The organism is Curtobacterium sp. MCBA15_013, from assembly GCF_001865095.1.
GTDB lineage: Bacteria > Actinomycetota > Actinomycetes > Actinomycetales > Microbacteriaceae > Curtobacterium.
In genome coordinates this window covers 141,908-250,201 of the sequence record NZ_MJGQ01000006.1, presented here as the reverse complement: position 1 = coordinate 250,201, position 108,294 = coordinate 141,908, and the positions used below count along the sequence as shown (strand labels likewise).

The window sequence follows — 108,294 nt, the reverse complement described above, 5'->3', positions numbered from 1 at the left end:
CGGAGCGCGGGCTCGGTCGCACCGTCCCGCGCCGTGAACTCGTGGGTCGTCTTGTCCTCGTCACCGAACAGCTGGTGGATCGTGATCCGGTAGGACTCCCCGGGGAGCTTGCGCGTGGTGTGATCGAACGCTCCGTTGGCGTCGGCGCGGACGAACTCCTGGGCCCCGTCGTCCACTCGAACGCTCAACGACGTGTACGGGGACGCCGTGCCGACGAGGCGAGCGCCCTCGCCCTTGAAGAACGTCTTGTCGGAGGTCAGGCGCGTCGGAACGTACTCCACGCCTTCCTGCAGTGATCGGAACTCGTGCACGGTCGCTGCGTCGGCGTCCTGCTGCACGGTCACGGACAGCTTCGGGTCTCCGTCCGACAACGCCACCGATCGCTTCGAGGTGAACGAGAACTGTCCGGTCGGGGACGCGACGACCGCTCCGCCCAGCGGGATGTTGATCACCGCGTCCTGAGCCGAGATCCTCACCGTCGCGCCGGGGCGTGCGGTCCCCTCGACACGGAGCGGTGTGCCGCTCAGGTACTGCTTCGGCGACGTCACGCGCACGTCGGTCTCGGTGGCGTCGGTGAGCGTGCGCTCGACGGTGCGGGCGGTCGACCCGGAACCCGTGTGGACCCGGATCTGGAGCCCACCCGTGACGGTGACGCCCTTCGGGCTGGTGATCCTCCAGTCACCGTCGGCGTCCGCGCGTCCGTCCAAGAAGTTGCGGGGACCGAACTCCACGCCGACGAACGCGTGGGGTTCGGCGGTGCCGGAAACGGTCACAAGGTGACCCGGCGCGTAGTCGGTGGTGTCGACGGTGAGGTGACGTTCACTGGTGTCGACGGTGAGGGCGCGTTCGATGGTGCGTGTGCTGCTGCCGGTGCCGCTGCTGACGGTGAGGGTGATGCCCTCGGTTTCGGTGACGTTCTTCAGGCTCGTGATGCTCCACTTGCCGTCGTCGTCTGCGCGGCCGGTCTCCGAGTTGTTGACGCGTCCGAAGCTGACGGCGATGAACGCGCGCGGTTCGGCGGTGCCGGTGGCGGTGACGAGGTCCCCGACGCGGTACTTCGTGGTGTCGACCGTCAGGTGGCGTTCGCTGGTGTCGACGGTGAGGGCGCGTTCGATGGTGCGTGTGGAGTCGCCGGTACCGGTGCTGACGGTGAGGGTGATGCCGTCGGTCTCGGTGACGGACTTCGGGCTCGTGATGCTCCACTTGCCGTCGTCGTCGGCGCGTGCGGTGTCGGAGTTGTTGACGCGTCCGAAGCTGACGGCGATGAACGCTCGGGGTTCGGCCGTGCCGGTGGCGGTGACGAGGTCCCCGACGCGGTACTTCGTGGTGTCGACCGTGAGCGGCCGTTCGCTGGTGTCTCGGGCGAGGGTGTGCTCGATCGTACGCAGGCTGGCGCCGGCGCCGGTGCTGACCTGGAGGGTGAGCCCGTCGGTCGCCGTGGCCGCGTACATGCTGGTGATGCGCCAGTTGCCGTCGTCGTCGGCGCGGCTGTCGACCGTGTCGTTGGAGCGGAACCGGACGTGGACGAACGCTCCGGGTTCGGCGGTGCCGCTGACGGTGACAAGGTCATCGACGCGGTACTTGTCCGTGTCGACCGTCAGGTGGCGCTCACTGGTGTCGACGGTGAGCGTGCGCTCGATGGTGCGCGCGGTCTCGCCGATACCGGTGCTGACCTCGAGGGAGAGTCCATTGGTGGCGGTGGCCGGCCGCAGACTGGTGATGCTCCAGTTGCCACGGTCGTCGGCACGGCCGGTCTCGGAGTCCTTGCCGCCAAAGACGACCGCGATGAGCGCGCGCGGCGATGCGGTGCCCTTCACGGTGACGAGGTCGCCCACGCGGTACCTGGTGGTGTCGACCGTGAGCGGCCGTTCGCTGGTGTCGTGGGCAAGGGTACGGGTCACGGTCTCGGCGTCGTTCCCGGTCCCGGCGGTCACAGTGATCGAGAGACCGGCCGTGCTCAGCACGGCGCGCTCGCTGGTGATGGTCCAGCGGCCGTCGGCGGCGGCACTCTTCCGGACGAGGTCTCGATCGCCGAACAGGACACCGACGCGCGCACCCGGCGCTGCGGTACCCGTCACGGTGACGGTGTCGCCGGCACGGTAGGTGGTGGTGTCGACGGTGAGTGCGGCGCGGGGCGCATCCGAGACCGCCAGTACGGTGGCGGGTGCGACGGCGACTGCAGGGACCGACAGCGCGAGTGGCGCGAGGAGCGCCAGACCGGACGTGCCGACGACGAGGAGGCACCGGGACATGGGTGAGGGGGAGTGCTTCATGCTGAACCTTTCGGAGCGGACAGCATTCAGGATGTCACATATCGAAAAGTCGCTACTGAGTGCGATGCCTACCCGGCCACGTCTCCCAGCCGCTCGCACAGGATCGCGGCGTGCCGTCCCTCCAGACGGGTGAGCACGAGCGTGACGCGCCCCCGTCCGCGCAACCGCAACCGCTTCCGGAACTGCGCCGGGTCCACGTCGACCCCGCGCTTCTTGATCTCGACGGTCCCGATGTCGTCCGCCGCGAGTCGCGCGGCGAGCTGCTTCACGTCGAGCGGCATCGTGTCGAGCACCCGGAAGCCCTGCGCGAACGGTGTCGTGACGGCCCGGTCCGAGGTGACGTACGCGATGCCGTCGGACAGCATCCGGCCGTCGAACGACCGGGCGAGGTCGCCGATGAGCCGCGCACGGATGACCGCTCCGTCGGGCTCGTACAGGTACGCGCCGAGCGCGCCGACCTCGACGTCCGCGGCGTCGGCGTCGCCCGTGAGCTCGGCGATCCCGTGCGCCCCGATGACGGTCGCGGCACGGCGGACACCGGGACGGGCGAGGGGGCCGAACCAGAGGGCGAGCTCGACGACCTCGCGGTCCACGGAGGTCCACTGCGCCTCGGCGGGGTCCGGGATGAGGTCGCGGTCGACGCCCGGCCCGAGCTTCACACCCGTCGGGGTCGTCGTGGCGGCGGCGAACACGGTGTCGAGCGACGGGGACCAGTCGTCCGGGTCGGCGAGGCGCTTCGTGTTCGCGTGGCCGGAGGTCCGGCGCGCCGGGTCCATCCAGACCCCGTCGACGCGGGACAGGTCGAACGAAGCGGCGTCGCCGAGCTCCACCCGTGCGGAGTCCCAGAGCGACAGGTTGTGCGTCGCGACGGCCGCGGTGGCCTCGTCACGGTCGACGGCGGTGACCTCGAGGTCGAGCGCCGCCATCGCCATCGCGTCCCCGCCGATGCCGCACCCGAGGTCGGCGACCCGGGTGAGCCCAGCGGCGGCGAAGCGTCCGGCGTGCTGGGCGGCGACCTGCAGCCGGGTCGCCTGCTCGAGGCCGGCCTCGGTGAAGAGCATGCGGGAGGCGAAGTCCCCGAACTTCCCACGGGCCTTCTGCCGGAGCCTCGCCTGCGTCAGGACCGCCGCGACGAGGCCCGGATCGTGTCCTTCGGAGCGCAGTCGTGAGACGACCCGGACGATCTCACCACCGTCGGACACGGCCGGGGTACGGTCGAGCAGGGCCATCCCCTCGGGGGTCAGCAACTGGGCGAGATCGGCGGCTTCCACCCGACGATCCTCCCAGGTCGCCGAGAGCCCGGTCGGACGTTGGCACTCGGATTGACCGAGTGCCAACGACGCCCTAGAGTTGGGGCGGTTGGCACTCTCCTGTGCGTAGTGCCAACACGGTTTTCATCTGTACCGAGTCAGTACCGAGAAAGAAGAGGTCACCGTGGCCGTCAGCATCAAGCCGCTCGAGGATCGCATCGTCATCCGCCAGGTCGAGGCGGAGCAGACCACCGCTTCCGGTCTGGTCATCCCGGACACCGCGAAGGAGAAGCCCCAGGAGGGCGAGGTCGTCGCCGTGGGCCCGGGTCGTATCGACGACAACGGCAACCGCGTCCCGCTGGACGTCGCCGTGGGTGACAAGGTCATCTACTCGAAGTACGGCGGCACCGAGGTCAAGTACTCGGGCGAGGACCTCCTCGTCCTCTCGGCGCGCGATGTCCTCGCGGTCATCGTGCACTGAGTCCAGTACACATCGCGAATGCCCCGTTCGGCTCCGGCCGGGCGGGGCGTTCTCGCGTTCCGCGCCGGGTCGGCGGGTCCAGGAGGCGCGGCTCGACCCCGCACCGTCGGTGCCCGTTCCTAGGATGGTTCCGTGAGTGAACCGTCCCCGGCGCGCCCGGCCCGCAGCGAGGCATCCGTCGGCGTCGTGCAGGCGATCATCGCGTACGGGCTGTGGGGACTCATGCCGCTGCTCTTCGCGGCGATGGCCCCCGCCGGCGCGTTCGAGATCGTCGCCTGGCGGATCGTCTTCGGGCTGGTGTTCTGCGCGATCGCGATCGCCGTCACCCGCTCCTGGCTCCGGACCCGCACCCTGATGGCCCAGCGTCGGGTGATGCTCGTGATGGGCCTCGCGGCCGTGCTCATCCTGGTGAACTGGACCGTGTACGTCGCGGCGACGACCACGGGCCACACGGTCGAGGCGGCGCTCGGGTACTTCATCAACCCGCTCGTGACGATCGCGCTCGGTGTCGTGGTGCTCCGCGAACGCCTGCGTCCGCTGCAGTGGACCGCCGTCGGCATCAGCATCGTGGCCGTCGTCGTCATCGCGGTGGGCTACGGACAGATGCCGTGGATCTCCCTCGTGCTGGCGTTCTCGTTCGGCCTGTACGGGCTCGTGAAGAAGCGGGTCGGTGGCACGGTGGACGCCCTGAGCGGCCTGACGATCGAGACCGTGTGGCTGCTGCCGATCGCCGTGGTCGCCCTCGTGGTGCTCGGCGCGACCGGCCTCGGCGGCGGGGTGACGTTCACGAGCGAGGGCTGGGTGCACGTCCTCGTGACGGTGCTGACCGGGCCCGCGACGGCCGTGCCGCTGCTGCTGTTCGCGTCGTCCGCCCGTCGGGTGAGCCTGTCGACGCTCGGGCTGACGCAGTACCTCGCGCCGGTGATGCAGCTGCTCGTCGGGGTGGTCGTGCAGCACGAGCCGATGTCGGGTGCCCGGTGGTTCGGCTTCGGGATCGTCTGGCTCGCCCTGGTCATCCTGACGGCCGACTCGTTCCTGGCCGCTCGGGCATCGCGGCGCCGGGCGGTGGCGCCCACCGCGGCCGAGCCGGTCTGACGGGGCCGAGCCGCGCCTCCAGGGCCCGTGTCCTGTCCGCCTGCCGGCCTGCCTGCCTGCCGGCCCGCCCGCCGGGCCCCGAGTCTCGGCCCGGCGGACAGTTTCGCGCCGTGTCCGCCACGGAACTGTCCGCGCAGCCGAGTCTCGGCCCGCCGCCGGCGCCGCCGCCGCACGCGACAGCGCCCCGCGGCCGGGCCGCGAGGCGCTGTCGATCCGGTGCTGCCGACTACTTCTTGACCGAGCCCTGGATCGCGCTCTGGTAGACGGGCTTGTTGTCGCCGTCGAACTTGTAGATGCCGATGTAGGCGCTCGACGGGTCGTTGTTGTCGTCGAACGGACCGATGCCCGACGGACCCGTGTAGTGGATGTCCTCACCCTTGTCGAGCAGGGCGACGCAGTCCTTGAACGTCGAGCACTCCGTGCCGCCGTCGGCACCGGACACCGCGGCCATGTTGGCCTGGATGGTGCCGGAGTCCGTGCCCTTGCCCTTCACCGCGGCCAGGGCGGCGAGGACGGTGGCGTCGTACGACTCAGCCGCGTACGAGTAGTCGGCGAGGTCCTTGCCCGACGACTTCTTGTAGTAGGCGGAGAGCTGGGCCTTGAACTCGTCCTTCGGCGAGGCACCGGGGATGGTGCCCTGCGCGCCGGTGAGCGTGCCCTTGTCGAAGTCCTTCGAGTAGTCCGCTGTGTTGCCGTCGGACATGTAGATCTTCGACATGTCGGCGTCCTGCGACTTCAGCTCCGGGATGATCGACTTCGTCTCGTCGAAGGCCAGGACGACGATGGCGTCCGGCTTCGTGGCGAGCGCCGCGGTCACCTCGGACGAGAAGGTCGTCTGGCCGGGCGGGAACTCCTGGCCCTTGCCCTTGCCGCCGTAGACGACGGATCCGCCCGAGTCCTCGATCGCCTTCTGCACGGTGTTGCGGAGACCGGTGCCGTAGGTGTCGTTGAAGACGAGGAACGCGACCTTGGCGTTGCCGTCACCCGTGACGAGCTGGCCGAGCGCCGATCCCTGCACTGAGTCCGGCGGAGCGGTCCGGTAGTAGTACGACGAGTAGCCGGACAGGTCCGACGCGGTGTTCGCGGGGGAGATCTCCACGATGCAGTTGCTCGTGAGCTGGTCGATGACGTTGAGCGTGACGCTGGAGGACTCGGCGCCGATCGCGACCGGGACCTTCGCGTTCACGAGCTTCGTCGCCGCGGAGCTCGACACCGTCATGTCGTTGCTGTCACCGGAGTCGGTGGCGGGGTCGATGGTGACGTCCTTGTCGAGCACACCGCCGGCGGCGTTGATGTCCTGCACCGCGAGTCCCACACCGGACTCCGCGGGCGGGTTCAGGTAGGCGAGCGAACCGGTGAGCGGGAGGATCGTGCCGATCTTCAGCGCGTCGGTGCCCGGGGTGTCGGGGGCCTTGCAGCTCGCGGCGGGGTCCTTCTTCGCGCCTCCCGACGCGGAGGAGGACGGTGAGGTGCCGCCGCTGGTGGTGGAACAGGCGGCGAGGAGGAGCGCCGCCGCTCCTGCCACTGCCAGTGCCGTGGTGGCACGGGTGGTTCTGATCATCCGTGGAGCCCTTTCTCTGCGCGGAACCTCAGGTCCCGCTGGGGATGTGAGAGAACGTAGGGTCACGGTGTTTCAGCCGCGTGACGGGGCGGTACGCAAAGTGTTTCGTTACCCAGCCGTGACGCGAGGTCTGCGGAAACCCGCGGGTCTCGAGCCGAGCGCCCGGGCGCGGTCGACCGGACCCGCGCAGTCCGGACAGGGACGCCGGCCGCCCGGGTGGAGGCTGGCCGGGGTCAGGCGTCGAGCTCGGCCTGGGACCGGAGGACGCAGAACTCGTTCCCCTCAGGGTCGGCGAACACCACCCAGCCGCCGCTCGCCGTGCGTCGGTCGGCCAGCTCGAGCGCACCGATGCCCCGCAGCCGCACGACCTCTTCGTCGCGGGTCCGGTCGGTCGGCCGCAGGTCGAAGTGGATGCGGTTCTTCACGGCCTTCGCTTCCGGCACCTCGATGAAGAGCACGTGGTGCGAGCCGTCGGGAGCGACGATCATGCACTCCTCGTGCCCGGGCGCGTTCGGGTCGTCGGCGACGTCGACGTAGCCGAGGACCTGCTTCCACCACTCCGAGAGCGTGTAGGCGTCACGGCAGTCGATCGAGGTGTGGGACACGGCGCTGACCATGCCGCGACCCTACTGCCGACCGACGACGAACGCCCCCGCTCCGTCCGGGAGCAGGGGCGTTCGCGGGTGCGGGTCGGGTCAGCGGCTGTAGTTCGGCGCCTCGACGACCATCTGCACGTCGTGCGGGTGCGACTCCTTGAGCCCGGCCGGGGTGATCCGGACGAACTTGCCGCGGGCCTTGAGCTCCGGGACGGTCCGGCCGCCGACGTAGAACATCGACTGCCGCAGGCCGCCGACGAGCTGGTAGACGACGTTCGCCACCGAGCCGCGGTACGGGACCTGGCCCTCGATGCCCTCCGGCACGAGCTTGTCGTCCGAGGGGACGTCGGCCTGGAAGTAGCGGTCCTTCGAGTACGAGGTCTTCTTGCCGCGGGTCTGCAGGGCGCCGAGGGAGCCCATCCCGCGGTAGGCCTTGAACTGCTTGCCGTTGACGAACACCAGGTCACCGGGCGACTCGTCGGTGCCGGCGAGGAGCGAGCCGAGCATCACGGTGTCGGCACCGGCCACGAGGGCCTTCGCGATGTCGCCCGAGTACTGCAGCCCGCCGTCGGCGATGACCGGCACACCGGCCTCACGCGCGGCGAGGGAGGCCTCGTACACGGCGGTGACCTGCGGGACGCCGACACCAGCGACGACGCGCGTCGTGCAGATCGATCCCGGGCCGACGCCGACCTTGACGGCGTCGACGCCCGCGTCGATGAGCGCCTGGGCGCCCTCGCGCGTGGCGGCCTGCCCGCCGATGACGTCCACCGCGGCGAACGCCGGGTCGGCCTTGAGACGGCGGACCATGTCGAGCACGCCGGCGCTGTGGCCGTTGGCGGTGTCGACGACGAGGACGTCCACGCCGGCCTCGCGCAGCGCGGTCGCGCGCTCCCAGGCGTCGCCGAAGAAGCCGATCGCGGCACCGACCCGCAGGCGTCCGGCGTCGTCCTTCGTGGCGTCCGGGTACTTCTCGCTCTTGTCGAAGTCCTTGACGGTGATGAGACCGCGGAGCTTGCCGTCCTCGTCGACGAGGGGGAGCTTCTCGATCTTGTGCTCGGCGAAGATCGCGACGGCGTCGTCCGGGTCGATGCCGACCGGAGCCGTGATGAGCGGGGCCTTCGTCATGACGTCGCGCACGAGCGTGGTCTGCTGCTCGAACGGCGCCACGAACCGCATGTCGCGGTTGGTGATGATGCCGACGAGGGTGCCGTCACCCTCGACCACCGGCAGGCCGGAGACGCGGAACTGTCCGCAGAGCGCGTCGACCTCGGCCACGGTGGCGTCCGGGCTGGTGGTCACCGGGTTGGTGATCATGCCCGACTCGCTGCGCTTGACCTTGTCGACCGCGGCCGCCTGGTCGGCGATCGACATGTTGCGGTGCAGGATCCCGATGCCGCCCTGTCGGGCCATGGCGATCGCCATGCGGGCCTCGGTCACGGTGTCCATCGCCGCGGAGAGCAGCGGGACGTTGACCGTGATGCGCTTGGTGAGCCGGGACGCGGTCGACGCCTCGCTCGGGATGACGTCGGTGTACCCCGGCAGGAGCATGACGTCGTCGTACGTGAGTCCGATGAATCCGAACGGATCCGGCTGGTCCATGGGTCCCCTTCGTGGGCGAGGTGAAGTGGTCGAGACACCGGGAACGCTGCGGCGGGTTCCGGATAGACCATGGTAACGCGCAGGCGCTCTTCCGCATTCCGCCCCGTGGACACCCGTGAGCAGCCAGGAGGCGCGGTGCGGCCCCGTCCCGGGACCTCCGTCCGGCCTTCCTCCACAACGTCACAGTTGCGGCACGAATCACACAGGGAACGTGATGGAAACACGGGTGTCACACAATCCCCCTAGCGTCCTCGTCATCCGAACGAGAGGCTCTTCCGTGGGATCCATCACTCCGCCGGGACCTGCACTGCTGCGCAGGTTCCGCCTCCGCCCTGGACGAAAGCGACCGGTCATCATGGCCGTCCTCGTGCTCGCGTTCCTGGCGACCTTCCTGATCGACTGGGCGGTGACGCTGCCGGCGATCGGCGCCACCTCGGCCCCGACCGCGAGCGCATCGGCGTCCGCGAGCACCGCACCCGCCAGCACCCAGCCGTGCACGGTCAGCCCGACGAACGGCTGCATCCAGGGCACGATCACCGACTCGGACCGCGAACCGGTCCCGGGCGTCGACGTCGACGTCGCCGGGCCGGGTGGCTTCGCGCAGACCGCGACGACGTCCGACGCCGGGCGCTGGTCGGTGAGCGTGACCGAGGCGGGCAGCTACACCGTGAGCGTCGACCAGGACACGCTGCCCAAGGGCCAGTACCTGACGAACGCGGCGGACGCGAAGCGCACCGTGTCGGCGAGCCTCAACGCGAACGTCGGGCAGATCTTCCAGCTGTCCGACCAGCAGGGCGTCGTCACGAACGACGACGCCACGAGCGTCACGCCCCAGCGCGCCTGGCAGCAGTTCGCGTCCGGCATCCGGCTCGGGCTCCTCATCGCGCTGGCGTCGGTGGGCCTCTCGCTCATCTACGGCACGACCGGCCTGTCGAGCTTCTCGCACGGTGAGCAGGTAACCCTCGGCGGGTTGCTCGCCTACCTCTTCGCGAACCAGCTCGGGTGGAACATCTGGCTGACGGGGGTGGTGGTCACGCTGCTGTGCGCGGCGACCGGCTACCTGCAGGACGCCGGCATCTGGCGGCCGTTGCGGCGCAAGCGCATCAGCCTGACGCAGCTCATGATCGTGACGATCGGGTTGTCGATCGCCGCGCAGTACGCGTTCCAGTACTTCTTCGGCGCCTCGACCGTCCGCATCCAGCAGGGCAACCCCGAGACGGTCCGCTTCGCCGGGGTCACGCTCACGGTGCAGTCGTACGTGGCGATGGGCATCGCGCTCGTCGTCCTCGTCGCGACCGGTCTGTTCCTCGCGAAGACGCGCTTCGGCCGTGCGACCCGTGCGGTGTCGGACAACCCGGCACTGGCCAGCGCGTCCGGCATCGACGTCGACCGGGTGATCCGGTTCGTGTGGACGCTCGCCGCCGGCCTCGCGGGACTGTCGGGCGTGATGCTCGGCCTCGTGCTCAACGGCGTGAACTGGCAGACCGGCCTGCAGCTGCTGCTGCTCATGTTCGCCTCGGTCACGCTCGGTGGCCTCGGGACCGCCTACGGCGCACTCGTCGGCTCGATGATCATCGGCGTCGTCGTGGAGCTCACGAACCTCGTGCTGCCCGGTGACTTCAAGTACGCCACCGCCCTCGTGATCCTCATCCTCATCCTGCTGTTCCGGCCGCAGGGCATCTTCGGCCGCGCCGAGCGGATCGGCTAAGGAGCGCCGCCATGGACTACATCCTCAACCTGCTGTCCTCCCTCACGCAGGAAGCACTCGCCCCGACCACGGCGGCGTTCGCGCTCGCCGCGATCGGCCTCAACGTCCACTTCGGACTCACCGGCCTGGTCAACATGGGCCAGGCGGCGTTCCTGCTGCTCGGCGCGTACGGCTTCGCGATCTCCATCACCAACGGGTTGCCGTTCGTGATGGCCGTCCTGGTCGCGTTGCTCGTGTCGATCGTGTTCGCGATCATCCTCGGCATCCCGACCCTGCGGCTGCGCGGCGACTACCTGGCGATCGTGACGATCTCCGGCGCCGAGATCATCCGCATGGTGGGACGGTCGAGCCTGCTCACCACGACGACCGGCGGCTCGAACGGCATCACCGGGTCGAGCTACCGCGACCCGTTCAACGCCCTCAGCCCGCTCCCCGACGGCACCACCACGCTCCTGTGGTTCACGTACTCGAACAACGGCGTCAACGGCTGGTGGATCCGGATCGCGGCGTGGGGGCTCGTCGCCCTGTTCACGCTCGTGCTGTTCCTGCTCATGCGCAGCCCCTGGGGCCGTGTCGTGAAGGCCATCCGCGAGGACGAGGACGCCGTCCGCTCCCTCGGCAAGAACGTCTACTCGTACAAGATGCAGGCGCTCGTGTTCGGCGGTGCGCTCGGGGCCCTGGCCGGGATCATCTACGTCCTGCCGAGTTCGGTGCAACCGGACGCGATGGGCCGCTCGATGACGTTCTTCATCTGGACGGCGCTCATCCTCGGCGGTGCGGCGACGGTGTTCGGACCGGTGCTCGGCGCCGTGCTCTTCTTCGTCGTCCGACTCGCGATCCGCACCCTCGCCGGTGACTTCATCCCGAACTCGATCATGAACGCGCAGCAGGCCGAGCAGTTCTCCTACGTGCTCGTCGGCGTCGCGCTCATGCTCCTCATCGTGTTCCGTCCACAGGGCCTCCTGGGCAACAAGAAGGAGTTGACGTTCAGTGTCTGAGTCGTACGCCCACCCCAAGAACGACCCGATCCTGGTCGTCGACGACGTCACCCGTCGCTTCGGCGGCATGACCGCGGTCGACGTCGACCACCTCGAGGTCCAGCGCGGCTCGATCACCGCCCTCATCGGCCCGAACGGCGCCGGCAAGACGACGTTCTTCAACCTGCTCACCGGGTTCGACAAGCCGAGCCCCGGCGCGACGACCCGGTTCGACGGCAACACCCTGCAGAAGACCAGCGCCACCCACATCGCGAACAAGGGCATGGTCCGCACGTTCCAGCTCACGAAGGCGCTCAGCCGCCTCACCGTGATGCAGAACATGCTCCTCGGCGCCCGCGACCAGCCCGGCGAGAACTTCTTCGTCGGCCTCGTCCCCGCGCTCTGGCGGAAGCGGGAGCGCGAGATCACGGCGAAGGCCGAGGACCTCCTCGCCCGCTTCAAGCTCGACACGAAGGCCGACGACTACGCGGGCTCGCTGTCCGGCGGGCAGCGCAAGCTCCTCGAGATGGCCCGGGCGCTCATGTCCGACCCGACGATGATCATGCTCGACGAGCCGATGGCCGGCGTGAACCCGGCGCTGACCCAGTCGCTGCTCGGGCACATCCAGTCCCTGCGCGACGACGGCATGACCGTGCTCTTCGTCGAGCACGACATGCACATGGTCCGGCACATCTCGGACTGGGTCGTCGTGATGGCCGAGGGCAAGGTCGTCGCCGAGGGGCCGGCCGACACGGTGATGGACGACCGTGCGGTCATCGATGCGTACCTCGGTGCGCACCACGACACCGACCTCGGTGACGACTCGCTCCTCAACGAGGAGACCTACGAGGAACTCGCCGAGGAAGTAGCGGAAGAAGACGAGCAGGAGGCGACCCGATGACCGACGCAAGCGAGCCCACGAACGCGAGCAGCGCCTCCAGTCCGTCGCCGGCGACCGCCGCCCCGGCGGCCACGCTGGAACGCGAGCCCGTGCTCAGCGCGAAGAACCTCGTCGCCGGCTACCTGCCGGGGGTGAACATCCTGAACGGCTGCGACCTCGACTGCTACCCGGGCGAGCTCATCGGCATCATCGGGCCGAACGGCGCCGGCAAGTCGACGCTCCTCAAGGCCCTGTTCGGCCTCGTGTCCATCCGCGAGGGCTCCGTCACCCTGCAGGGCGACGACATCACCAACCTCAAGGCGAACAAGCTCGTGCAGGCCGGTGTGGGCTTCGTCCCGCAGACGAACAACGTCTTCCCCTCGCTCTCGATCGAGGAGAACCTGCAGATGGGCCTGTACCTGCGACCCCGGAAGTTCGCCGAGCGGCTCGAGGTCATCTACGACCTGTTCCCCGTCCTCGGACAGCGGAAGGGCCAGCGTGCCGGATCGCTGTCCGGCGGTGAGCGGCAGTCGGTCGCGATGGCCCGGGCGCTCATGATGGACCCGAAGGTGCTGCTGCTCGACGAACCCTCCGCGGGGCTGTCGCCCGTGCGCCAGGACGAGACGTTCATCCGCACACGCCGGATCAACAAGGCCGGTGTGTCGATCGTCATGGTGGAGCAGAACGCGCGACGCTGTCTGCAGATCTGCGATCGTGGGTACGTGCTCGACCAGGGGAAGAACGCGTACTCGGGCACCGGGAAGGAGCTCGCCGACGACCCGAAGGTCATCGAGCTGTACCTGGGGACGCTCGCCAAGGACGTCGACTCCGCGCGCTGAGCGAGCGGTGTCGACCGTGGGTGCCGCTGTGGGGGCGGTACCCGCACCGAGTGGGGTCGTGCGTGGACGCTCAGCGCCGCACGGCCCCGCTCCTCATGCGGACCGGTGCGCGGCCCACGTCGCGGGGACGGCGCGTCGTCGGGACGGCGCGTCGTCCAGGAGGCGCGACCCGCCCCCGCCGGGTCGCTATCGTCGGTCGCGTGCGGACTCCCGGCCCCCTCGTGCTCGACGCCCTCGTGTGGCTGGTGTTCGCCGTGCTCTTCGTCGGGGCGGCGCTGCTCGTGAAGGTCGCCGCGGCGCTGGTCGGCGTGCTGGTGGTGCTGGCGCTGCTGCTCGGGCTCGTCCTGCGGACGCTCCGCAGGCGCCGCGCACGCCGGACGCGCTGACGTCCGCCGCGCGCCCTGCCCGTCGCGCCCGTGTCACCCGGGGGACACGACCGCTAGGCTTGCCGGGTGAGTGAAGTCGAGATCGGTGCTGGCAAGCGCGGACGTCGGGCGTACGCGTTCGACGACATCGCGGTGGTCCCCTCGCGGCGCACGCGTGACCCGCGTGACGTGAGCGTGCAGTGGTCGATCGACGCGTTCACGTTCGAGTCGCCGATCCTCTCGGCCCCGATGGACTCCGTCGCCTCGCCCGCGACGGTCATCCAGATGGGCCGGCTCGGCATGCTCGGCGTCCTCGACCTCGAAGGCCTCTGGACCCGCTACGAGGACCCGACGCCCTACTTCGACGAGATCAAGGCGCTCACCGACGGCAACGTCACGAAGCGCATGCAGGAGATCTACTCCGAGCCGGTCAAGGCCGAGCTGATCACCGCGCGCCTGGCCGAGATCCGCGCCGCCGGTGTCCCGGTCGCCGGGTCGCTCAGCCCCCAGCGCACGCAGGAGTTCTCGCAGACCGTCGTCGACGCCGGTGTCGACCTGTTCGTCATCCGCGGCACGACGGTCTCGGCCGAGCACGTCTCGCAGAACACCGAGCCGCTCAACCTCAAGAAGTTCATCTACGAGCTCGACGTCCCGGTGATCGTGGGCGGCGCCTCGACCTACACGGCGGCCCTGCACCTCATGCGTACCGGTGCCGCTGGTGTGCTCGTCGGCTTCGGCGGCGGCGCGGCATCGACCACGCGGGCCGCCCTCGGCATCCACGCCCCGATGGCCACGGCCGTCGCGGACATCGCCGGCGCTCGCCGTGACTACATGGACGAGTCCGGCGGCCGCTACGTGCACGTCATCGCCGACGGCGGGCTCGACACCGCCGGCGACGTCGTCAAGGCCATCGCGATGGGCGCCGACGCCGTGATGCTCGGCACCGCACTGGCCCGCGCGACCGAGGCCCCCGGCGGTGGGTTCCACTGGGGTGCCGAGGCGCACCACCCGGAGCTGCCGCGCGGCCGCCGGGTCGAGGTCGGCACGATCGCCCCGCTCGAGAACGTCCTGAACGGCCCCACCCCGACGTGGGACGGCCGCGCGAACATCGTCGGCGCCCTGCGTCGATCGATGGCCACGACCGGATACTCCGACGTCAAGGAGTTCCAGCGAGTAGAAGTGGTCGTGGCGCCGTACCACCGGAACTGACGGTGGCACCCGCACTCCGGCGCGGGTGACGCCCGGCGTCACCGTGACACGGAGGCGACGATGGCGAAGACCAGCACGAGCACGTCCAGCGCGACCCGGCCCGCCCGGCCCGAGACCGCCGCCCCGGGGGTGGGGTTCGACCCGTCGGCGAAGCTCGGTCCCGACGAACGCGCGGCCGCCATCGAGACCCTGAAGACCAAGGAGCTCGACGTCCTGGTGGTCGGCGGTGGCATCGTCGGTGGCGGCAGCGCACTCGACGCCGTCACCCGTGGCCTGAGCGTCGGCATCGTCGAGGCCCGCGACTGGGGCTCGGGGACCTCGAGCCGGTCGTCGAAGCTCGTCCACGGCGGCATCCGCTACCTCGAGCAGCTGAACTTCGCGCTCGTCCGCGAGGCACTGATCGAACGCGGCCTCCTGCTGCAGCGCATCGCCCCGCACCTCGTGAAGCCCGTCCGCTTCCTCTACCCGCTCAACCACCGCGTGTGGGAGCGCTTCTACATCGGCATCGGCATGGCGATGTACGACGTCTTCAGCTGGTCCGGTGGTCGGCCGCCGGGGGTCCCGCACCACCGGCACCTCAGCCGGAGCCAGGTCCTCAAGAACATGCCCGGCCTCAAGAAGGACGCCTTCGTCGGCGGCATGACGTACTACGACGCCCAGGTCGACGACGCCCGGTACGTCGCGTCGCTCGTGCGCACGGCGGCGTCGTACGGCGCCTCCGCCGCGAGCCGCGTCCGCATCGAGGGCTTCATCAAGGTCGGGGAGCGGGTCGTGGGCGCGCACGCGCACGACATCCAGACGGGCGAGAAGTTCGACATCCGCGCGAAGCAGGTCGTCAACGCGACGGGCGTCTGGACGGACGACACCCAGGCGATGGTCGGTACCCGTGGGCAGTTCAAGGTGCGGGCGTCGAAGGGCGTGCACCTGGTCATCCCACGCGACCGCTTCCAGTCGAACACGGGCATGATCCTCCGCACCGAGAAGAGCGTGCTCTTCGTGATCCCGTGGGGCCGGCACTGGCTGGTCGGCACGACGGACACCGACTGGTACCTCGACAAGGCGCACCCGGCGGCGACCGCGGCGGACATCGACTACATCCTCGAGCACGTCAACAAGGTCCTCGCGGTCCCGCTCACGCGTGAGGACGTCGAGGGCGTGTACGCCGGACTCCGGCCGCTGCTCGCGGGGGAGTCCGACCAGACGTCGAAGCTCAGCCGCGAGCACGTCGTCGCGCACACGGTCCCCGGGCTCGTGGTCGTCGCCGGCGGCAAGTGGACCACGTACCGCGTGATGGGCAAGGACGCCATCGACGAGGCCGTCGCGGCGATGGACGGGAAGATCCCGGGCTCGACCACCGAGGACATCCCACTGCTCGGTGCCGAGGGCTACCCCGCCGCCTGGAACCGACGCGGCCGCACCGCGCGGAGCTTCGGCGTGCACAAGGTCCGCATCGAGCACCTGCTGAACCGCTACGGCACGCTCGCGACCGAGGTGCTGCGGCTCGTGAAGCAGGACCCGTCCCTCGCCGAGCCGCTCCCCGGTGCCGACGACTACATCGGCGCCGAGGTCGTCTACGCGGCCTCGCACGAGGGCGCCCTGCACCTCGAGGACGTCCTCGCCCGCCGCACCCGCATCTCGATCGAGGCGTGGGACCGCGGTGAGTCGGCGGCGCCCGTCGCCGCGAAGCTCATGGCGGACGTGCTCGGCTGGGACCAGGAGACCACCGAGAACGAGGTCTCGAACTACCTCAAGCGCGTCGCCGCGGAACGCGAGTCGCAGCTGCAGCCCGACGACGCCTCGGCGGACCGCGTGCGGCTCGAGGCGCCGGACATCGCCTTCGGCTTCGACGAGGACGACGTGGTGGTCGGCGGTGGCCGGTCGAGCGGTGCCGAGGGTGCCAAGGCGTCCGACGAGCAGGTGGTCGGCGAGAAGACGAGCGAGCCCGAGTAGGACGCGCCCCGTGCCTCCTGGCTCTCGACTGCCTGGAGGCGCGGGTCGGCTCCGTCAGGCAGCGCGCGACCGGTGCGTGGTCCGGCGTGCACTGATCGCCTGGCCGATCACGAGGACGAAGGGGACCGCGGCCAGCGCGATCGCGCTGGTGACGAGGAGGACACCGGCCCAGGCGGTGTGCGCTCCACCGCCGACGCCGTACGCGTCGGCGACGTCCATGCCGAGCCAGAAGCCGCTCCACCAGGTCATCGGACCGCCGAGCGCGACCACCCCGAGCAGGACCGCGGCGGTCACGTACGGCCGTGCACGGGTGACGACGAGGGAGCTGCCGAGGCCGATCGCCAGGGCGACGCCGACGACGGCGATCCCGACGACGGCGGCGATGTCGGTGCCGACCGCGAAGCCCTGGCGCTCGAGTTCCGCGTGGACCTCGCCGAGCGAGGCGCCCGGCACCGCGGCGAGCGGATCGAGCACGAGTGCCTGGACGGCGAGCAGTGCGGCGTAGAGTGCCACCACCGCGATCCCGGTGCCGGCCACCAGCCGGTTGGTCCTGTCCTGCTCGTCCACAGCGTTCCCCCTGTCTTCCCCGTCCACCGGACTGTAGCGGAACGGAATGGACGGACCATCGCGGTGGTTATCATCGGGGTACTCGAAAAGGGAGCCATCATGGTCGACGTCCATCGCGTCAAACTCCCCGGAGTCGGCGTGCTGCACAGCTTCTACACCGACGACGGTGGCAAGTGCGGTGTCATCACGCACCGGTCGGGTCACTCCGACCTCATCTCCTTCGCCGACGTCTCGGACGGCGCCGACAAGTCGGAGAAGGTGTCGCTGCGCCTCAGTGAGGACGAGGCGCACACGCTCGCCGAACTCCTCGGCGGCACGCGCATCACCGAGGGTCTCGACAAGCTCGACGAGATCCCGGGCCTCAGCATCGACTGGTTCTCGGTCGACTACGACGACGCCATCGCCGGCAAGCCCCTCGGCGACCTGCACGACTCGGGCTTCATCGGCCTGACCGTCGTGGCGGTCGTCCGTGGTGACAGCGCCAACCCGGCCCCGTCGTCCGACTTCGTCGTGTTCCCGGGCGACACCATCGTCGTCGCCGGTGCACCCGAGAAGGTCGCGAAGGCGTTCTCGTTCTACCGCAGCGGAGAGCTTGCGGCCGCTGCGGCCGAGGCCCCGCCGAGGAGCTAGCCCGTGCACCTGGGTGGTGAGCTCCTCACCATCGGCATCCTCTTCATCATCGCCTACGTCCTCGGACGACTCGGCAAGACGATCGGGCTGCCCGCGATCCCGATCTACATGGTCGTGGGGCTCATCGCGAGTCCCCACACCCCGTGGATCGGGCTGAACGTCGAGTCGCACACGATCGAGCTGATCGCGACGTTCGGGCTCATCCTGCTGCTGTTCAACCTCGGGTTGGAGTTCGACCAGGAAGAGTTCTACGGCAACGCCGGCAAGCTCCTGGTGTCCGGTGGCACGTACGTCGCCATCAACATGGGCGTCGGGTTCGCCTTCGGGTTCTCGCTCGGGTGGGGCACGCGCGAAGCCCTCATCATCGCCGGCATGACGGCGACCTCGTCGAGCGCGATCGTGACGAAGCTCCTCATCGAGCTCCGTCGCCTGGCGAACGACGAGACCCCGATGATCCTCGGCGTCACCGTGATCGAGGACGTCTTCATCGCGATCTACCTCGCGATCGTCTCGGTGGTCCTCTCCGGCGACACGAACGTGTGGGGTGTCGTCGGCAAGCTCGCGCTCGCGTTCGGGTTCCTCATCGTGATGTTCACGCTGGCCCGGTTCGCCGGCAAGTGGGTGTCCCGGATCTTCGCGACCCGTGACGACGAGCTGTTCACCGTGCTGTTCTTCGGCCTCGCGGTCATGTTCGGCGGCATCGGCGACCTGCTCGGTGTCACGGACGCGATCGGGGCGTTCGTGATCGGCCTGCTCTGCGGCGCCACGCGCTACCGCGACCGCATCGAACAGCTCGCCCTGCCGATGCGCGACGTGTTCGCGGCGTTCTTCTTCGTGAACTTCGGGCTCGGGCTCGACCTGTCGACCTTCGGCGAGGTGCTCTGGCCGGTGCTCGGTGCGATCGGCATGACCGTCGCGCTGAACGCCATCGCGGGACAGCTCGTCGCGCGCATGAACGGCTTCAACATCCAGCAGGGGATCAACACCGCCGTCATCCTGGTGAACCGCGGCGAGTTCGCGCTGATCCTCGCGACGCTCTCGGCCGCTGCCGGGCTCGAAGCCCGCATCACCGCTTTCGCGGGCCTGTACGTCCTCGTCATGGCGATCCTCGGGCCGTTGCTCGCGGTCAACTCGGACCGCATCGGTCGCCTCGTGATCCGCCCGGCCCGTCTGGCACGCCTGCGGACGCGTCTCGGCGGCCGTCGAGCGGTCGCAGCGGCTGCCGCGGCCGAGGCGGCAGAGGCCGAGTCGGACGCCGCCGCTGCCGCTCGTCGGGCGGAGCGGGACCGCCAGTTCGCCGAGGAGTTCGCCCTGGTGGAGGCCGCTGGCAGCCAAGAGCGGGAGAATGAGTCTCCGGAGACGGTGTCCGAGCCCCGGACGTCGTCGGTCGAGACCCCCGCCGAGCGCCCCGAGCGCCCGGTCCGCCAGCGCGATCCGGAGTACTGATACAGATGTGGGCCGTAGCCCGACGACCGAGGTGGATCGCGCTGCTGTTGCTGGCGCTCGTGCTCGCGGCGGTGTTCGCCGGGCTGGGCAAGTGGCAGCTCGAGCGGAGCATCGCCAACGGCACCCCCCTCCCCGCGACGACCGAGAACCGGAAGAGCCTCGACGCCGTGACCGGGCCGATGCAGCCCGCGACCGAGAAGATGGCCGGGCAGAAGGTGACGGTCACGGGGACGTTCGTCGCCGGTGACACCACCGTCCTGACCGGCCGGACCGGTGGCGGGACCTACCAGACCGTCGGACACCTGGTGGACGACACGAGCGGCGCGAGCCTCCCGGTGGTGATCGGGTGGTCCGACCAGCGGTCCGCCGCCGTCGCCGGTGGTGATCGTCTGGCGGACGGCACGCGGCTCACGGTCGAGGGGCGCTACTACCCGGCCGAGTCGCCCGACCAGGACACCTACGACAAGGGCGAGTACTCGGCGGTCGCGCCGGCCCGGTTCGTGAACACGTGGAAGGCGTTCGACGACCGGATGTACCTCGGGTACGTCGTCGCCGACGGCACCACGGCGAAGGCGGCCGACCTCGGCACCATCGCCGACCGGGCGCCCTCGCGCGAGGTCCAGTTCGACTGGCTCAACCTGTTCTACGCGATCGAGTGGGTCGTGTTCGCCGGGTTCGCCGTCTTCCTCTGGTACCGGTTCGTGAAGGACGCCTGGGAGCGTGAGGAAGAAGAGCGGCGTGAGGCCGCACTCAGCGTCGACGGTGCCCTCGTCGACCGACGGTAGGATGGCCGATATGGCTCTGACCGTCCGTACCCGCGACATCCCGAAGATCCCGGGCGCGGTGAAGTGGTACCGCGTCTCGGCGTACATCACCGGCGTGCTGCTGCTCGCCCTGGTGGTCGAGATGGTCATCAAGTACACGCCGCTGCACCTCGAGATGCAGCTCGGCGGCGGTGCGTTCTTCGTGCCGGAGGGCACGGCGGGCAAGGAGCCCGGCACCTTCAACCTGTCGATCGGCATCCTCATCGCCCACGGCTGGCTGTACGTGCTCTACCTCTTCACCGACTTCCGTCTGTGGAGCATCATGCGCTGGAAGCCGATCCGCTTCCTGCTCATCGCCCTCGGGGGCATCATCCCGTTCATGTCGTTCGTGGTCGAGCACCGCATGCAGAAGATCGCCATGGACACCTACCACGAGCTGACCGCTGCCCAGCAGCGTGAGAAGGAGGCCGCTCGGTGAGCGAGACCGAACAGCGTCCCGTCCTCGTCGTCGACTTCGGTGCCCAGTACGCGCAGCTCATCGCGCGTCGGGTCCGTGAAGCGAACGTCTACAGCGAGATCGTCCCGCACTCGATCACGGCGGACGAGGTCCGTGCGAAGGACCCCGCGGCCATCGTGCTGTCCGGCGGCCCGTCGTCCGTGTACGAGACCGGTGCGCCCGCGCTCGACGGCGACATCCTCGACCTCGGCGTCCCCGTGCTCGGCATCTGCTACGGCTTCCAGGCCATGGCGACCGCGCTCGGTGGCGAGGTGGCGAACACCGGGCTGCGCGAGTACGGCGCGACCGACGTCACGCTCTCGCCCGGCACGAGCACACTCCTCGGCGACCAGCCGGAGTCGCAGGTGACCTGGATGTCCCACGGCGACTCCGTGGCGAAGGCACCCGAGGGCTTCGAGGTCCTCGCGTCCAGCGCCTCGACCCCCGTCGCCGCGTTCGCCTCCGACGAGCGCAAGCTCTACGGCGTGCAGTGGCACCCCGAGGTCAAGCACTCGGTGTACGGCCAGGCCGTGCTCGAGAACTTCCTGCACCGTGCCGCCGGGCTCCCCGGTGACTGGAACTCCGCGAACGTGATCGAGGAGCAGGTCGAACGCATCCGCGCACAGGTCGGTGCCGCCCGGGTCATCGCCGGACTCTCCGGTGGCGTCGACTCCGCCGTCGCCGCGGCGCTCGTGCACAAGGCCGTCGGCGACCAGCTCACCTGCGTCTTCGTCGACCACGGGCTCCTCCGCGCCGACGAGCGCAAGCAGGTGGAAGAGGACTACGTCGCCTCCACCGGTGTGCGGCTCATCACGATCGACGCCGAGCAGCAGTTCCTCGACGCCCTCGCCGGCGTGAGCGACCCGGAGCAGAAGCGCAAGATCATCGGGCGCGAGTTCATCCGCACGTTCGAGGCCGCGGCCGAGGCGCTGGTGCTCGAGGCCCAGGCTTCCGACTCTGATGCCGAGGTCAAGTTCCTCGTGCAGGGCACGCTCTACCCGGACGTCGTCGAGTCCGGCGGTGGCTCGGGAACGGCGAACATCAAGTCGCACCACAACGTCGGCGGTCTCCCCGACGACATGACGTTCGAGCTCGTCGAGCCGCTCCGCACCCTGTTCAAGGACGAGGTCCGCGCCGTCGGTCGCGAGCTCGGACTGCCCGAGGTCATCGTCGGTCGCCAGCCGTTCCCCGGCCCGGGGCTCGGCATCCGCATCGTCGGCGAGGTCACGAAGGACCGTCTCGAGCTGCTCCGCGCGGCCGACAAGATCGCCCGCGAAGAGCTCACCGCGGCCGGCCTCGACGAGGAGATCTGGCAGTGCCCGGTCGTCCTGCTCGCCGATGTCCGTTCCGTGGGCGTCCAGGGCGACGGTCGCACGTACGGCCACCCCATCGTGCTCCGTCCGGTCTCGTCGGAAGACGCCATGACCGCCGACTGGACGCGCCTGCCGTACGACACCCTCGCGAAGATCTCGAACCGCATCACGAACGAGGTGCCCGACGTGAACCGGGTCGTGCTCGACGTCACGTCGAAGCCGCCGGGGACGATCGAGTGGGAGTAGTCCTCCCGCGCTGACGGCCCGGCACGCGTCCTGCGTGCCGGGCCGTCCCGCGTCCGGAGGCCGGTCGGCGAGGTCGTGCGTGCGGCGAGGTCGTGCGTGCGGCGAAGTCGCACGATCTGCCGCTCGCGGCGAGGTCGTGCGGCACGTTGTGCGACCTCGGCGATGCACGGGCGGCACGTTGTGCGACCTCGGCGATGCACGTGCGGCATGTCATGCGATCTCGGCGTGGGAGGGTCGTCGGCCGCCCCTGACCCGGGAACGACGAAGGGCCCCGGCGTGTTCGCCGGGGCCCTTCGGGTCGTGCCGAGTACTAGTTGCGCTGGCTGCTCGCCACGATGGCGAGGATGCGCAGGATCTCGAGGTACAGCCACACGATCGTGACGATGAGCCCGAACGCCGCCGTCCACGCGTAGATCCGGGGAGCGCCACGACGGACGCCGGTCTGGATCTGGTCGAAGTCGAGGATCAGCGAGTACGCCGCCATGACCACGACGAGGATGCCGATGATCACGCCGAGCGGGATGCCGAAGATCTCGAACCCGAGGGCACCGAACGCGGTCTGCGTCACGCCGGTCCACATGAGGACCAGGTTGATGAGCGAGAACACCAGGTACCCGACCATCGCGACGAGGAAGAAGCGCGTGGCCTTCGGCGTCGCGCGGACCTTGCCGGAGGCGAACAGCGCGAGCGTCACGGCGAAGACACCGAGCGTGCCGAACACGGCCTGCACGACGATGCCGCCGAACGCGTTCTGGTAGTAGTGCGAGATGCCACCGACGAACAGGCCCTGGGCGAAGGAGTACGCCAGGACGAGCCCGGGCGACGGCTTCTTCTTGAACATGTTGACGAGCGCCAGCACGAACCCGGCGACGGCGCCGATGATCCAGACGATCATCGGTGCGTTCCAGCCGGCCACGGCACCCACGACGAGCACGCCGAACGCGAGCAGCGTCTTGACGATGGTGTCCTCGTACGACATGCGGTCCGTGTCGACCGTGCTGGCCGCCGGGCGGTCGTACATGTACTGCAGCTGCTCGGGGGTCATCCCGCCCTGTGCCTGCTGCGGGGTCTGTCCCCAGCCGGCCTGCTGCTGACCAGCGCCGCGCCCACCCCAGGTGTTGGGCCCCTGGTTGTTGAAGGCGGGGGACTGGTCGAAACCGGGCTTGAAGGCCATGGTGTCCTCTTCCTTGGAGATTCGAGTCCTCTCAGCCTAGGTGGGCTCGGTCGCGGAAGGCTGAGGATTCGCGGCGAGCGGAAGCGGCCCCGTGGGGACCCGACGAGCGCAGCCTACGGTCGTGCGCTGCGTGCGCGCCCCGAACCGGCCCGGAGCCCGCCGACCGCTCACGGCGAGGGTCGGAACGGACCGGCACCGCGCCTCCTGGATCAGCAGTGCGCGCGCAGCGCGACCTCGGTACCGGTGGTCTCCGACCACAGCCGCGCGCCCTGCGTGTACGCGACCCGCACCGGACCCACCGAGCCGCCGTCGCGCGCATCGCGGCGGACGTGCACGACGAGGTCGGCGGCATCGCCCGCGGCGACCGACGCGCCGAGCGCCGGTTCCGGCTCGCCCCAGTGTGCGGGGACCGGCCACTCGTCCGTCCCGTACCGGACCGGGTCCGTCGCACCGTGCGGGTACCGGACCACGAACGCGTCGACGATGCGCACGCCGTCCCCCGGTGCGGACACCGCGCTGACGACGATCGGGTCGCCCGTCGGGTGGTCGAGCATCGCGATGCCGACGGTGGCGTCCGTGCGACCCTCCATGCAGACCTCGCCCCCGCCCTCGGCGAGGTGCAGGGGTGCCGATCCGGAGGCCGGCACGACCCACGCCGCGACGCCGACCAGCACCGTCGCCGCGGCGACGCTGCTCCGCTTCCACCCCCGGTCGAGCCCCATGCCGTGAACCTACCGGCCCGGGGACGCCGCGCGCCGGATGTGGCCGTAGTGTCGGGGCCATGACCCTGGTGATCGCCCACCGCGGCGCGTCCGGCTACCGTCCCGAGCACTCGCGGAGCGCGTACGAGCTCGCGATCGAACTCGGTGCCGACGCGATCGAGCCGGACCTCGTGCCCACGAAGGACGGCGTGCTGGTGCTGCGGCACGAGAACGAGGTCTCCGGCACGACCGACGTCGCCGACCACCCCGAGTTCCGGCACCTGCGCACGACGAAGACGGTCGACGGGCAGAAGACGACGGGCTGGTTCACCGAGGACTTCACGTGGGCCGAGCTGCGGACGCTGCGGACCCGCGAGCGCCTCCCCGCCCTGCGACCGGGGTCGGCGGAGCACGACGGCGAGGAGCCGGTCCTCCGCCTCGAGGACCTGCTCGCGATCCTCGACGCGGCTCCCCGGCCGGTCGGACTCGTCGCGGAGATCAAGCACGCCGACTTCTTCGACCGCGCCGGCTTCCCGATGGGGCAGCTCCTCGACGGGGTCCTCGCCGAGACCGGGTGGCGCGGGGACGAGCGCCTCACCGTCGAGAGCTTCGAGAAGGGGGTGCTGCGGGACCTCCGGGAGCGCGGGACCGGCGGGCGGCTCGTCTACCTCCAGGAGGCGCGGGGCAGCGCGGCGGACGAGGTCGCGTCCCACGGGTCGTTGGCTCCCACCTACGCGGCCGAGCGGTCCGACGACGCGCTCACAGCCTTCGCGACGGAGTTCCACGGCATCAGCGTCGACCTGGGGACGCTGATGGCCGGGGTGGACAGCGTCGCGCTCGAGGATCCGGCACCCGTGCGGAGCGTCGTCGTCGACCGCGCGCACGAGGCCGGGCTCGCCGTGTACACGTGGACGCTGCGACCGGAGAACCGCTTCCTGCCGGCGCCGTTGCGTCGTGGCGGCGAGGTCGCGGCGTTCGGCGACTGGGAGCGGTGGTTCACCTCGGTCGTCCGCACCGGCGTCGACGGGGTGTTCGCCGACCACACCGACCTGGCCGTGCTCGCCCGCTCGGCTGTCGGAGGCCCGGCCTAGACTGTCCCGGACATGACGATCGTGCTCGACCCCTTCGACTCGACGCCCGGCCGTGCTGACGGTTCCGGCGCCGGTGACCGCGCCTACGACGACCCCTTCACCGCGGGTCTGAACCCCCAGCAGAAGGAAGCCGTCGAGTACCGCGGCGAGTCCCTGCTCATCGTGGCGGGTGCGGGCTCCGGCAAGACGAGCGTGCTGACCCGCCGCATCGCCCTGCTGCTCGCCAACCGAGAAGCCTGGCCGTCGCAGATCCTGGCGATCACCTTCACGAACAAGGCCGCGGCCGAGATGCGCGAGCGCGTGCGGGCGCTGGTCGGGCAGGCGTCCGAGGGGATGTGGATCTCCACCTTCCACTCGGCGTGCGTGCGGATCCTCCGGCGCGAGGCCGAGCGCTTCGGGTTCGCGCAGTCGTTCACGATCTACGACTCCGCCGACTCGAAGGCCCTGCTCAAGCGGATCATCAAGGAGCTCGAGGCGGACTCGCTCGGGCTGACCGTCGGCGCTGCGGCCTCGAAGATCTCGAAGCTCAAGAACGAGCTGCAGGACATCGACTCCTACGCCCGGAACATCAATGCGAACGACCCGCAAGAAGTCATGTTCACCGAGGTCTTCCGGCGGTACACGAACGAGCTGCGCCGGGCGAACGCGTTCGACTTCGACGACCTCATCGGCCAGACGGTGTTCCTCTTCCGCGCCTTCCCCGAGGTCGCCGCGCTCTACCAGCGCCGGTTCCGGTTCATCCTCGTCGACGAGTACCAGGACACCAACCACGCGCAGTACGCCCTCATCCGCGAGCTCACGCGGCCGGTCCCGGTCGAGCAGGTGGACAAGCTCGAGGACGCCGGGCAGCACGTCGCCCGCATGCGCGAGGCCGACGGGTCGATCGCCCCGGCGTCGCTGACCGTCGTCGGTGACTCCGACCAGTCCATCTACGCCTTCCGCGGGGCGGACATCCGCAACATCGTCGAGTTCGAGCGGGACTTCCCGAACTCGAAGGTCGTCCTGCTCGAGCAGAACTACCGGTCGACGCAGAACATCCTCGACGCCGCGAACGCCGTCATCGCGAACAACTTCGACCGGCAGGCGAAGAACCTCTTCACGGACGTCGGCGCGGGCGACAAGATCGTCGGGTTCACGGGCTACACCGGGCACGACGAGGCCCAGTTCGTCGCCGACGAGATCCAGCGCCTGCACGAGGACGGCATGTCCTACCGCGACATGGCCGTCTTCTACCGGACGAACTCGCAGACCCGTGCGCTGGAGGAGATCTTCATCCGTGCGGCGATCCCGTACCGGGTCCTCGGCGGCACGAAGTTCTACGAGCGCGCCGAGATCAAGGACGCCATGGCGTACCTGATCACCGTCGCCAACCCGGCCGACCCGATGGCACTCCGACGGGTCCTCAACGTACCGAAGCGCGGCATCGGCGCGGTCACCGAGACCACCCTGCAGCGCTACGCCGACGAGCACGAGACGACGATGCGGGACGCCCTCCGGCACGCCGACGAACTCGGATTCGGGCCGAAGGTGCGCAACGCGATCACGGCGTTCGCCGCCCTGCTCGACGACGTCTCGTCCCGCGCCGGTACGCAGCCGGTCGTGGACACCCTCACGCAGCTGCTCGACGGCTCGGGGCTGCTCGAGAACCTCCGGAAGTCGCCCGACGCGCAGGACGCCGCCCGTGCGGACAACATCGACGAGCTCGTCGCGGTGACGCGGGAGTTCCAGAAGAACAACCCCGAGGGCACGCTGTCCGACTTCCTGACCGAGGTCTCCCTCGTCGCCGCGGCGGACGAGCTCGACGACTCGTCGGGAACGGTGTCGCTCATGACCCTGCACACGGCGAAGGGGCTCGAGTACGACGCGGTGTTCCTCACCGGCGTCGAGGAAGACCTGCTGCCGCACCGGATGTCGGCGAACGAGCCGGGTGGCCCGTCCGAGGAACGCCGGCTCTTCTACGTGGGGATCACCCGCGCCAAGAAGTCCCTCTTCCTGTCGCTCGCGATGACCCGCGCGCAGTTCGGTGACGTCAACGTGGCGATGCCGTCCCGCTTCCTGCAGGAGATCCCCGAGGGGCTCATCGAGTGGAAGCAGTCTCCCGGCATGGCGAACAGCCGCGGCGGGACCGAACCCCGGGCCCTCAACGCCCGACGGGGCGGCGGGATCGGCGGCTCGGGCGGCGGCGCCGGCGGCGGGTACCGCGGCGGTGGCGGCTGGGGCGGTGGCTCGTACGACCGGGCGGCCGCAGCGCAGAAGACCCGTCCGAAGACCGAGTGGGCGAACCGCGTGTCCGGGCAGGTCCGCGACAACGGCGACATGGAGCTCGTGGCCGGCGACCGCATCAAGCACGTCGACTTCGGCGAGGGGACGGTCTCGGCCGTGACCGGCATCGGCGCCAAGCGCATCGCCGAGATCGCGTTCGACTCCGCGGGCCGCAAGAAGCTCCTCATCAAGATCGCGCCGATCGAGAAGCTCTGAGGCGCTGAGCCCCTGACGCCGACGCGCCCGGCCATGTCGGGAGCGCGCTGCCGCACGTGACAATCGCGGCGAGGTGAGGTTAGCCTTACCTAACGTGACAGCCCTCATCGAATTGTTGACCTCTGCCAACGCCGAGCGCTACCGGACCACCGTCACCACGACGGTCGACCGGCTCGCGGACCGCATCTCCGACGTCGACCGACCGACGACCGACACCGCCGCGGACGAACTCCGGGCCCGCGTCGCCGCCGTCGACCTCGACGCGGAACCCCTCGGTACGGACCGGGCGCTCGCCGAGCTCGACGACCTGTTCGTCCGCGAGGCCGTCTGGTTCCACGACCCGGCGTACCTCGCCCACCTCAACTGCCCCGTCGCGCTGCCCGCGGTCGCGGCGGAGTCGGTGCTCGCCGCCGTGAACACCTCGGTGGACACCTGGGACCAGTCGCGGATCGGGACCGACATCGAGCGGCACGTGGTGGCGTGGCTCGCCGGGCGCATCGGGTTCGCGAGCGGTGACGGGGTGTTCACCTCGGGCGGGTCCCAGTCGAACCTGCAGGCGCTGCTGCTGGCGCGAGAAGCAGCGACGGCCGCGACAGCCGCGACGGCCCCGATGCTCACCGTCTTCGCCACCGCCGAGTCCCACTTCAGCGTCCGCAAGTCCGCCCGGCTCCTCGGCCTCCCCGACGACGCCGTCGTCGACGTCCCCACCGACCAGGCCGGCCGGATGCGTCCCGCGGCCCTCGCCGAGGCGATCGCGGCCGCCCGCACGGCCGGCCGCACCCCGATGGCCGTCGTCGCCACGGCGGGCACCACCGACCGCGGCGTGATCGACCCGCTCGAGCCGATCGCCGACGTGTGCGACCTCGAGGACGTCTGGCTCCACGTCGACGCCGCGTACGGCTGCGGCCTGCTCGTGTCCCCGACCCGTCGGCACCTGCTCGACGGGATCGAGCGTGCGCGGAGCGTGACCGCCGACCTGCACAAGTCGTTCTTCCAGCCGGTGTCGTCGAGCGCCCTGGTCGTCCGCGACCCCGCCGACCTCCGCCGCACGGCCTGGTACGCGGACTACCTCAACCCCGAGGACGCCGCCGAGCCGAACCAGGTCGACAAGTCCCTGCAGACCACCAGGCGGTTCGACGCGCTGAAGCTCTGGGCGACCCTCCGAGCGTCCGGCGCCGAGGCCGTCGGGCGGGCGTTCGACGCGGTGATCGACCTCGCGACGGAGACGCACGCGATCGTCGACGAGCACCCGGACCTCGTGCTCGTCGCGCCGACGCAGCTCAGCACGGTGCTGTTCCGGTGGCAGCCCGCCGGCGTGACCGATGCGGACGCCGACGCACTGGTGGCTCCGATCCGTGCGGCCCTCCTCGCCGAGGGGCGGGTGCTCATCGCGAAGACCGTGATCGACGGGCGCCCCTGCAACAAGCTGACGCTGCTCAACCCGGAGACGACCCCGGCGCAGATGCGCGCCTCGCTCGACCACGTCGCGGCGACGGCAGCGCGCGTCCGCGCGGCCGCCTCCGCCCCGGAAGGAGCAACGCGATGACCACCGCTGACGACCTCCGGACCGCCGACCAGACCGTCGACCGGCCCGCCGACCGCCCCGTCCACGACCTGATCGGCATCGGCATCGGGCCGTTCAACCTCGGCCTCGCCTGCCTCACCGACCCGCTCGACGACCTCGACGCGGTGTTCCTCGACGCCGCCGACGGCTTCGCCTGGCACCACGGCATGATGCTCGACGACGCCACGATCCAGGTGCCGTTCATGGCGGACCTCGTGACGATGGCGGACCCGACCTCGCCGTTCTCGTTCCTGGCGTGGCTCAAGGAGACCGGTCGGCTCTACCCGTTCTACATCCGCGAGGACTTCCACCCCCTCCGCAGCGAGTACGACGCGTACTGCCGGTGGGCCGCCGACCGGCTCGACACCCTCCGCTGGGGCCGCCGGGTCACGGCCGTCGAGCACGACGTGACGACCGACCTGTTCACGGTGCACGCCGAGACCGATCAGGGCCCCGAGACGTACCGCGCACGCCACGTCGTCGTCGGCATCGGCACGGAGCCGTCCGTCCCCGCACCCCTGCGGGGCATCGACGGGCCGGCGATCCACTCCGCCGAGTTCCTGCCGAACCGTGACGCCCTGCGCCGTGCCGGGTCGATCGCGGTGATCGGCAGCGGCCAGTCCGCCGCCGAGGTCTACCGCGAGCTGCTCGAGGACGTCCGGCGGGACGGCTACCGCCTCGACTGGATCACCCGCTCGCCGCGGTTCTTCCCGATGGAGGACACCAAGCTCACGCTCGAGATGACGAGCCCGGAGTACACGGACCACTTCCACGCCCTGCCCGAGGACGTCCGCGACCACCTCGGTCGCGAGCAGCGCGGGCTGTACAAGGGCATCAGCGCGGACCTCGTCGACGCGCTGTACGACCAGCTGTACCGGCTCAGCGCGCCGGGACCGGTCCCGACGACGCTCCGCACCGAGACCAGCGTGGTCGACGCCGTCTGGCTGGCGGACCGGGGGACGTACCGGCTGACCCTCCGGCACGAGCAGCTCGGCGAGACGTACGAGCACGAGGTCGAGCGGCTGGTCCTGGCGACCGGGTACCGACCGCGGTCCGCGGCGTTCCTCGCACCGGTCGAGCACCTCGTCGCCCGCGACTCCCGGGGGCGCCTGGCGGTCGCACGCGACCACCACGTCGACCGACTCGGCGGCCGCATCTGGGTGCAGAACGCCGAGGAGCACACGCACGGCCTCACCGCACCCGACCTCGGCATGGGGGCGTGGCGGAACGCGTCGATCATCCGGTCCGTCACGGGTCGGCCCGTCTACGGCCTGGAGGCACGGATCGCCTTCCAGGAGTTCGGCCTGCCCGCCTCCGCCCGCTCCACGGCACGTGGCAGCACCGCGGACGGCGCGCCGCCCCGGCACGCGACCGAGCGCGCGGAGGTCTCCGCATGACCGTCGACGCGACCACCCTGCCGGACGTGACCGAGGTCGGCGGGGCCGAGCCGCGCCTCCTGGCCGTCGAACCCGTGGACCCGGATCGTGACGCCGCCCTCGTGCAGTCGTGGCTCGCGCACCCCGCGTCGTCGTGGTGGAGCATGGGGCACCTCGACGTCGACGCGGTGCGGACGTACCTCGCGGACGTGCAGGCGGATCCCGCGCAGGCCGCGTGGCTCGGCCGTCGTGACGGCGTCCCGGTGTTCCTCGCGGAGACGTACGACCCGGCCCGGGTCCTGCTCACCGACGTGTTCGCCGCCGAACCCGGCGACGTCGGCATGCACCTGCTCGTCGCGCCGCCGCCCGCCGACGGACGGGTGCACGGACTGACGAGCGCCGTCATGTGCACCGTCGTCGAGCACTGTCGCGACGTCCTCGGAGCACGCCGCGTCGTCGTCGAGCCCGACGTCCGGAACACCGCCGTGCACGCGAAGAACGCCGAGGTCGGGTTCCGCGTGCTGCGCGAGGTCGACGTCGACGGCAAGCGCGCCCTGTTGTCCGTGCTCGACACCGACCGGATCGGGCTGCCCGAGGGCGACGGGCTCGCGGCGCACCTCCGGCCGGAGCACCTCGAACCGGCCCAGCGGCACCTCGTGGCGAAGGCGATCGCCGAGTTCACGCACGAGCGCCTCGTGGAACCGCAGCCGGACGGCGACGCCTGGCGGCTCGACGCGGGGGAGTCGACCTACCGGTTCCGCGCGCGTCGGCACGTGCTCGAGCACTGGTCGATCGACGAGACGTCGCTGACCCGCACCCGTGCCGGTGCGGCGGCCCCGCTCAGCGCGCAGGACCTCGTCCTCGAGCTGCGCGACGTGCTCGGGGTCCCCGACGCGCTGCTCGGCACGTACCTCGAGGAGATCGCCTCCACCCTCGCGAGCGCCGCCGCGAAGCACCGTCGCGGTGGGCCATCAGCCGCGCAGCTCGCACGGGGGCGCACGGAGGGGACCGACCGCGTCGTCGCATCGTTCCAGGACGTCGAGTCGGCGATGACCGAGGGGCACCCGGCGTTCGTGGCGGCGAACGGGCGGATCGGGTTCGGGCTGGACGAGTACCGCGCCTACGCTCCCGAGGCCGGCGGTCGGTTCCGCTACCGCTGGCTCGCCGCACGCCGGGCCTGCACGCACCTCGCGCTCGCCGCGGACCGCACCGAGCGCGACCACTGGGCGGCCGAGCTCGACCCGGAGACCACCGCCGGGTTCCGGGCCGTTCTGGTGTCCCGGGGACTCGACCCCGACGACTACGTCTGGATCCCCGTGCACCCGTGGCAGTGGCAGCACCGGATCGCCGTGACGTTCGCGCCGGACCTCGGGCGGCAGGACCTGGTCGACCTCGGGGAGGGGCCGGACGAGTACCAGCCGCAGCAGTCGATCCGGACGGCGTTCGACCGCTCCCGCCCGGAGCGCTCCTACGTCAAGACGGCGCTCGCCGTGCAGAACATGGGGTTCCTGCGGGGGATGTCGCCCGCGTACATGCGGAACACCCCGGCGGTGAACGACTGGGTCGCGGCACTCGTGTCCGCGGACGAGACGCTGGCCGGCGCCGGGTTCTCGGTGCTCCGGGAGCACGCGGCCATCGGGTACACCGGGGACGCCTACCACCGGGTCGACGTGTCCTCACCGCAGCGGAAGATGCTCGCGGCGCTGTGGCGGGAGAGCCCGCTGCCGCGGGTGACCGACGGCGAGCGACTGCTGACGATGGCGGCGCTGCTGCACCGGGACGCCTCGGGTGACGCCGTCGTGTCGGCGCTGATCGAGGCATCGGGCCTCCCTGCCGACGAGTGGGTGCGGCGCTGGCTCGACGCGTACCTGCTGCCCGTGGTGCACTGCCTGACCGTGCACGACCTGGTGTTCATGCCGCACGGCGAGAACCTCGTGCTCGTCGTCCGTGACGGGGTCGTGGTGCGCGCGGTGATGAAGGACATCGGCGAAGAGGTCGCGGTACTCGGGCGGCACGCCGACCGCCCGGTGCCCGCCGACATCGAGCGCATCGTGCACCCGGTGGACGACGACGAAGCGGCGCTGGCCGTGTTCACCGACGTGTTCGACGGGGTGCTGCGCTTCGTCGCGGCGATCCTCGACGACGACGGGGTCCTGCCGGAGTCGCGGTTCTGGCAGGTGGTGGGGGAGTGCGTCGACGCGCACGCCGCGGCCCACCCGGGGCGCCGGCGACCGCTGGACCTGCGGGTGCCGGCGTTCGAGCACTCGTGCCTCAACCGGCTGCAGCTGCGGAACACGCTGTCGATGGTGGACCTGGCGGACCAGTCGTCGTCGCTCATCCGGGCGGGGGCGATGCCGAACCCGATCGCGCGGTAGCGCGGGCGCGCGCGGCGCGGCGGCGTGCGGCGCGGCGGCGCGGCCGCGGCGCGTGTGACGAACCAGGAATCCGACATCGAACCAGCGCGCGCGGCTGGTTCGATGTCGGTTCCGTGGTTCGACGCGGGGGCGAGCCCGCGGCGCGCTACGGCTGCAGCCGCGCCGCCGACCACGCGCCGTCGGCGAGCACGTACTGCAACCGCCGGTGCATCCGGTCGCGGCTGCCGTGCCAGAACTCGACGCGGTCCGGCTCGAGTCGCCACGCCACCCAGCCCTCCGGGCGGGGCACGTCGTCCTCGGACTCGTCGAGCAGCGCGTTCGCGTCGTCGATGAGGTCCTGCAACGTCCGGGGCTCGAGCACCGAGGACTGGTCGGCGATCGCGGTGGCGGCGCGGGACTTCGGCGACCGGTCGGCGAACAGCGCGTCGGACTCGGCGTCGGAGAGCTGCACGGCCCGGCCCTCGAACCGCAGCTGCTGCATGGTCTCCCGCCAGTACACCTGGAGCGCGGCGAACGGGTTGTCGTCGAGCTGCCGGCCCGTCGGGCTGAGCGTCGAGGTCCCGAACACGAGCCCGCGGTCGTCGAGCCGCTTCACGTCCACGGTCCGCGCCGAGACCCGGCCGTCGGACCCCGCGGTGGCGAGCGTCATCGACATCGGCTCGGACACGTCGCCGTCCCGTGCCTCGTCGATCCAGGTGCGGGCGACGTCGAACGGTGATGCTGGCGGGTCGGTGTACTCCGGGAACGCGAACGAGGTGTCACCGGACAGCGGGGCGGAGGGCATGCCCCCACCCAACCGCGATCAGCCCGCCCACGTCCAGGTTGCCGGGGGACGGCCGCCACGGACCGCGGCCGTGGCCGACGCGTCGGCCCGGACGAGCGCCGGGTTGGTCCGCAGCGCCCGGTTCGTGTTGCCCGGGTCCGGCGGCACGCCCGTCAGCGCGGTCTGCAGCGCGGAGGCATCGGAGGTGGTGAACACCTCGCCGAGCAACGCGCGCGTGAGCGGCAGGTCGCGCCAGATCCGGGTACGGACGTGGTCGAGGGCGGCTCGGATGATCGCGTCGTGGTCGAACGGGAGGCGCGGGTCGTCTCCCCCGGGCACGCGCCAGACCGCGGGTCCGGCGGCCGAGGGCGGGGCCACCACAGCGGCCGCCGCGGCCGGCGTCGGGGTCGTCACCGCCGGTGCCACGACGGCCAGGAAGGCGACGCTGATCGCGGCGCTCCGCGGGTCGCGGTCGGGTCCGTCGAACGCGCCGACCTGCGCGAGGTGCCGGACCGTCGCCGCGTCGATCCCGGTCTTGGTCCGCAGTGCGCGTCGTGCACCGTCGGCGAGGAGTTCCGCACCCTCCAGGAGCACGCCGGGGAGCGCCTCCTGGCCCGCGTACGGTGCGTACTGCCGACGCGCGGTGGCGACCCGCAACCCGTCGCTCGTCGTGAACGACATCGGGACGACGTCGATCGCGATGAGCGGCTGGTCGCGGGCCGCCGAGGTGGCGTCGGTCACGCCGTCGCCCGACGGGCCGCGCGGTCGGCGCGCTCGGTGCGTTCGCGGCGGAGGGTCTCCCGCACGTCCGCGAACGACTGCAGGACCCGGAACCGGCCGTCCACCCACACGGGCTGGAGCAGGCTCGTCGCCTCGTCCTCTGCGGTGGCCTGGTCGGTCTGGCGGATCTCGCCGGTTTCGTCGCGGTGCAGGGCGATCCGGCCCTTCGCGCTCTTCTTGCCGCTGCCCGTCTTCGGGTCCTTCTGGATGTCGACGGGCTCGCCGTCCACCAGCGCCCAGGTGGCCTTGACCGCGCTGCCGAGGTTGTCGCGGGTCATGTACTGGTACGTGTACGAGCCGATGCCGAGCACGATGTTGTCGCTCGCGTAGCCCTTGGCGGCGAGCCGCTCGTAGATGCGGCGGGCACGGTCGAGGGTGATGCTGTCGCCGTAGATCACGCCGATGTGCTGGTCGAGGACCTTGAAGCCCTGGTCGTTCACGGTGTGCCCGAAGATCTCGTCGAGGAGTTCGACGACGCCCTTCTCCTCGTGGCTGCGACCCGGGTCGGTCAGCGCCGCGGTGTCGACCCCGTGCACGGTGCCGGTGACGATGTCCACCGGGTCGCCCGAGTCCGGGCGGATGACGAGCTTGCCGTCGCGACCCGTGATCCGGTCCTTCAGCTGCGGGAGCGTCTCGGTGATCACCTTGAAGAGGTCGAACCCGTCGCTCACGGCCGACACGATGCCCGTCGGGTACACGTCGAGGATCTGCTCGAAGGTCGCCAGCTCGCCCTCGGCGCCGCGCACGCACATCACGCTGTGCTCGGTGGCCGGGACGCTCGCGGCCACCCAGCCGTTGTCACCCGGGTAGTAGCGGTCGATGAAGTCGAGCGACGGCATCGAGTCGGTGCCGAGGAACGAGAGGAGGTGCCCGGCGCCACCGGCCGCGGCCGACTCGATGCTCGACTGTCCCCGGAAGGAGAAGTCGTGCGCGGCGAAGTCGATGCTGGCCGGGTCGGCGCCGGTGCGGGCGGCCCAGTCCTCCATGAGGTCGCGGTACTCGAGCGCCTTCGTGGCGACGGTCGACGGGTGCCAGATCGACGCTGACAGTGCCGTCTCGATGTAGTTCGGCAGCCAGAAGAACTCGTCGACGGTGTTCTCGACGGTGAGGGTCGCGACGCCGATCGGGGCGAGGGTGCCCTCGGGGAGCGCGCGGATCTCGAGCGGGAGGTACCCGAGGCGGTGGAGTGCCCGGACGTGGTCGGTGCCGATGTGGTTCGGGCCGAAGTACCCCTGCAGTGCCTGCTCGAACAGGCCGGCGACCTCGTCCTCGTCCGCGGCGAAGAACGGCGCCCACGCCTCGACGAGCGAGCGCTGGATGAACGCCTGCAGGCCGAACACCACGGCGTGCGTCGACTCGGGCATGTGCGCGTTCGAACGGTTCGTCCAGTTGATGAGGATCCGGGTGGTGCCGGCCGGGTAGACCTGCCGGTGCGAGTGCTTGTAGCCGTCGACGGCGAGGAGCGGGGCGATCGGGCTCGGGCCGGTGAAGCGGGGCGCGATGCCGGTGGTGCCGTCGGTGCCGGTCGTGGTGGTGTCGGTCTGCGTCATCGGATCTGCTCCGTCAGGTAGGGGGTGAGTTCGATCGTGCGCAGGCCCTCGATGGCGTTCTGCGCGGGGTAGGAGTCCGTCGTGACGATCTCCCCGAAGTGCTCGGCGAGCTGCGGGGCCCGGCCGGAGAAGACGCCGTGCGAGACCCAGAGGCCGAGGCGGTCCTTCGTCAGCCCCGTCGCGGTCGCGAGGCCCATGAACGTGCCGCCGCCGTCGCAGATGTCGTCGACGACGAGCAGGCGACCGGTGTCCGGCAGCGGCTCGCACGTGAAGCCGTCGAGCTTGCCGGTGTCCGGGTTGCGGTGCTTCTCGGCGCGGAACACCGGCCGCCCGCAGGCGTCGGCGACGGCGGAGGCCCGCGCGACCGCGCCCTTGTCGGGGGCGATGATCCCGCTGTAGTCCGAGCCGGCGACGACCTGGTCGCGGACGACGGTCTCGCTCGTGACCACGGTCAGGCGCTCCACCAGGTCGACGATCACCGGCGAGTGCGGGTCGAACGCGATCACCTGGTCGATCCCGAAGCCGTTGATGACGTCCGCGTAGACCTTCGCGCCGAAGGGGAGGCCGCGGTCCTGCCGGGCGCCGGGCAGGTACGGGACGAGGGCGACGGACCGGGATCCGCGCTGCCGGACGGCGTCCGCCCACATGCCGAGCATGAGGAGGTCGTCGCCGTTCGTGCCGCGCAGGGTCGCGATCTCGATGAGGTCCCCCGCGTCGGCGTCGTGTGCGACCTTGACGTGTGCTTCACCGGCGGGGAACCGCATGGTGGAGAACGTCGGTGTCGCCTGGGTGCCCCGGGTGGTCCGGGTGCTGAGTTCGACTGCCATGACCCGACCGTACCACGGTATTTGTCAGTGTGACAAGAACCGGCGTGCGATCAGGGAACCGGAACCTGCACCGACACCAGTTCGCCGTCGCCGAGGTGCACCAGCGCGGAGCCGACCTGCACCCGTTCGACGATGCTGCTGCGCGGCAGGCGCATGCCGAGCAGGTCGCCCTCGGTGATCGCCTGCGGGCTGAGGAGCGCCCCCGACCGACGTCGCTTCATGTCCACCTGCCAGCCCGTGAACCCGACGCCGAACTCGGCCGTCAACCCCGCCGCGACGATGGCCTGCCCGTTGTCCGCCGCGCTCTTCACGAAGCCCTGCAGCCAGCTCTTCGCGGGTGCGTCCTTGACGAGCTCGGCATCGTCGATGACGAGGACCCGGCGGCCGGGCTGCCCGTCGAACAGCGGCGCGAGGTCGGCCTCGGTGACGTCGACGCCCTCGTGTGCGCCGAGGACGCCGGGCTCGGACGCGAGGGCGCGCAGGGGCGACTGCCTCGGGGTGACGAGCACGATCTCGCCCCCCTCGCGCAGCACCGACCGTGCGATCGAAAGCAGGACGGAGCTCCGACCGGACTTCGCCGGACCGCCCACGACGAACGAGCCCGCGGCCGCGAGGTCCGGCCCGATGGCGGTGAGGTCGTCCCCGCCGATGCCGACGAGGCCGAACAGGGCGGCGTCGTCGTCGCGCATCTCCCACGCCCGGTCGAACGGCACCGGCCCGGACAGCTGGTCGACGCGGAACGGCCGACGCGCCCGCTCGACGGAGCGGTCGCGTTCGGTCGCGAAGGTCGCGAGCGCGGTGATCGCCGCGGCCTGCGACTGGCCGGTGCCGGCGGCGGCGAGCAGGGCGATCTGCGTCTCGGTGGCGGACTCCGACGCGAACGCCCGTCCGTCCGGGACCTGCTCGGGCAGCTTGCGGGGGTTGAGCGATGCGAGGCCGTAGTCACCGCGGTCGGAGAGCCGGAGGACGAGCTTGTCCTCGACCAGGGTCGCCATCCGGCTCGACAGGAGCTGACGGTCCCCGGTGACCACCAGGTGGATGCCGACGCTCGCCCCTTCGCGCAGGAGGGTCATCACCTGGTCGGTCGGTGCACCGTGGTCGAGTTCGCCGAGCGAGCCCACGAAGCCCTCCCACCGGTCGAGCATGAACACGATGTGGGGGAGCCGGTCGGCGGGCACGACCGCCGCCGCGCGCTGCTCGACGATGCTCGCGAACCCGCCGTCGGCGAGGACCTGCTGCCGGCGGGCGAGCTCCTGGGTGAGCTTCGTGAGGAGACGCTGCGCGCGTTCGGTCTGCACGCGCTGCACGACGGCGCCGGCGTGCGGGAGGGCCTGGATCGGCAGCAGCGCACCGTTGCCGCAGTCGAGCGCGTACACGTGGACGTCGGCTGCCGAGGTGTTCCGGGCGACCGCGGCGGCGATCGTGCGGAGCACCTGCGACCGACCGCTCCGCGGAGCACCCACCACGTAGAGGTGTCCGTCCGAGTCGAGGTCGAGGCTCCGGACCCGCTGCGCCTGCTCGGCCGGGAAGTCCTGCAGCGCGAAGGGCAGCGGGCCGACCCGGGCATCGGTCGTGCTGCTGTCGTCGAGTTCCCACGCCCGGTCGTTCAGGTCGGTGAAGAGGAGCGTCTCCGGCAGGGCGTCGAGCCACGGACGGTAGGGGGCCGGTCCACCGAGCTCGGTCGCCGCCTCGGCCACCGCACCGACCAGCTCCTGCAGGTCGGTGCGTTCTTCTGCCTGCAGCTCCTTCGACTTCGGTGGTGCCGGTGGCGTGGTGCCGAGCGACGACCACGAGACGGCTCCGGCCCAGACCTGCTTGCGTCCGGTCGACAGCCCCGGACGCCGGCCGCCCACCCGACCGGCCTGGAACGGCAGCAGCGCGCCGGCCCCGAGCCGGATGTACCCGCGGCCGGGCGTGCTCTTCTGGATCTGCGCCGCGTCACCGGCGTCGATGACGTCGGTGCTCTCGCTCGAGTCCGTGACGCGGAGCGCGATCCGGAGGTTCGTGTTGGCGCGGATGTCGTTCGACACCACACCCGTCGGACGCTGCGTGGCGAGGATGAGGTGGATGCCGAGCGACCGTCCCCGCTGTGCGATGTTGACCAGGCCCGTGACGAAGTCCGGGAGCTCGCGCACGAGACTCGCGAACTCGTCGATCACGATGAGCAGGCGCGGCATCGGCGGCAGCGGCTCACCGCGGACGAGGCGGTCGACGTAGTCCTCGATGTCCTTCGCGGCGGCGTCGGCCAGCAGGTGCTCGCGGCGACGGAGCTCGGCGCCGAGCGACTCGAGGGCGCGTTCCACCAGGTGCGTGTCGAGGTCCGTCACCATGCCGACCGTGTGCGGCAGCGGCGCGAAGTCGCGGAACGCCGCGCCGCCCTTGTAGTCGATGAGGACGAAGTTCATGCCCTCCGGGGTGTTCGTCGCCGCCAGGGACGCGACGATCGTCTGCAGGAGTTCGGACTTGCCCGACCCGGTCGTGCCGGCGACCAGGCCGTGCGGGCCGTCCTTGCGGAGGTCGAACGCGAACGGGCCGTCGAGGCTCTCGCCGACGACCACCTCGGTGGTGCGCGCACGCACGTTCCACTTGCCCGTGATCGCCCGCGCCGTCGGCGGTTCCAGCAGCATCACGTCGAGCAGTCGCGACGACGACGGCAGCCCACCGGCATCGCTCTCGTCGTCGGCGTCGACCATCGGCGCCACCGCCCGGGCGACGGTCTCGAACCAGCCGTCCGGGATGCGGTCCGGTCGGACGTCGGTGACCGTCGCCTGACGCTGGGCGGCGACACGGATGCGCTCCGGACCCACCGTGACGACGACCGAGCACTCCTCGGGCAGCAGGCGTGCCTCTTCCTCGATGCAGATCGCCCGGACGCCGACCGCAGGGCCCTCCTTGAGGATGCGGATCAGGCCCGGCAGTGCGCGCAGCCGTCGAGCGCCGTCGAGCACCACGACCACGTCGGGACCGGGGATCCCCCGCACGTTCGACTCGCGCATCGCCCGCTGCCGTGCGTCGATGAGCTGCCCGATCTCGGCGACCCGCGCGCCCAGCGTCTCGGCGTCGTTGCCGATCGCGATGACGGCGTCCTGCCCGAACCCCGGTCGCGCCTGCGGCACCCATCGCAGCCACGCCCACTCGTCGGCGGACTGCGCGTCGGTGAGCACCACGAACTGGGTGTCCCGCGGGCTCTGCAGCACCGCGAGCTGCGCCACGAGCCACGACGTGAGGTGCCTGGTGTGCTCGTCGCGTCCGGCGACACCGACCACGCCGTGCTCGCCGAGGTCGACCACGACCGGCACGTCCTCGGCCAGCTTGTCGACCGCCCGCCGGTGCTCCAGCGCTGCCGGGTCCTCGAGCACGACGCCCGACGGCACGTCCGCCGTGCCGACGCGCAGCGTGAGGTAGTCGGGGTCGGTCCGCCGACGTTCCCACAGCCGGGCGCGACGGCGCAGGGCGATGTCGAGCACCGTCGCCGGATCGGGCGCGCTGGTGCGTGACTCGCGCTGGTACCGGACCACTGCCTCCAGGGCGTCCGCCTCGACCGCCTTCTTCGTCTCCTCGTACTCGGCCACCCGCTGCCGGTGCGTCTTCTTGCCGTTGCGGCGGTCCCACCAGGCGTTGCCGAACATGATGATCGGCGACATGAGGCCGAAGGCCAGGTACGCGACGTTGTGGAAGATCGAGATCATCACGGCCGCCATGCCGAGCGGCGCGAGTGCCGCGATGATCGGGATGGAGCGGCGCGACTGCTGCCCCGGCGCGGCCGGCAGCTTGAAGACCGTCGGGGTCTCCTCCGGCAGCAGGCGCGGCGGCCGGGTGTAGTCGAGCGTCCCGCCACCTGGTGTCAGCGTGATCGCCGCCCGGTCGGCGTCGGGGACCGCGACCGACAGCAGCGTGTCGCCGATCGTGACGACGCTGCCGGGCTCGACGGGCGTCTCCTCGTCGAGCTCCGTGCCGTCGAGGAGGACGCGCGAGCCGCGCGTCGGGATGATCGAGAACCGCCGGTTGAGGTCGAGGCGCAGGATCGCCGCGTACTCCGGGGCGGTGCGGTCCGGCAGGTGCACCGTGGCGTCCGGAGCGGAACCGACGTGTGCGATGCCCGCGTCCAGCACCACGACCGTGCCGGCTCCGGGCCCGCCCACGATGCGGACGCTCGGCAGGTCGGCCGGCAGCGGGAGGACCGGCGCGGGGGCGCCGAAGGTCAGGCGGGACCCCTCGAGCAGGACACCGTCACCGAGCCGGGCGTGCGGGGTCGTCGGGACGGCGTCGACCGCGACCTCGACGATGGACTCGGCGCTCAGGCCGAAGCGACGGGCGACGATCTCGACGACCTCGCCGAGGACGGTGTCCTCGTCGCACTCGACCACGAAGTCCGCCGTGGCGTCGGTCGGCAGGTGGGTCGCGGTGAACGTCAGGCGCACGTGGCACCTGCCACGTCGTGGGTCCTGGTCGTCGCGGAGCACCCGGTCGAGGCCCCCCGCAGCGTCGTGCTGCCGCTCATGCGTCGATTCTCGCAGGTTCCTGCGCCGTGCAGGCCGGGTTGCGTCCGGCTTGTGGATGGGCGGTCGGACTGGAGGCGCGGTGTGGGGTAACGGGTCGGCTCACCTGCGACGCGTCCAGCCCCAGCGCTCACCTCGCGTTGTGGATGCGTCGGACGAACGCCTCCAGGGACGCCTCAGCGGCAGCGAAGGCCGCAGCGTGATCGCCGAGACCGGTGACCGTGATGGTCAGGGTGCCGGATCGGAAACGCCAGCAGCGCGCGACCACGGCTCCCGTCGGATCGACGAACGGCCACGTCTCCCCTGTCTGCTCCCACACCGTCTGGGCGCCGGCGCGGAGGCCCTCGAAGGGTGGGATGCCGGTACCGCCCGGTCTGTCCCCGGTCGCGGTGACGGAGACGGTCGTCGTGTCCGTCGGGGATGTGATTTGCGGGCGGAAGAACGCGAACCGGAGGTCGGGCGCGCTCATCCTGCAGTGCTGCTCGAGCGACCTAGCGGTCAAGATGACCTCCACGGTCTTGAACGGTCGCACGTACCAGGGGAAGAGCCGGTAGGTGGTCGAGTTCGCCCAGCGCTTCGGCTTGCCCCGGACATCCTCCGGCAGCGGGACGACCAACCAGTCCGCGCCAGCGAGGCCCTCGAGGTCGGGGAGGCCGACGGGCGTCGGGTCCGCGGCGCCGCTCATGACGTCTCCCGGAGTTCGAGGCTGAGCGCGAGCCGGTCCACGTGCGGCAGCGCGAGATCGACGTTGCTCTCGTGCGCGATCACCGATGTGAGCACGGCCGTGCGGGAGAGCGATTCGTCGGAGAACGGCTGCACCCATCGGACCGAGGTCTTGACGGATCGTCTCCGGAGGAACCTGCTCGGTTCCGAAGTGTGTCTGAGCAGGATCCGTGTGGCGGTACCCAGCGCGGCGCGTGTCGTCGTGATCTCGGGGTCAGCAGTGAGCGATCCATCGCGGCGCTCCGCCCAGGAGTCGTCGATCACGAAGTCGGCCGCTCCGTCTCCGACGAGGTAGTGCACCGCGGTGTGCGCGATGACGTGCACTGACGGTCTGTTCGTGGTGAGGACGGCGAAGTCCGGCGCCTCGAACGTGTCGCGGTACCGAGCAAGGTCGCTGAACTCGCGCACGAGGCGGGCACGGTCCCTCGACGACACGGCCGTCTCCGCGAAGCTCACCGCGCGAGTGGCAGCGGCCGTCCCGACTTCATCCGGCGCCCCGGGCTCGATGAACGTCCAGGCGTCGATCGGCCGGAAGTGCAGGTTCTTCATGATTTCTCTCCTCGTGATGCGCCGCTGAGCCACCACCGGTGGAGCGCCAGTGGGCCGCTCCCGTTGATCAGTGCTCGACGCCGGTACGCCACCCAAGTGAGACCGGGGAGGGCCATCGCGAGCAAGACGGCTGCGACGACGAGGTCCCAGCGCTGGGCCGGAACGGTCCAGAGCAGGGTCAGCAGCGAAGCCAGCACGACGATCGTCAGCGCTGCGGACCGTCCGCTCATCCGGTTGGGCTTGTCGACCGCGACTCTCGTCGGGTCGCCGACGCGCACAGACGTCTCCGTCCAGCCCAGCCAGCAGGTGAGGCCGACGTTCGTCGCAGCGAGCGCGAGGCACAGTGCACCGGCCCAGGGCAGTCCCGCGGCGAACGACGTCGCAGAACCCAGGACCGGCAACATGGTTGCGACGAGGACCGGCGTCACCCGTGCGACCCCGAGCTCGTTGCAGGACGACAGTGATCCCTTCGCGATGTCCAGGCTGGATCGGGTGTCGAGGCGCTGCGCCGGAGAAGACCGCACGTCCGGTTGATGCGCCGTCAGGATGCCGGATGCGTTGAAGAACGCCGTCAGCTGGTCGGGTCCGTCCGGGTACCAGGTCGCTGCATCCAGTTCTGCGCGAACGGTACCGGAGCCGTCGACCAGCAGAGCAGTGCGACGAGCGTCTTCGGTGAACACCACACGGCTGACCGCCATCGGGGACAGCGTCGAACCGGGAGTCTCCCGACGGCGCCACATGCCCTGGCCGTCCGTGAGCTCCAGCTGCTGACCACCGTTGACCGACAGCGATGCCGTACTCGTGAACCAAGCTGGTCCGTGTGGTCGGACCGCGTCAGTCGGTTCCCTCGTGATCCGTCGCCTGCCGATGATCACCGAGAAGGCAGCGACGACGACAGCGATCGATGCCGCGATCTGTGGGAGGCTCCACAACTCCCAGAGCAGGCGATGCGCCGTCGCTGCCACGACGAGGGCGGAGGCGACGGAGAGCGGGATGAGCGCACCACCCCCGAGGACCGCCACGCGCACGAGGAGCTCGGCACGGGTGAAGAACGCCGGTGGCCGAGGAAGGATGACCGTGGGACGTGGGGTTCCGTTGAGCGTTGCCGATGCTCCGTACCGCTGGATCAGCAACGCGAGACCGCTCGAATCGAGTGCGGTGGACAAGAGCGTCGGGCTCGACGCCATGATCCACCAGTCGTCGATCGGCACGATGAACTCGCGTCCGTGCTCGTCGCGGATCGCGACGGCTCCGTTGCCGGGACTCGCGACGATCGAGCGCGGGACGTCCGACCAGTCGAGGGCCCAAGCGGCCACGATCCGCCCGGTGAGCGCGAGGTGGCCCGTCGACCGCACGCCGTACAAGCGGTCGTCCACGACAGCGAGTGACTCCAGCTGACCCCGCGCGGCGCGTCGGTCGCTCAGCACGGCCGCGTGGGCGACCGTCTCCGCCCCGTCGATGACGCTCACCCCCAGTCGATGCGCAGGTCGCGGAGGAGCTCATCGAGCATGGGCCGAGCGAGGGCGCTGTCGTTCTCGTCCGGGACGAAGAAGGACACGACCACCGTGAGCTCGTTCAGGCCGTCGACGATGGGGATGATCGCACGAACGACCTGCATCACCGGCCGCCCCCGGCCGCCGGTGCTGCGTTCCCGCATCTCCACGAGCGTTGCTCTGCCGAGGGGCAGATCCAGTGTCCCGACACTGGCGTCGCCGATGCCGGACGCCCGCGGTGCACGAGCGTCGTCGATGAAGGTGTCCGCGCGGTCGACACCGGCGACGGTGTGCACGACCGTGTACGCGATCGCTCGGACCGTCGGCGCCGTGGTCGAGAGCACGAAGCAGGTCTCCGCCTTCGCCGCGGTCTGGAAGGCGGCGATGTCGCGCACGACCGTTCGGAGCACCGTGCGTTCTCGACGCTTCGGCCGCTGCTTCGCCTGCGCGAGAGCGTGCTCCACCGCTGCGTCGGTGACGTCGTCGATCTGACCCTCGTCGTCGAGCAGCGTCCACGCGCGGTTGTAGTTCCACAGCAGGCGAGTCATTCGTCTCCTCTCGGGGCTCCGATCACGATCCACCGTCCGAGCCCGACCGGTGCCTTTCCCCGCTCTGCGCGACGGCGACGGAACGTCAGCCACGAGACCAGTGGGACGGCGAGCACCAGGAGCAGGAGGCTGGTCGCAGAGAAGATGTTGCCCTGCTCGAAGTACCAGACGGCGACAGCTGCTCCGATGAACGGGATGCCCACAGCGACGAGGTGGCGTCGGGTGAGCGCTGGCTGGTCCGGACGTCCGTGCTGTTCCGGACGGATGCGAGCGACGGGGAGGCGCGAACTCGATTCGACGACGAAGACCGCGGCGACCGTTGCGACCGCGATGGCGGCGAACAGCGCCGTGACGATCGTCGCGGTGTCCCCGGGGCCCGCCGAACGAGCCCCGGCGAGCACGACCGTCGTGAAGGCCGACGATGCGAGGAACGGGTACGCGGGTACGGCGCCCAGGACGTTCGGCAGCATCAGCGACGACGGGCCGACGCGGCTGCTGCGCATCTCGTCAAGCGCGAGCGCGGGCTGGTTGCGCAGATCGTCGGATGCGACGGTGAGGACACCGAGACGCTGCAGGAACTCTCGGAGGACGAGTGCCTCGTCCGGCGACGGCGCCCACAGACGCAGCGGCAACTGCGCGCGGACGGTGTCCGTTCCGTCGATGAGCAGCACTCGAGGGTCCTCGTCGTGGACGAACGCCGCGCGCACCACGGCATCCGGCCCGAGATGCCGATCCGGTGTTGCCAACCGTTGCGCGATGCCCTGCCCGTCGACGAGGACGAGACCCTGGTCGTCCGCGCTGATCGACGCCGCGTTGCGGAACCAGGAGGGGCCGGCCACGGGCCGGAGTGCCGGCGCGTCGGCGCTCCTGGGCCGACGCCTGCGCCCTGCGGCGACGACCAGCACCACCAATGCGTTGGCGGCGGCTGCACCGGCCGAGATCCATCCGAAGGCCGGGGCGTCGGGGGTGCGGGTCATCGCCAGCACGATCGGGCCGAATGCATCCGTCAGGAATGCGCCGAGTCCGAGCAGGATGACGACGACCAGGATCTTCTGAATCCTGCGGCGTCGCCGCTCATCCGTGGGTGTCAGGACGTGGGCCGAGGCGAAGTGGCCGGGCGGTGGATCATCGGTGCCGAAACGATCGAGCAACGCGGAGAGACCGCTCGAGCGGAGTGCGAGTTCCTTCGGCACGATGGAGACGGGAGCCATCCACCAATCGTCGATCGGAACGAGGTAGAGGCTGCCGCTCACGTCCTCGATCAGCACGGCGCCGTTGCTGGCTGTGGGCGCGAGGTGCCTCGGGAGGACGTCGCCGTTCAGGAACCAGGCGCGGGCGACGGTGTCCGTCGTCGTTCGTTCACCGCCCTGGTCGAGGACGACGAGCCGATCTCGCTCGTCGATGACGAGCCGCATGGCACTGGTCGCAGCGGCCGCCCGGTCGCTCGACGCGGCAGGGCGGGCAAGGGTTTCAAGCATCGATGACGATCTTCGCAGCGAGGGCGTCGATGCGTGCGATCAACAGCTCGGCGAGCGCGGGTTCGGCGCTGCTCGATGAGAGGACGACGAGCTCGTCACCCACGACCCAGGACCACGATGCTTGGACCACGACGAAGGCTGCGCCGTCCGGCCGTTCCAGCGCGAGGCGTTGGACCAGTCGCAGCGCGTCGCCGCTGCTCGTGGGGAGCATCGATTCCTCGATCGACCCGATCGGATCAGGCGCACGGAGGCCAGCCCGGGCGACCCCGGCGGGACGGCCGTCGAGCGGGGCCGTGCGGACGGCGACCCAGCCGACCTCGCGCGAGTCCTCGAGGACCGTCCAGGCTGCTGCTGCATCCGTTTCGTTGAGGAGTCTGATGATCGTCGGCGCACTCGAGGGATCACGACGATGCGCTTCGAGGTCGAGTGGACGGAGCGTGTCGGTCGGTGGCCATGTGAACTTCATCGCCCGCCGTCCCAGGCGAAGCCGGTCATCAGGATGTCGAAGTGTGCAACGCGCTCGTCCACGAACGGATCGCCCGCGCACTGGAACGAGATCAGCGCGAAGGAGCCGTGCTCCTGCGGCACTGGCAGGAGGTAGTCCACGCGAGTCGTCCTCGCTGGCCCGCCTGATCCCGATGCAGCGAGGAACGCCGCGGCGATGTCACCGGGGAGCGACGCCGGCAGCGATCCTCCTCCGTCGATCTCTCCTTCGGACCGCGCCCGGAGTGCTTCCCCCACGGGCAACTCCGTGAGCGTCGTCGATGCACCGAGCACCGGAGCGACCGCAGGGAGTTCGAGATCGGCGATCGTCGGTCCGAGGTAGACCACACCGACCGTGAACAACATGTTCATCGGCACTCCGCCGAACTGGCCGTCGAAGAAGTACAGGTCCGTCGTCCCCGCGTTCGCCATCGTGCCGAAGGCGGAGCGGATGTCGTCGCGCGCGCGGCGCCGTGCCTCCACAGCCGTCGGGTCGTCCCCACCCCGGAGGACCAGGTGACGATCGGCGAACGCTCGCGAAGCGCGCTTCGGATCGCCGTCGACCGGGTACCGGTACCACCCGTCGGGCAAGAGGACTCGGTACTGTGTCACAGGGAACCGACGTGGATCTCGCTCTTCGACTTCCAGTACCCGTTCCAGTCCGTGGCGGCGGAGACGACGTTCACCACGGGTTCCGGCAGATCCGGGAGACCGGGAAGTCCGGAGCCGGCGACGACACCGTTGGCCAGCGCTGCGCGCGTCGCTGCCTCGCGTGCGAGGGCGGAATCCGGCGCGAGCTTGAGGACCTGAGCGGTCTCCATCAGACCGCCGGTCACGTACGTGTCGAGCAACGCCGTGAGGGGCTTCCGTCCGACCGCTTCTGCCTCCCGGATGCCGGCATCGCCACCCCGGAGGAACGCACTCAGCTCGCCGCCCACTCCGGCGTTCGCGTTTCGCGCCGCAGCGGCAGCCGATGCTGCACGTGTCTCTCCCACTGCGCCCCGCAGCAGCCCCATCGCGGAGCCGGCGTACTTGGCGGCACCGAACCCGACCCCGGCCAGTGCGAAGCCGAGGGCGTCCTTGCCGACGTCCCCCGCGCTCGCGTCACCCGCCACCGCCTGCGTTGCCGTGATCAGCAGCTTCGCGCCGGCCACAGCGAGCCCGATGGCGGCGATCACCGGGAGCGCCACGGGGAAGAAGATGGCCGCGACCACGGTGACGACCAGGAGGACGGCGCCGACGGCGTCGAGCGCATCCTTGATGACGTTGAGCACGCCGCGCGCCCCGTGGATGGCCTGCTTCACGTGGTCGAACCAGCCGTCCTTCAGCCCGTCGTCCGCGCCCTGTCGGATGCGATCTGCGACCCGACCGGCCAGCTCCCCGTACTCGCCCTGTTCGCCGAAGGGACCGGCGAGCCGGTGGATGATCGCCTTCGCCGCGTCGATGTCGCCCTGCGCCGCACTCAGTGCCCGGTCCTGCGCGTCGACCTGGTCCTGGTGTTCCGGACTGTCGGCCTCGGCCGTGATGGTCTGGTTCGCCGCAGCGCGGTGCGCGTCTCGCGCATCCTGCGCCTGCAGCAGGGCTGCGTCGGCCTCGCGCTGGAGCCCCTCGAGCCCGTCCGCCCACTGGTCGAGCGCGGCGGCGAGCTCGGTGTAGCGGCCCTTGGCCTTCTCGATGGCGCCGGCGAGGTCTCCGGCGGAGTCGCGGAACTTCGTCCCCGACTCGCTCTCCCAGCCCTCGCCGTCCTTCAGGCTGTTGAGGCGGTTGACCTGCTCGGTGATGGCCTGCTCGATCGAACGGGCACCGGAGGCGGACTGCCGGATCTCGGCCGGGTCGCCGGGCACCGGGTCGAGCTGCATGTCGACGGCGCTCCAGTCGCTGGGCCGTGCCATCAGCTGTCCTTCCCGAGGATCTTGTTCGCGAGCTCGACCTCGGTCTGGGTGAAGCCGTCGTGCGCGCTCTCGGCCATCTCGGCCACGGCCTTGATCGACTCCTGGAGGCGCCCGCGCCGGATGTCCCAGTTGCCGGCGAAGTCGTCGATCGCACTGCCGACCGTCATCGAGCCGATGCCGGTCTTGTAGTCGGATGCGGCAGAGGCGATGTGTTGGAAGTCGCCGTGCAGCCTCGAGAGGTCGGATGCGAGATTCCCGATCAGGTCGAGATCGAGCTTGATGGTGCCGGCCACGGTTCCCCCGGTGGATTCCTACTGTTGCTGGTCGTTCGACGCCGCCCCTGCGGCGAGAGCGGTGGCCGGCACCCCCAGGCGCCGGCCACCGTCGTGCTGGTCCTGACTAGCCGATGCTCGAAGCGAGCTGCTCGTCCGTCGACTCGAGCGTGTTCGCCGCGCTCTCGAGGAACCCGGCCATGCCGTCGATCGCCTGGATCGTCTGCGTCGCGCCGGAGTTGAACTCCGAGTACGTCGCGTCGAACGCCTTGGACGACTTGTCGGTGACGTAGCCCGACGACACGAGGTTGTCGATCTGGCTCTTGAGCTGGCTCAGCTGGTCCTCGATGGACTTCTGGCCGTTGCGCAGCTGCGAAGCCTGGTTGCGGAGATCGTCGTAGGTGACGTTGACGTTTGCCATGTGCATACCCTCCCGATGCGGTATTTGATGTACCGGGAGCCCCCCGGCGGTTCGACGATACTTGATTGCGTTGCATCTCGCACCAGGTGGGGACAAGAACCAGAACGAGGGGTACACCGTGGCACGACGTCGCAAGGACGAGGGGACACCGGAGCGTCCGGTCGTCACCCACGCCGAGGTCGAGCGCGATCGACAGGCCGGTCACCTGTCGCGGGCGTGGGTGCTACCGAGCGCACCGGTGTCCGACCGCGAGCCGGACGCCGTGGTGCACACCGACCAGCCGCTCCCCACGATCGGCGTGGTGCCGCGGCTCGTGCTCGAGGTCGCACCGGGCAACGTGGTGCCGCTCGACCAGCCGGTGGTCCTGGGGCGCAAGGTCCAGACGGCACCGGGACGGCGTGCGGTGCTGCTCGACGACCCGGGTCGTTCGGTGTCGCGCGAGCACGCGGCGATCCGGCCGACGGGCGACGGTGGACTCGTGGTCGAGGACCTCGGCTCCGCGAACGGCACGGTGGTGGTCCGGGCGTCCGGGGCGCAGGAGCCGAGCGTCGGTGGCGCGCAGGTCGTGGCCCGACCCGGTGACGTGGTGATGGTCGGCGACTACGCGGTCCGGGTCCTCGCCGGCTGACCCCCGCCCGCGTACCGCCGCATCGTCCGCAGGAGCAGCGGCCCCGGCAGCCGCAGCAGCCACCCGGGCAGGATCGCCCGTGCGACCCGTACCCGGCGCACGGTCCGCCGGAAGCGCCGCTGTTCGCGCGGCCCCCACGCGAAGCCGTACTGCGACCGGAGGGCGTCCGGGAGCATCCCGACGGTGACGACCCGCACGAGCGGCATCGCGGCCCGCACCCACAGCGGCGCGAACCGGGGGTGCAGCAGGTCGCGCACGACGCCGCGGGCGTCGTCGGTGACGCGGAGCCCGGCGAGCGTGCGGGTCCAGTACTGGTCGAAGTCCGGCACCGTCGCCGGCCACCGGTCCGCGGGCACGCGCAGCGCCGTGCCGATCGGGGCGTAGGCGTCGAGTACGCGTTCGGCCAGCGCGGGTCCCGCGGGCGTACCGAACAGCTCGTGGGCGCGCATCGCGGAGTCGTACAGGGTCGCGGCCACCCAGAGCTGCCGGTCCACGTCGTCGGCTCCGGCGACCGGCCGGTGGGCGCGGTCCACGAAGCCGGCCGCGACGGCAGCGTCGGTGTCGGTGCCGACCACCACCGCGTACACGAACGTGAGGGTGTGGGCGAGCCGTTGCTGCGGCCGTCGAGCGAAGTCCGAGTGCCGCCGGACCCCCGCTGCGACCACGGGGTCGGCGATCTGGAGCAGGATGGCCCGGCCTCCGGCGGCCACGGGCGTGCTGTCGGCGAGGAACCGACGCAGGTCGCGTTCCGGGACCCCGCCCACGGACGGACTGGAGGGACGGTGCGGGCCCGGGCCCGTTCCTCCCGTCCGGCGACCGCTCACGGTCGTGGTCCGCGCCGTCCGGCGCGGAGGCGGGGGAGCACGTCGATCACGATGGCGGCGGCGAGCGCGAGCGTCCCGCCCACCAGGGCGGCGACGAGGAACGCCGCGCTCCCGACCTGCCCCGTGGCGGCGGCGACCAGGACGGCGACCAGCCAGATCGCCGGGAGCGGCCAGAGGTGGCTCGGCGATCCGGCGACCACCGCGAGCAGTACTCCGGCGACGACCAGCGGCACCCAGAGCACGTTCGTGCCGCACGGCGGTCCGTACGTACCCGGACCACAGTCGGTCACACCGGACCGGACACCCGTGTGCGCCGCGGCCGCGACGAGCAGGAGCGATGCGAGGGCCAGCAGCCGAGCCACGGCGGGCAGGCTGCGGACACTGTCCTGGACGCGACGGAGCACGGCCCGATCGTACTGGGCCGTGCTCCGTGGGGGCCGTCGGTCAGAGGGGCTTCGTGCCGAGGTTGTTCCCGAGGTCGGGGCGATCCTCGTCGTCGTCGTGCTCCCACAGGTCGGGGGAACCCTCGCGCGGCGAGCCACCGGTCGGCCCGTCGTCGGTACCGTCACCGGGCTGCGGCTCGACGGTCTCGCCGGCGACGGCGTCGTTCGTGACGGTCTCGAGGGACTCCTCGGACTCGTCCACCTCGTACGGGCCGACGTGCTCGCGGTCGACGTCGTCGTCGCGACGCTGCTGGGCCTCGAAGTCGTCGACGGGGCTGATGCCGGGATCGCTCATGGTGGTTCCTTTCCGTTGCGGGCTTCCTGCCTACCCGTCAGGCCTCGACGGGCGTCCGGTTTCGTGTCGTGTTCACCCGGGGGACACCTGCCGGTCACGCCGCCAGGGCAGCATCGCGGGTGCTCGGGGGAGTGGAGCGCGGTCGCCGACGGGTGGTCGAGCGACCGCGCCTTCCCCGCCCGGGCGATCCCGGCGGGTCAGAGCCGTTCGAGCAGGTCGTGCCGCTCGATGTCGGCCAGCGCGAGCGTGCGGTAGCCGGCGGACTCGAAGAACACCGTGATGCGGTCCTCCTCCGTGCTCATCACGACACCGGTGCCCCACTCGGCGTGCTCGACCCGGGCGTCCGGCGGCCAGGCCGTGTCGTTGGCACCGTCGGCGACGTGTGCGGCGGCCTCGTAGGCCGTCCCCGACGAACAGGTGTCGCAGTTCCCGCACGGTTCCGGCAGCTCGTCCCCGAAGTAGCCGAGCAGGAACTGCCGCCGGCAGCCGGTCGTCTCGGCGAGCTGGCGCATCATCGCGATCCGGGACTCCTCCACCCGCTCCCGCTCGGCGGCGCGGTCCGCGGCGGCACGGGCCGCACGGCCGGCGTCCCGTGGACCGTCCGGCACCCGGGCGATCCCGTCCACGTCCTCGCGCAGGGCCCGGGCGTCGAGCAGGGCGTTGAGCGCGCGACCCGCGGTCCGGCCGGAGAGGCCCGAGGCCTCCTCCACCGCCGAACGGGGCGACGAGCCGGTGGCCGGGACGGCGTCGAACACGGCGCGGACCGAGGCGGGCCGCGGTGCCCCGGACGCGAAGAACGTGCGCAGGCCGAAGTCCTCGGCGCGGTAGTGCAGGGTGGCGCCGGCGGGTTCGGCGTCCCGTCCTGCACGCCCGATCTCCTGGTAGTAGGCGTCGATCGACTCGGGCACGTCGGCGTGCACGACGTACCGGACGTCCGGCTTGTCGATGCCCATGCCGAACGCGCTGGTCGCCACCACGACGTCGACGTCGCCGTCCAGGAACCCGGTGTGCACGGCCTCCCGCTCCCGGATCGGCATGCCGGCGTGGTACGGCCGGGCCCGACGACCCCGGGCGGCGAGCGCGTCCGCGTACTCCGTGGTCGCGGCACGGGTGGCGACGTAGACCACGGTGGCGCCGTCGAGCTCGGCCACCTGCTCGACCACGGCCGCGCGCTTCTCGGCGTCCTCGGCGTGCCGGACGACCTTGAGCCGGATGCCGGGCCGGTCGAATCCCGACGCGAGCACGAACGGGTCGCGCATGCCGAGCCGTTCGACGATGTCGTCCCGCACCGGAGCGGAGCCGGTCGCGGTCAGTGCGAGCACGGGCGGACGGCCGAGACGCTCCGCGACCTCGCCGAGCGCCAGGTAGTCCGGCCGGAAGTCGTGGCCCCAGGACGAGATGCAGTGGGCCTCGTCGACGGCGAGCAGCACGACGCCGGCGTCGCGGAGTCGCTCGAGCACGTCGTCCTTCGCGAGCTGTTCGGGCGCCAGGAACACGTAGCCGACCGCACCGGCGGCGACGGCGTCCCAGGCCTCGGCGACGGCGCGGGCCTTCCTCGTGGCGTTCATCGCGACGGCGCGGGGAGCGCCCTCGTGGTGCTCGAGTCCGACGACCTGGTCCTCCTGCAGCGCGACGAGGGGTGAGACCACGACGACGACGCCGTCCAGCTCGATGCCGGCGACCTGGTAGATCGCGGACTTCCCCGATCCGGTCGGCATCACGGCGAGTGCGTCGCGTCCGTCGAGCACGGCGTCGATGACGGATTCCTGGTCGGGTCGGAGGTGCCAGCCGAACACGTCGGCGGCGCGGGCACGGAGGGCGTCGTTCACCGTTCCACACTGCCGGGCGGACGCTGGGGGACCGTTCGACGGGTGCGCCCAGCGGATCGGGCGGGGCGGAGGTGATCCGCGCCTCCCGACCGACGGGTGCGCGCGCGACGTGACGGGCGCGCACCGCGCGTCCACCTGCCGGCGCTAGGCTGGCTGCCGGCCGTTGTCTCGACATCGAGCGACCCTCGATGGTGAGTGTGGCGACCGGGTAACCGATGCCGATCGCACGGAACGTGCGGGAAGAAGAACAGCGTGGATCTTTTCGAGTACCAGGCCAGGGACCTCTTCGAGTCCTACGGCGTCCCCGTGTTGCAGGGGATCATCGCCGACACCCCGGACGAGGCGAGGGCGGCGGCCGAGAAGATCGGCGGAGTCGTCGTCGTCAAGGCGCAGGTGAAGGTCGGCGGTCGCGGCAAGGCCGGCGGCGTCAAGGTCGCCAAGACCCCGGACGAGGCCTACGAGCACGCCCAGGCGATCCTCGGCCTCGACATCAAGGGCCACACGGTCAAGCGGGTCATGATCGCCCAGGGCGCGGACATCGCCGAGGAGTTCTACTTCTCGGTGCTGCTCGACCGGGCGAACCGCTCGTACCTCTCGCTCACGAGCGTCGAGGGCGGCATGGAGATCGAGCAGCTCGCCGTCGAGAAGCCCGAGGCCCTCGCCCGCGTCGAGGTGGACCCCCTGACGGGCATCGACGCCGCAGCCGGTCGTGCGATCGCCGAGCAGGCCGGGTTCCCGGCGGAGCTCGTGGACCAGGTCGCCGACGTCTTCGTCAAGCTCTACGACGTCTACAAGGGTGAGGACGCGACCCTCGTCGAGGTGAACCCGCTCGTCCGCACGGGCGACGGCCAGATCCTCGCGCTCGACGGCAAGGTCTCGCTCGACGAGAACGCCGACTTCCGGCACGAGGGCCACAAGGCGCTCGAGGACACCGCGAGCGAGGACCCGCTCGAGGCCAAGGCGAAGGCGCACGGTCTCAACTACGTCAAGCTCGACGGCCAGGTCGGCGTGATCGGCAACGGTGCGGGGCTCGTCATGTCGACGCTCGACGTCGTCGCCTACGCCGGTGAGCGCCACGGCGGCGTGAAGCCCGCCAACTTCCTCGACATCGGCGGCGGCGCCTCGGCCGAGGTCATGGCCAACGGCCTCGACGTCATCCTCGGCGACCCCCAGGTGAAGAGCGTCTTCGTGAACGTCTTCGGCGGCATCACCGCCTGCGACGCCGTCGCGAACGGCATCGTCGCCGCGCTGGGCATCCTCGGCGACGCGGCCACCAAGCCGCTCGTCGTGCGCCTCGACGGCAACAACGTGGAAGAGGGTCGTCGGATCCTGGCGGAGGCAGCGCACCCGCTCGTCACCGTCGCCGCGACCATGGACGACGCGGCCGAGCAGGCCGCCGAACTCGCCGCCGCAGCGGCCTGAAGGGACTGACCATGTCGATCTTCCTCAACAAGGACTCCAAGGTCATCGTCCAGGGCATCACCGGCGGCGAGGGCACCAAGCACACCGCGCTCATGCTCAAGGCCGGCACGCAGGTCGTCGGTGGCGTCAACGCCCGCAAGGCCGGCACCACCGTGACCCACGGCGACGTCGAGCTGCCGGTGTTCGGCTCGGTGCGCGAGGCCATCGACACCACCGGTGCCGACGTCTCCATCGTCTTCGTGCCGCCGGCGTTCGCGAAGGACGCCGTGACGGAGGCCATCGACGCCGAGATCCCGCTCGTGGTCGTCATCACCGAGGGCATCCCCGTGCAGGACTCCGCGGAGTTCTGGGCGCACGCCAAGGCCCTCGGTGGCAAGACCCGCATCATCGGCCCGAACTGCCCCGGCATCATCACCCCCGGGGAGTCGCTCGTCGGCATCACCCCGGCGACGATCACCGGCAAGGGCCCGATCGGGCTCGTCTCGAAGTCGGGCACGCTGACCTACCAGATGATGTACGAGCTGCGTGACCTGGGCTTCTCGACCGCCATCGGCATCGGCGGCGACCCGGTCATCGGTACCACGCACATCGACGCGCTCGCCGCGTTCGAGGCCGACCCCGAGACCGAGGCGATCGTCATGATCGGCGAGATCGGCGGCGACGCCGAGGAGCGTGCGGCCGACTACATCAAGGCGCACGTCACCAAGCCGGTCGTCGGCTACGTCGCGGGCTTCACCGCGCCCGAGGGCAAGACGATGGGCCACGCCGGCGCGATCGTGTCCGGCTCCGCCGGGACGGCCGAGGCGAAGAAGCAGGCGCTCGAGGCCGCTGGCGTCAAGGTCGGCAAGACGCCGTCGGAGACCGCGGCGCTGCTGCGCGAGGTGGTCGCGAGCAAGTAGCGCTCGCAGGTCCGGACGGACGGACGGGAGGCGCGGTGCCGGCTGGCACCGCGCCTCCCGTCCGCTCCGGTGCCGGACGTTCTCCACAGCAGCCGCGCGGCTGCCGCGGGTTGCGCGGCGGAGCACGTATCCTCGCTGCGATGAACCGCCTGGGAACCGCAGTGCTCGCCGCGATCGAGGCGGTCGTGACGGTCGGCGTCGGCATCGGGATCGCCCTCGTGCCGCTGACGCTCCTGTGGGGCTTCGAGTACGGACTCCAGGTCGACTGGGACGTGTTCTGGAAGGCCACGGGGAGCGTGTGGCTCGTCGGGCACGGGGTCGACGTGTCGTTCGTGCTCGGCTCGGCGCTCGCGAGGTCGTCCGGCGTGAGCGGCGCCACCGACCCGATCCACGTGACGCTCGCGGCGCTCGGGTTCGCCCTCGTGACCGCCTGGCTCGCCGGACGTGCCGGGCGCCGGTTCGCCGAGACCGAGCACCGCACGACCGGGCTCCTCGTCGGCACCGGCGTCGTCGCCGTCCTCGGGCTCCTCGTCGCACTGTCGTCCCGGTCCGCGGCGACCGTGCCGACGCTCTGGCAGGCGATCGTCCTCCCGGCGCTCTGGTTCGGGATCCCCGCACTCGTCACGAGCGAGGTGTGCCGACGGCGACGGGGGCTCCCGGCCGACCCGGTCACCGGGCGCGTGCTCGACCAGCTCGACCGTGTCCCGACCGCCTGGCGTGCGATCGCGGCGTTCGGCCTCCGTGCCGGCACCGCCGCGACGGCTGCGGTCGTCGCCGTCGCCGGGGTCGTCGTCGCCTTCCTGCTCTTCGCCTCCTTCGCCGAGGTCATCTCCCTGTACGAGCGGTCGCACGCCGGCGTGGTCGGCGGGATCGCCCTGACGGTCGGCCAGCTCGCGTTCCTGCCGGACTTCGTCGGCTGGGCGACGTCGTGGCTCGTCGGGCCCGGCTTCGCGATCGGGACCGGTTCCAGCGTGTCGCCGATCGGCACGACGCTCGGGCCGATCCCCGGCCTGCCGGTGTTCGGCGCGCTCCCGGCGTCCGGGCACGCGTTCGGCCTGGTCTGGGTCCTCGTGCCGGTCGTGGCCGGGTTCGCGGCCGGCGGCCTCCTGCGCCCCCGGCTCGTGCAGGCCCTCGGCAGTGCGAACTCCGCCCTGCACCGGGCGCTCGGCGGCGTCGCGGCGGGCATCGTCGCCGGTGTGCTGACCGGGCTCGTGGCGTGGCTCTCGGCGGGGTCGTTCGGCCCGGGCCGCCTGGCCGACGTCGGTCCGCACGCGCTGGTCGTCGGGGCCTTCGCGGCCCTCGAAGTCGGTGTGCCCGCCGTGGTGGCGCTCGCGGCCGGCAGCGACCTCGTCCGGATGCCCGAGCGCGGGTGGGCCCGGGAACAGTGGCACGAGACGGACGACGGCCCTGCGGACGCCGACACCGAGGCCGCTGCCGACGGCTCGCTGCTCGCCGCACTCGACCGCGCCGGTGCCGGTCGGACCACCGACGTGCACCGCTTCGTGGTCGAGGAGACGCACGGCGGCACCACGGCCGAGGCCGCACGCGCGGACGACGCCCAGGCCGACGGCGGCCGCGCCGACGGTGCCCACGGCGGCGACGCCCGGGGCCTGCCGGGGCGCGGCGGACCCGAAGAGGGCGATCGGGCACGCGTCGCCGCCACGCGGTACGACCGCGACGATGCGACCGTGGGCCGCGTCCCGGGCAGTGGCCCGCGGGGGTCGGGGAACGGCACCGAGGGCGGGAACGGGCCGGGGACCGGGGCTGACCGCAGCGCGCGGACCGAGCCGACCCGCACCGCGACCGAGGCGGGCGGCCCGGCGGAGTCGAGCCGCGCCTCCCGAACGGCACCCGACCCCGCACCGGGCCGCGACCCGGACGCTGACGTCGCACTGCCGGACTGGGCCCGCACCGTCGCCGTCGCTGCCGACCGGGTGCCCGCCGACCGCGTCACCGATCGACCGCGTGCCACCGGCCGCGGGGGAGTCGGCGCGATCCGCGACCGCCTGCGCGGAGCGGCCGACGGCGTCCGCGAGCGCGCCGGCGACCTGCGCGACCGGGTCACGGGATCCGACGTCGACCGCGAGCCGGACGAGGCCGCCACCGCCGTGCCGCGTGCGCCGGGGACGGAGCCGCAGCCCGCGTTCCCCTGGAGCACCGAGGAGTTCGTCGCGGGTCGCGACGACGTCGACGACCGTCACGGCGACCGGCACGAGGACCGGGCCCGTGCCGAGGGCGGCTCGGTGCCGTCCGCGCCGACCGTGCAGCAGCAGCGGTGGGACGCCACGGACCAGATCCCCGAGGACGAGCTGCCGTGGTGGCGCCGGCCGAAGGACGACCGGTGACCGCAGCCCGGTAGGGTTGTCCCGTGCTCGAACTGGTCGTCCTGATCTCCGGTGCCGGCTCGAACCTCCGGGCCCTGCTCGAGGCGACCCTCGACGCGGAGTACCCCGCCCGGGTCGTCGCCATCGGTGCCGACCGCGACGCCGAGGGGCTCGGTCTGGGCGAGGAGTTCTCCATCCCGACGTTCACGGTGCCGTTCTCGCGGTTCGACTCGCGCGAGGAGTGGGGCCGTGAGCTCGCCGCCCAGATCCGGCCGTGGTCGCCGGACCTGCTCGTGCTGTCGGGCCTCATGCGGCTGCTGCCGCCGGCGGTCGTCTCCGAGTTCGGCCCCGCGGTGATCAACACGCACCCCGCGTACCTGCCCGAGTTCCCGGGCGCCCACGGCGTGCGGGACGCCCTGGCCGCCGGCGTGGAGCAGACCGGTGCGAGCGTGATCCAGGTCGACGACGGCGTCGACAGCGGTCCGATCCTCGCCCAGGAGCGCGTCCCCGTGCTCCCCGGCGACTCCGAGTCGACGCTGCACGACCGGATCAAGCCGGTCGAGCGACGCCTGCTCATCCAGACCATCCTCGACATCGCCAACGGCACCACCGACCTGAAGGGCACCCCGAGCGCATGAGCGTGCACGCAGCCGACCCCAGCCTGTACCGCGACCGGGACCTCGTCCCCGTGCGGCGGGCGCTCATCTCGGTGAGCGACAAGTCCGGCCTGCTCGAGCTCGCCGGGGCGCTCGCCGACGCCGGTGTCGAGATCGTGTCGACCGGTTCCACGGCGCAGACCATCCGCGACGCCGGGTACGCCGTCACGGACGTGTCGAGCGTCACGGGCTTCCCGGAGTCGCTCGACGGCCGGGTGAAGACGCTGCACCCGTCGGTGCACGCCGGGCTCCTCGCCGACCTCCGACTCGAGTCGCACGAGCAGCAGCTCGCCGACCTCGGCATCGAGCCGTTCGAGCTCGTGGTGGTCAACCTGTACCCGTTCGTCGAGACGGTGGCCTCGGGTGCCGACACCGCGACCGTGGTCGAGAACGTCGACATCGGCGGCCCCGCCATGGTCCGCGCCTCGGCGAAGAACCACCCGAACGTCGCGATCGTCGTGTCGCCGTCGTCCTACGCCGAGGTGGTCGAGGCCGTCCGCGCCGGCGGGACCACGCTCGAGCTGCGGAAGCGCCTCGCCGCCCAGGCCTTCGCGCACACCGCCGCGTACGACACCGCGGTCGCCGGCTACTTCGCGAGCGACGTCGTGGCGGACGCCGCGGCACCGACCACGAGCGGGGACATCGAGATGCCGGGGTCGTTCGACGAGCACCTGACGGCGGACGCCGACCTCGCGGCGACGCTCCGGTACGGCGAGAACGCCCACCAGGCCGCGGCGCTGTACACGAGCGCCGGTGGCACCGGGATCGCCCAGGCGGCGCAGCTGCACGGCAAGGAGATGTCGTACAACAACTACGTCGACGCCGATGCCGCCGTCCGCGCGGCCTACGACTTCGCCGAGCCCGCCGTCGCGATCATCAAGCACGCCAACCCGTGCGGGATCGCGATCGCCCCGGCGGACGCGGCCGACCCGATCGCCGCGGCGCACGCCGCTGCGCACGCGTGCGACCCGCTCTCGGCGTTCGGCGGGGTCATCGCCGCCAACCGACCCGTCACGAAGCAGATGGCCGAGACGGTCGCCGACATCTTCACCGAGGTCGTCGTCGCGCCGGCCTTCGACCCCGAGGCGATCGAGATCCTCTCGCGGAAGAAGAACATCCGCCTGCTCACGCTGCCGACCGACTTCGCCCTCGCTCCGCGTGAGGTCAAGCAGATCTCCGGCGGGTTCCTCGTGCAGGACGCCGACCGCTTCACCGCGTTCGACCAGTCCACGTGGACCCTCGTCGCGGGCGAACCGGCCGACGAGCAGACCCTGGCCGACCTCGCCTTCGCGTGGAAGGCGAGCCGTGCGGTGAAGTCGAACGCGATCCTCCTGGCGAACCAGGGCGCGAGCGTCGGCGTCGGCATGGGTCAGGTGAACCGGGTCGACTCGTGCCACCTCGCGGTGAACCGTGCGGGTGAGCGCGCCACGGGCAGCGTCGCGGCCTCCGATGCCTTCTTCCCCTTCGCGGACGGGCTGCAGGTGCTCCTCGACGCGGGCGTCCGTGCGGTCGCCCAGCCCGGTGGGAGCGTGCGCGACGACGAGGTCATCGCCGCGGCCACGGCTGCCGGCGTGACGATGTACTTCACGGGCGAGCGGCACTTCTTCCACTGAGTCGAACAACGGGCAACTCCGGGAAACGCTTGCGCACCACGTTCGACTGTGAATAGTCTGTAAGGCTCCGCGACAGGCACGCCGACGGCCCCAGTGTCCACGACAGACACCGGCCGGCGGCACCGCGGACACAACGGTGACGATGACGACGACTGGAGTGACGATGAACACGACGACCGGAACCGTGGCGACGGCTGCCCGTGCGGGTCTCGTGCTCTTCGTGGGGACCGCTCCCGACGCACGACCGTTCGGTGGGGCACGTGGCATCCGCCCGCGTCCCGCACACGCGGCCGTCGCGCCGTACCCCCACCGGGGTGCGCCCGCCGTCACGGCACCGCTGTCCGCGTAGGGCTGCCTCCCACAGCCAGCGACGAGCCGTCGGCACCGCCCGACGACGACGAGCACGCGACGAGCCGCCGCGACACCAGCGACGACGACGAGCACGGGCCAGCGCGAGCCCACGCCTGAACCCGGGGGACGACTGTCTCCCGGTGCACTCCGACCGAACCGACGCCGCGCGCGACGCGGCGGCGGGCGACCGCGACGAGGACCGAGCACGCCCCACCGGGGTGGGCACGGCCCGGGACGCGACCGACCCGCTCGGCCGACGACCACCACGCAACGGACACCGAGCCTCCAGACCGACGGCTGCGACAGCAGCGGCCGATCCAGAGGGTCTCGGCACGACGCACGAGGACGCAATCCATGTCCAAGACGCCAGACCAGGCGCGCCCGTCCACCGACCGCCCCTCGACCTTCCGCGCGATCGCGCGGATCTACCCCTACGTGAAGCCCTACCAGGGCCGGCTCATCGGCGGCATGTTCGCCGCCATGGGCGCCTCCCTGGTCGCGCTCGCGATCCCCTACGTCCTGCAGTGGCTCGTCGACGGCCCGCTGTCCTCGAAGGACTCCGCACAGATCTGGCCCGCGGGCCTCGGTGTGCTCGCGCTCGGCGTGCTCGAGGCGTTCTTCATCGCGTCCCGGCGTCGGATGGTCATGCGGCCGTCGACGCGCATCGAGACGAGCATGCGGAACGCGCTCTACGCGAAGCTGCAGGACCTGCCGGTGGCGTTCCACGACCGGTGGGAGTCCGGGCAGCTGCTGTCCCGTTCCGTGTCCGACCTGTCGCTGATCCGCCGGTGGCTGGCCTTCGGCGTCGTGCTGCTGGTGGTCAACATCGTGACGATCGTCGTCGGCTTCGTCGTGCTGTTCACCTTCGGGTGGCTGCTCGGCCTGGTGTTCCTCGTCGCGTCGATCCCGCTGTGGATCAACGGCCTGCTGTTCGAACGTCGGTACTCCGTCGTCGCGCGCCGCAGCCAGGACCAGGTCGGCGACCTCGCCACGAGCGTCGAGCAGTCGGTGCACGGCATCCGCGTGCTCAAGGCGTTCGGCCGCGGTCGCTACAAGCTCGACGAGTTCAGCGAGCAGGCCGAGGCGCTGCGCGGCACCGAGATCGAGAAGGCGAAGGCGATCGCGGGCATCTGGCTGTGGCTGCTGCTCGTGCCCGACGTCGCGTTCGCGCTCTGCCTGCTCGCCGGCATCTGGCTCGCGAGCCAGGGGGAACTGTCCGTCGGGCAGCTGTTCGCGTTCTTCGCGACGGCGACGGTGCTCCGGTTCCCGATCGAGTCGATCGGCTTCCTGCTCTCGATGACGTTCGACACGCGCACCGCGGTCGACCGCTTCTTCGAGGTCATGGACTCGGAGAACACGATCACGGACCCCGAGCACCCGGAGACGATCACGGAGCCGCACGGTGCGCTGTCGTTCAACGGCGTGCACTTCCGGTACCAGGACTCCCCGCCGCAGTTCCCGGACCTCATCAACGGGGTCGACCTGCAGCTCCGACCCGGTGAGACCATGGCGCTCGTCGGGCTGACCGGCTGCGGCAAGACCACGCTGCTGTCGCTCGTGCCACGGCTGTACGACGTCACGGGCGGCTCCGTGACGATCGACGGCGTCGACATCCGCTCGCTGACCCGTGCGGAGCTGCGTCGCCACGTCGGTGTCGCGTTCGAGGACGCCACGCTGTTCTCGACGACCGTGCGCGAGAACGTGCTGCTCGGTCGCCCGGACCTGGCCGGCGACGAGGCCGAGGCCCTCATGCGCGAGGCCCTCGACATCGCCCAGGCGTCCTTCGTGGACGACCTGCCCGACGGGGTCGACACCCGTGTCGGCGAAGAGGGCCTGTCCCTCTCCGGCGGGCAGCGGCAGCGCCTGGCGCTCGCCCGTGCGATCGCGGCGCGGCCGTCGGTGCTCGTCCTCGACGACCCGCTGTCCGCGCTCGACGTCGACACCGAGGCGCGGGTCGAGGCCGGTCTCCGCCGCGTCCTCGCCGAGACCACGTCGCTCATCGTGGCGCACCGCCCGTCGACCGTGACGCTCGCCGACCGGGTGGCGCTCATGGAGAACGGCGTCGTCACGGCCGTCGGCACCCACTCGGAGCTGATGGCGAACAACGACCACTACCGCTACGTCATCTCGTCGCTCGACGACGACGACGCCACCGCACGAGAGGAGGCGATGGCATGAGCCAGCAGGAGAAGAACCTCCCGGTCGACACGTCGGCCGGTCCAGGAGGCGCGGATCCCGTCGTCGACGACATCGCCGACACGCAGGCTGCCGCGCCCGTCACCGCGTCGATCACCACGCTCGGCGTGCGCGGCGAGGAGCGCGAGGACTTCACCAAGGCGGAGAGCAAGCGCCTGCGGCGCCGCTCCCTCGCCCTGCTCGGGTCGCTCGCCGCGCCGCTCAAGGCCCGGCTCGTCGTCCTCGCCGTCGTGGTCGTGGTCTCGACCGCGGGCACGGTCGCGGGTCCGGCGCTCATCGCCTGGGGCATCGACAACGCGCTGCCGGCGGTGATGGAGCAGAACGACTGGGTGCCGGCGTTCGGCGTCGTCGCGACGTACATCGTCGTGGCGGTGCTCGGTGCCGTGCTCACGGCCTGGTACACGGTGCTGGCGGCGCGGATCAGCCAGGCGATCCTGTTCGACCTGCGCAAGCGGGTGTTCCTGCACACGCAGCGGCTCTCGCTCGAGTTCCACGAGACCTACACGTCCGGTCGGATCATCTCCCGCCAGACGAGTGACCTCGACTCGATCCGCGAGCTGCTCGACTCCGGGCTGAACCAGCTCATCCAGGGCGTGCTGTACATGGTGTTCACCGCCATCGCGCTCGTGGCGCTCGACCCGACGTCCGGGCTCGTGCTCGCGGTGTCGCTCGTGCCGCTGTGGTTCCTGATCCGCTGGTTCCAGTCCAACTCGCAGACGCTGTTCCGCGCCACCCGTGTCACCTCGGCGCGCGTGATCGTGCACTTCGTCGAGACGATGACGGGCATCCGGGCGGTGCAGGCGTTCCGCAAGGAGTCCCGCAACCGCGACGAGTACGGCGGCTACGTCGAGGACTACCGGCAGGCGAACACGAAGGTGTTCAACCTGTTCGGGACCTTCGACCCGGTGCTCGTGCTCATCGGCAACGTCACGCTGGCCGCGGTCGTCGTCGTCGGTGGCTTCCGGATCGTCGGCGGGACGCTCGAGGTCGGCGCGCTGCTCGCGGTCGCGCTGTACGCCAAGCGCTTCTTCGACCCGGCCCAGGAACTCGCGATGTTCTACAACGGGTACCAGTCGGCATCGGCCGCGATGGAGAAGATCTCGGGCGTGCTCGAGGAGCGGCCGAGCGTGCCGGACCCCGCGAAGCCGGTGAAGCTGCCGGACGCCACCGGGCGGATGGACTTCGACGACGTCGTGTTCGCCTACAACAAGGGCAAGGTCGTCCTGCCCGAGTTCGACCTGCACATCCCGGCGGGGCAGACGATCGCGCTCGTCGGGTCGACCGGTGCCGGCAAGTCGACGCTCGCCAAGCTCATGGCGCGCTTCTACGACCCGTCGCAGGGTTCGGTGAAGCTCGACGGCGTGGACCTGCGGGACCTCGACACGAAGGACATGCGCCGCGCGATCGTCATGGTCACGCAGGAGGCGTACCTGTTCTCCGGCACCGTCGCGGACAACATCGCGCTCGGCAAGCCGGGGGCGTCACGGTCCGAGATCGAGTCGGCGGCGAAGGCGGTCGGCGCGCACGAGTTCATCATGGCGCTGCCCGACGGGTACGACACCGACGTGAACAAGCGCGGTGGCCGGGTGTCGGCCGGGCAGCGGCAGCTCCTGTCGTTCGCCCGGGCGTTCATCGCGGACCCGAAGGTGCTCATCCTCGACGAGGCCACGGCGTCGCTCGACATCCCGTCGGAGCGACTCGTGCAGGAGGGGCTCGAGACGCTGCTCGCCGACCGGACCGCGGTGATCATCGCGCACCGGCTGTCGACCGTGGCGATCGCGCACCGGGTGCTCGTGATGGAGTACGGCCGGATCGTCGAGGACGGCACCCCGGACGACCTCATCGCCGGGACCGGACGGTTCGCGCAGCTGCACGCGGCCTGGCGGGACTCGCTCGTGTAGCGGCACCGTCGATCGGCACTGTCGATCGGCACTGTCGGACGAACCACGGATCCGACGTGGAACCACGCACTCGCGCTGGTTCCACGTCGGATTCGTGGTTCCACGTGGTTGGGTTGACCCATGAGCGACGACAGCGTGCAGCCCGGCGGCGTGGCCCTGCGCGACCCCTTCTACGGGGCACCCTTCACCGAGGCCGTCCGGCGGTTCTGGCGGAAGTACACCGTGTTCACCGGGCGGGCCTCCCGTTCCGAGTTCTGGTGGTGGTGGATCACGTCGCTCGCGATCGGCCTGGTGCTGCAGCTCGTGCCACAGGTCTTCACGCCGGACACCCCGGTGCTCGAGAACCCGGTCGGCTCCTACCTGTTCGTGCTGTGGGGGTTGGCGACGCTGATCGGGTCCCTCGCCCTCGGCGCCCGACGGCTGCACGACGCGAACCTCTCCGGCTTCTGGCAGTTCCTGCACGTGGTGGTCGGCATCGGCTCGCTCGTGCTCTTCGTCATGTGCCTGCTGCCGTCGAACCCGAAGGGCACACGCTTCGACGCGTGATAGCGCCGCTCAGAACGGGTCGTCCGCGTCCGTGGCCGGTGACCAGCGCGCCCGACGCATGTCGATCCTCCAGGTCGTCGTCCCCTGCACGAGCGGGGTGCCCTCGGCGCGGTAGTGCTCGTGCGCCCGGGCCTCGTGGTGCACCGGGGGCAGACCGCCGGACCGCACCACGCGCCACCACGGCAGGTCGGAGCCCTCGTGCGCCATGACCTTGCCGACGGCACGCGACGCCCGGGAGCCGAGCGCCGCGGCCACGTCGCCGTAGGTCATCACGTGACCTGCCGGGATGAGCCGGACGACCTCGGCGACGGCTGCGCCGAAGTCGTCGGGGGAAGCCTCGGTCACACCAACTGCAGGACCGCGAAGTGGTCGCCGTACTGGGTCTCGCGCACCACCTCGAACCCGACGGCGCGGAAGAACGCCTCGGGGCTGTCGTCGCCACCGGGTTCGTACACGACGGTGAGGCGCTCGAGCCCACGGTTGCGGGCCTCGTCGGCGAGGCCGTGCACCGCGAAGCGACCGACGCCCCGGCCCTGTGCCGTCGCGGACACGTTGACCCGCCAGATCGCGCTGCGCAGTTCTTCCTCGGCGTTGTCCTCGTCGAAGGTGCCGATGATCATGCCGACGACCTCGTCGCCGTCGAGGACCACGCGCGTCCACGCCGAGCTCGGCTTCACGTCCGACTCCGCGACGCCGTAGGTCGTCGGCTGCACGAACTGCTCCTGCCCGGGCTTGAGCGTCAGGGAGTTCGCCGCCGCAGCGGTCGACGCGGAGAGTTCTTCGAGGCGGAGGTCCGTCATGCCGCTCAGGGTAGCCGTGCGACCCGTGTGGGGGCCAATACCGATCCCAACGCATGACATGTAATATGTCAACATCATGACCTTCGATCGACGGATCCGCCACGACCTCACCGCGTTGCGGGCAGTCGCCGTCCTGCTCGTCGTCTGCGTCCACGCGTTCGGCGTCCCGATCGGCGGGTGGGTCGGCGTCGACGTGTTCTTCGCGCTCTCCGGGTACCTGCTCGCGCGATCGATGGTGTCCGAACGAGTGCGAACCGGACGCTTCGCACTCGGCGGCTTCCTCCGCCGCCGTTTCTGGCGGCTGTTCCCGGCAGCGGTGCTGACCCTCGCCGTCGTGGCGATCGGCGCTGTGGTCGCGCTCCGCCAGCCGCTCGCCGCGTCCGTCCTGCGCGATTCGGGAGCGGCCGCGCTCGGCATCGTGAACTGGGTGTTCCTCGGCCGTGACGCTGACTACTGGGCGTCGGCGTCCTCGACGTCCCCCCTCCAGCACTTCTGGTCGCTCAGTGTCGAGCTCCAGTTCTACGTCGTGTTCCCGCTGCTCGTGGCGGTCCTCTGGCGATCGCTCCGTCGACCCGACGCCGTCTCGGTGCGACGCATCGCCGTCGCGGCCTCGGTGCTCGTGCTCGTCGCGTCCGTGGCCTGGGCCGCGTCGGCGGGGACGACCGCGCCAGCAGCCTCGTACTTCGACACGGGATCGCGTCTCTGGGAACTGGCCGCCGGAGCCGCCCTCGGAGCACTCTCGGTCCCAGTCGGTGCGCGGACGCAGCGCGTGCCGGCCTGCATCCGCGTCGGCGGCGTCCTGTCCGGGCTCGGGATCATCGGGGTCGCCGCCCTCACCGCCCCTGGTGCGGATGCCGTCCCGGTCCCCGACGCGGTCCTGGCGGTCGTGGGAACGATCGTGGTGCTCGTCTCCGGGCAGGGGCTTCCTCCGCTCCCTGTCCTCCGGTGGCGCCCGGTGCAGTGGGTCGGCGGAGCGTCCTACTCGATCTACCTCTGGCACTTCCCGGCGATCGTCGCGGCGGCGTACGTCTTCCCTGAGCAGCGAGCGGTCGCCGGGAGCGCGGCCGTCCTCGTCGGGCTCGTCCTCGGCGGACTGTCGCGCCGCTGGGTGGAACTCCCGGCGATGCGGGTCGGACGCCGACCCTGTGCGACCGTCCGCGTCGTCGCCTCGGTCGCGTCGTTCGCGGTGGTGGCGTTCGGGACGGGTACGCTCACGGCAGCCCCGACCCCGCAGACCGAGCGGGTCGGCGACGGGGTGGCCAGCGCGGTCGCCGAACCCTGGACCCCGCGGTCCCTCGGTGCCGCGCTCGGGAATGGTCTCCGGTCGGAACGGTGGCCGGTCGGACTCACCCCGGCGCTGGACGAACTGGTGCCGGGGCCGCCGCAAGGGTACGAGGCGTGCGACCGGACTGTCATCGGCGATCCCGGGTCGTGTCGCTTCGCGGCGGATGATCCCGTCCGACAGGTCACGGTCGTGGGGAGCTCCGTGGGGGTCGCCCTGATGCCCGCGGCTGTCGGGGCCTTCGGACATGACTCGATCGTGCGCGGGTTGACCGCCAGCGGCTGTCCGATGCTCGACATCGCCGTGCGCGGGAAGTCAGACGACGATCGCAGGCGGTGCAATGAGCAACGAGCCGCGGCCATCGACGAGATCAACGAGACGACGCCGGACATCGTGGTCGTCACCCACGGGTACGACGGGGTCGCGCAGCTCGTCGGGCGCCCGAGTCTGCCCGAAGCTGCGCGCGAGTGGGAAGCCGCCGCCGGTCGGTTCGTCGACGCCGTCGCCGGCTCGGGTGCCCGGGTCGTCTTCGTCGCCGCGGTGCCGCAGGGCGGGGACCCGTCGCAGTGTGCGGCGTTGCGGCTGAACGGCCCGGACGCGTGCACCTCGGAACTGTCGGACGCGTACCAGCTCGGAGCCGCTGCCGAGCGTCGAGTCGCCGAGTCCCGGGCGGGCGTGGACTTCGTCGATTCGAGCGGCTGGTACTGCGTCGACGGCCGCTGCCCGGTCCTCGCGGACGACGTCCTGATCCGGAAGGACGGCCAACACATCACGCGCGAGTTCTCCGAGCGTCTCGCCGTGGTCCTCCGCGAAGCGGTACTCGCCGAGAGGTGACAGCGCGGTATGGTCGCGGCATGGCAGAGCATCGACGCGGGGCGAACCTCCCGTCGATCGGCGGGTTCAACCGGACGGTGGTGCTCGACGCCGTGCGCCGCTCGCCGGACGGCCTGAGCCGCGTCGAGCTCGCCTCCCGTACGGGCCTCAGCGCGCAGACCGTGTCGAACGTCACGCGGTTCCTCATCGAGGCGGGGATGATCGCCGAGTCCGGCACGGTCGTGTCCGGTCGCGGCAAGCCCCGCACGATCCTGCGACTCGAGGCCGGCAGCCGCTACGCCGTCGGGGTGCACGTGGACCCGGCCGTCGTGACGTACGTGCTGCTCGACCTGGCGGGCACCGTGGTCGCGTCGAGCACCACGTCGACCCCGACCGCGGACGACCCGTCCGAGGTCGTCCGGACCATCGCGACCGCGATCGACGAGCTCGTCTCGGGCGCCCGCGTCGACGTCGAGGCCGTGCTCGGGGTCGGCATCGCCAGCCCCGGACCCATCGACGTCGACGCCGGCGTGGTGCTCGACCCGCCCTTCCTGCCGCGGTGGCGCGACGTCCCCCTGCGCGACGCGCTCGCCGAGGCGACCGGGTACCCGGTGCTCCTCGAGAAGGACGTCACGGCGGCCGTGGTGGGGGAGATGTTCCTCGCCGGGGAGTCCTCCGCGCGGAACTTCGCCTTCGTGTACTTCGGCACGGGCTTCGGCGTGGGCCTCGCCGTCGACCACGAGCCCGTCCGCGGGGTCGGGTCGAACGCCGGCGACGCCGGGCACATCATGGTCGACCAGGGCTCGCTCGCCGGGACGCCGGACGGCGAGGGCACGCGGGGCGAGGTCGGCGCGGCGGTGGCACCGGACCGCCTGGTGCACATCGCGCAGGCCCGGGGGCTCGCGCTCGGCGGCGCACCCGCGGACGTCGCGGCGGTCGACCGCGCCTGGGACGCACTCGGCGCGGCGATCGACGCCGAGGACCCGGTCGCCGTGGGGCTCGCGGCCGAGGCGGGGACCGTGATGGGCAACGCCGTCGTCCTCATCGTGAACCTGCTCGACATCGACCGCGTGGTGTTCGGCGGCCCGTTCTGGTCGCGGATCGCGAGCGCGGCCCTGCCCGCTGCGCGCGAGGCGATCGTCGGTTCGCCGCTGCTCGTGCCGAAGCACCCCGTCGTCGTGACCGAGAGCGGTCGCGGAGCGGACGTGGCCGCGGTCGGCGCGGCCTGCCTCGTCCTCGACGCGGCGCTGTCGCCGCGGGCGAGCACCCTCCTCATCCGTCGCTGACGGGGGTCGGTCGCGACCAGCCCGTGACGGGAGGCGCGGTGCAGGCCCGACCCGCGCCTCCCGTCCGGCACACGGTGCCGTTCCCCGTGTCGCGCGCGACACCTGTCGTTCACCTCGCCGCCACCGGCCGGATGCCCGGATGCTGAACAGTCGTGCAGGTCCCCCCCGAACTCCTGAGAAGGACTCTGCATGCATCCCCGTGCTCTGCGCCTCGGCGCGTCCGTCGCCGCCGCCCTCGTCGTCGCCGCCGGCGTGCTGACGACGTCGCCCGCCTCCGCTGCCGTCGGTGACGACGACCCGTCCGTGGGCGCCGCGAGCCCGAACGGACTCGTCGTGAACGAGGTCGAGTCGAACGGCGACGACACCGACTGGGTCGAACTGCGGAACACCTCGTCGGCGGCGATCGACCTGTCCGGGTACGCGTTCCTCGACGACGACAGCTCGCACGAGGCGTACGTCCTGCCCGCCGGTTCGACCATCGCCGCCGGCGGGTACTTCGTCATCGACCAGGTGTCGGCGACCGCTCCCGGCTTCGACTTCGGGCTCGGCGGCGCCGACACCGCCAGGGTGTACGACCCGGCCGGCGACCTCGTGCTGCGGTACTCGTGGACGGCGCACGCCGCGGTGACGTACGGGCGCTGCCCGGACGGGACCGGCGCGCTCGTGGACACCACGGCGTCGACCAAGGGTGCGGCGAACGACTGCTCCTCGCCGGTGCGCATCAACGAGGTGGAGTCCGACGGTGGGAGCCCGGGCGACTGGGTCGAGCTGACGAACGTCGGGACGACCACGGTCGACCTCGGCGGGTACGTGTTCCGGGACAGCGACGACACGCACGCGTACACGATCCCGACCGGGACGACCGTCGCACCGGGTGGCTTCACCGTCCTCGACGAGCAGGACTTCGGGGTCGGGCTGGGCAAGGCGGACTCGGCGCGGGTGTTCGATCCTCGTGGCGACGTCGTCGACTCGTACACGTGGACCGCGCACGCCGCGACGACGTACGGCCGGAACCCGGACGGCACCGGCGCGTTCGCGGAGACCTCGGCGCCGACCAAGGGCACCGCGAACCGGTTCGCCGGGATCGTCACCGCCGAGGCCTGGCCCGGCGGTCCGGACGAGCGGGTGCTCGACGACGAGGACACCTTCACCGGTGACCTGAGCGGCATCGACTGGACGACGTCGGCTTCGGCTGCCGGGCAGCTCTGGGCCGTGCAGAACGGCGACGGGCTGCTCTACCACCTCGTGTCCGACGGCGAGGGCGGATGGGCGCCCTCGAACGCGGCCGGTACGGAACTGCACTACGCCGACGGCTCCGGCACCCCGGATGCCGAGGGCGTCACCGTCACGTCGGACGACCCCGGCGCGGTCTACGTCTCGACCGAGCGGAACAACGACGTGTCCTCCACGAGCCGCCCGGCCGTGCTGCGCTTCGCCACCTCCGACGGCTCCCAGTCGACGCTGGACGCCACCGACGAGTGGAACCTCTCGGCGGACTTCCCCGGGCTCGGCGCGAACGCGGGCCTCGAGGGCGTCACCTGGGTCCCGGACTCCTGGCTCACCGCGCACGGCTTCGCGGACGAGCACACCGGCGCCGCGTACACGCCGGCGACCTACACCGGACACGGCGACGGGCTGTTCTTCGTCGGCGTCGAGGGCACGGCCAGCGTGTACGCGTACGCCCTGATGTCCGACGGTGCCTTCCAGCGGGTGGCCACGATCGCGACGCCGTTCTCCGTCGTCGCGGACGTCCAGTTCGACCCGACGCTCGACGCGCTCTGGGTGGTCTGCGACGACGCGTGCTCGGGCCGGACGGCGCTGTACGAGGTGGCCGACGGAGCCTTCGCGGCGACGACCGTGTACGAGGCGCCGTCGAACGTCGACCGGACGCTGGCGAACGAGGGCTTCGCGATCTCGGGTGTCTGCACGGGTGGCTCGCGGGCGACCTTCTACGCCGACGACAACGACACGGACGGGTTCTCGCTCCGGACGGGCACCTACCCGTGCGACTCGTCGACGCCGGGCGACGGTGGCACGCCGGGCGACGGCGGGACCCCGGGCGACGGTGGCACCACGACGCCGACCCCGGTCCCGACGCCGACGCCGGGTGGCGGGTCGACGCCCGCCCCGGGTGGCACCGCGTCCGGTGGCTCCACCCCCGGAGCGGGCGCCTCGCCCTCGGGTCCGTCCGCCGCACCGTCCGAGTCGTCCCTGACCGAGGCGAACCGCGGCACGCTCACCGCCCCGGCCACGGCGCGCCCCGGCGAGACGATCACGATCGGCGTCGGCACCCGGTACGCCGGGCAGGAGGTGCACGTCTGGATGTTCTCCACGCCGACGCTGCTCGGGACGGCCACGGTCGCGGCGGACGGAACGGTCACGGCGACCATCCCGGCCGACGCCCCCGCAGGCGAACACCGCATCGTGGTGACCGCCGAGGACGGCACGGTGCTGGGCTGGACGACGATCACGATCGACCCCGTGACCGGTGCGCTGGCGTTCACGGGTGCCGAGGGGCTCGGGGTCGGCGCCGTGGCGGCGTTCCTGCTCCTGGCCGCCGGTGCGGGCGTTCTCGTGGTCCGTCGGCGCCGGGGGACCCCCGCCTCGGAGTGATCCGGTGAGCAGGAATGGTCGGGTTCGTGGTGCGGACCCGACCATTCCTGCTCACGAACGCGCGCCCGCGAGCCCCGACGCCCGCGGGCCCCGACGCCCGCGGCGGTACGGTCGCAGGGTGCACAACGAGATCCTCCGGTACACCGCCTTCGCCGCCGAGCCCGGCGGCGGCAACCCCGCCGGCATCGTGCTCGACGCGGCCGACCTCTCCGACGACGAGATGCTCGCGATCGCGCAGGAGGTCGGGTACCCCGAGACCGCCTTCGTCACCGGGCAGACTGCCACGGGCCCGCGCCTGCGGTACTTCTCGCCGGCGGCCGAGGTCCCGTTCTGCGGCCACGCCACGATCGCCACGGCGGTGGTGCTCGCCGAGCGCGAGGGCCTCGGGCGCCGGGTGTTCACGACCGCCGCGGGGGAGATCGCCCTCGACGCCACGACCGCTCCGGACGGCAGCGTGCAGGTCGCGATGACGAGCGTCCAGCCGGCGTCCCGGCCGCTCGACCCCGACCTCCGCGACCGCCTGTTCGCCCTGCTCGGCCTGACGGTCGACGACGTCGCGGCGGGCTTCCCGGTGCTCGAGTCCTTCGCCGGCAACTGGCACCCGGTGATCGTCCTCGCCGACGTCGAGTTGTTCCACCAGTTCCGCTTCGCCCCGGAGCCCCTCGCGGCCCTCAAGCGCGAGGCCGGCTGGGCGGGGACGGTCACGGTCCTGCACCGCACCGACGCGCTGGAGTACGAGGCGCGCAACCTCTTCCCGGCCGGCCGGATCACCGAGGACCCGGCCACCGGTTCGGCGGCGGCGTCGACCGGCGCGTACCTGCGCGAGATCGGGGCCGTGCAGCCCGGCGACCGCGTGGTGATCCGGCAGGGACGCCACGTCGGACGGCCGAGCGTGCTGCTCGTCGACGTCCCGGCGACCGGCGGCATCACGGTCACGGGCGGTGCCACTCCGGTCTGAGCCGTCCGGGAGCGTGACCGAATCGACACGCCACAGCTCTTGACACGGATAAGTCAATACGGTGGAGTAATCCTGCGCGCGGGTGACGGAGCCCGCGAACATCCCGTGCAAAGGAGCACCGATGAAACGCCGCACCCGAATCATCGCCGGACTCGCAGCCGTGGCAGTCGCCGCGGTCGGTCTGGCTGGTTGTTCCAGCTCAGGCTCCGCCTCGAGCGACACCATCAAGATCGCGTACCAGAAGTTCGGTGCCTTCCAGCAGCTCGACGCCCAGATGAAGGTCGTCAAGAAGGAGTACGAGAAGGAGAACCCGGGCAAGAAGGTCACGCTCGTCCCCATCCAGGCCCAGGGCAACGACTACTACACGAAGCTCGCGCTCATGAACAAGGCGCCGGCGACCGCGCCGGACGTCATGTACGAGGACACCTTCCTCATCAAGGCCGACGCCGAGGCAGGCTACCTCCTGCCGCTCGACAAGTACACGGCGAAGTGGAAGGACTGGAGCCAGTTCTACGACAACGCCAAGCAGGCCGGGCAGGGCGACGACGGCAAGATCTACGGCGTCCCGATGGGCACCGACACCCGGGCCCTCTGGTACAACAAGGACATCTTCAAGGAGGTCGGCCTGCCCGTCCCGTGGCAGCCCAAGACCTGGGACGACGTGCTCGCGGCCGCGAAGACGATCAAGGACAAGAAGCCCGACATCATCCCGTTCAACATCTACTCGGGCAAGGCGCAGGGCGAGGCCTCGACGATGCAGGGCTTCGAGATGCTCCTGTACGGCGCGGACGGCTCCGGCAACACGCTCTACAAGGACAAGAAGTGGGTCACCGGCTCGAAGCAGTTCGAGGACTCGCTGCAGTTCATCAAGGACGTCTACCAGGGTGACCTCGGACCCACACCGCAGCAGGCGCTCGACACGAACGTCGGGACGACCATCGCCCAGACGTGGCTCCCGCAGGGCAAGCTCGCCATCGACCTCGACGGGTCCTGGCAGTCCGGCACGTGGCTGAAGTCCGGCACGGCTCCGTGGGCCGAGTGGAACGACGTGATGGGCCAGGCGCCGATGCCGACCCAGAACGGCCAGGAGCCTGGCTACAACTCGATGTCCGGTGGCTGGACCCTCGCGGTCGGCAAGAACTCGAAGAACCCCCAGGCCGCGTTCGACTTCATCGCGAAGTTCCTCGACAAGGACGGGTCGCTCAAGTACGACAGCGAGAACAGCCAGATCGCCGTCCGCAAGGACGTCGCCGAGGACACCGCCTACACGGACGCGAACCCCACGTTCAAGTTCTTCTCCGGGCTCGTCGAGCACACCAACTTCCGCCCGGCGACGAGTGACTACTCGCAGGTGTCCAACGCGATCCAGGTCGCGATGGAGGCGGTGATGACGGGGCAGCAGACGCCGAAGCAGGCGGCCGCCGCCTACGACAAGGCCGTCGAACAGGTGGTCGGCAAGGAGAACACGGTCTCCGGCTGATCGCTGCGGTGACCACCTGACGGACTGGAGGCGCGGCTCGCGTCGTGCGCCGCGCCTCCCGTCCGACCCCACCCACCTTCGGAACCCCTCTCCGCACCCGGAAGGCAACCACCGTGTCCAGCACCCCCCTCGCGCCGACGCTGTCGGCGCCCGGTGCGCCGAAGCGCACCGATCCGCCGGTCCCGCGCAAGCGGAAGCCGCTGCGGAACGTGGGACGAGCGGTCCCGCTCCTCCCCGCCGTCGTCCTCCTCGTCATCTTCCTGCTCGGCCCCGTCATCTCGTCGTTCTACGGGTCGTTCACCAACTCGGCGCTGACCGGGGTCGGCGCCGCCGACCAGCAGTTCGTCGGCTTCCAGAACTACGTCGAGCTGTTCCAGGACCCGGACTTCCCGAAGTCCGTCATCCTCACCATCGTGTTCCTGCTCGCGTCCGCGGTCGTGGGCCAGAACGTGCTCGGGCTCGGGCTCGCCCTGCTCATGCGCTCGGCGAACAAGGCCGTCCGCGCGATCGTGGGCACGTTCGTCGTCGCCGCGTGGGTCCTGCCCGAGATCGTCGCCTCGTTCGCCGCGTACGCGTTCTTCAACGACGAAGGCACGCTCAACGAGTTCCTGCGGTCGATCGGGATCAGCGGCCCGAACTGGCTCTACACGTACCCGATGCTCGCCGTCATCCTGGCGAACATCTGGCGCGGTACGGCCTTCTCGATGCTCGTCTACTCCGCCGCCGTGCAGGAGGTCCCCGAGGAGATCACCGAGTCCGCCGAGGTGGACGGAGCCGCCGGCTGGCAGCGCCTCGTCTACATCACCCTGCCGGTCATCCGCCGGTCGATCTCGACGAACCTCATGCTGACGACGCTGCAGACGCTGTCGGTCTTCACGCTGATCTTCGTCATGACCGGCGGCGGTCCCGGGACCAACTCGTCGACCCTGCCGATCCTCGCCTACCAAGAGGCGTTCAAGTTCTCGCAGCTCGGCTTCGGGACGGCGATCGCGACGATCCTGCTCGTGGTCGGCGCGGTCTTCTCGATCATCTACATCAAGGCATTGAAGCCGGAGGTGGACTGATGGCCATCACTGCCCCGTCCCTCGACCAGACCACCACCCGTTCGGTGACCGCACCGGGCTCGATGCACATGACCTCCCCGCGGGGTCGGACGATGCGCTGGGTGTCGAACGTCGTGCTGCTCGTCATCGCAGTGTGCTTCGCGGTCCCGCTGCTCTGGCTCGTCCTCGCGTCGGTCGACACCCAGGCGTCGCTGTCCGTGAAGATGCCGACGCAGTTCACGCTCGACAACTTCACGAAGGTGCTCACGCCGGAGCTGTCGTTCATCCCGCTCGCGAACAGCCTGCTGCTCTCCGGCGGCACGGCGGTCGTCACCGTGGTGTTCGCGCTGCTCGCCGCCTACCCGCTGTCCCGCTACAAGATGCGGGTCAACAAGCCGTTCCTGTACAGCATCCTGTTCGGGACCGGTCTGCCGATCACCGCCATGATGGTGCCGGTCTACGCGCTGTTCGTGTCGCTCAACCTCATCGACAACGTGTGGGGCTGCATCTTCTTCCTCGCCGCCACCTCGCTGCCGATGGCGATCTGGATGGCGAAGAACTTCATGGACTCGGTCCCGGTGTCACTCGAGGAAGCGGCGTGGACCGACGGCGCCTCGATGATGACGACCTTGACCCGCATCGTGATCCCGCTCATGCGCCCGGGGATCGCCGTGGTGTTCATCTTCGTGTTCATCCAGGCCTGGGGGAACTTCTTCGTCCCCTTCGTCCTGCTCCTCTCGCCCGACAAGGTGCCCGCCGCGGTGAGCATCTTCAACTTCTTCGGGCAGAACGGGGCGGTCGCGTACGGGCAGCTCGCCGCGTTCTCGATCGTGTACTCCGTGCCCGTCATCGCCCTCTACGTGCTCGTGTCCCGGGGCCTCGGCGGCGGCAACGCCCTCGCTGGCGGCATCAAGGGCTGACACCCGTCCCTGCTGGAAAGGAACCACCTCCATGCACCACGACGAACCCCTCGTCGAAGCCCGCATCGCCCGGCTCGTCCGGGACCGCATCGACCCCGCCGTCCTGCGCCGGTCCGCACCGGTGGAGATCGCCGCCTGGACCGTGCCGGACGAACCGGTCCCGTTCGACGTCGCGGTCGCGGCCGACTACGAGCCGTTCACGGTGGGCGGCTCCTGGGGCGGCCGACCGTGGGGGACCACCTGGTTCCGGATCCTCGGCACCGTGCCGGAGGACTTCGGGACGGCGCCGGGCACCACGGCGGAGCTCCGGGTCGACCTCGGCTTCACGAAGCGCCACCCCGGGTTCCAGGCCGAAGGGCTCGCGTGGCGGCCGGACGGCACGACCGTCAAGGGCATCGAGCCGAAGAACGACACCGTCCCGCTCGAGGTCGGTCCAGGGGAGTCCTTCGAGCTCTACGTCGAGGCCGCGGCGAACCCGGACATCGGCGGCGACTCGTTCCAGGGGGCGACCCCGCTCGGGTCGCGCTCCACGGCTGGGACGAAGCCGATCTACAAGGTGAAGGCGCTCGAGATCGTCGAGCGGGACGACACCGTGTGGGAGCTCCAGCAGGACTTCTGGGTCCTCCGCGGCCTCATGGCCGAGCTGCCCACCGACGGCACCCGCGGCGCGGACGTCCTGCGCGTGCTCGAACGCGCCGCCGACGCCCTCGACCCGGACGACGTCGCCGGGACGGCCGCCGACGCACGAGCGGTCCTCGCGCCCGTCCTCGCCGTGCCGGCCAGCGCCGCCGCGCACCGGGCGATCGCCGTCGGCCACGCGCACATCGACTCGGCCTGGCTCTGGCCGGTGCGCGAGACCATCCGGAAGTGCGCCCGCACCTTCTCGAACGTGCTCGACCTGATGGACCGCGACCCCGACTTCACGTTCGCCTGCTCCTCGGCGCAGCAGTACGCCTGGATCCGGGACGGCTACCCGTCCATCTGGGCCCGCATCAAGCAACGGGTCGCCGAGGGCCGGTGGATCCCGGTCGGCGGCATGTGGGTCGAGTCGGACACGAACCTCCCCGGCGGCGAGGCCCTCGCGCGGCAGTTCGTCGCCGGCAAGCGGTTCTTCCTCGAGGAGTTCGGCATCGACACCCCCGAGGCATGGCTCCCGGACTCGTTCGGGTACTCCGGAGCCCTGCCGCAGATCGTCCGCGCCGCCGGCTCGAAGTGGTTCGTCACGCAGAAGCCCTCGTGGAACGAGACGAACGTCATCCCGCACACGTCGTTCCACTGGGAGGGCATCGACGGCTCCCGGGTCCTCACGCACCTGCCCCCGGCGGACACCTACAACTCGGACGTCTCCCCCGCCGACCTGCACCGCGGCGAACGGCAGAACAAGGAGCGCGGTGTCGCGAACACCTCGATGCTGCTCTACGGCTTCGGCGACGGCGGCGGCGGACCCACCCGCGAGATGGTCGCCGCCGCCCGACGCCAGCACGACCTCGACGGGTCCCCGCGGGTCGACCTCGGCACCCCGGCGCAGGTCTTCGAGGAGATCGAGGCCGCACTGCCGACGCCGGCGGTGTGGTCGGGCGAGATGTACCTCGAGTTCCACCGCGGCACCTACACGTCGCAGATCCGCACGAAGCAGGGCAACCGGCGCTCCGAGCACCTGCTCCGCGAGGCCGAGCTCTGGGCGTCCACCGCTGCCGTCCGACTCGGACTCGACTACCCGTACGAGGAGCTCGAGCAGGCCTGGCACACCGTGCTCCTGCAGCAGTTCCACGACATCCTGCCCGGCTCCTCGATCGCCTGGGTCTACGAGAACGCCGAGGCGAACTACGCCGAGGTCGCCCGTGTGCTCGAAGGCCTGATCGGCAACGCCACGACGGCGCTCGCGAACGGCGGTGCCGCGGCGCTCGCCGGGGTCGGTGCGTCGTCCACCGCCCGGTCCGGCGGTGGCAGCGCCCTGCTGGACGCACCGTCGGGGGCGGACGCCGCCGGCGGCAGCGGCTCGACCGGGAACGTCGTGCGCTTCAACGCCTCGCCGGTCGCGGCGGGAGACGCAACCGCCCTGGGTGGTTCGCTGGGCGACGAACCGCGAGCCGTGCCTCCCGTCCGGAACGGCGACCGCTTCGTGTTCGACACCGGTGTCGTCACGGCGACCATCGACGCGGCCGGTCACGTCGTGTCGCTCGTCGACCACGCGTCCGGACGCGACGCCGTCGCCCCGGGTGCGGCCGCCGCGGAGTACACCGTGTTCCGCGACACCCCGAACCAGTGGGAGGCGTGGGACATCGACCGCGCCTACCAGCGCAGCGGCACGGTGCTGGAGGCGTCCTCGGTCGAGGTGTCCGGCGACGAACTCGTCGTCGAGCGCTCCTTCGGTTCGTCCTCGATCACCACCCGGTACTCTGCCGTCGCCGGCCAGTCCGAGCTGACGATCGTGACCGAGGTCGACTGGCACGAGCGCCAGAAGCTCCTCAAGCTCGCGTTCCCCCTCGACGTCCGCGCGGCGTCGGCGTCGAGCGAGATCCAGTTCGGCCACATCGACCGGCCGACCCACCAGAACACCTCGTGGGACATGGCCCGCTTCGAGACGAGCGCCCACCGCTGGGTGCACGTCGCCGAGCCGGGGTTCGGGGTCGCCGTCGCGAACGACTCCACCTACGGACACGACATCACCCGGAGCACCCGGGCCGACGGCGGCACCACGACGCTCGTCCGGGAGTCGCTGCTGCGGGCCCCGACGTTCCCGGACCCGCACGCCGACCAGGGGCACCACGTGTTCCGGACGGTGCTGCGGGTGGGCGCCTCGGTGCTCGACGCCGCCGATGCCGGGTACCGGCTCAACCTGCCAGTGCGCACGGTGGAGGGGACGACCACGGTCGACCCGCTCGTCACGGTGTCGTCGCCGCAGGTGTTCGTCGAGGCGGTGAAGCTCGCCGAGGACCGCTCCGGTGACGTCGTCGTGCGGCTCTACGAGGCGTCCGGCGGTCGCGCGGCCGACGTCGGCGTCGACTTCGGGTTCGACGTCGCCGGGGTGGCGGCGGTGGACCTGCTGGAACGCCCGCTGGGGGACTCGTGGGAGTCGGGGGAGCCGGTCGTGCTCACGCTCCGGCCCTTCGAGATCGTGACCCTCCGGGTGCGTCGGGCCTGAGGCAGCGGGCTCGCGCGCGAAGGACCGCGGCGCCGGACGGGACACGGGTGCGTTCCGTCCGGCGCCGTGCTGCGTCCGGGAGGCGCGGGTCGCCTCAGTGCGTCGAGGAGCGCAGGGACTCGACGGCCTTGTCGATGCGGCGCTGCCGGGTCTCCGGGGACTTCGCCTGCACCACCGGGTCGGCGAGGGCCCGCTGCCGCGAGTTCGACAGCGTGTCGAAGGCCGCACGGACCCCGGCCTCCTGCAGCGCCGATGCGAGGTCCTCCGGCAGGTCGACGACGCGGGGCAGCGTGTCGACCTCGATCGTGACCTCGACGGTGTCGCCGGCCGCGACCCCGGAGGCGGCACGGTGCTCCGCCGACAGCGGGACGAGGGACTGCTCGTTCATCACGCCGATCGACGACCGGTACGTGTAGGCGCCGTTCAGGGTGACGACCACGGGTGGGCGGCGCCCCGCGCCCAGCGCGTCGACGACGTCGGACGGGACCGGCAGGCCGGTGGCCGTCTTCCGCGCCTGCAGGACGGTCGTCGTGAACTGCATCCGTGCCTCCTGGAGTGAACCGGGCTGACCCGGCCGGCCCGATGCGGGCCGACGCCGGTGCCGGCGCCTGTGCCGACAAGCGAAACCGTACAGGCGAACCCGCTGTTCCGCCGCCGTTCACCGCCGCAGCACTGGCCGGAAACCGGACGCGTCCACGATCGTCCAGGACCCGGACCCCGGTCCACCCCGACGCACCACAGCACCCGAAAGGCACACCCCGTGCAGCACAAGCGCACCCTCGCCGGCATCGCCCTGGCCGCCGCCGCCATCGTCACCCTCGCCGGCTGTTCGGCCACGAGCTCCGCCAGCACGACCAAGGACGACACCGACTGGAAGACCGCCACGAGCGCCGAGTCCGCCGGCGGCATGGACGCCCTCGTGAAGGCCGCCAAGGCGGAGGGGCAGCTCAACGTCATCGCGCTGCCGCCGTCGTGGGCCAACTACGGCAAGATCATCGACGGCTTCACCAAGAAGTACGGCATCAAGATCACCTCCGCGAACCCGAACGGCTCGAGCGCCGACGAGGTCGCCGCCGTGAAGTCGCAGAAGGGCCAGTCGACGGCACCGGACGTGCTCGACCTCGGCAACGCCGTGCTGCAGCAGAACCTCGACCTCCTGACCGACTACAAGGTCGCGAACTGGAGCGACATCCCCTCGGACCTCAAGGACGAGGGCGGCGCCTGGACCCGCGACTACACGGGCCTGATGTCCATCGGCTACGACTCGTCGAAGATCACGGACGCCCCGAAGGACCTGGACGACCTGCTCGGCTCCGAGTACAAGGGCAAGGTCTCGATCGCGGGCGACCCGACCCAGGCGAACCAGGCCGCGTCGGCGGTGTACCTCGCGGCGCTCGAGAACGGCGGCTCGGCCGACGACATCACGAAGGGCGTCGACTACTTCGGCAAGCTGAAGCAGGCGGGCAACTTCCAGAACGTGCTGCCGTCGCAGGCGACCGTCGCCTCGGGTGAGACGCCCGTCGTGATCCAGTGGTCCTACAACAACCTGGCGTGGGGCCCGGCGGCCGGCGCGAGCGGGAACAAGAACTGGAAGACCGTCGTCCCCGAGGGTCAGGCCCTCGGCTCGTACTACTCGCAGGCGATCAACAAGGACGCCCCGCACCCCGCGGCCGCGCGCCTCTGGCAGGAGTACATCGCCAGCCCGGACGTGCAGAACCTGTACCTCCAGGCCGGCGCCTTCCCGTCCACCCTCGCCGCGCTCGAGAAGTCGGGCAAGGTCGACCAGGACGCCCTCGACGCCGCCGGTGGCGCGCCGAAGGACTACGTCGAGCTGACCGACGAGCAGGTCACCGCCGCGGCGAAGGTGCTGTCGGCGAAGTGGGCCTCGACGATGGGCTCCTGAACAGCATGACCACCGCATCGGCACCGGGTGTGCCCGCCCCCGCGGCGGGCGCCACCGCATCGGCACCGGGGGTGCCCGCCACCGCTGCGGGCACGACCGCATCGGCACCGGTCGCCGGGGCGACGCTCGTCACGAGCGAGCAGCCGGCCGATGCCACCGCCCGCCGCGTCGCCGGACCCCGTGTCCGGCGCCGCGGCGGCATCGCGTGGCTCGGCCTCACCCCCTTCGCCGCCTACGTCCTGCTGTTCCTGGCCGTCCCCGCGGTGGTCGCGATCGGCAGCGGCTTCTTCACGAGCGACGGCGCGTTCACGTTCGCCAACCTCGCCGCGTTCGCCGACCCGTCGGTCCTCCGTGCCTTCGGCGGCTCGTTCGCCCTGTCGGCCGTGTCCGCCGTGATCGGTGCCGTCGTCGGGGCGATCGTGTGCTGGGCGCTCGCCGCACTCCGGCCCGACGGGCTCGTCCGGTCCGTGATCGACTCCGCCGCGAGCGTCCTCGCCCAGTTCGGCGGCGTCATGCTCGCGTTCGCGTTCATCGCCACGATCGGCGCGCAGGGCCTCGTCACGACGTGGTTGGTGTCCGTCTTCCACATCGACCTCAACGCCGAGGGCACCTTCCTCTACACGGTCCCCGGGCTCGTCATCCCCTACGTCTACTTCCAGGTGCCGCTGATGGTCCTCACGTTCATGCCCGCCCTCGAGGGCGTCAAGACCCAGTGGGGTGAAGCCGCCGCCACCCTCGGCGCCTCCCGCGCGACGTACTGGCGCCGCATCGGCCTGCCCGTGCTCGCGCCGGCGTTCTGGGGATCGCTCCTGCTCCTCTTCGCGAACGGGTTCTCGTCGTTCGCCACCGCGGCGGCCCTGATCTCCCAGGGCGGGATCGTGCCGCTCACCATCCGCACGCAGCTCACGAGCGAGACGATCATCGGACTGCAGAACGTCGCCGGTGTGCTCGCCTTCGGCATGGTCGTCGTGATGGCGGTCGTGATGGGCGCGTACTCGCTGCTGCAGCGTCGGGCTTCGAGGTGGCAGCGATGAGCGCGGCTGCCCCGGTCCGCCCATCGCGAGGGTCGCGTTCGTCGCGCCCGTCGTCCCGTCGACGGCCAGGAGGCGCGGCTCGCCCCGGCCGCTTCGGCGCGGCCCCGTCACGGGTCACCGCCGCGATCGTGCTCGTCGTGGTCGGCCTCGTGTTCGCCGTGCCGCTCGTCGCCCTCGCGCAGTTCACCTTCCGCCAGGGGACGGACGGCAGCCTGACGCTCGCGCACTACGGCGCACTCGTCGACCCGGTGAACGCCGCGACCTACCAGCCGGTGTTCGACGGACTCGGGGCATCCCTGCTCATCGCGCTCATCACCGTGGGGATCGTGCTGTTCGTCCTGCTGCCGGCCCAGATCATCACGGCCCTGCGGTACCCGCGGCTCCGTCGGGTCCTCGAGTTCGTGTGCATCGTGCCGATCACCGTCCCCGTGGTCGTCCTCGTCGTCGGGTTCATCCCCGTGTACCAGGTCGTCGCCCAGGTCTTCGGCTCGGGCGCGTGGACCCTGTCGTTCGCGATCGGCATCGTCTCGCTGCCCTTCGCGTTCCGACCGATCGCCGCGGCCATCACCGCGATGGACATGGCCGTGCTCTCCGAGGCCGCCCGGTCGCTCGGCGCGTCGTGGTGGACCGTCACGTGGCGGGTACTCCTGCCGAACCTCCGCCGCGGCATCACCGCCGCCTGCTTCCTGACCATCACGGTCGTCCTCGGCGAGTACACCCTCGCCTCGTTCCTCTCTCGCACGACGTTCCAGACGGCGCTCCTGCTCGTGCAGTCGACCGACCCCTACGTCGCCGCGATCTTCTCGCTGGGCGCACTCGTCTTCGGATTCGTGCTGCTCGTCGTCATCGGCCGGGTCGGCTCCCGCCGTCGCCGTGCCCCGAAGGAGTCCGCATGACCGTCACCGCCCCCGCCGCCCCCGCATCGCTCGCCACCGACGGCGCGACCGTCGAGCTGCACGGCGTCGAGAAGCACTACGGCGCGCACCGTGCCCTCGCCGGCCTGTCGCTCCGCATCGAACCCGGCGAGTTCGTGTCGCTGCTCGGGCCCTCGGGCTGCGGCAAGACGACCGCGCTCCGGGCGCTCGCCGGCCTCGAGGCCATCGACGCCGGCTCCATCCGCATCGACGGCGTCGACGTCGCGGGCACCCCGGTGGACAAGCGGGACATCGGCATGGTGTTCCAGCAGTACTCGCTGTTCCCGCACATGACGGTGCGGCAGAACGTCGCGTTCGGCCTGGAGATGCGCCGGGTCCCCGCCGCCGCGCGCCGCGAGCAGGTCATCGACGCGCTCGACATGGTGCACCTCGCCGATTTCGCCGACCGCTACCCGCACCAGCTCTCCGGCGGCCAGCAGCAGCGCGTCGCCCTCGCCCGGGCCCTGGTCACCCGCCCCCGCGTGCTCTTGCTCGACGAGCCGCTGTCCGCGCTCGACGCCAAGGTGCGGGTGTCCCTCCGCGACGAGATCCGCCGCATCCAGAGCGACCTCGGCATCACGACCGTGTTCGTCACCCACGACCAGGAGGAGGCGCTCGCCGTCTCGGACCGCATCGCGGTGATGAACGCCGGCGACATCGAGCAGATCGGCACGCCCGAGGAGCTCTACCGGTCCCCGTCCTCGGCGTTCACGGCGGACTTCGTCGGGCAGTCGAACCGGCTCCGCGGGGACCTGCGCGGGGGCGACGTGTTCGTCTACGGGTTCAGCGTCCCGGCCCTCGACGCCTCGGTGCCGGACGGCCCGGTGCTCGCCTACGTCCGCCCGGAGGACGTCGCCTTCGCCTCGGAGGGCGTCACCGGCACGGTCGTGGCCTCGAGCTTCCTCGGGTCGATCCGGCGCACCACGGTCCGGCTCGACGACGACACCGTCGTGACGGTGCAGCACGAGGTCGGCGACCGTCGTGCGGCCGGCGAGGCCGTCGCCGTGCGCCTGCTCGGCGCGCCCGTGGCGGTCGCCCCGCTCGCGTAGCCGCGAACTGACGGACGGGAGGCGCGGTGCGGGCCCGCGCCGCGCCTCCCGTCCCGTGGGTCAGCGTTGGAAGCGCGCGGCCGGGTCGTCGGACAGGGCCGCCTCGATCCGTGCCCGCATGGTCGCGGGCATCTCCGGCAGCGCGTCGAGCCGCGCCCAGAAGGCCTCGGTGTTCTCGCCGTCGGCGGGGAAGGGCTCCCCGGAGACGTACCGGCAGGCGAACACCAGGTCGAGGTACTGCGCCCGGTCACCGTTCGGGTACGTCATCTCCGGCAGCACCTGCACCCACGCGAGGCGCTCGGCGACGGCGACGACGTCGGCTTCCTCGAGGACCTCGCGTTCGGCGGCGACCGCGGGTTCCTCGCCGGGGTCGACGATGCCGGTGACCGGCGTGAACGCGTGGTTGTCGGCCCGGCGCACGACGAGGAGCTCACGGTCCGGGCCCTCGCCGCGCGTCACCACGGCGGTGACCCCGGTGAGCCAGAGCGGCTCGTTCCCGATCTTCGAGCGGAGGGACAGGACGAAGTCAGGCGTGGGCATGCCGCCACGCTACCGACACGGGACCCTGTCGCGGACTGGTCATGACCAGTAGGCTGTCACCGTGGAGATCATCATCCTGCCCACGCCGGCTGAGGTCGGTCGCGTCGCCGCGGCCAAGATCGCCTCCGTCGTCGCGAAGAAGCCGTCCGCCGTCATCGGTGTCGCCACCGGGTCCAGCCCGCAGGGCATCTACGCCGACCTGCAGCGTCGTGTCGACGCGGGGGAGATCTCGTTCGCCGAGGCCCGCGCGTTCGCCCTCGACGAGTACGTCGGCATCCCGCTCGAGCACCCCGAGTCGTACGCCTCGGTGATCCAGCGCGACGTCATCGAGCCGCTCGGGTTCGAGCCCTCCCGCGTCCGGGTCCCGGACGGCCGCGCGTCCGACCTCGAGTTCGCGGCGAAGGAGTACGACGCCGCGATCCGTGCCGCCGGCGGGGTCGACGTGCAGATCCTCGGTATCGGCGCGAACGGGCACATCGGGTTCAACGAGCCGACGTCGTCGTTCGCGTCCCGCACCCGCATCAAGACCCTCGCCCCGTCCACGCGCGAGGCCAACGCTCGGTTCTTCGACAGCCTCGACCAGGTCCCGACGCACTGCATGACGCAGGGGCTCGGCACCATCCTCGAGGCCCGCGAGCTCGTCCTCGTCGCCCAGGGCTCGTCGAAGGCCGACGCCGTGGCCGCCGCGGTCGAGGGGCCGCTGTCGTCGTTCGTCCCCGGGTCCGCGCTGCAGCTGCACGAGCACGCCACCGTCGTCGTCGACGAGGAAGCCGCGGCGGGCCTCAAGCTCGCCGATTACTACACGTACACGTACGCGAACAAGCCGGCCTGGCAGCTGTTCGAGTAGGGCCGCGGATCAGCCGCCTGCACGTCGTTCGAACGCGGTGTGCAGGCGGCTGAGTCCGTCGTCGAGGGTCTCCGCCGAGCACCCGAAGTTGAGTCGCGCGAACCCGACCCCCTGGCGTCCGAAGTCAGGCCCGCTGCCGAGCGCGACCTTCGCCTCGTCGACGAGCAGGGCTGCGGGGTCGTCACCCCACGGGAGCGCCCGCAGGTCGAGCCACGCCAGGTAGGACGCCTGCGGCTGCCGGTACCCGGTACCGGGCAGCACGTCACCGAGTCGCTCGGCCAGGGTGCGGCGGTTCGCGGCGAGCTCGGTCAGCAGCGACGCGAGCCAGGGTCCGCCCTCGCTGAACGCCGCCACGCTCGCGGTGTACCCGAGGATCCCGGTGCGCTCGACGACCTCGCCGGGCATGCCGTCGAACCAGGCGCGAGCACGCTCGGAGGCGCCGACCATCAGGGCGCACTTCGTCCCCGCGAGGTTCCACGCCTTGCTCGCGCTCGTCAGGGTGACCCCGAGCTCCGCTGCCTCGGGGCAGGAGTCGAGGAAGGGCGTGAACGTCGCGTCCGCGTGCACGAGCGGCGCGTGGATCTCGTCCGAGACGACCACGGCGTCCCACTCGGCTGCGAGTCGGGCGAGGGCGGCGAGGTCCTCGCGGGTGTGGACGAGTCCGAGGGGGTTGTGCGGGTTGCAGAGCAGCACCGTGCGGGCCCCGTCCGCGAACGCCCGGCCGATCCCGTCGAGGTCCATCCGCCACCCGGCCGTCGTGTCGAACGGGTCCGCGGTGCCCTCGGGTGCGAGCAGCGGGACCTCGGTCACGGAGCCACCGGCCTCGGCGACGTACTCCCAGAACGGCGGGTACACGGGCGGCATGATGACGACCTGGTCCCCGGGCTCGATGACTCGGCGGAGCGTCTCCACCGCAGCCACCGAGACGTCCGTGGTGGTCCGCACGAGGTCCGGGTCGAGGCGCCACGACCAGCGGGTCTCGGCGAAGTCGGCGAACGCCTCGGGGAGCGCCCGCCCGTGCCCGACGTACCCGGTGTCGCCGTTCGTGACCGCGGCCACGAGGGCGTCCCGCACGGGTTCGGCGAGCATGCTGTCCATCTCCGCGACGAACATCGGCAGCACGTCCGGCGGGTAGGCCGTGTACTTCTCGCTGGTGCGGGTGCGGTGCGCATCGAAGAGGGAGACCATGACGCTCATGGGGCCATCCTCGCAGCGGAGGGTGTGATCTGGACCTCAGTCGACGTCGGCGAGGGTGTACGGTCCGCTCGCGCCAGCGAAGGACACCACCTGCGCGCGGACGCCGACGTCGGCCTGCATGCGTGCTGCCGTGCGGAGTCCCAGTGCTCGGGTCCCCGCGTCACCGAACGGACCCCCGGCCCGCTCGGTCAGCGCTCGCCACCCGACGATCGCCCGCGCGGTGCCCTCGCGGAGCCCGGCGGCGCGCGCGGACAGGACCTCGGCGCGGCGGCGGCCGTTCCAGGACTCGACCTCGGTGCCGGCGCGGTGGGCGGGCGCCACCACGACGGGGTGCGCGACCGGGAAGGTGTCGATCCCGCTGCCGGCGCCGCACCAGACGTGGACACCGTCGCCGAGTTCGAGCTGCACCCTGCTCGCGAGCGTGAACGCGTCGACCCGGTGGGCGTCACGGGCGGCGGCCGAGGGCCACTCGAACGACGTCCCGCTCAGCGCGTCGAACACGTCGTTCCACGCCTCGAGGTCGTGCCGCAGGGCAGCGCTGAGGCCGAGGGCGTCCGCGCCCGCGTCGACGAGGCCGACGTCCTCGGAGGATCCGCGGTACCAGAGCGGCGAGTCCCCGACGCCGTACTCGGCCATCACGAGGACGATCGCCCGCGGTGGGCGACGTCGACCGCCCGGCGCGTGCTCGTCCCCGTGGTGCATGGCATCCATCCAAGCAGGCGCGGGCGGGGCGACCGATCGACGTGAACAGCAGGGGAGCGCTCGGTGACCGATCGCGCGTCCCCCGTCCGAGGGGTCTAGCGTCGCGGGCGTGAACCGTTCCCGCGTGCACCGTCGCCCGCTCCTCCGCCCGCTGCCGCTCGCCGCGGTGGCCACGATCGCCGCGCTGCTCGGGACGGGGATGGTCGCCGCACCGGCGGTCGCCTCGCCGTCCGGGCAGGCAGGGCAGGCCGCCCGGACCGTCTCCGACCCCGCCCGGTACGTCGACCCGTTCATCGGCACGAGCGGCGACGGCAACACCTGGCCCGGCGCGACCGCCCCGTTCGGCATGCTCCAGTGGAGCCCCACCGGCACCGCGGGCGACCAGACCTCGACCCCGGTCGCGAACGGCTACTCGTACGACGTCGACCGACTGCGGGGGTTCAGCCTGACGCACCTCAACGGTGCGGGCTGCGCGCCGGGGGCCGCCGGTGACGTGCCGATCATGCCCGTCACCACACCGGTCACGACCTCGCCGTCGTCCGACTCCACCGACGCGGTCTACGCCGCCGGCTACTCGCACGACGACGAGTCCGCGAGCCCCGGCCGCTACACGGTCCGCCTCGACAACGGCGTCCGTACCGACCTCGCCGTCACCACGCGTGCCGGCGTCGGCGAGTTCGCGTTCCCGGCCGGCGAGGACGCGAACCTGCTCTTCCGCACGTCGAACTCGATCAACGGCAGCGAGGCGGCCACCACCCGCGTCGACGCACGGACCCGCACGGTCAGCGGCAGCGTCCTGACCGGCGGCTTCTGCAGCCGCCGTGCGAACGGGGGCGGGGCCACGAACCCCGACCGCCGCAGCTACTACCGCCTGTTCTTCACGGCGACCTTCGACCGGGCGTTCACGAGCACCGGCACCTGGCAGGACGGCACGGTCCGGCCAGGAGGCACGTCCTCCTCCGGCGGGGAGGGCTACCTGACCGGCGCCGACCGTGCCGGACGCGGCTCCGGCGCGTGGGTCGGGTTCGACGCGCGTCGCGGTGCGACGGTGCACGCGAAGATCGGCATCTCGTACGTGAGCGCCGCAGGAGCCGTCGCGAACCGCGACGGCGAGGTGACCCCGCGCTCGACCGTCGCCAGCGTGGCGGCCGGCACCCGCGCCTCCTGGAACCGCGAACTGTCGCGCCTGCGCGTCGGTGGCGGCACGGCGGACCGGACCACCCAGCTGTACACGTCCGTGTACCACGCGCTCATGCAGCCGAACACGCTGAACGACCGTGACGGCCGATACCTCGGGCCGGACCAGCGGGTGCACCGGATGGACCGGGGCCACCGGGCCGTCTACGGCACGTACTCCGGGTGGGACCAGTACCGCGCGCAGATCCAGCTGCTCGCCCTGCTGCGACCGGACGTCGCCGGGGACATGGCGCAGTCGATGCTGCGGTTCGCCGAGCAGAACGGCGGGGTGTGGGACCGATGGCTCCACCTCGGTGCCCCGACGCACGTCATGACGGGCGACCCCTCGGCCGCGACCCTCGCCACCTGGTACGCCATGGGTGTGCGGAACTTCGACGTGCGGGCCGCCTACGCCTCGCTGAAGCACCAGGCGACCGTCGAGAACGCCGACGCCGAGAGCGACATCGGCTGCCCGGGCCAGTGCCTGGCGCAGCGACCGGCGCTCGACGAGTACCTGCAGCGGCACTCCGCGGCGAACGACGACTGCTCGTGCTGGGGTGGCGCTGCCGAGACCCTCGAGGACTCGATCTCCGACAGTGCGCTCGGCTACTGGGCCTCGTCGCTCGGACTGCGCTCGGACGCCCGGATGTTCGCGGAGCGCGGGACCTACTGGAAGAACACGTTCAACCCGGCCGTCGGGTACCAGGCTGCTCGCCAGGCCGACGGGTCGTGGACGCCGGACTGGTCCCCCTCGACCGGCACCGGGTTCGCGCAGGGGACGAGTGCGCAGTACACGTGGCTCGTGCCGCAGGACGTGCACGGGCTGTCGACCGCGCTGGGCGGTGACGATGTCGCTGCCGCTCGCCTGGACACCTTCTTCCACGACAGCTCCGGCGCGTTCGCGGTGACCGGTGGCGACCCCACCAAGTTCGACCCGACCAACGAGCCCGACATCCACACGCCGTGGATGTACAACGCGCTCGGCAAGCCGTGGAAGACGCAGGAGACCGTGCGTCGGGTCGTCGACGACGCCTACACGACCGGGCCGAACGGGCTGCCGGGCAACGACGACCTCGGCACGATGAGCGCCTGGTACGTCTTCGCGTCGATCGGGTTGTTCCCGCAGACGCCGGGGCGGGCGGAGATGCTCATCGGGAGCCCGACGTTCAGCACGGTCGACATCCGGCGGTCGAGCGGGGAGCGGATCGTCGTCCGGTCCTCCGGCACGGAGCCGTACGTCCGCGGTGCACGCCTGGACGGCCGGACGCTCGAGAAGTCCTGGGTGCCGGCGTCGTTCGTGACCCGCGGTGGGACGCTGTCGCTGCGGGTCGGGAGCACGGCGGACACGTCGTGGGCGAGCGGGGTGCGGGGGCGGCCGGTCGACCGGTAGGCGCCGCGGCGCGTCAGCGCAGCTCGCGCCCCGCGCCCCACACCCGCTGGACCTCGAACGACGGCGACAACGCCACGAGGTCGGCGGCGTACCCCGGCGCGAGCCGACCCAGCCGGTCGCCGAGCCCCAGCGCCGCCGCCGGCACGCTGGTCAGCGCCGCCACGGCGTCCGGCAGCGCCTGTCCCGCGAGGGTCACCGCGTTCCGCAGCGCGACGTCCTGCGTCAGGGTGGACCCCGCGATGGTGTCCGTCCCCGCCACGTGCGCGATCCCGTCCGTCACGGTCACGGCGAGGGACCCGAGCGTGTAGGAGCCGTCGGCCGCACCGGCAGCACCCATGGCGTCGGTGATGAGGGCGACGCGGCCCGGTGCCGTACGCAGCAGCATCGACGCCACGGACGGGTGCACGTGCACGCCGTCGAGGATGAGCTCGAGCGTCACGCGGTCGTCGGCCACGGCGGCCGCGATCGGCCCGGGAGCCCGGTGGTGGATGCCCGGCATGGCGTTGAACGCGTGCGTGAGCAGGGTCGCGCCGGCGTCGAACGCTGCCCGGGCCTGGTCGTACGTGCCGACGGTGTGGCCCACGGCGACGGTGACGCCCGCGGCGACGAACCGTCCGGTCGCGTCGAGGGCGCCGGCGAGTTCCGGCGCGATGGTGACCTGGCGGACGACGCCCTCGCCGGCCTCGAGCAGGTCCGCGACCGGACCGGGCACCGGGTCGATCAGGAACGACTCGTTGTGGGCGCCCTTGTTGTGCGGGGAGAGGAAGGGGCCCTCGAGGTGGACGCCGAGCACGAGCGGGTCGTCGGCCATCATCGTGCGGATGCGGTCGAGCGAGGCGGTCAGCGCGGGGACCGGGTTCGCGACGAGGGACAGGACCGAGCGGGTCGTGCCGTGGGACCGGTGGACCTCGAGGGCGGCCGCGATCGAGTCGTCCTCGTACGCGGTGCCGCCGCCGCCGTGGCCGTGCAGGTCGATGAAGCCGGGCGTCAGGACGGCATCGCCGAGGTCCACGACCTCGTGCACCGAGGTCGCCGCCGGTGCCTCGGGGCCGGAGCCGACCGCGTGGATCGTGTCACCGACGACGAGGACCCAGCCGTCCGCCGTGGAGCCGGCCGCGTCGACCACGTGGGTCGACCGGATCAGCGTGCGCCGCGCCTCCTGGCCGCCGGAGCCGCCGCCGTTCACCGGGTCTCCTTGCGGAACTGCACCACGCCCGACAGGGCCGCCACGAGGATGAAGACCAGCCCCACCACCGGGTGCCCGATCGAGATCCAGCACCCGCCGGCCGCGATCACGAGGGCGACCTCGACGATGGTCTTGCCGACGATGTCCGTCTCGATCGGCGACGCCTGCGACCGGAACAGGTACCAGACCACCGCGGCGAACACCGGCGCGCCGATCATGAACAGGATGCCGGGCATCGGGAACGGCCACGCGATGTAGCCCCAGTACGCCAACGAGACCAGGCCGAAGGCGCACACCAGGATGCGGAGCACCGTCCAGCCGTCGAGCCTCCGCGGGCGGATGGCGTGCGGGTCCGGGGTGTCGCCCCAATCGACGGGGGACTGCGGTGCTGACATGCGGTGCCTACTTGAAGATGATGGTGCGGGCACCGTCGAGGAGGACACGGTCCTCGGCGATCCAGCGCACCGCCTGGGTGAGCGTGCGGGACTCTTCGTCCTGGCCGATCGAGACCAGCTCGGCGGGGTCCTTCGTGTGGTCCACGCGGACGACGTTCTGCTCGATGATCGGGCCCTCGTCGAGATCGCTCGTCACGAAGTGCGCCGTCGCACCGATGAGCTTGACCCCGCGAGCGTGCGCCTGCCGGTAGGGGTTGGCGCCCTTGAAGCCCGGCAGGAACGAGTGGTGGATGTTCACCGCGCGACCCTCGAGCGCGGCGCACAGCTCCGGCGAGAGGATCTGCATGTACCGGGCGAGGACGACGAGCTCGATGTCGTGCTCCTCGACCGCCTGCAGCACCCGGCGCTCCATCTCCTGCTTGCTCGCGGCGTCCGTCACCGGCCGGTGCTCGAACGGCACGGAGTAGAACGACGCGAGCTCGGAGAGGTCCGCGTGGTTCGAGAGCACGAGCGGCACCTCGATCGGGAGCTGTCCGCCGCGCTGCCGGTACAGCAGGTCGTTCAGGCAGTGCCCGGCCTTCGACACGAGGACGAGGGTGCGCAGCGGCCGGCCGACGACGTCGAGCTGGACGCGGGCGTCGTAGCGCTCGGCGACGGGGGCGAGCGCGGCCTCGAACGTGGTGCGGTCGACGGGGGCCATGACCTGGAGGCGCATGAAGAACGTGTTCGTGTCGACGCTCGAGAACTGCTGCGACTCGGTGATGTTCCCGCTCGCGGCGACGACGGCTCCGGAGACGGCGTGCACGATCCCGGGCTGGTCGTCGCAGACCAGCGTGAGGGTCCAGTGCGTGGGGGTCTGCTCGCTCGGGGCGGTCGGGTCGGTCACCGGATCAGGGTACCGGGATCGGGCTGTCGGGAGGCGCGGCGCGGCCCCGCCGGTCGGGCTGCGGCCCGCCGGCGGTCGCGCGGGCGCGGCGCGCGCGGGCGGGATCGTGGGCAGAAACGGTCGGGTGCGGTGACGTGACCCGACCATTTCTGCTCACGAAGTGGGGTCCGCGGGCGCGGGGGCGGGCGCGCCGCGCCCGGCGCCGCCCGCCCCGCCGCGCGGTCAGCGCGGGAGCGGCCGCGACAACGCCCGGTCGGCGATCGTCAGGACGCTCAACAGCACCGCGACCCCCACGATCACCCACGCCAGCACGTGCAGGTCCGGCGTCGTCGGGGCCTGGCCGAACACCCCGCCGATCAGCGAGGACGCCCCGATCGCCCCGATGTACACGCTCGTCCGGGACAGCCCCGCCGCGGTCCCGATGTACTCCGCCGGCACGACTCGGTAGAGCGCCGCCTGGTTCGACACGGACGCCAGGGCCTGCGGCACGCCGAACAGCGCCGGCGCGAGGACGAGCAGGAACACCGGCGACCCGGTGTGGAGCAGCAGGAGGAGCAGTCCGCCGACGATCGGCACCACGGCCGCGACGATGAGCGGCCCCCGCACGGCGGTCTTCCGGGCGATGAGGAACGACGCGACCCCGGCGACGATCGCGGCGGGCAGCTGCATGTACCCGGCGACGTCGCTCGAGTACCCCGCGACGTCCTGCACCCACTGCGAGAACCCGTAGGTCATCGTGTACGCCAGCAGGTACACGAGGAACAGCCGCATGTACGTGCGCGAGAGGGCACCGTTCCGGGCGAGCATCCGCACGTCGACGAAGGGCCGCACGGCGCGGAGCTCCCAGAGCACGAGCGCGACGAGCAGCACGACTGCCGTGCCGAGCAGCCACCAGAGTCCGGCGGACAGGTCGAGCAGGAACACGAGGAGCGCCGACACGAAGCCGGTCATGAGCAGCATCCCGAACGGGTCGAGCGCGGTGAGGACGGGGAGGTCCTCGTCGGTCCGCGGCCGGAGCCTGTCGGACGGCAGCCACAGCGCGGAGACGACGATCCCGAAGGCGGCGAGCGGGACGTTGACGAGGAAGATCGCGTGCCACCCGAACGCGGCGATGAGCGCTCCGCCGAGGGGCGGCCCGGCGGCGGCGGACACGAGCGAGGTGATCGACAGCGCACCGAGCACGAGCGGCGGGGTGGGCTTCCCGATGCGGGCGGAGTGCTGGCGCAGGGTCGTCAGCGCGGCCGGGTACGCCGACGAGGTCCCGATGCCGATCAGCACGCGCGCGAACACCGCGCCGCCGAAGCCGGTCAGGAACTCGGGCACGATCCCGGCGATCCCGACGATGACGAGTCCGGTCAGGAACACCTTCTTCGGACCGAACCGGTCGGCGAGCTTGCCCATCGTCGGCTGCGCGATGGCGCTCGCGAGGTACAGTGCCGCGACGAGCCAGATCGCCTGCGCGGCACCGATCCCGAGGTCGCGGGAGATCGGCGCGAGGGCGACCGACACCATCGTCGTGTTGATCGGGTTGAGCAGCGGTCCGACCAGGACCGGCACGAGGAGCTTCGGGCCGAAGCCGCTGCCGCCGGGATCGGTCGACGGGGAGACGGGTGTGGAGGCGGTTGCGGTGGACGTGGTCGGCTGCCTTTGCGAGGGGGTCGCGTCGTGACGGCCAGGAGGCGCGGCTCGCGTCGGTCGACGCGGGTCGCCCCTCCGGGTGGTCACGGTTCGACGAGGGGTTCGAGGATGCGGAGGGAGCGGGCGACCGTGGCACGGTCGTCGGGGTCGAGCGTCGCGAGGCGCTCGGCGAGCAGGCGGGTCCGGGCGCGGTGGGACTCGTCGCGGGCGGTGCGGCCGGCGTCGGTCGCGGCGACGATGGTCCGGCGCCCGTCGGTCGGGTCCTGCGTGCGGGTGACGAGGCCGAGGTCCTCGAGCGCCTGGACGGTCGCGCCCATCGACTGCGGTCGGACGCCCTCGGCACGGGCGAGTTCGGCGGTCGTGGTCGCACCGTCGCGGACGAGCCGACCGAGTGCGGCGGACTGCGAGGCCGTGACGTCGTCGACCTTGCCGACCAGGGTCGTGCGGCGGATCTTGCCGTACAGCGTCAGCAGTGCACCGGCGAGCACGTCCGAGCCGTCACCGTCCGATTCCATACCGTCACGGTACTACTTCGACAGGCGAACTTGCAAGGCTGCCTTCTGAACTCAGGGCTCGAAGACGATGCGCCGCTTCGTCACCACGAACCCCGCACGCTCGAACGCCCGACGCATCGGGGTGTTCGTCGCGTCCGTCGTCCCGACCACCCGCGGTGCACCGGCAGCGGCGTGCACCCGGACCGCCTCGGCCAGCAGTCCGTCGACGATGCCGCGCCCCCGGTGCTGCGGCAGGACGCCGATGTAGCTGATCGCTGCGTCGTACGCCGTCCGGGTCGCGATGACGAAGCCGACGACGAGCCCCTCCGCGTCGAGGGCGATCCGCCACCCGTCCCGTGATCCGGGCAGCGACCCGTAGAACGCGAGATCGTCGGCGGCCGCGCCCCGCGAGCCCAGTTCGGCGCCGGAGGCCAGCGTGTGTGCGTCGAGGCTCCCGACCGCGACGCGCGCGAAGAGGTCCACGAACTCGGCGTCGTCGCCACCGCGGAACCGCAGGGCCGGCGTCGACACCGACTCCGTCGCGGGAGCGCCCGGCCGTTCGAGCGCGACGCTGACCCGCTCGGTCATCCGTCCGAGTCCGGCGGCACGGGCCGCTTCCGTCCGCCACCGCACGGCCGCGACGGCGCCGTCGTCGGTGTGCCAGTCCACCGCGACGTCGACGATCCACTCCGGCAGCGAACCGAACGCGGCGGTTCCGGCGGCGATGAGTCCGGCGGCGATCTCCCGGCGCTCGTCGGGGTCGGACGACCCCGGTGCGATGAGCAGGTCGTCGAGTGTCGACGGTGCCGTGGCGTCCGCGCCGCCCCACCACAGGGCACGGCCGACGGGGCGACCGTCCCGCAGGGCCAGCCACGACCACTCCGGGCGGTAGTTCCCCGTGGCGGACTCGGCCCGGTACCGGTCCGCACCGATCCACGCGACCGGTTCGTCCGTCGACAAGGCGAGCAGCGCCTCCAGGTCGTCACCGTCGACGGGGCGGAAGGCGACGCTCACCGCGGACCGGTCAGGGTCTCGACCAGGTGCTCCTGCACGTACCCGAGCCAGTCGTAGACGTCCCGGAGGCCGACGCCCGCGTCGGCGGTGTACGACTGCTCCTCCGTAGCGGAGTCCACGATCCCCAGCCGGTCCGCGATCGTCAGCCGCAGGTCCGTCAGGCAGCGCAGCCAGGCCTGCTCGTCCGAGGTCTCGAAGGCGCCGTCCCGTGCCCCGGTGAGCCACGCGTGCACGGCCCGGGCGTTCTCGGTCTTCCTCGCCACCAGGTCCGACTCGGTCCACCGCCGGAACTCCGCGCTCGCCTCGGCGTCGTCGCGGTAGGCATCCGGGAACATCCGCGCCGCGACCGGGTCCGACGCGAGGTCCCCGTCGAGCACCTGCTGCAGCTGCTCGGTCAGCGACGTGAGCACGCCGCGCTCGCCGGAGGACATGGCGAGGTGCACGCCGTCGGCACGGCGGACGAACGGGATCACGGAGCGGGCGCCCTGTCCACCGAGGCCTGCAGCCCGTACCCGTGCATGGCCTCGACGTGGGCCTCCATCGCTTCGCGGGGGCCGGTCGCCACGATCGCGCGTCCCTCGTCGTTCACCTGGCGCATGAGTCGCTCCGCCTTCGCCCGTGGGAAGCCGAAGTACTGCTGGAAGACGTAGGTCACGTAGGACATGAGGTTCACCGGGTCGTCCCACACGACGGCGACCCACGGCGTGTCCGGTCGCACGCTCGTGCGGGCGTCGGTGCGCTCGTCCACGTCGGGCGTCAACAGGGTCATGCACCCAGGGTGACACGAACCTGCTCGCTCGGTACGATCGGGGGGTCGCGACTGGCGTTGGATGGGTCACCATCGGGGAGCGACACCTGACACGGTGCGCGGCCGTACGCCTGGGCCGCGCCCACCCGTCCACCTCGTCGTGCGCGTGCGCGACGGAACAGACAACGAGGAGTCCCGTGTCCATCACCGATCTGCCCCCCGCAGCCACCAACACCGCCTTCAACGCCCCGCTGAACGAGGTCGACCCCGAGATCGCCCGCGTCCTCGAGCAGGAGCTCGGCCGCCAGCGCGACACCCTCGAGATGATCGCGTCCGAGAACTTCGTGCCGCGCGCCGTCCTCGAGTCGCAGGGCTCCGTGCTCACCAACAAGTACGCCGAGGGCTACCCGGGCAAGCGCTACTACGGCGGCTGCGAGTACGTCGACGTCGCCGAGCAGCTCGCCATCGACCGCGCGAAGGCCCTCTTCGGCGCCGAGTACGCCAACGTCCAGCCGCACTCGGGCGCCACGGCCAACGCGGCCGTCCTGCACGCCATCGCGTCGGCCGGCGACACCATCCTCGGCCTCGAGCTCGCGCACGGCGGTCACCTGACCCACGGCATGAAGCTCAACTTCTCCGGCCGCATCTACAACGCCGTCGCGTACGGCGTCGACCCGGAGACGTTCGAGGTCGACTACGACGACATCCGCGCGAAGGCCATCGAGCACCAGCCGAAGGTCCTCATCGCCGGTTGGTCGGCCTACCCGCGCCAGCTCGACTTCGCGAAGTTCCGCGAGATCGCGGACGAGGTCGGCGCGAAGCTCTGGGTGGACATGGCGCACTTCGCCGGTCTCGTCGCCGCCGGCCTGCACCCGTCCCCGGTGCCGCACGCCCACGTGGTGTCCTCGACGGTGCACAAGACCCTCGGCGGCCCCCGCTCCGGCATCATCCTGTCCAACGACGAGTCGCTCTTCAAGAAGCTCAACTCGGCCGTGTTCCCGGGCCAGCAGGGCGGTCCGCTCATGCACGTGATCGCCGCCAAGGCCACCGCGTTCCTGCTCGCCGCCACCCCGGAGTTCAAGGAGCGCCAGGAGCGCACGATCCGCGGTGCACAGGCGCTCGCCGCACGGCTGACGGCCGACGACGCGAAGGCTGCGGGCATCGACGTCCTCACCGGTGGCACCGACGTGCACCTCGTGCTCGTGGACCTCCGCACGTCCGAGGTCGACGGCAAGCAGGCCGAGGACCTCCTGCACGAGGTCGGCATCACCGTGAACCGCAACTCCGTGCCGTTCGACCCGCGCCCGCCGATGGTCACCTCGGGTGTCCGCATCGGCACCTCGGCGCTGGCCACGCGTGGCTTCGGCGACGCGGAGTTCACCGAGGTCGCGGACATCATCGCGCTGACCCTCATGCCGAACCCCGACATCGACGCGCTCTCGGCCCGGGTGAAGGCCCTGACCGACGCGTTCCCGCTCTACGCGTGAGCGGCGCCGCCCCGTCGCCCGCGCCGCTGCCGCGCGAGCGCTGGGCGGGTGAGGGCAGTGCCGTCCGCATCGACGGCACCGCCCTCGCCGCCCGCACGCTCGACGACCTGAAGGTCCGCATCGACCGGCTGCACGACCACGGGTTCCGCCCCGGGCTCGGCACGATCATGGTCGGCCAGAACGCGGGCTCGGTGTCCTACGTCGCGGGCAAGCACCGCGACTCGGCGCAGATCGGGCTCGACTCGGTCCGCATCGACCTGCCCGAGACCGCGTCGGCCGCCGACATCCGGGCAGCGATCCTGCAGATGAACGACGACCCCCGGGTCACCGCGTTCATCGTGCAGCTCCCGCTGCCGCAGGGGATCGACCCGATCCCGATGCTCGAGCTGATGAACCCGGCGAAGGACGCCGACGGCCTGCACCCGACCAACCTCGGTGAGCTCGTGCTCGCCGTCCCGGGCGGTGCCGGCACGATCGACGCACCCCTGCCGTGCACCCCGCGCGGCATCGTCGCGATGCTCGAGGCGTACGACGTCCCGATCCGGGGCCAGCACGTCACGATCATCGGGCAGGGGCTCACGGTCGGTCGTCCGCTCGGGCTGCTCCTCACCCGGCTCGAGGCCACCGCGACCCTCACCCACTCCCTCACCGAGGACGTCGCCGCCGAGTGCCGCCGCGCGGACATCATCGTCGCCGCGGCCGGTGTCGCGGGGCTCGTGCAGCCGGACTGGGTGAAGCCCGGTGCGGCGGTCATCGACGTCGGCATCAGTCGCGTGGTCTCCCCGGACACGGGCAAGGCTCGCCTCCGGGGCGACGTCGACCCCGCGGTCGCCTCGGTGGCGGGCTTCTTGTCGCCGACGCCCGGCGGTGTCGGCCCGATGACGCGCGCGATGCTGATGAAGAACGTGGTCGAGGCCGCCGAGCGCCACCTGCACTAGCGCGCGGCTTGCTTCGTGAGCAGAAATGGTCGGGTCCCGTCGTGGAACCCGACCATTTCTGCTCACGAAGCACGGTCGGGAGGCGCGGGTCGGCGCCGCCACGTCCGCGCGGGCCCGAGGTGGCCGGGTCCGGGGCGTGCCCCGGACGGGCGCTTCTGCCGCGGCCGGCACCGCGCTACCGTTCGCGCATGACCACCTCCGCCGCGGAGCCCCGGGCACGCGAGTCGCTCTTCACGAAGGACGCCCGCAAGCTCGTCTGGATCACGCTGCTGTGCCTGTTCCTGCAGGTCCTCGGACAGAACTGGTCCGCTCAGCCGCGACTGCCCGGCAGCACGGACGTGCACGAACTCGGCTTCGTGCAGTTCGAGGCCCGGCCGTGGATCGGGTGGGTGCTCCTCACGGTCGGCTTCGCGGCGGCCGGCTTCGTCGTCGGGGTCGCTCGGCGCGGTGCCGCACGGTGGGACCAGGACCGCGTGCTCGCGCTCGGTCTGGCCGGGGTGGTCGGGGCGACCGTGCTGGTGTGGGTGCTGTTCATCGTGCAGTGGCAGTGGGTGTACTGGGCCGTCGCGCACGGCGACCTGCACCCGTTCACGATCGGTGACGTCTCGTGGTCGATCCAGCGACTCGAGGGCGCGCCGTGAGCGTCGACCGCAGTGCTAGGGTCTCGAACATGGGGGAGAACGTGCAGACCGCGCCCGTGATGGCGCACGCCGGACGGCAGCTGCGACCGCGAGCGGGGGGCCTCGTGCTGATCGGGGCCGTCGCGCTCCTGTCGTATCCGACGCTCACGATGTGGTCTGCCTCGTCGGAGTACGGCGGGACGGACAGCGACGGGCACTGGATCGACAACGCCGGCAACCCGCTGTCGAGTGCGCCGCCCACCGTGAACGTCGAGGGACACACGGCGCCGGCCGCGATCGCCGTCCTGCTCCTCGTGGTCGTCGTCGGGGTGTTCCTGCCGCCGATGCTCGCGCGGTTCGGCAAGCGATCGCTCGGCGACGTCGTCCGGTTCGCGGCGTACCTGGCCGTCCCGGTGGTCGTCGTGGTCGGCGTGCTGATCTACACCGTGTGGCAGGGGCACGTCGTGATGGACCAGATCGACCACGAGGTCCTGCACCCGCACGGCTTCCCGTGGGGCGGTGTGACCGTCACCACGGGGCACGCGACCCGCTGACCCGGGGCCCCCGGCCGGCCCAGCCCGAGAGACCCGGCGCGTCAGTCGCGCCGGGCGCCCTGCGCGGCGTGCACCGTGAACACCGTCGGCTCGCGGTACCCGGCCGCGGCGAAGGCGGCGGTGACCGCGTCTGCGATCGTCTGCCGCGCCTCCTGGTCGACCAACGCGATCGCCGCACCACCGAAGCCGCCACCGGTCATCCGCGCGCCCACCGCACCGTGCTCCATCGCGGTCGCGACCGCGAGGTCGAGCTCCGGCACCGAGATCTCGAAGTCGTCCCGCATCGACTCGTGCGACGCGACCAGCAGGGACCCGATCGCCCGCGGCCCGTGCTCGCGCAGCGTGCGGACGGTGTCGAGGACGCGCTGGTCCTCGGTCACGACGTGCCGGACACGGCGGAAGGTCTCGTCGTCGAGGAGTTCCTGCGCGCGGGGCAGGTCGTCGACCGACAGGTCGCGGAGCGCCTCGACGCCCATCACGGCCGCACCGTGCTCGCACGACGCGCGACGGGCCTTGTAGCCGCCGGTGGCGTGCGCGTGCTCGACACGGGTGTCGACGACGAGGACCTCGAGCCCGTTCGCCTCGAGCGCCAGGTCGACCACGGCGGTGTCGAGCGTGCGGCAGTCGAGGAAGACGACCGCGTCCTGCTCCCCGAGCAGCGAGGCGGACTGGTCCATGATCCCGGTGGGGGCACCGACGGCGTGGTTCTCGGAGTACTGGCCGACCCGGGCCAGGGTCTTCCGGTCGAGCCCGAGCTCCCACAGGTCGTTGAAGGCGAGTGCGACGCCGCACTCGATCGCGGCGCTCGACGAGAGCCCGGCACCGACCGGGACGTCCGACTCGATGAAGACGTCGAAGCCGGTCTTGCCGGTGAGGTCCGCGCCCGCCTGCTCGCGGAGTGCCCACGCGATGCCGAGGACGTACGCCGACCAGCCGTCCATGCGCTCGGGCGCGAGCTCGTCGAGGGAGAGCTCGACGACGGTGCCCGCGTCGAACGCCGACGCGACGCGCAGCTGCCGGTCGTCCCGGGGCGCGATCGAGGCGGTCGTGCGACGGTCGATGGCGAAGGGCAGCACGTACCCGTCGTTGTAGTCGGTGTGCTCGCCGATGAGGTTGACCCGGCCGGGCGCGGAGTACCGCACCGCGGGCTCGTACCCGTAGACCTGCTGGAACGTCATGCGCGTTCGATCCCTCCTCGGATGAACTCGGCCGCCGTCTCGGGGACGAGGTCCCCGATCCACGCGCCCATGGCGGCTTCGCTGCCGGCCAGGAACTTGAGCTTGTCCGCCGCGCGACGCGGGGACGTGATCTGGAGCATGAGCCGTACGGTGTCGCGGCCGGTGTGCACCGGCGCCTGGTGCCACGCGGCGATGTACGGCGTCGGGTCGCCGTAGAGCTTGTCGATCCCGCGGGTGAGCCGCAGGTGCATGTGCGCCAGCTCGTCCTTCTCGGCGTCGGTGAGCCCGGCGAAGTCGGGGACGTGCCGGTGCGGGAGCATGTGGATCTCGATGGGCCAGCGTGCGGCGAAGGGCACGAAGGCGGTGAAGTGCTCACCGGCGAGGACGACCCGGTCGGAGGCACGTTCGTTCGCGAGGTGCTGCTCGAACAGGTCCGGCCCGAACCGCTCGATGCTCGCGAGCAGGCGCTGGGTGCGCGGGGTGACGTAGGGGTAGGCGTAGATCTGCCCGTGCGGGTGGTGGAGCGTGACGCCGATGGCCTCGCCCCGGTTCTCGAACGGGAAGACCTGCTGGATGCCGGGCATCCGGGACAGCGCCGCCGTGCGGTCCGCCCACGCCTCGACCACGGTGCGGGCGCGTGACTCGGAGATCGACGCGAAGGAGCCCTCGGTCGCGGGCGAGAAGCAGACGACCTCGCACCGCCCGACGCTCCGGAACTGCCGGTTCAGCCCGACCTCGGTCAGGGAGTCGAGCGACGGCGGGGCGTCATCCGCCCCGTCGGCTCCGGCGAGCATCGGGCCGAAGGACGGGGAGCGGTTCTCGAACACCGCGACGTCGTAGCGGCTCGGGATCTCGGAGGGGTTCTCCGCCGACTGCGGCGCGAGCGGGTCCTGGTCGGCCGGCGGCAGGAACACGCGGTTCTGCCGGCTCGCCGCGATGGACACCCACTCGCCCGTGAGGACGTCCTGCCGCATGCGCGCCGTCTCCGGCCGCGGGTCGAGGACACGCTGGTCGATGCTGCGTTCTGCGGGCAGCGTCGAGTCGGCGTCGTCGAAGTAGAAGAGGTCGCGTCCGTCCGCGAGCTTCGTCACGCGCTTGGTGATCACCGCACAACCCTAGCGGCTCCACGAAGCATTGCGAAAGTGTTCGTAAGCACGCGAAACTGGTGGCATGACGGACGACGACCTCTTTTTCCTGGCCGGCGCGCTCCCCGCGCCGCTGCGGCAGGACCGCATCGTCTCGATCGTCGAGGGCGCGCCCGGACTCGTCCGAACGGCCGCCCTGGCAGCGGCCCTGGGCACCAGCGAGGTGACCGTCCGGCAGGACCTCTCCCTGCTCGACCAGGAGGCGCGGATCCGGCGGGTCCGCGGCGGTGCCGTCCGCCTCGGGGTCGGTTCCACCGAGCGCCCCTTCGAGGAGACCGCCGTCGAGCACCAGGTGGCCAAGGCCGCCATCGGCCGCGCCGCGGCGGCGCTCGTGCGCTCCGGGCAGTGCGTCGTGCTCGACGTCGGCACCACGCCCGCCGCCGTGGCGACGGCACTGGTCGCGCGCGAGGACCTCGTCGACGTCACGGTGGTCACGAACTCGCTGACGACCGCGCTCGTGCTCGAGGCCGCCGTCCCGCGCTTCACCGTCATCGTCACCGGGGGCACGCTCCGTCCGCTGCAGCACTCCCTCGTGGCGCCGTTCAACGGCACCCTGCTGCCGATGATCGCCGCGGACCTCGTGTTCCTCGGCGGCACCGGGGTCGACGTCGCGCACGGCCTCACCAACGTCAACCTGCCCGAGACCGAGGCGAAGCGGATGCTCGCGGCCGCGGCTCGGCGTACGGTCGTGGTCGCGGACGGGTCGAAGTTCGGCCGGGCCCACATCGGGGTCGTCCGCGCGCTCGAGGACATCGACGTCGTCGTCACCGCCGAGACCACGGCGGAGCAGGTCGCCCCGATCCGGGCGGCCGGCGTCGAGGTGGTCGTGGCGGACGAGCCGGCAGTACCCGCACCATCTGCACGATCCGCACCATCCGCACCGGGAAGGACCCGTACCTCATGACCGCAGCTCCCACCGGAGGGCAGTACCACCTCCGCCACGCCGGACCCGACGGGGTCGTCGAGGCGATCGTCACCGAGGTGGCGGCCGGCATCCGGGAACTCCGCGTCGCGGGGTTCGACCTCACCGAGCCGTTCCCCGTCACGTCGCAGCCGCCCGGGGCGAACGGGATCGTGCTCGCGCCGTGGCCGAACCGCGTCGCCGGCGGCGTGTGGGAACTCGACGGCAAGCGGCAGCAGCTCGACGTCTCCGAGCCGAAGTACGGCAACGCGTCGCACGGGCTGCTCCGGTTCGCGCCGTACCGCGTGGTCTCCCAGACCGAGTCCGGCATCGTGCAGGAAGCCACGATCCACCCGCAGCACGGCTGGCCCTTCACGCTCGAGACCCGCGTGCACCACGAGCTCGTCGACGACGGCATCCGGGTGACGCACGAGGTCGTGAACCGCTCGGGCGTGCGTGCGCCGTTCGCGATCGGCGCGCACCCGTACCTCCGCGCCGGGGACACCCCCGCCGAGGACCTCGTCGTCCGGCTCGACGCGGGGACGGCGTTCACCGTGGACGAGCGGAAGATCCCGAACGGCACCGTGGCCGTCGACGGCACCCCCTTCGACCTGCGCTCCGGTGTCCGCGCCGGTGACGCCGACCTCGACACCGCCTACACGGACGTCACGCCCGACGCCGAGGGGATCCGGCGCACGACGATGCACGGACCGGAGGGCGACGGCGTCGAACTCTGGCAGGACGGATCGTTCCCCTACGTGCAGGTGTTCACCTCCCGCGAGTTCCCCCGTGGCGACGGCACCGGGCTGGCCGTGGCGGTGGAGCCGATGACGGCGCCGGCCGACGCGCTCAACTCCGGGGAGGGGCTGCGCTGGCTCGAGCCCGACGAGGCCTGGACCGGCAGCTGGGGCATCCGCCGCGTCTGGTCCTGACCCGGGCGCGGCCGGTCCGCGGCCGAGACTCGGCCCGGCGGACAGTTTCGCGTGTCCCGCGCCGCGACGGTGTCCGCGGAGCCGAGACTCGGCCCTGCTTACACGTTCGCGACTCGTGCGGCGCGAGGGTGTCCGCGGAGGCGAGACTCGGTCGGGCAGTGGGGCACCGCCGCTGGTCCGCGCCGGACACGACGAAGGCCGCCCCGGGGAGGGGCGGCCTTCGTCGTTCGTCCGGGAGGGTCAGGCGCGACGCATGCGCAGCGCCTCGACCGCGAGGGACTCGCTCGCGTAGCGGCCCACCTCGTGCGCCCACGCCGGGTCGTCCCCGCGGAGGGCGACGAAGTCCTTGCGCTGCCGGCAGACGTAGCCGAGCACCGCGGTGCCGGTCGCGACCTCGACGAAGTCCTTGCGGATGTGGCGGGTCGTGACCTGGGCGTTCCGGCGGAGCGTGTCGAGCAGGAGCTCGTTGCTCATCGTCGTGTTGGTCGCTGCTGCGAGCTCGACGATGCGGCGCGCGTCACCGGTGGTGCTGGTCTGCGTGGCTTCGATGGGCTCGATCACGGTGTACCCCGTTCGTTCTGCGATGGTGCGGTGCTGCAGGATCCGTCGATCGGATCCGGGAACGACACTATCGGCGGGAGCCCAACAGTCGGCTGAACGCGGACTGAACTGTGCAGTGGAACCACCCTGAGGCTCCTGAGGACGACTTGTACCCCGGTCGAGTGCTCAGAGGCACTGTTCGCCGTCGGGCTGCGTCGCGAGCTGCTCGAGCTCGGCGTCGATCTTGCCCGCGAGGTACAGGTACCCGGCGTCGTTGAGGTGCTGCTGGTCCGTCGCGGCGTAGCTGCCGCTGTTCATCGCGGTGAACCACTGCCCGTCGATCGCGTCGATGTACGGGACGCCCACGGCGCTGGCGCCGGCGGCCACCGCGTCGTTGATGCCGGTCGTGGCCTCGGCGCGCGGCTGGGGTGCCGACGGGCCGATCGCCACCACGACCGCGTCCGGCCACTGCACCTCGGCCTGTCGGAGCGTCCGCTCGACGGTCTTCTCGAGGGTGGCGGAGTCGGTGAGCCAGTCGTTCTGGCTGCCCTGGACGATGACGAGGTCCGGCGTGAGTGCTGCCCGCTGCTCGATCCGGGACAGGTAGACGGCGCGCGAGGAGCGACCGCGGCCGGGGTTCACGTAGCCGGTCCCCGGGTAGCCGTTGATGGTCGCGTCCCACTGCCGCTCGGACACGAGGTCCTGCGCCCACCCGTGCACGTCGTCGTAGGAACCGCGACCCGTCGTGTACGAGTCGCCGACGATGAGGACGTCGGAGCCCGGAGCGATCGCGTCCGCGACCTGCTCAGCCGAGAAGTCGGACGTCGCGGGCACCGGCTGGCAGGCGTCGGACACGGCGGGCAGCATGACGAGCAGCCCGGCGATGCCGAGGCACATGGCGCCGAGGGCGATCGCGGGGACCGCTCGTCGGCGCCTGGTCTGCGCGGTGGACCGACGGGAGCCGCCGGGCACACCGCCGTCGGTTCGTCGAGCCACACCGGGATTGTAGGTGCTCAGCATCCGTGCCCCCGGACACCCGCCCGGCGAGGTGCTGAACCGTCAGACAGCCTGCGGGACGGGTGGACGGCTCGAGAGCGACTTCGCGATGTGCTTCGCCAAGCGGTGCGCCGGCAGTTCCACGAGCCGCGAGAACACGTAGGCGACGCCGATGCCGATCGGGATCGCGACGAGGACCAGCCAGGACGGCAGGGCACGCGGGAGGAGGTTCGCGACGGACACCGTGATGGGTTCGTGCACGAGGTAGAGGCTGAACGAGAGCCGTCCGAGCTCGCGGGGGATCGCGCCGAGCAGGAAGCGCTCGGCGGGCAACCACCTGCCGGCGAGCACGACGATCGTGCCGGCCGAGGCGAGGATGATCGCGGGCAGCACGGGCGACCACCACGCCGTCGTCGGCAGCCACCACTTCACGGTGATGCCGAGCAGGCTCACCACGAGCAGGACCCAGCCGAGCAGCGTCGGGACGTCCGGCAGGCGCTCCCAGCCGGCCGCGAGCGCGGAGCCGAGCAGGAACATCGGCAGGTACATCAGCCACTTCGAGTGCTCGTACTCGCCGAGTGCCGACAGGAAGACGGCGACGATGGCGGTCACCCACCACCAGCGTCGGGTGACCGCGGCGATCGAGACGAAGAGCGGCAGGAGCAGGGAGAAGAGGACCTCCCACGTGAGCGACCAGAGCGGGCTGTTCACGAGCGTCGGAGCGAGGAGCGTGAGGTCGTTCACGAGGCCGTGCAGGGTGAACGGCTCGGCGTGCCGGTTGATCCAGAACGACTGGTGCGGCTGGTCCTGCCGGGGCACGAGGAAGAAGAACACGAGCGCGAGTGCGATCGACGCCACCACCGGCAGGTAGAGGCGGACGAGCCGGCTCGGGTAGTAGGCGATCCAGTCCTGCGACCGGCGGAGGGCCGGGAGGGTCAGGACGAAGCCGCTCAGCACGAAGAAGACGAAGACGGCCTCGCTGCCGGCCCACACGAGGTGGGCGGGGGAGTACACCATCCAGCTCGCCCAGTCGGGGACGTCGCGGCGGTAGTTGCCGTCCGAGAGGGTCGGGATCGAGAGGAAGGCGTGGTGGACGACGACGACGGCGGCAGCGACGCCGCGGAGTCCGTCCAGTGAGCCGATCCTGCCGGTTGGGCGATCGCGCATGCCGACGATCCTACGGGAAGCCCGGCCAAGCCAAGGAACGGTCACGTTCGGTGGGCCCCGTGGGGCTCGAACCCACGACCCTCGGATTAAAAGTCCGGTGCTCTACCAACTGAGCTAGAGGCCCTCACCCGCAAGGCTAGCGGGTGAGGGCCTCCGGGAAGAACCGAGGGGACGGGTCAGCTGCGACGCCCGGTGAGCGTGCGGACGAGCCACAGCACGACCGCGACGATGAGCAGCACGAGGCCGACCCAGAGCAGGAACTTCAGGCTCGCGGTGAAGCCACCGACGAACAGCAGGATGACCGCGATCACGGCCAGGATGATGAGCAGGGGGTTCATGGGAGTCCTCTTCCTTCGCGTGCGGGAGGAGCGCCTCCCGATCAGACACCGTACGCGCGACGGAGCGGTTGCGTTCTGGGCGAACGGAGGGCGGGCGCGTCACCGGCCGTGCCTACACTGACGCGGTGCCTCGCGATCACCACCGTCCCGTCCACTTCACCGACCAGGAGTTCGCCGCGATCCAGGGCGGCGAGGACCCGGCCGTGGTGAACCGCGTCGCGCACGAGACCGCGAACGCCCTGCTCCACCGCGTGCGGCAGGACCCGGACCCGGCGGTCGTCGAGCGCCTGGTGACCTACACGGACGTGCACGGCATCGACGCCATCGCCGAGCTGTGGGCGCGGGTGGGGGCGCACACGCTCCCGGGCGCACTGTGGCGGATCTACCTCGTCCGCACCGTCATCCGGCAGAACCCGGAGGAGATCGCGTACCTCTTCGCGCGCGGCACGGAGCGGATCGGCACGATCGACCAGGCCGTCGCGGGCGCCGAGCAGCCGACCGGACCGGCGGAGATCCTGACGCTGGCGGACCGGATCCTGCACGGCCTCTACACGGGTGACCTCGCGGTGGCGCTCGACCGCGGTGCCGCGTTCTGCCGGCTCACGGCAGCAGGAGCGACCGCGGTGGCGGACGACGCGGACCTCACGGCGGGGGACCGGGCGTCCGAACTCACGACGCGCGCGCTGCGCCTGTCGGAACTGGCGGCCGACCTCACCGAGGCGGCGTCGCTCTGGCGCCGCGACAGCCTGGACTGAGCGGGTCGCGGGGCGGACCCGCACCGCGCCTCCTGGCCCGAACGCGGCGTCGCCCACCGGGCACGCGACACGCACGCA

General features: G+C 71.4%; 98 protein-coding genes, 1 tRNA gene and 1 riboswitch. Of the genes, 51 read left to right on the top strand and 48 right to left on the bottom strand.

Going from position 1 to position 108,294, the window contains the following annotated elements; genetic code table 11:
• A partial coding sequence (locus tag BIV01_RS05285; RefSeq protein ID WP_139199222.1) for a hypothetical protein occupies window positions 1-2,273 on the bottom strand: 2,273 nt, incomplete at its 3' end.
• A gap of 68 nt (window positions 2,274-2,341) precedes the next feature.
• Entirely contained in the window at window positions 2,342-3,544 is a 1,203-nt protein-coding gene (locus BIV01_RS05280) for a class I SAM-dependent methyltransferase (RefSeq protein ID WP_071294795.1), read from the bottom strand.
• A 163-nt stretch (window positions 3,545-3,707) separates the two neighbouring features.
• Between BIV01_RS05280 and groES the strand changes: the two genes are divergently transcribed.
• On the top strand, window positions 3,708-4,004 hold the full coding sequence (gene groES / locus BIV01_RS05275; RefSeq protein WP_017885484.1) for a co-chaperone GroES: 297 nt from the start codon (window positions 3,708-3,710) through the stop codon (window positions 4,002-4,004).
• A 132-nt stretch (window positions 4,005-4,136) separates the two neighbouring features.
• Window positions 4,137-5,099: an EamA family transporter RarD gene (gene rarD, locus BIV01_RS05270; RefSeq protein ID WP_070417709.1), complete on the top strand. Its 963-nt coding sequence runs from the start codon at window positions 4,137-4,139 to the stop codon at window positions 5,097-5,099.
• A gap of 226 nt (window positions 5,100-5,325) precedes the next feature.
• Here rarD and BIV01_RS05265 read toward each other — a convergent pair whose 3' ends face one another.
• The 3 genes from BIV01_RS05265 to guaB form a co-directional block, all read right to left on the bottom strand.
• The gene (locus BIV01_RS05265) at window positions 5,326-6,660 is read right to left on the bottom strand and encodes an ABC transporter substrate-binding protein (RefSeq protein ID WP_071294794.1); all 1,335 of its coding nucleotides are present in this window, start codon (window positions 6,658-6,660) and stop codon (window positions 5,326-5,328) included.
• Window positions 6,661-6,893: 233 nt separating this feature from the next.
• On the bottom strand, window positions 6,894-7,277 hold the full coding sequence (locus BIV01_RS05260; RefSeq protein ID WP_070417710.1) for a VOC family protein: 384 nt from the start codon (window positions 7,275-7,277) through the stop codon (window positions 6,894-6,896).
• A 78-nt stretch (window positions 7,278-7,355) separates the two neighbouring features.
• Complete coding sequence (gene guaB / locus BIV01_RS05255) at window positions 7,356-8,858, bottom strand: IMP dehydrogenase (protein ID WP_070417711.1); 1,503 nt, start codon at window positions 8,856-8,858, stop codon at window positions 7,356-7,358.
• A gap of 355 nt (window positions 8,859-9,213) precedes the next feature.
• Between guaB and BIV01_RS05250 the strand changes: the two genes are divergently transcribed.
• The 7 genes from BIV01_RS05250 to BIV01_RS05225 all read left to right on the top strand — a co-directional run bounded on the left by BIV01_RS05250 (window position 9,214) and on the right by BIV01_RS05225 (window position 16,786).
• Complete coding sequence (locus BIV01_RS05250) at window positions 9,214-10,566, top strand: branched-chain amino acid ABC transporter permease (protein WP_071294793.1); 1,353 nt, start codon at window positions 9,214-9,216, stop codon at window positions 10,564-10,566.
• A gap of 11 nt (window positions 10,567-10,577) precedes the next feature.
• Window positions 10,578-11,564, top strand: coding sequence for a branched-chain amino acid ABC transporter permease (locus BIV01_RS05245; protein WP_071294792.1), 987 nt, complete (start codon window positions 10,578-10,580; stop codon window positions 11,562-11,564).
• Window positions 11,557-12,444, top strand: a complete 888-nt coding sequence (locus tag BIV01_RS05240; protein ID WP_070417714.1) for an ABC transporter ATP-binding protein — start codon at window positions 11,557-11,559, stop codon at window positions 12,442-12,444. The genes BIV01_RS05245 and BIV01_RS05240 overlap by 8 nt, the downstream gene beginning before the upstream one ends.
• Window positions 12,441-13,262: an ABC transporter ATP-binding protein gene (locus BIV01_RS05235; protein WP_071294791.1), complete on the top strand. Its 822-nt coding sequence runs from the start codon at window positions 12,441-12,443 to the stop codon at window positions 13,260-13,262. The genes BIV01_RS05240 and BIV01_RS05235 overlap by 4 nt, the downstream gene beginning before the upstream one ends.
• Before the next feature lie 200 nt (window positions 13,263-13,462).
• Window positions 13,463-13,648, top strand: coding sequence for a hypothetical protein (locus tag BIV01_RS19270; protein ID WP_139199221.1), 186 nt, complete (start codon window positions 13,463-13,465; stop codon window positions 13,646-13,648).
• 66 nt (window positions 13,649-13,714) lie between these two features.
• Window positions 13,715-14,836: a GuaB3 family IMP dehydrogenase-related protein gene (locus BIV01_RS05230; RefSeq protein WP_071294790.1), complete on the top strand. Its 1,122-nt coding sequence runs from the start codon at window positions 13,715-13,717 to the stop codon at window positions 14,834-14,836.
• A 60-nt stretch (window positions 14,837-14,896) separates the two neighbouring features.
• Window positions 14,897-16,786 carry a glycerol-3-phosphate dehydrogenase/oxidase gene (locus BIV01_RS05225; RefSeq protein WP_071294789.1) on the top strand — a complete coding sequence of 630 codons (1,890 nt, stop codon included), beginning with the start codon at window positions 14,897-14,899 and terminating at the stop codon, window positions 16,784-16,786.
• A gap of 54 nt (window positions 16,787-16,840) precedes the next feature.
• Here BIV01_RS05225 and BIV01_RS05220 read toward each other — a convergent pair whose 3' ends face one another.
• Entirely contained in the window at window positions 16,841-17,353 is a 513-nt protein-coding gene (locus BIV01_RS05220) for a hypothetical protein (RefSeq protein ID WP_071294788.1), read from the bottom strand.
• A 99-nt stretch (window positions 17,354-17,452) separates the two neighbouring features.
• Between BIV01_RS05220 and BIV01_RS05215 the strand changes: the two genes are divergently transcribed.
• From BIV01_RS05215 to guaA, 5 genes are read left to right on the top strand one after another with little or no spacing between them, the layout of a single operon-like run.
• The gene (locus BIV01_RS05215; RefSeq protein ID WP_022906983.1) at window positions 17,453-17,983 is read left to right on the top strand and encodes a cation:proton antiporter regulatory subunit; all 531 of its coding nucleotides are present in this window, start codon (window positions 17,453-17,455) and stop codon (window positions 17,981-17,983) included.
• 3 nt (window positions 17,984-17,986) lie between these two features.
• A complete protein-coding gene (locus BIV01_RS05210) occupies window positions 17,987-19,429 on the top strand; it encodes a cation:proton antiporter (protein WP_071302132.1) in 1,443 nt (480 codons plus the stop codon).
• Between the two features lie 5 nt (window positions 19,430-19,434).
• Window positions 19,435-20,214 carry an SURF1 family cytochrome oxidase biogenesis protein gene (locus BIV01_RS05205; protein ID WP_071294786.1) on the top strand — a complete coding sequence of 260 codons (780 nt, stop codon included), beginning with the start codon at window positions 19,435-19,437 and terminating at the stop codon, window positions 20,212-20,214.
• A 10-nt stretch (window positions 20,215-20,224) separates the two neighbouring features.
• The gene (locus tag BIV01_RS05200) at window positions 20,225-20,671 is read left to right on the top strand and encodes a DUF3817 domain-containing protein (RefSeq protein WP_070417720.1); all 447 of its coding nucleotides are present in this window, start codon (window positions 20,225-20,227) and stop codon (window positions 20,669-20,671) included.
• Window positions 20,668-22,248 carry a glutamine-hydrolyzing GMP synthase gene (gene guaA, locus BIV01_RS05195; protein ID WP_071294785.1) on the top strand — a complete coding sequence of 527 codons (1,581 nt, stop codon included), beginning with the start codon at window positions 20,668-20,670 and terminating at the stop codon, window positions 22,246-22,248. Before BIV01_RS05200 ends, guaA begins: the two co-directional genes overlap by 4 nt.
• Window positions 22,249-22,558: 310 nt before the next feature.
• Here the strand turns inward: guaA and BIV01_RS05190 are convergent, their stop codons facing one another.
• Window positions 22,559-23,422, bottom strand: a complete 864-nt coding sequence (locus BIV01_RS05190; RefSeq protein WP_070417722.1) for a Bax inhibitor-1/YccA family protein — start codon at window positions 23,420-23,422, stop codon at window positions 22,559-22,561.
• 209 nt (window positions 23,423-23,631) lie between these two features.
• Window positions 23,632-24,144, bottom strand: coding sequence for a hypothetical protein (locus tag BIV01_RS05185; protein ID WP_071302131.1), 513 nt, complete (start codon window positions 24,142-24,144; stop codon window positions 23,632-23,634).
• Between the two features lie 59 nt (window positions 24,145-24,203).
• Here BIV01_RS05185 and BIV01_RS05180 point away from each other — a divergent pair, with 59 nt between their 5' ends.
• The 5 genes from BIV01_RS05180 to BIV01_RS05160 all read left to right on the top strand — a co-directional run bounded on the left by BIV01_RS05180 (window position 24,204) and on the right by BIV01_RS05160 (window position 33,007).
• Window positions 24,204-25,214, top strand: a complete 1,011-nt coding sequence (locus BIV01_RS05180) for a glycerophosphodiester phosphodiesterase family protein (protein ID WP_071302130.1) — start codon at window positions 24,204-24,206, stop codon at window positions 25,212-25,214.
• A gap of 12 nt (window positions 25,215-25,226) precedes the next feature.
• On the top strand, window positions 25,227-27,692 hold the full coding sequence (locus BIV01_RS05175) for an ATP-dependent helicase (protein WP_070417725.1): 2,466 nt from the start codon (window positions 25,227-25,229) through the stop codon (window positions 27,690-27,692).
• A 94-nt stretch (window positions 27,693-27,786) separates the two neighbouring features.
• Window positions 27,787-29,238 (top strand): pyridoxal phosphate-dependent decarboxylase family protein, encoded by a 1,452-nt coding sequence (locus tag BIV01_RS05170; RefSeq protein ID WP_071302129.1) that lies wholly within the window; start codon window positions 27,787-27,789, stop codon window positions 29,236-29,238.
• Entirely contained in the window at window positions 29,235-30,653 is a 1,419-nt protein-coding gene (locus BIV01_RS05165) for a lysine N(6)-hydroxylase/L-ornithine N(5)-oxygenase family protein (protein WP_071302128.1), read from the top strand. Before BIV01_RS05170 ends, BIV01_RS05165 begins: the two co-directional genes overlap by 4 nt.
• Complete coding sequence (locus BIV01_RS05160; RefSeq protein ID WP_071302127.1) at window positions 30,650-33,007, top strand: GNAT family N-acetyltransferase; 2,358 nt, start codon at window positions 30,650-30,652, stop codon at window positions 33,005-33,007. Before BIV01_RS05165 ends, BIV01_RS05160 begins: the two co-directional genes overlap by 4 nt.
• A gap of 145 nt (window positions 33,008-33,152) precedes the next feature.
• On the opposite strand, the gene BIV01_RS05155 is transcribed toward BIV01_RS05160, so the two are convergent.
• The 8 genes from BIV01_RS05155 to BIV01_RS05120 form a co-directional block, all read right to left on the bottom strand.
• On the bottom strand, window positions 33,153-33,791 hold the full coding sequence (locus tag BIV01_RS05155) for a pyridoxine/pyridoxamine 5'-phosphate oxidase (protein WP_071294778.1): 639 nt from the start codon (window positions 33,789-33,791) through the stop codon (window positions 33,153-33,155).
• 18 nt (window positions 33,792-33,809) lie between these two features.
• Window positions 33,810-34,511 carry an NUDIX domain-containing protein gene (locus BIV01_RS05150; protein ID WP_083413772.1) on the bottom strand — a complete coding sequence of 234 codons (702 nt, stop codon included), beginning with the start codon at window positions 34,509-34,511 and terminating at the stop codon, window positions 33,810-33,812.
• Window positions 34,508-36,100, bottom strand: coding sequence for a nicotinate phosphoribosyltransferase (locus BIV01_RS05145; protein ID WP_083413771.1), 1,593 nt, complete (start codon window positions 36,098-36,100; stop codon window positions 34,508-34,510). Before BIV01_RS05145 ends, BIV01_RS05150 begins: the two co-directional genes overlap by 4 nt.
• A complete protein-coding gene (locus BIV01_RS05140; RefSeq protein ID WP_071302126.1) occupies window positions 36,097-36,927 on the bottom strand; it encodes a phosphoribosyltransferase family protein in 831 nt (276 codons plus the stop codon). Before BIV01_RS05140 ends, BIV01_RS05145 begins: the two co-directional genes overlap by 4 nt.
• Before the next feature lie 50 nt (window positions 36,928-36,977).
• A complete protein-coding gene (locus BIV01_RS05135; protein WP_071302125.1) occupies window positions 36,978-41,348 on the bottom strand; it encodes an FtsK/SpoIIIE domain-containing protein in 4,371 nt (1,456 codons plus the stop codon).
• 208 nt (window positions 41,349-41,556) lie between these two features.
• Window positions 41,557-42,111 (bottom strand): hypothetical protein, encoded by a 555-nt coding sequence (locus BIV01_RS05130; RefSeq protein WP_071302124.1) that lies wholly within the window; start codon window positions 42,109-42,111, stop codon window positions 41,557-41,559.
• Window positions 42,108-42,698 carry a hypothetical protein gene (locus BIV01_RS05125; protein WP_071294774.1) on the bottom strand — a complete coding sequence of 197 codons (591 nt, stop codon included), beginning with the start codon at window positions 42,696-42,698 and terminating at the stop codon, window positions 42,108-42,110. Before BIV01_RS05125 ends, BIV01_RS05130 begins: the two co-directional genes overlap by 4 nt.
• Window positions 42,695-43,663 (bottom strand): hypothetical protein, encoded by a 969-nt coding sequence (locus tag BIV01_RS05120; RefSeq protein WP_139199220.1) that lies wholly within the window; start codon window positions 43,661-43,663, stop codon window positions 42,695-42,697. The genes BIV01_RS05125 and BIV01_RS05120 overlap by 4 nt, the downstream gene beginning before the upstream one ends.
• 193 nt (window positions 43,664-43,856) lie before the next feature.
• On the opposite strand from BIV01_RS05120, the gene BIV01_RS19260 reads away from it, so the two are divergent.
• Window positions 43,857-44,096: a hypothetical protein gene (locus BIV01_RS19260; protein ID WP_139199219.1), complete on the top strand. Its 240-nt coding sequence runs from the start codon at window positions 43,857-43,859 to the stop codon at window positions 44,094-44,096.
• A 67-nt stretch (window positions 44,097-44,163) separates the two neighbouring features.
• Here BIV01_RS19260 and BIV01_RS05115 read toward each other — a convergent pair whose 3' ends face one another.
• The 7 genes from BIV01_RS05115 to BIV01_RS05085 form a co-directional block, all read right to left on the bottom strand.
• Window positions 44,164-44,739 carry a hypothetical protein gene (locus BIV01_RS05115; protein WP_071294772.1) on the bottom strand — a complete coding sequence of 192 codons (576 nt, stop codon included), beginning with the start codon at window positions 44,737-44,739 and terminating at the stop codon, window positions 44,164-44,166.
• A complete protein-coding gene (locus BIV01_RS05110) occupies window positions 44,736-46,217 on the bottom strand; it encodes a hypothetical protein (protein WP_139199218.1) in 1,482 nt (493 codons plus the stop codon). The genes BIV01_RS05115 and BIV01_RS05110 overlap by 4 nt, the downstream gene beginning before the upstream one ends.
• Entirely contained in the window at window positions 46,210-46,683 is a 474-nt protein-coding gene (locus BIV01_RS05105) for a hypothetical protein (RefSeq protein WP_071294770.1), read from the bottom strand. The genes BIV01_RS05110 and BIV01_RS05105 overlap by 8 nt, the downstream gene beginning before the upstream one ends.
• The gene (locus BIV01_RS05100; protein ID WP_139199217.1) at window positions 46,680-47,291 is read right to left on the bottom strand and encodes a hypothetical protein; all 612 of its coding nucleotides are present in this window, start codon (window positions 47,289-47,291) and stop codon (window positions 46,680-46,682) included. The genes BIV01_RS05105 and BIV01_RS05100 overlap by 4 nt, the downstream gene beginning before the upstream one ends.
• A gap of 17 nt (window positions 47,292-47,308) precedes the next feature.
• Window positions 47,309-48,592 carry a WXG100 family type VII secretion target gene (locus BIV01_RS05095; RefSeq protein ID WP_071294768.1) on the bottom strand — a complete coding sequence of 428 codons (1,284 nt, stop codon included), beginning with the start codon at window positions 48,590-48,592 and terminating at the stop codon, window positions 47,309-47,311.
• Complete coding sequence (locus BIV01_RS05090; protein ID WP_071294767.1) at window positions 48,592-48,885, bottom strand: hypothetical protein; 294 nt, start codon at window positions 48,883-48,885, stop codon at window positions 48,592-48,594. The genes BIV01_RS05095 and BIV01_RS05090 overlap by 1 nt, the downstream gene beginning before the upstream one ends.
• Before the next feature lie 106 nt (window positions 48,886-48,991).
• Window positions 48,992-49,285 carry a WXG100 family type VII secretion target gene (locus BIV01_RS05085; RefSeq protein WP_070417742.1) on the bottom strand — a complete coding sequence of 98 codons (294 nt, stop codon included), beginning with the start codon at window positions 49,283-49,285 and terminating at the stop codon, window positions 48,992-48,994.
• 70 nt (window positions 49,286-49,355) lie between these two features.
• On the opposite strand from BIV01_RS05085, the gene BIV01_RS05080 reads away from it, so the two are divergent.
• Window positions 49,356-49,913: an FHA domain-containing protein gene (locus BIV01_RS05080; RefSeq protein ID WP_175473636.1), complete on the top strand. Its 558-nt coding sequence runs from the start codon at window positions 49,356-49,358 to the stop codon at window positions 49,911-49,913.
• Here the strand turns inward: BIV01_RS05080 and BIV01_RS05075 are convergent.
• The 4 genes from BIV01_RS05075 to BIV01_RS05060 all read right to left on the bottom strand — a co-directional run bounded on the left by BIV01_RS05075 (window position 49,886) and on the right by BIV01_RS05060 (window position 53,304).
• Window positions 49,886-50,677, bottom strand: coding sequence for an oxygenase MpaB family protein (locus BIV01_RS05075; RefSeq protein ID WP_139199216.1), 792 nt, complete (start codon window positions 50,675-50,677; stop codon window positions 49,886-49,888). The two genes, BIV01_RS05080 and BIV01_RS05075, sit on opposite strands and share 28 nt — an antisense overlap.
• Before the next feature lie 56 nt (window positions 50,678-50,733).
• Window positions 50,734-51,141, bottom strand: coding sequence for a hypothetical protein (locus tag BIV01_RS05070; protein WP_071294766.1), 408 nt, complete (start codon window positions 51,139-51,141; stop codon window positions 50,734-50,736).
• A gap of 40 nt (window positions 51,142-51,181) precedes the next feature.
• Window positions 51,182-51,475 (bottom strand): hypothetical protein, encoded by a 294-nt coding sequence (locus tag BIV01_RS05065; protein WP_071302123.1) that lies wholly within the window; start codon window positions 51,473-51,475, stop codon window positions 51,182-51,184.
• A gap of 197 nt (window positions 51,476-51,672) precedes the next feature.
• On the bottom strand, window positions 51,673-53,304 hold the full coding sequence (locus BIV01_RS05060) for a RecQ family ATP-dependent DNA helicase (RefSeq protein WP_071302122.1): 1,632 nt from the start codon (window positions 53,302-53,304) through the stop codon (window positions 51,673-51,675).
• A gap of 252 nt (window positions 53,305-53,556) precedes the next feature.
• On the opposite strand from BIV01_RS05060, the gene sucC reads away from it, so the two are divergent.
• The 9 genes from sucC to BIV01_RS05015 all read left to right on the top strand — a co-directional run bounded on the left by sucC (window position 53,557) and on the right by BIV01_RS05015 (window position 65,212).
• A complete protein-coding gene (gene sucC, locus BIV01_RS05055) occupies window positions 53,557-54,726 on the top strand; it encodes an ADP-forming succinate--CoA ligase subunit beta (protein WP_070417747.1) in 1,170 nt (389 codons plus the stop codon).
• An 11-nt stretch (window positions 54,727-54,737) separates the two neighbouring features.
• Window positions 54,738-55,625 carry a succinate--CoA ligase subunit alpha gene (sucD, locus tag BIV01_RS05050; RefSeq protein ID WP_071294764.1) on the top strand — a complete coding sequence of 296 codons (888 nt, stop codon included), beginning with the start codon at window positions 54,738-54,740 and terminating at the stop codon, window positions 55,623-55,625.
• A 140-nt stretch (window positions 55,626-55,765) separates the two neighbouring features.
• Entirely contained in the window at window positions 55,766-57,970 is a 2,205-nt protein-coding gene (locus tag BIV01_RS05045; protein ID WP_139199215.1) for a cell division protein PerM, read from the top strand.
• Between the two features lie 23 nt (window positions 57,971-57,993).
• The gene (gene purN, locus BIV01_RS05040; RefSeq protein WP_070417751.1) at window positions 57,994-58,587 is read left to right on the top strand and encodes a phosphoribosylglycinamide formyltransferase; all 594 of its coding nucleotides are present in this window, start codon (window positions 57,994-57,996) and stop codon (window positions 58,585-58,587) included.
• Complete coding sequence (gene purH, locus BIV01_RS05035) at window positions 58,584-60,218, top strand: bifunctional phosphoribosylaminoimidazolecarboxamide formyltransferase/IMP cyclohydrolase (protein ID WP_071302121.1); 1,635 nt, start codon at window positions 58,584-58,586, stop codon at window positions 60,216-60,218. The genes purN and purH overlap by 4 nt, the downstream gene beginning before the upstream one ends.
• 142 nt (window positions 60,219-60,360) lie before the next feature.
• On the top strand, window positions 60,361-60,567 hold the full coding sequence (locus tag BIV01_RS05030) for a hypothetical protein (RefSeq protein ID WP_139199214.1): 207 nt from the start codon (window positions 60,361-60,363) through the stop codon (window positions 60,565-60,567).
• A gap of 356 nt (window positions 60,568-60,923) precedes the next feature.
• On the top strand, window positions 60,924-62,747 hold the full coding sequence (locus BIV01_RS05025) for an ABC transporter ATP-binding protein (protein WP_071294761.1): 1,824 nt from the start codon (window positions 60,924-60,926) through the stop codon (window positions 62,745-62,747).
• Window positions 62,748-62,857: 110 nt separating this feature from the next.
• Complete coding sequence (locus BIV01_RS05020) at window positions 62,858-64,666, top strand: ABC transporter ATP-binding protein (RefSeq protein ID WP_071294800.1); 1,809 nt, start codon at window positions 62,858-62,860, stop codon at window positions 64,664-64,666.
• A 120-nt stretch (window positions 64,667-64,786) separates the two neighbouring features.
• Window positions 64,787-65,212 carry a DUF805 domain-containing protein gene (locus BIV01_RS05015; RefSeq protein ID WP_071294760.1) on the top strand — a complete coding sequence of 142 codons (426 nt, stop codon included), beginning with the start codon at window positions 64,787-64,789 and terminating at the stop codon, window positions 65,210-65,212.
• 9 nt (window positions 65,213-65,221) lie between these two features.
• Here BIV01_RS05015 and BIV01_RS05010 read toward each other — a convergent pair whose 3' ends face one another.
• Both BIV01_RS05010 and BIV01_RS05005 read right to left on the bottom strand, forming a co-directional pair.
• On the bottom strand, window positions 65,222-65,557 hold the full coding sequence (locus BIV01_RS05010) for an MGMT family protein (protein WP_071294759.1): 336 nt from the start codon (window positions 65,555-65,557) through the stop codon (window positions 65,222-65,224).
• Entirely contained in the window at window positions 65,554-66,012 is a 459-nt protein-coding gene (locus tag BIV01_RS05005) for a GNAT family N-acetyltransferase (protein ID WP_070417757.1), read from the bottom strand. Before BIV01_RS05005 ends, BIV01_RS05010 begins: the two co-directional genes overlap by 4 nt.
• 76 nt (window positions 66,013-66,088) lie before the next feature.
• Between BIV01_RS05005 and BIV01_RS05000 the strand changes: the two genes are divergently transcribed.
• The 8 genes from BIV01_RS05000 (at window position 66,089) to BIV01_RS04965 (ending at window position 79,552) form a co-directional block, all read left to right on the top strand.
• A complete protein-coding gene (locus BIV01_RS05000) occupies window positions 66,089-68,128 on the top strand; it encodes an acyltransferase family protein (protein ID WP_071294757.1) in 2,040 nt (679 codons plus the stop codon).
• A 20-nt stretch (window positions 68,129-68,148) separates the two neighbouring features.
• On the top strand, window positions 68,149-69,393 hold the full coding sequence (locus BIV01_RS04995) for an ROK family transcriptional regulator (RefSeq protein WP_070417759.1): 1,245 nt from the start codon (window positions 68,149-68,151) through the stop codon (window positions 69,391-69,393).
• 189 nt (window positions 69,394-69,582) lie between these two features.
• Complete coding sequence (locus BIV01_RS04990; protein ID WP_071302120.1) at window positions 69,583-72,006, top strand: lamin tail domain-containing protein; 2,424 nt, start codon at window positions 69,583-69,585, stop codon at window positions 72,004-72,006.
• A gap of 118 nt (window positions 72,007-72,124) precedes the next feature.
• On the top strand, window positions 72,125-72,964 hold the full coding sequence (locus BIV01_RS04985) for a PhzF family phenazine biosynthesis protein (protein WP_071294755.1): 840 nt from the start codon (window positions 72,125-72,127) through the stop codon (window positions 72,962-72,964).
• 121 nt (window positions 72,965-73,085) lie between these two features.
• Window positions 73,086-74,444 (top strand): extracellular solute-binding protein, encoded by a 1,359-nt coding sequence (locus BIV01_RS04980; RefSeq protein ID WP_071302119.1) that lies wholly within the window; start codon window positions 73,086-73,088, stop codon window positions 74,442-74,444.
• A gap of 113 nt (window positions 74,445-74,557) precedes the next feature.
• Window positions 74,558-75,508, top strand: a complete 951-nt coding sequence (locus BIV01_RS04975; RefSeq protein ID WP_083295172.1) for a carbohydrate ABC transporter permease — start codon at window positions 74,558-74,560, stop codon at window positions 75,506-75,508.
• 62 nt (window positions 75,509-75,570) lie between these two features.
• Window positions 75,571-76,407: a carbohydrate ABC transporter permease gene (locus BIV01_RS04970; RefSeq protein ID WP_070419363.1), complete on the top strand. Its 837-nt coding sequence runs from the start codon at window positions 75,571-75,573 to the stop codon at window positions 76,405-76,407.
• A 31-nt stretch (window positions 76,408-76,438) separates the two neighbouring features.
• Window positions 76,439-79,552: an alpha-mannosidase gene (locus BIV01_RS04965; RefSeq protein ID WP_071302118.1), complete on the top strand. Its 3,114-nt coding sequence runs from the start codon at window positions 76,439-76,441 to the stop codon at window positions 79,550-79,552.
• Window positions 79,553-79,646: 94 nt separating this feature from the next.
• Here BIV01_RS04965 and BIV01_RS04960 read toward each other — a convergent pair whose 3' ends face one another.
• Window positions 79,647-80,093, bottom strand: coding sequence for a YdeI/OmpD-associated family protein (locus BIV01_RS04960; RefSeq protein WP_071302117.1), 447 nt, complete (start codon window positions 80,091-80,093; stop codon window positions 79,647-79,649).
• 219 nt (window positions 80,094-80,312) lie between these two features.
• Here BIV01_RS04960 and BIV01_RS04955 point away from each other — a divergent pair, with 219 nt between their 5' ends.
• The 4 genes from BIV01_RS04955 (at window position 80,313) to BIV01_RS04940 (ending at window position 84,452) form a co-directional block, all read left to right on the top strand.
• Window positions 80,313-81,455, top strand: coding sequence for an ABC transporter substrate-binding protein (locus BIV01_RS04955; protein ID WP_071302116.1), 1,143 nt, complete (start codon window positions 80,313-80,315; stop codon window positions 81,453-81,455).
• Window positions 81,456-81,460: 5 nt separating this feature from the next.
• On the top strand, window positions 81,461-82,489 hold the full coding sequence (locus BIV01_RS04950) for an ABC transporter permease (protein ID WP_071302142.1): 1,029 nt from the start codon (window positions 81,461-81,463) through the stop codon (window positions 82,487-82,489).
• Window positions 82,490-82,617: 128 nt separating this feature from the next.
• The gene (locus tag BIV01_RS04945; protein ID WP_368073345.1) at window positions 82,618-83,385 is read left to right on the top strand and encodes an ABC transporter permease; all 768 of its coding nucleotides are present in this window, start codon (window positions 82,618-82,620) and stop codon (window positions 83,383-83,385) included.
• Entirely contained in the window at window positions 83,382-84,452 is a 1,071-nt protein-coding gene (locus BIV01_RS04940) for an ABC transporter ATP-binding protein (protein ID WP_071302115.1), read from the top strand. Before BIV01_RS04945 ends, BIV01_RS04940 begins: the two co-directional genes overlap by 4 nt.
• Window positions 84,453-84,512: 60 nt before the next feature.
• On the opposite strand, the gene BIV01_RS04935 is transcribed toward BIV01_RS04940, so the two are convergent.
• Entirely contained in the window at window positions 84,513-84,992 is a 480-nt protein-coding gene (locus BIV01_RS04935) for an NUDIX hydrolase (protein WP_071302114.1), read from the bottom strand.
• Between the two features lie 61 nt (window positions 84,993-85,053).
• Here BIV01_RS04935 and nagB point away from each other — a divergent pair, with 61 nt between their 5' ends.
• Complete coding sequence (gene nagB, locus BIV01_RS04930; protein WP_071302113.1) at window positions 85,054-85,839, top strand: glucosamine-6-phosphate deaminase; 786 nt, start codon at window positions 85,054-85,056, stop codon at window positions 85,837-85,839.
• Window positions 85,840-85,848: 9 nt separating this feature from the next.
• Here nagB and BIV01_RS04925 read toward each other — a convergent pair whose 3' ends face one another.
• Both BIV01_RS04925 and BIV01_RS04920 read right to left on the bottom strand, forming a co-directional pair.
• On the bottom strand, window positions 85,849-87,036 hold the full coding sequence (locus tag BIV01_RS04925; protein WP_071302112.1) for a MalY/PatB family protein: 1,188 nt from the start codon (window positions 87,034-87,036) through the stop codon (window positions 85,849-85,851).
• A 36-nt stretch (window positions 87,037-87,072) separates the two neighbouring features.
• Entirely contained in the window at window positions 87,073-87,738 is a 666-nt protein-coding gene (locus BIV01_RS04920; protein WP_071302111.1) for a hypothetical protein, read from the bottom strand.
• 109 nt (window positions 87,739-87,847) lie between these two features.
• Here BIV01_RS04920 and BIV01_RS04915 point away from each other — a divergent pair, with 109 nt between their 5' ends.
• Window positions 87,848-90,304 (top strand): GH92 family glycosyl hydrolase, encoded by a 2,457-nt coding sequence (locus BIV01_RS04915; RefSeq protein WP_254791780.1) that lies wholly within the window; start codon window positions 87,848-87,850, stop codon window positions 90,302-90,304.
• A 13-nt stretch (window positions 90,305-90,317) separates the two neighbouring features.
• Here the strand turns inward: BIV01_RS04915 and nagA are convergent, their stop codons facing one another.
• The 8 genes from nagA to clpS all read right to left on the bottom strand — a co-directional run bounded on the left by nagA (window position 90,318) and on the right by clpS (window position 96,686).
• Window positions 90,318-91,490, bottom strand: a complete 1,173-nt coding sequence (gene nagA, locus BIV01_RS04910) for an N-acetylglucosamine-6-phosphate deacetylase (RefSeq protein ID WP_083413765.1) — start codon at window positions 91,488-91,490, stop codon at window positions 90,318-90,320.
• A complete protein-coding gene (locus BIV01_RS04905; RefSeq protein WP_083295174.1) occupies window positions 91,487-91,885 on the bottom strand; it encodes a YrdB family protein in 399 nt (132 codons plus the stop codon). Before BIV01_RS04905 ends, nagA begins: the two co-directional genes overlap by 4 nt.
• 7 nt (window positions 91,886-91,892) lie before the next feature.
• Window positions 91,893-92,771 carry a formyltetrahydrofolate deformylase gene (gene purU / locus BIV01_RS04900; RefSeq protein ID WP_071302110.1) on the bottom strand — a complete coding sequence of 293 codons (879 nt, stop codon included), beginning with the start codon at window positions 92,769-92,771 and terminating at the stop codon, window positions 91,893-91,895.
• A 222-nt stretch (window positions 92,772-92,993) separates the two neighbouring features.
• Window positions 92,994-94,328: an MFS transporter gene (locus BIV01_RS04895; RefSeq protein ID WP_083295175.1), complete on the bottom strand. Its 1,335-nt coding sequence runs from the start codon at window positions 94,326-94,328 to the stop codon at window positions 92,994-92,996.
• A 164-nt stretch (window positions 94,329-94,492) separates the two neighbouring features.
• On the bottom strand, window positions 94,493-94,924 hold the full coding sequence (locus tag BIV01_RS04890; protein ID WP_071295859.1) for a MarR family winged helix-turn-helix transcriptional regulator: 432 nt from the start codon (window positions 94,922-94,924) through the stop codon (window positions 94,493-94,495).
• A 51-nt stretch (window positions 94,925-94,975) separates the two neighbouring features.
• Window positions 94,976-95,917: a GNAT family N-acetyltransferase gene (locus tag BIV01_RS04885; RefSeq protein ID WP_083413764.1), complete on the bottom strand. Its 942-nt coding sequence runs from the start codon at window positions 95,915-95,917 to the stop codon at window positions 94,976-94,978.
• Window positions 95,914-96,390 carry a DUF2017 family protein gene (locus BIV01_RS04880; RefSeq protein ID WP_070417774.1) on the bottom strand — a complete coding sequence of 159 codons (477 nt, stop codon included), beginning with the start codon at window positions 96,388-96,390 and terminating at the stop codon, window positions 95,914-95,916. The genes BIV01_RS04885 and BIV01_RS04880 overlap by 4 nt, the downstream gene beginning before the upstream one ends.
• Entirely contained in the window at window positions 96,387-96,686 is a 300-nt protein-coding gene (gene clpS, locus BIV01_RS04875) for an ATP-dependent Clp protease adapter ClpS (protein WP_083403394.1), read from the bottom strand. Before clpS ends, BIV01_RS04880 begins: the two co-directional genes overlap by 4 nt.
• A 37-nt stretch (window positions 96,687-96,723) precedes the next feature.
• A riboswitch (ZMP/ZTP riboswitch) is annotated at window positions 96,724-96,809 on the top strand.
• Window positions 96,810-96,868: 59 nt separating this feature from the next.
• Here clpS and glyA point away from each other — a divergent pair.
• The 4 genes from glyA (at window position 96,869) to BIV01_RS04855 (ending at window position 100,264) form a co-directional block, all read left to right on the top strand.
• Entirely contained in the window at window positions 96,869-98,152 is a 1,284-nt protein-coding gene (gene glyA, locus BIV01_RS04870; protein ID WP_302847420.1) for a serine hydroxymethyltransferase, read from the top strand.
• 26 nt (window positions 98,153-98,178) lie between these two features.
• Window positions 98,179-99,090 carry a tetrahydrofolate dehydrogenase/cyclohydrolase catalytic domain-containing protein gene (locus tag BIV01_RS04865; RefSeq protein ID WP_070419370.1) on the top strand — a complete coding sequence of 304 codons (912 nt, stop codon included), beginning with the start codon at window positions 98,179-98,181 and terminating at the stop codon, window positions 99,088-99,090.
• 188 nt (window positions 99,091-99,278) lie between these two features.
• Window positions 99,279-99,731: a hypothetical protein gene (locus BIV01_RS04860; RefSeq protein ID WP_071302109.1), complete on the top strand. Its 453-nt coding sequence runs from the start codon at window positions 99,279-99,281 to the stop codon at window positions 99,729-99,731.
• A gap of 29 nt (window positions 99,732-99,760) precedes the next feature.
• On the top strand, window positions 99,761-100,264 hold the full coding sequence (locus BIV01_RS04855) for a hypothetical protein (RefSeq protein WP_071302108.1): 504 nt from the start codon (window positions 99,761-99,763) through the stop codon (window positions 100,262-100,264).
• A gap of 41 nt (window positions 100,265-100,305) precedes the next feature.
• Here the strand turns inward: BIV01_RS04855 and galK are convergent, their stop codons facing one another.
• Both galK and galT read right to left on the bottom strand, forming a co-directional pair.
• Window positions 100,306-101,442, bottom strand: coding sequence for a galactokinase (gene galK, locus BIV01_RS04850; RefSeq protein WP_071302107.1), 1,137 nt, complete (start codon window positions 101,440-101,442; stop codon window positions 100,306-100,308).
• Window positions 101,439-102,548: a galactose-1-phosphate uridylyltransferase gene (galT, locus tag BIV01_RS04845; RefSeq protein WP_071302106.1), complete on the bottom strand. Its 1,110-nt coding sequence runs from the start codon at window positions 102,546-102,548 to the stop codon at window positions 101,439-101,441. The genes galK and galT overlap by 4 nt, the downstream gene beginning before the upstream one ends.
• 64 nt (window positions 102,549-102,612) lie before the next feature.
• Here galT and BIV01_RS04840 point away from each other — a divergent pair, with 64 nt between their 5' ends.
• Both BIV01_RS04840 and BIV01_RS04835 read left to right on the top strand, forming a co-directional pair.
• The gene (locus BIV01_RS04840; RefSeq protein WP_083413763.1) at window positions 102,613-103,491 is read left to right on the top strand and encodes a DeoR/GlpR family DNA-binding transcription regulator; all 879 of its coding nucleotides are present in this window, start codon (window positions 102,613-102,615) and stop codon (window positions 103,489-103,491) included.
• Window positions 103,488-104,420 carry an aldose 1-epimerase family protein gene (locus BIV01_RS04835; protein ID WP_071302105.1) on the top strand — a complete coding sequence of 311 codons (933 nt, stop codon included), beginning with the start codon at window positions 103,488-103,490 and terminating at the stop codon, window positions 104,418-104,420. Before BIV01_RS04840 ends, BIV01_RS04835 begins: the two co-directional genes overlap by 4 nt.
• 240 nt (window positions 104,421-104,660) lie before the next feature.
• Here the strand turns inward: BIV01_RS04835 and BIV01_RS04830 are convergent, their stop codons facing one another.
• The 5 genes from BIV01_RS04830 to BIV01_RS19660 form a co-directional block, all read right to left on the bottom strand.
• Window positions 104,661-104,981: a hypothetical protein gene (locus BIV01_RS04830; protein ID WP_071302104.1), complete on the bottom strand. Its 321-nt coding sequence runs from the start codon at window positions 104,979-104,981 to the stop codon at window positions 104,661-104,663.
• Window positions 104,982-105,146: 165 nt separating this feature from the next.
• Window positions 105,147-105,956 (bottom strand): SGNH/GDSL hydrolase family protein, encoded by an 810-nt coding sequence (locus BIV01_RS04825; RefSeq protein ID WP_175473635.1) that lies wholly within the window; start codon window positions 105,954-105,956, stop codon window positions 105,147-105,149.
• Between the two features lie 63 nt (window positions 105,957-106,019).
• Window positions 106,020-107,123: an acyltransferase family protein gene (locus BIV01_RS04820; RefSeq protein WP_070417784.1), complete on the bottom strand. Its 1,104-nt coding sequence runs from the start codon at window positions 107,121-107,123 to the stop codon at window positions 106,020-106,022.
• 51 nt (window positions 107,124-107,174) lie between these two features.
• A tRNA-Lys gene (locus BIV01_RS04815) sits at window positions 107,175-107,247 on the bottom strand.
• A 52-nt stretch (window positions 107,248-107,299) separates the two neighbouring features.
• Entirely contained in the window at window positions 107,300-107,461 is a 162-nt protein-coding gene (locus BIV01_RS19660) for a hypothetical protein (protein ID WP_175473634.1), read from the bottom strand.
• A gap of 125 nt (window positions 107,462-107,586) precedes the next feature.
• Here BIV01_RS19660 and BIV01_RS04810 point away from each other — a divergent pair, with 125 nt between their 5' ends.
• Window positions 107,587-108,216 carry a DNA-directed RNA polymerase subunit beta gene (locus BIV01_RS04810; protein ID WP_070417785.1) on the top strand — a complete coding sequence of 210 codons (630 nt, stop codon included), beginning with the start codon at window positions 107,587-107,589 and terminating at the stop codon, window positions 108,214-108,216.
• The last annotated feature ends 78 nt before the right edge of the window (window positions 108,217-108,294 follow it).

Excerpts from the sequence above, each read along its gene's own strand:
- BIV01_RS05265 (WP_071294794.1), bottom strand. The coding sequence starts at position 6,660 with ATGATCAGAACCACCCGTGCCACCACGGCACTGGCAGTGGCAGGAGCG.
- BIV01_RS05260 (WP_070417710.1), bottom strand. The coding sequence starts at position 7,277 with ATGGTCAGCGCCGTGTCCCACACCTCGATCGACTGCCGTGACGCCTAC.
- guaB (WP_070417711.1), bottom strand. The coding sequence starts at position 8,858 with ATGGACCAGCCGGATCCGTTCGGATTCATCGGACTCACGTACGACGAC.
- BIV01_RS05250 (WP_071294793.1), top strand. The coding sequence starts at position 9,214 with ATGGCCGTCCTCGTGCTCGCGTTCCTGGCGACCTTCCTGATCGACTGG.
- BIV01_RS05245 (WP_071294792.1), top strand. The coding sequence starts at position 10,578 with ATGGACTACATCCTCAACCTGCTGTCCTCCCTCACGCAGGAAGCACTC.
- BIV01_RS05235 (WP_071294791.1), top strand. The coding sequence starts at position 12,441 with ATGACCGACGCAAGCGAGCCCACGAACGCGAGCAGCGCCTCCAGTCCG.
- BIV01_RS05225 (WP_071294789.1), top strand. The coding sequence starts at position 14,897 with ATGGCGAAGACCAGCACGAGCACGTCCAGCGCGACCCGGCCCGCCCGG.
- BIV01_RS05215 (WP_022906983.1), top strand. The coding sequence starts at position 17,453 with ATGGTCGACGTCCATCGCGTCAAACTCCCCGGAGTCGGCGTGCTGCAC.
- BIV01_RS05205 (WP_071294786.1), top strand. The coding sequence starts at position 19,435 with ATGTGGGCCGTAGCCCGACGACCGAGGTGGATCGCGCTGCTGTTGCTG.
- BIV01_RS05200 (WP_070417720.1), top strand. The coding sequence starts at position 20,225 with ATGGCTCTGACCGTCCGTACCCGCGACATCCCGAAGATCCCGGGCGCG.
- BIV01_RS05190 (WP_070417722.1), bottom strand. The coding sequence starts at position 23,422 with ATGGCCTTCAAGCCCGGTTTCGACCAGTCCCCCGCCTTCAACAACCAG.
- BIV01_RS05185 (WP_071302131.1), bottom strand. The coding sequence starts at position 24,144 with ATGGGGCTCGACCGGGGGTGGAAGCGGAGCAGCGTCGCCGCGGCGACG.
- BIV01_RS05180 (WP_071302130.1), top strand. The coding sequence starts at position 24,204 with ATGACCCTGGTGATCGCCCACCGCGGCGCGTCCGGCTACCGTCCCGAG.
- BIV01_RS05175 (WP_070417725.1), top strand. The coding sequence starts at position 25,227 with ATGACGATCGTGCTCGACCCCTTCGACTCGACGCCCGGCCGTGCTGAC.
- BIV01_RS05165 (WP_071302128.1), top strand. The coding sequence starts at position 29,235 with ATGACCACCGCTGACGACCTCCGGACCGCCGACCAGACCGTCGACCGG.
- BIV01_RS05160 (WP_071302127.1), top strand. The coding sequence starts at position 30,650 with ATGACCGTCGACGCGACCACCCTGCCGGACGTGACCGAGGTCGGCGGG.
- BIV01_RS05155 (WP_071294778.1), bottom strand. The coding sequence starts at position 33,791 with ATGCCCTCCGCCCCGCTGTCCGGTGACACCTCGTTCGCGTTCCCGGAG.
- BIV01_RS05145 (WP_083413771.1), bottom strand. The coding sequence starts at position 36,100 with ATGACGCAGACCGACACCACCACGACCGGCACCGACGGCACCACCGGC.
- BIV01_RS05140 (WP_071302126.1), bottom strand. The coding sequence starts at position 36,927 with ATGGCAGTCGAACTCAGCACCCGGACCACCCGGGGCACCCAGGCGACA.
- BIV01_RS05130 (WP_071302124.1), bottom strand. The coding sequence starts at position 42,111 with ATGAGCGGCGCCGCGGACCCGACGCCCGTCGGCCTCCCCGACCTCGAG.
- BIV01_RS05125 (WP_071294774.1), bottom strand. The coding sequence starts at position 42,698 with ATGAAGAACCTGCACTTCCGGCCGATCGACGCCTGGACGTTCATCGAG.
- BIV01_RS05115 (WP_071294772.1), bottom strand. The coding sequence starts at position 44,739 with ATGACTCGCCTGCTGTGGAACTACAACCGCGCGTGGACGCTGCTCGAC.
- BIV01_RS05110 (WP_139199218.1), bottom strand. The coding sequence starts at position 46,217 with ATGCTTGAAACCCTTGCCCGCCCTGCCGCGTCGAGCGACCGGGCGGCC.
- BIV01_RS05105 (WP_071294770.1), bottom strand. The coding sequence starts at position 46,683 with ATGAAGTTCACATGGCCACCGACCGACACGCTCCGTCCACTCGACCTC.
- BIV01_RS05095 (WP_071294768.1), bottom strand. The coding sequence starts at position 48,592 with ATGGCACGGCCCAGCGACTGGAGCGCCGTCGACATGCAGCTCGACCCG.
- BIV01_RS05085 (WP_070417742.1), bottom strand. The coding sequence starts at position 49,285 with ATGGCAAACGTCAACGTCACCTACGACGATCTCCGCAACCAGGCTTCG.
- BIV01_RS05065 (WP_071302123.1), bottom strand. The coding sequence starts at position 51,475 with ATGAGCGATCCCGGCATCAGCCCCGTCGACGACTTCGAGGCCCAGCAG.
- sucD (WP_071294764.1), top strand. The coding sequence starts at position 54,738 with ATGTCGATCTTCCTCAACAAGGACTCCAAGGTCATCGTCCAGGGCATC.
- BIV01_RS05045 (WP_139199215.1), top strand. The coding sequence starts at position 55,766 with ATGAACCGCCTGGGAACCGCAGTGCTCGCCGCGATCGAGGCGGTCGTG.
- purH (WP_071302121.1), top strand. The coding sequence starts at position 58,584 with ATGAGCGTGCACGCAGCCGACCCCAGCCTGTACCGCGACCGGGACCTC.
- BIV01_RS05030 (WP_139199214.1), top strand. The coding sequence starts at position 60,361 with ATGACGACGACTGGAGTGACGATGAACACGACGACCGGAACCGTGGCG.
- BIV01_RS05025 (WP_071294761.1), top strand. The coding sequence starts at position 60,924 with ATGTCCAAGACGCCAGACCAGGCGCGCCCGTCCACCGACCGCCCCTCG.
- BIV01_RS05015 (WP_071294760.1), top strand. The coding sequence starts at position 64,787 with ATGAGCGACGACAGCGTGCAGCCCGGCGGCGTGGCCCTGCGCGACCCC.
- BIV01_RS05005 (WP_070417757.1), bottom strand. The coding sequence starts at position 66,012 with ATGACGGACCTCCGCCTCGAAGAACTCTCCGCGTCGACCGCTGCGGCG.
- BIV01_RS05000 (WP_071294757.1), top strand. The coding sequence starts at position 66,089 with ATGACCTTCGATCGACGGATCCGCCACGACCTCACCGCGTTGCGGGCA.
- BIV01_RS04995 (WP_070417759.1), top strand. The coding sequence starts at position 68,149 with ATGGCAGAGCATCGACGCGGGGCGAACCTCCCGTCGATCGGCGGGTTC.
- BIV01_RS04990 (WP_071302120.1), top strand. The coding sequence starts at position 69,583 with ATGCATCCCCGTGCTCTGCGCCTCGGCGCGTCCGTCGCCGCCGCCCTC.
- BIV01_RS04980 (WP_071302119.1), top strand. The coding sequence starts at position 73,086 with ATGAAACGCCGCACCCGAATCATCGCCGGACTCGCAGCCGTGGCAGTC.
- BIV01_RS04970 (WP_070419363.1), top strand. The coding sequence starts at position 75,571 with ATGCACATGACCTCCCCGCGGGGTCGGACGATGCGCTGGGTGTCGAAC.
- BIV01_RS04965 (WP_071302118.1), top strand. The coding sequence starts at position 76,439 with ATGCACCACGACGAACCCCTCGTCGAAGCCCGCATCGCCCGGCTCGTC.
- BIV01_RS04960 (WP_071302117.1), bottom strand. The coding sequence starts at position 80,093 with ATGCAGTTCACGACGACCGTCCTGCAGGCGCGGAAGACGGCCACCGGC.
- BIV01_RS04950 (WP_071302142.1), top strand. The coding sequence starts at position 81,461 with ATGACCACCGCATCGGCACCGGGTGTGCCCGCCCCCGCGGCGGGCGCC.
- BIV01_RS04940 (WP_071302115.1), top strand. The coding sequence starts at position 83,382 with ATGACCGTCACCGCCCCCGCCGCCCCCGCATCGCTCGCCACCGACGGC.
- BIV01_RS04935 (WP_071302114.1), bottom strand. The coding sequence starts at position 84,992 with ATGCCCACGCCTGACTTCGTCCTGTCCCTCCGCTCGAAGATCGGGAAC.
- BIV01_RS04925 (WP_071302112.1), bottom strand. The coding sequence starts at position 87,036 with ATGAGCGTCATGGTCTCCCTCTTCGATGCGCACCGCACCCGCACCAGC.
- BIV01_RS04920 (WP_071302111.1), bottom strand. The coding sequence starts at position 87,738 with ATGCACCACGGGGACGAGCACGCGCCGGGCGGTCGACGTCGCCCACCG.
- BIV01_RS04905 (WP_083295174.1), bottom strand. The coding sequence starts at position 91,885 with ATGTCAGCACCGCAGTCCCCCGTCGATTGGGGCGACACCCCGGACCCG.
- BIV01_RS04890 (WP_071295859.1), bottom strand. The coding sequence starts at position 94,924 with ATGGAATCGGACGGTGACGGCTCGGACGTGCTCGCCGGTGCACTGCTG.
- clpS (WP_083403394.1), bottom strand. The coding sequence starts at position 96,686 with ATGACCCTGTTGACGCCCGACGTGGACGAGCGCACCGACGCCCGCACG.
- BIV01_RS04860 (WP_071302109.1), top strand. The coding sequence starts at position 99,279 with ATGACCACCTCCGCCGCGGAGCCCCGGGCACGCGAGTCGCTCTTCACG.
- BIV01_RS04855 (WP_071302108.1), top strand. The coding sequence starts at position 99,761 with ATGGGGGAGAACGTGCAGACCGCGCCCGTGATGGCGCACGCCGGACGG.
- galK (WP_071302107.1), bottom strand. The coding sequence starts at position 101,442 with ATGACGTTCCAGCAGGTCTACGGGTACGAGCCCGCGGTGCGGTACTCC.
- BIV01_RS04840 (WP_083413763.1), top strand. The coding sequence starts at position 102,613 with ATGACGGACGACGACCTCTTTTTCCTGGCCGGCGCGCTCCCCGCGCCG.
- BIV01_RS04835 (WP_071302105.1), top strand. The coding sequence starts at position 103,488 with ATGACCGCAGCTCCCACCGGAGGGCAGTACCACCTCCGCCACGCCGGA.
- BIV01_RS04820 (WP_070417784.1), bottom strand. The coding sequence starts at position 107,123 with ATGCGCGATCGCCCAACCGGCAGGATCGGCTCACTGGACGGACTCCGC.
- BIV01_RS19660 (WP_175473634.1), bottom strand. The coding sequence starts at position 107,461 with ATGAACCCCCTGCTCATCATCCTGGCCGTGATCGCGGTCATCCTGCTG.